The sequence below is a fragment of the Demequina oxidasica genome (genome assembly GCF_000975115.1).
GTDB classification, from domain to species: domain Bacteria; phylum Actinomycetota; class Actinomycetes; order Actinomycetales; family Demequinaceae; genus Demequina; species Demequina oxidasica.
The window spans coordinates 1-115,343 of sequence record NZ_BBRE01000003.1; the positions used below are offsets into that span (position 1 = coordinate 1).

The window sequence follows — 115,343 nt, forward strand, 5'->3', positions numbered from 1 at the left end:
AGGACGTTTTGCGTGGATAATCCCAGGTAAACACCCTGATTGTCTGCGGAGCACGGCCTGAAAGATGACCCGCGGCTGCGGTTCCGAGCCAAACTAATGTGAAGAATTTTCCGACCTCCCTCCACGCATCCGTGACGTCTCAGTGGGGATTCACCCAACGCGCGGCCACCGTTTCGTTTGAAACGCCAAGGTAGGCCTGCGACGAGCTCTTAACCTTCACACGCGTGTGCAACGCAAAAGAGTGCCGAGGCTCCGCTGCCTCGGCACTCTTTTGTCTACTGCTCGCTTAGTTCTTATGCCGCTATTCGCTGACTCCCGCGCGCTGCAGGATGATCTCGCGCACCCGACCGGCGTCGGCCTGTCCACGAGTAATCTTCATGACCGCGCCCACGATCGCGCCCGCCGCCTGGATCTTGCCGTCCTGAAGCTTGGCCAACACGTCCGGTTGCGCTGCCAGTGCTTGGTCGACCGCGGCCTCGAGCGCGGAATCGTCGGACACGATCTCGAGTCCACGCGTCTCGACAACAGCCTTCGGGGAGCCTTCGCCCGCGAGTACTCCCTCGAGCGCCTGCCTTGCGAGTTTGTCGTTCAGGGTGCCAGCATCGACGAGTCCTTGAAGTTCCGCGATGTCATGCGGGGTGACGGGAAGCGTGGCGATGGCCACCTCGCGCTCGTTGGCAATACGCGCGAGCTCGCCCATCCACCACTTGCGTGCCGCCTGCGGCTTGGCGCCCGCAGCGACCGTGTCCGCGATCAGGTCGAGCGCATCGGCGTTGATCGCGTCGCGCATCTCCATGTCCGCGAATCCCCAGTCAGCCTGGAGACGCTTACGCATTTTGGCCGGGTGTTCAGGGATGGTCGCGCGTAGTTCCTCGACCCACTCCCGGGAAGGCTGCACCGGCAACATGTCCGGCTCGGGGAAGTAGCGGTAGTCCTCCGCCTGCTCCTTGGAGCGTCCCGGCGTCGTGGACTTAGTGTCCTCGTGCCAGTGGCGGGTCTCCTGAACCACAGGCTTGCCCGCGCTGAGTAGGTCCGCCTGTCGCCCCGCTTCGTGGTGGATCGCGTTCTCGATCGCGCGCAGCGAGTTCACGTTCTTAGTCTCCGAGCGCTTTCCGAACTCGATTGCGGACTGGTCCTCACCATCGGCCGCTTTGGCACGGAGAGAAAGGTTGACGTCGGCGCGAACCGACCCCTGCTCCATGCGACCGTCGGAGATTCCGAGCGCCTTCACAATGTCGCGAATAGTCGCGACATAGGCGCGAGCCACCTCGGCCGTGCGGTTTCCCATGCCCTCGATCGGGTGGGTCACGATCTCAACCAGCGGCACGCCGCCACGGTTGTAGTCCACGAGCGAATAATCGGCGCCCTGGATTCCTCCCGAGCCACCCTTGTGAGTGTTCTTGCCGGCGTCCTCTTCTATATGCGCACGCTCAATACCGATCATCACAGCGGTGCCGTCGTCGAGCACCACCTCGAGCTCGCCCTCGTAGCACGTGGGCTCGTCGAACTGCGAGATCTGGTAATCCTTGGACAGGTCCGGGTAGAAGTAGTTCTTGCGCGCAAAGCGGCTCGACTCGCGAATCGAGCAACCCAGGGACAGCCCCAGGCGAATCGCGCTCTCCACTGCCTTCTGATTGGGCACCGGCATCGCTCCAGGCAGCCCCAGGCACACCGGGCACACCTGCGTGTTGGGCTCCGCGCCAAACTCGTTGGCACAGCCACAGAACATCTTGGTCTTGGTGTTCAACTCGACGTGAACCTCGATGCCGAACACCGGGTCGAAGTCGCGCGTCGCGGATTCGTAGTTATAGCTCATGAGCGGACCTCCAGTTCGGGGGCCTGGTCCATCAACGAACCACCCCATTCGGCGGCGAGCGCGGCCTCAAGTGCAGCGCCGACTCGGTAGAGGCGTGCATCCTCGTGCGCGGGTGCCAAAATCTGGAAGCCGGTGGGCAGCCCATCTTCGGGTGCGACTCCGGAAGGAAGCGACATGCCGGGAATTCCCGCGAGGTTGGCGGGAATAGTCGCGACGTCGTTGAGGTACATCGCCAGTGGATCGTCGATGCGCTCCCCCAGCTTGAACGGCGTGGTGGGAGTCGTGGGCGACACAAGGACATCAGCCTGCTCGAAGGCGGCGGCAAAGTCCTGCTGGACCAGGGTGCGCACCTTCTGTGCCGAACCGTAGTACGCGTCATAGAAGCCGGCACTCAAGGCATACGTGCCAAGCATGATGCGGCGCTTAACCTCGTCGCCAAAGCCCTCCGCACGCGTCGCACCCATAGTGCGCTCGATCGTTCCGGTCTCTACTCGGAGTCCAAAACGCACCGAGTCGAACTTAGCCAGGTTGCTCGAGGCCTCCGAGGGCAGAATCAGGTAATAAGCGGCCAGCGCGTACTCGAAGTTGGGGCACGAGACCTCGACGATCTCTGCACCCGCCGCCTGCAGCTTGTCCAGGCTCTCCTGGAAACGCTGCTTGACGCCGGCCTGATAGCCGCCGCCCTCCCCTGAGTCGTCGCCACGCAGTTCCTTCACGACGCCGATGCGTACGCCGGTCAGGTCGCCGAGCGCACCCTCGCGGGCGGCGGCCACGACGGCCGGCACTGGCTCGTTGAGAGAGGTCGCGTCCATCTCGTCATGCCCACCGATGACCTCGTGCAGCAACGCCGTGTCGAGCACGGTGCGGCCGCAGGGACCCAACTGGTCAAGAGAGGACGCCAGGGCGATTGCGCCAAAGCGGGAGACGCCGCCATAAGTTGGCTTCACTCCAACCGTGCCAGTGACGGACGCAGGCTGACGGATCGAGCCGCCCGTGTCCGAGCCAATCGCCAGCGGAGCTTCCCAGGAGGCAAGCGCCGCGGCGCTACCGCCACCGGAGCCACCAGGGATGCGCTCAAGGTCCCACGGGTTGTGCGTGGGACCGTAGCCCGAGTGCTCCGTGGAAGAGCCCATCGCGAACTCATCAAGATTGGTCTTGCCGAGGATCGGCATGCGGGCCTCGCGGATCTTACGCGTGACCGTCGCGTCGTAGGGCGGAATCCAACCCTCGAGGATCTTGGAGCCGGCCGTAGTGGGCAGGCCCTTGGTGACCAACAAGTCCTTAAGTGCAATCGGCACACCCGCGAGCGCGGGCAGCTCTACGCCTGCCGCGCGGTCAGCATCTACTGCTGCCGCTGTGGCCAGCGCGCCCTCCGCGTCGATGTGAAGGAACGCGTGAACGTCGCCGTCAACGGCGCCGATGCGGTCCAGGTGCGCCTGCGTCAACTGGACAGACGTGATGTCCCCCGCTGCCATGGCATCGGCCATCTGCGCGGCCGTCAGACGGGTGAGGTCGCTCATGCTTCCTCCCCTAGGATCTGCGGAACGCGGAAGCGGCCGTCCTCAGCGGCGGGCGCGCCAGAGAGCGCCTGCTCCTGCGTGAGGGACGGACGGACCACGTCCTCGCGATGAATGTTCGCCATGGGAATGGGGTGCGAAGTCGCGACCACATCCGAATCGGCGACCTCGGCCACCTTGGCTACGGCGTCCACGATCGCGGAGAGTTGACCCGCCATGCGGTCGAGGTCTTGGTCGGTCATGTCGATGCGGGCGAGCGCCGCGAGGCGCGCCACATCGGAGCGTTCAAGGGAAGACATGAGGCGAGTCTAATGGTTTAGCCGCACCGCATCAGTCGGCTGTCGTGGCCCACGAGCACTGCTCGGGTCTAGCGCGGCTCCCACGAGTAGCCAATGAGCTGGATGCCCCGATTTGCCTCGCCCGCGGCCCCTGCTACTTCAGCTGCGGGAATCCTAGAAACGGATCCATCAGGGTGGTCGATGACAACCCAGTCAAGGTCCTCACGGCGCTCGAATCCAAGTCGTTCGTAGAGCCGGTGAGCAGGGTGCATGTGAGCCATAGTCGACAGCACGATGCGCTTGGCGCCGCGCTCGACGGCAAAGTCCATGCCAGCCTTAGTGAGCTTCGCGCCAAGGCCACGCCCCCGCTCTATGGGAGACACCGCGAGCATGCGGAATTCAAACTCGTCCTCGCCGGCCACCTCGATGAACGGGCTTCCTGGGGCAACGACGGTGAGGGTGCCGACAATCGCACCCGCCCCGGCCTCACCATCGGACATCATGAGCAGATGCGCACTTTCAGCGCGTGCCTGCGCGTCTCGAAGCGCGAGCAAGTAAGGGTGAGCCTGGTCTACCAAACCGTCGGCCAAGTACGCCAAGGCAGTGAGTTCGCCGATCTCAGAGATCCGGCTCGACTCATTGGGCGAGACCTCGCGGATTGATTCAGTCATAGGACTCTCCTCGTCTGTTGGCGGCAATCGAGAATTTTGCTCATCGCGCCCCATTTATTTCGCGGACATTGCCCGTCATTGGTGAAACCTTTGCCACCAATCTAGACCGCACTGTTCGCTCGCGCCATCTTTACGCCAGCGAGTCTTGCGCGTGATCGGCGCTAACTGAGAATGCGTCGCGTGTGGCCGGACACCACCGAAGACAAAATCGCGTTGATCGCAAAGGCCGACGAGTCCGCTAGCTTCACGACATCCGGAGAGAGGAGCCACTGAATCTGAAGGCCGTCCATCACCGCGATGATGCCATTGACTGCGTGATCAATCTCCTCGCCTGACGGCTGATCACTAGGGTCACACACCTCCAACAGCGCGGCGCGAACCTCGCCCCGCAGCGTCTCGTATCGCTCAATAAAGAACTGCTTGGCGGGATGGTTGTCCGTCACGGATTCGGACGAAAGCACCGCGAACGCCTGAACAATTCCAGGACGCTGCTCGTTCATTCTGGCGGTGCGCACGAGGTGGTTGAACAGCTCCAAGCCGTCAGGAATGTGCTGGCCCTCAATGTGCTCGACGTCTGTGCGGTCACGGTAGAGCAGCACCTCGAGCAATAGCTGGTCCTTGGACCCGAAGTGGTGCAAAACCCCTGCGTGAGTCATGCCCACCTGCTCGGCAATCTCCGCCAGGGAGCCGTTCTTGTAGCCCTTGTTTCCAAACACCACCATCGCGGCACTGAGAATCTCCTCGCGCTTTCGCAGGGTCTCTTCGCGCGGCTTGGCCACCCGCGACGTTGCGCTTTCAGTCATGCCGCCACAGTAACGGAAACATAACGGTTTCGTGACTTTGATTGGGAGGGTTGCCAAACTTACTAACTAGTAAGTAAGGTTCCAGATATCCCGCCCAACGATGTGAATGTGGAGAAGAAAAAGTGACGACGGAGTCCCAGGATGCACTTGCCGCCAGCAACGCTGTCGACGAGTCCATTGCACCCCTCATGGCTACACTCAGCCTCGAAGAGAAGGTGCGCCTGCTCACGGGACAGACCGCATGGCGCCTCTACGCGATGCCCGGCATCGGTCTGCGCTCACTCGCCATCTCCGATGGCCCCGTGGGAGTTCGCGGAACTGGGGAGATCCCCGGTGCCACTAGTCTCCTCATGCCTTCTCCGAGTGGCCTCGCAGCCACCTGGAACATTGACACCGCTCGCCGCGCCGGCATCATGTTCGCCACCGAGGCCCGCCGGCTTGGCGTGGACATTGTCCTCGCCCCGCAAGTCAACATTCAGCGCACTCCCGTTGGCGGTCGCCACTTCGAGTGCTACTCCGAGGACCCCCATCTCACCACTCAAATTGCCGCTGCGGTGGTCAGCGCGATGCAGGATGCGGGAGTAGCCGCGTGTGTCAAGCATTACGTAGCCAACGACTCGGAGAACTACCGCACTGAGTACACGTCGCGGGTCCCCGAGCAGGCGCTGCGTGAAATTTACATGGCACCGTTCGAGCACCTTGTTACCGACGTCGGTGTGTGGTCGGTCATGGCCGCATACAACGGCGCCGACGTCGGCGACCAGGCTGCCCCCATGACGGAACATGGTCACCTGAACAACGACGTGCTGAAGGGCGAGTGGGGCTTCGATGGCGTCGTTCTCAGCGACTGGATGGCCACGAATACCACCGTCGAGTCGGCCAACGGCGGCCTCGATCTCGTGATGCCCGGACCCGGCGGTCCATGGGAGGGCAAACTCCTCGAGGCAGTGCGCCGGGGACACGTCAACGAAAGCGTCATCGACGACAAGGTCACCCGCATCCTCCTTCTCGCCAAGCGCGCCGGCGGATTTGGCGAACCAATACCCGCGCCTTCGCGTCCCGACGACGCGGAGTTCCTGCGCCAGTTCGCGGCGGAGGCCACGGTTGTTCTGCGTCGCGGCGATGAGTACGTCGTGGACCCAGCGAACGTGAAGAGCATTGCGCTCATCGGCCCCAATGCGGTCAACGCCTACGTACTAGGTGGAGGCAGTTCTACGGTTCACCCGCATTACGTGGTGAGCCCCAAGTCGGGGCTCACGGAGGCGTTCCCCGGCGCCGACATCACGCTCCTGCGTGGGGGGTCCGCCTTGGTACACACACCACCGGCAGATCTCACCCAAGACGTCACCGTCCCCGCCACGGGCGAGCCGGGCATCGCCGTCACCGAACTGAACGCGGCCGGCGAGATCATCAAGTCCTTGGTGAACCCCGCGTGGTCCGGCTGGCACAACGATCCGTCCGAAGACTGCACCGATGTGACGCTTGAGACCGACCTAGCTCTGCGCGAGGCAGGCGAGCACCGCATCGACATTGGCGTAGTAGGTGCCCACCGCATCTTTATAGACGACAACCTCGTATCCGAATCGGACGTTGAGGTAGACGCGAGCGTGATCCTCGACTCCAGCGCCAACTCGCCCCTCGGCGTGGGCCTGGCAGTGTCGACTGACAGCCCGCGATCCGTGCGCCTTCGCGTCGAGTTGAAGACCGTCGACGCGGGTGGCTACGGACGCTGGGTGCGCGCCGATTTTCGTCACGCTCGTCCAGGCCCCTCTATAGAAGACGAGATCCGCGAGGCCGTCGAGGCCGCCCGCACCTCCGACCTCACCGTACTGGTTGTCGGCACCAACTCCGAGGTGGAGTCTGAGGGCTGGGACCGCGTAAACTTGGCACTTCCCGGCCGTCAGGACGAACTAGTTCGCCGCGTGCTCGAGGTGGCCCCGGATGCCGTCGTGGTCGTCAACGCGGGTGCACCCGTATTGTTGCCGTGGCTCGACAAGGCCAAGACTGTCCTGTGGGCCTGGTTTCCCGGCCAAGAGTGCGGCAACGCGATCGCCGACGTCATCACTGGGAGGACCGAGGCCGCCGGCCGTCTGCCCTGGACGCTGCCCCTCTCCGAGTCTGACGTCCCCATCATGGACACGGCACCAGACGCCGACATGGTGCTGCACTACCCCGAGGGCATCCACGTGGGATACCGCGAGTGGGAGCGCACCGAGAAAGCCCCGGCCGCCCCCTTCGGCCACGGCCTTGGCTGGACCGATTTCGAGTACGGAACCGACGCATCGGCCGCCGTCTCCGACGATGGCATGGTCGCCGTGACGCTTCACGTCACCAATACGGGTATCCGCGCAGGCGCCGAGGTTGTACAGGCCTATGTCGAGGCGCCCTCGCCCAGCCCGGCTGGCATCGAGCGTCCCATCCGCTGGCTCGGCGGTTTCACCCGCGTGACCATTGACGCGGGCGATATGGCAACCGTCTGTGTACGCCTTCCCCGCCGCGTCTTTGAGGTGTGGGACATCTCCTCACATTCCTGGGTACTACCTAGCGGCGACTACACGATTGCCCTTGGCCGCTCCGTCCGAGACCTCAGGACCCGAGCCCTCATTAGTCTTCCCTCCCCCGGCAGCACCGCTTCCGCCGTGCGCACTAAACCGAGAGAGGCAAGCGCCCTAACTCAGACGGATCATTCCGGCTGACGAACGGGTAGAAGGAGTTGGCACTCGCTGGCTTCGAATTTCACCACCACGAGTAGCCCACTGCTCACCTAAAACATGATCCGCATCACGTCACAGAGAGGTACATGATGTCTAACCGACTAATCCCGGCCGTAGCCCTTGGGCTCGCCACCGCACTGGTGGTTGCTGGTTGCTCTTCGGATAATTCCAACGAAGACTCCACCAACTCCCCCGCGCCCTCAACCAGCAACTCCGCTAGCGCGGGAGCTGTCGGCACCGAAGCCCTGACCATCGGAATGCCGAACGGCACCCAGACCGACAACTCGAATCCGTTCGTGAACACGTCCTCGGCACAGTCACTCGGCTACGCCTACGCGATCTACGAGCCCCTCTTTCAGACCACGGACATCTCGGACACACCTCCGGAGCCCTGGCTCGCCACTGAAGCAGCGTGGAACGAGGACTACACGTCCGTCACGTTCACTGTCCGTGACGGCGTGAACTGGTCGGACGGCACCGCGCTGACTGCCGACGACGTGGCGTTCTCGTTCCAGATCCGCAAGGACAACGAGGCACTCAACAACACCGCACTGCCTTACGGCGACATCACTGTCGATGGCAACATGGTCAATGTTGGCTTCACGCAGCCTGTGTTCGTTAAGGCGAATCGCGTGCTCAACACGTTCGTGGTGCCCAAGCACATCTGGGAAGCTATCGCAGACCCGACGACTGACCTCAACCAGGACCCGATCGGAACCGGCCCCTACGTCCTTGAGAACTGGACCCCCGAGGCTGTCAAACTCGTTCCCAACGCTGACTACTGGGGGGGCACTCCTGCCGCTCCCGAGTTGCTCTACACGTCCTATACGGACAACGCGGCCATGACGACGGCACTCGTCGCCGGCGAATTGCAGTGGGGCTGGACCAACATCTCGGACTACGAGAATGTCTACATCGCCAAGGACCCCGAGCACAACCACTTCTGGACCCCTTCGGGCCTGGCCGTCGACGTGCTCTACCTGAACAACGAGACCAAGCCGTTCAATGACGTGGCCGTCCGCCAGGCGCTCAGCATGGTGACCGACCGCAACGCCATCTTCAACATCGGTTCGGAGAAGGCCTTCCCGGAGGTCACCTCGATCACCGGCATGCCGACCCCTGCTGGCAACGCGTTCATCTCCTCCGAGTACCAGGGCAAAGAGTACTCAGTTGATGTTGAAGGAGCCAAGAAGGTTCTCACCGACGCCGGCTACAAGTACGAGGGCGACACGCTGTTCGACAAGGACGGCGAGCAGGTGACCTTCACGCTGACCGACCCCGCCGGCTGGAACGACTACGTCACCACCCTGCAGCAGATTGCCGACATGGCAAGCCAAATCGGCATCGAAGCAACGGTCGACACCCCCGACGCTGACTCCTGGTTCGGAGATATCGCGGCCGGCGACTTCCAGGCATCGCTGCACTGGACCGACGGAGGCCCCACTCCTTACGACATGTACAGCGACATCATGGATGGCGCCTACTACCTGGAGCAGGGCGAAGCCGCCAACTGGAACTTCGGTCGCTACAACAATGACGAGGCCACCAAGGCACTCGCTGACTTCTCGAGCGCATCCGAGGACTCGGTTCGCCAGGAGGCCATGGACGTAGTCCAGAAGCGCTTCGTGGAGGACCAACCCGCGATCATCGTCCGTGGACGTCCCGCATCCGCCGAGTACTCCTCGAAGTACTACACCGGATGGCCCTCGGATGAGGACCCCTACAACCAGGCACAGCCCACCGGCCCGCAGGCCTCTCAGATTCTCATGAAACTGAAGCCTGCGACCGACTAACTACACCGGTGGGGGCGAGCTCGCAAGAGTTCGCCCCCACCACACTCTGGTGTCACCCACGACTCACTCCAATACTTTGCAAGGAAAGCGAATGCCTACAGACACTCCTCCCGCCGGCAGCGCCGCCGCGGTCGAGACGGCCGGCGACGTCGTCCTCCAGGCCCAGGGCCTGACAAAGCATTTCCCATTGCGCGGGATGGCGCGCGGTAAGGCAGTGCACGCCGTCGACGGGGTCGACCTTGAACTGACGCGGGGTTCCGTCGTCGCACTCGTAGGCGAGTCCGGATCGGGCAAGTCCACCATTGCCAAGCTTCTTTCGCTGCTGATCCACCGCACCAGAGGCGACATCCGCCTCAGTGACAAGAGCGTTGACGGTCGCGGAAGGCGCGCGTTCCGCCGCCACTCCAAGCGCGTCCAGATGATCTTCCAGGACCCCTTCGGATCACTCAACCCCATCCACACCATTCGTTACACGCTCACGCGAAGCGTCCGGATCCACAAAGGAAAGCTCCGCGGAGACAAGTTGGAGACGGCGCTTCAGGAGCTCCTCGCCCGCGTCCAGCTCACACCCGCTGACCGTTACATCGATAAGTTCCCCCACGAACTCTCCGGAGGCCAGCGTCAGCGCGTCGCTATTGCGCGCGCCCTGGCAGCCGACCCCGACGTCCTTCTAGCCGATGAGCCCATCTCGATGCTCGACGTCTCCATCCGCCTGGGAATCCTGAACCTCCTCAAGACTCTGCGCGACGACATGCACGTCGCAATTCTCTACATCACGCACGACATCGCCTCCGCGCGCTACTTCGCGGACCGCACGATGGTGATGTACGCGGGCCAGATCGTCGAGCAGGGGTCGAGCGAGGACATCACCCAGACTCCGGCTCACCCGTACACGCGACTGCTCATCGACTCCGCCCCGGACCCCGACGCCCCCGCCCGCGCCGAGCGCTCCACCTCCGGCGAGGCGCCGAGCCTAGTGTCGCCGCCTCCGGGATGCCGCTTTGCGACTCGCTGCCCGTTCGCCAACGACCTCTGCCGTTCAGAGACACCCCAACTGTTCAACGTGCCTGGAGATGACCGCGCGGCACGCTGCTGGGGCTACTCCGACCGCGACACCAAGCCAGACGTCTCCGGCGTCACCAAGTCCGTCAAGGAGACCATCTAATGCGCTTCTTTATACGCCGCGGCACGTTCTACATCATCACCGCGTGGGCCGCCGTCACCCTAAACTTCTTCCTGCCGCGCATCATGCCCGGTGACCCCGTTTCCTCCGCGATCATCAAGTCGGGCGGTCAGATCAGCCCCGATGCGATTAACTCGCTGAAGGTGCTCTTTGGCCTCGACAACGGCCAGAGTCTCTGGGAGCAGTACACCTCGTATTGGGGTCAGCTCTTCCGCGGCGACCTGGGGCTATCATTTGCGTTCTTCCCCACCCCTGTGAGTGCCGTCATTCAGCAGTCGCTTCCTTGGACCGTGGGCCTGGTTGGTATTGCCACCATCCTCAGCGTGATCCTTGGGACGACCGTCGGAACGCTGATTGGTTGGCGCCGCGGCACCAAAGCAGATGCGGTACTCCCAGTCGCGACCTTCTTCTCCGCAGTCCCCTACTTCTGGTTCGGCCTGATCGCTATCCTGCTGTTCGCCGTCACCTGGGACTTTTTCCCCGCCTCGAAGGGCTACCAGCCCGGACTCGTCCCAGCGTGGAACTGGGAGTTCATCAGTTCCGTGCTGTGGCACGGCACCCTGCCCGCGCTCACCATCGTGGTGTCCTCAATCTCCGGTTGGATCCTAGGTATGCGCAACATGATGGTCACCGTCGGCCAAGAGGACTACGTGACTGTGGCCCAGGCCAAGGGCCTGAAGGAACGCCGTGTCATGGTCAGCTACGCGGCCCGCAACGCGGTGCTGCCGCAGATCTCAAGTTTCGCACTCGCGCTCGGCTTCATTGTGGGCGGCACGTTGGTCATGGAGATGGTCTTCTCGTATCCGGGAATCGGCTTTGTGCTCTATCAGGCCGTAAACGCGAGTGACTACCCCCTCATGCAGGGCTGCTTCCTTGTCATCACGCTTGCGATTCTGGTTGCAAACATGATGGCGGACGTGGTCTACGCATTCCTCGATCCTCGCACTAGGCAGGAAGGCTAGCTATGACTACTGTCGACACGAACAACCTGGAACCACAGGAGCTCCCTCGTCCGGATGCGCCTGGCGTCTCGCACACCAAGCAAGGCCCGCCCAAGCCCAAGAAGGGCTCGCAGTTTGTCTTCCTGCGCAATTCCAAAGCGATTGCCGGCATGATCATCCTGGGTTTCTTTGTCATCATCGCGATCATCGGTCCCTGGATCGCCCCCTACGACCCCGATGCCTTCAGCGACCAGCTTGTCGCACCGCCGTCGTGGGAGCACTGGCTCGGCACGACTCACCTGGGTCAGGACGTCCTGTCTCAACTGTTGGTGGGGACTCGCTACGTGATGATCGTGGGCTTCGCTGCGGGCATCCTTGCCACAATTCTCGCGATTGTCATCGGTGTGACCGCCGGATACCTGGGGGGCTGGAGCGACGAGGGCTTGTCCCTTTTGGCCAACATCTTCCTGGTGATCCCGGCGCTGCCGTTGCTCATCATTGTCGCGAGTTCACTCGATGGCGGAATGCTGGTGATCGCCGTGGTGATCTCACTCACCGCGTGGGCCTGGGGAGCACGCGTCCTGCGGGCACAGACCATGTCACACCGCAGGCGCGATTACGTCGAGGCCGCTCGCGCCAACGGCGAATCCACTTGGCGCATCGTGCTCGCAGAGATTCTTCCCAACCTCACCGCGATCATCGCGTCCAGCTTTGTCGCGACCGTGACCTTCGCCATCCTGACTCAAGTCACGCTCGCGTTCATTGGTGTGACCTCCCCCACCGACTGGAACTGGGGAACCATCCTCTACTGGGCACAGGGCAACCAGGCACTTGCCCGTGGCGCATGGTGGTGGTTTGTCCCCGCCGGCCTCTGCATCGCCGCCGTGGGTGTGGCGCTCGCGCTCATCAACTTCGGAATTGACGAGTTCGTCAACCCGCGCCTGCGCTCCACGGGCAGGTACGCCCGCGTGCTCCGCAAGCGTGGCGTCCAGGCCCGCGTTGGCTTCACTCCCATCGACCGCGGCACGACGCACGGCGGAGTGGTCGCGAAGTCGCAACCCGGCAGTCCACCTGGCGGCAATTCCTCCGCCCCGGAAACTCCCGGCGAGACACCCGCCTCTACGAACGTGAAGGGCTAGACATGACTACCACCGCCCCTGCGCTTACCCACGCGACGCTTCAGGCCGCGGATCCCATCCTGGAGATCAAGAACCTGTCGGTTGACTACGGGTTCGGCGACGACCCCACCCACGTCCTCCAGGACGTCTCGCTCACGCTCAACCGCGGCGAGGTCTTGGGTCTCGCGGGTGAGTCCGGATGTGGCAAGTCCACGCTCGCCTATGGGGCAACCCGGCTGCTCCCCCCTCCTGGCGTGATTCGTGGCGGCGAGGTGATCTTCACCGGCCGCGACGGCGTCAAGACGGACATTCTCACACTGAACGACAAGGATCTGCGTACCGCTCGCTGGCGTGACTTCGCGATCGTGTTCCAGGGCGCGATGAACTCTCTCAACCCGGTTCACCGGGTCGGCACGCAGTTGATCGACGCGATCAAGGCGCACGACAAGACCGCCACCAAGCAGGAGGCTCGTGAACGTGCGGCCTACGTCCTCGAGATGGTGGGCATCAACGCCGACCGTCTCAAGGCGTACCCCCACCAACTCTCCGGCGGGATGCGCCAGCGCGTCATGATTGCCATGGCCCTGGTGCTCGAGCCCGAGCTGCTGATCATGGACGAGCCCACCACCGCACTCGACGTGGTGATGCAGCGCCAGATCCTCGAGGAGATCACGGACCTGCGTGATCGCCTGGGATTCTCGGTGATCTTCATCACGCACGACGTCTCGCTCCTCGTGGAGGTAGCCGACCGCATCGCCATCATGTACGCGGGCGAGATCGTCGAGGCCGCGGATGCGAAGGACGCCTACCTGCGCCCCCGTCACCCGTACACCAAGGGTCTGCTCAACTCGTTCCCACCCCTGCGTGGACCGCGTCGCGAGCTGCAGGGCATCCCCGGATCACCTCCCGACATGGCCCAACTTCCGAACGGTTGCCGGTTCGCAGACCGCTGCCCCTTTGTGATGGACCGTTGCCGTACCGAGGACCCCGCGCTCTCGCGCACCGCCCTCAAGATGTCGGAACCAGAGCGTCTGGTCGCCTGCCACCTTCACGATGGCAAGGCCAGCGAAGTGCCCGCCGAGTTGGCCCTTCAAGCGCCACAAAAGTAGGGAACAACCTCGCGGCGGAGACTATCCGCTGAGGCGAGGTGAGCGTGTCGGAGCAGTGGTGCGTTGCTCCGACACGCTCTTTCCTTTTGCGCGACTAGAGTGCTGACGGCCCCTGCTCCAGTAGCTCCTCGAACGCGGCCTCGTCGAGGATCGTCACCCCGAGTTGCTCGGCCTTGGCCGCCTTCGAGCCAGCACCTGCGCCGGCCACCACGTAGTCGGTGTTCTTGGACACGGACGATGCGGCCTTGCCGCCGTGCGCGATGATCGCCTCCTTGACGGAGTCCCGGGTGAAGTTCTCGAGCGATCCCGTGGCGACGATGGTCAGGCCAGCAAGCGTCGCCGGCACCGATTCGTCTCGCTCGTCCTCCATCCGCACTCCCGCGGCAGCCCAGCTGTCGACGATGTTCACGTGCCACGGCACAGAGAACCACTGCAGCACCGCCTCCGCGATCACGGGCCCCACGCCCTCGACGGCGGCGAGCGTCTCAGCATCGGCCGTCCGGATGGCATCCATCGAGCCAAACTCAGTGGCCAGCGCACGTGACGCCGTGGGTCCCACATGCCGGATGCTCAGCGACACCACCACTCGCCACAGCGCCTGTGACTTAGCCTGCTCAAGGTTGTCGAGCAGCTTGAGCCCGTTGGCGGATACGTCGCCAGCGAGCCGTCCCGCCTGACCCGCCTCCGCCTGTTTCTTGGTGAGTTTCTGGTCCGCCTCATACGTCAGCAACGGTACGCGCCGCAGGTCGTCCTCGGTAAGCGAGAACAACCCCGCCTCGTTCGCGAGCACTCCTGACTCGACTAGCGCGTGAGCCGCCTTCTCTCCCAGCACCTCGACGTCAAAGGCTCCCCGTGCGCCGATGAAGGCGATGCGGTCCACGATCTGCGCGGGACAGAACTCAGAGTTGGGGCAGCGCAGGTCCTTGTCGCCCTCCTTCTGCTCGGCCAAAGCGGTCCCGCACGACGGGCATTCGGCCGGCATCGTCCACTCGCGCTCGTCGCCGGTACGTGCCGCGACCACCGGTCCCACGATCTCCGGGATCACGTCTCCCGCCTTGCGCAGCACCACGGTGTCGCCGATGCGAACGCCCTTGCGCGCCACCTCATGAGCGTTGTGCAGCGTAGCGAACGTCACCGTGGATCCGGCGACGACGGTGGGGGTCATGACGCCGTAGGGAGTGACGCGTCCCGTGCGGCCCACGTCCACCCGAATGTCCTCGAGGGTGGTGTGCACCTCCTCGGGTGCGAATTTGTACGCGATCGCCCAACGGGGGGCGCGGCTCGTGAAGCCCAGTTCTGCCTGCGCCGCGCGGCTGTTCACCTTGAGTACTGCGCCGTCAATCTCGTGCACGAGGTCGTGGCGTTTTGCTTCGAGGTCGGCTAGGTAGGCTTCGATGGCCTCGCGTCCACGCAAGACGGCGGTGAACTCGCTGACCGGGAGCCCCCAGTCAGCAAGGACCTCATAGATTCCCGACTGAGTCGAGGCTCGCTCGTCCACCGGAGCGCTGCCCCAGTCGAGCGCTCCGAGCGCGTAGGTCGTCACGTCTAATGGACGACTCGCGGTAATTTCCGAGTTCTTCTGGCGTAGCGAGCCCGCGGCGGTGTTGCGGGGATTCGCGTACGGGTCCTTGCCCTCAGCGACCAGGCCCGCGTTAAGCGCCTCGAACGCGGCGACGGGTAGGAACACCTCGCCACGAATCTCTACCATTGCGGGGGCAGACCCAGTGAGCCGTGCCGGAATCGTGGAAATGGTCCGTACATTGGCCGTCACGTCCTCTCCCGTGGTGCCGTCGCCGCGGGTCACCCCCTGAGTCAATTCGCCGTCCACGTAGGTCAGCGAGATCGACAGCCCGTCGATCTTGGGCTCGCACACGATCTCCTCGTCGCCGGCTTCCTTGCCCACGCGTGTGAGCCACGCCTCCACCTCGTCGATCCCGAAGGCGTTATCGAGGCTCATCATCCGCTCGCGGTGCTTGACTGACGCGAATCCCGTGGGCGCACTCGCCGCCCCCACCGTCTTGGTGGGGCTCTCTGGAGTCGCCAACTCTGGGTGTAGCGCCTCGAGGTCGCGTAGTTCACGCTCAAGCGCGTCGTACTCGGCGTCAGACACCGTCGGAGCATCGTCGCCGTAGTACGCCGCCCGGTGCGCCTCGATCTCCTGAACCAATTCCTGGTGCCGGGCACGGGCATCGTCCGCTGGTCGTTTTTGGCTGTTGTCGCTCACTGGACTATCTCACCACGAAGGACTGACGCACGCGGGCACCCACGCCACCGCCTGTTCTGCGCACCAGGCAATGCGGGGACACAATGGACTCATGATCGACGCAACGCACGTGACTTCTGACGACATCGACCGAGCTGCGGCGGCCATCGCGCCCCACGTGCGTCACACTCCCGTGATCGAGGTCCCGGGATCCGCAATCGGCGTCGATGCCACGCTGGTCTTCAAACTCGAGTTTCTCCAGGTCACCGGCGCTTTCAAGGCGCGCGGCGCGTGCCATTACGTCGCGACCCAGTCCATCGCCGATGCTGGGGTGGTCGCCGCATCGGGCGGTAACCACGGCGCAGCAGTCGCCTACGCGGCCCGCGAATTTGGGCACCAGGCTCACATCTTTGTCCCCACCACTGCGAACCCCTCCAAGGTCGACAGGCTGGTAGGCCTCGACGCGCACATTCACAGCATCGGTGAGACTTACGGCGACGCCAAGGATGCGGCCGCCGACTACCTCATGCAGAACCACGCGACGTCGATCGAGGCGTTCGACGATCCGGTCGTGATGGCCGGCGCGGGGACCGCCGCGCGCGAGTTCGACCTCGACGCCCGGACCCCGGCTGGTCGGCCCCTCGACGCGATGATGCTCGCGGTCGGCGGCGGCGGACTCGCGGGTGGTGCCGCCGCGTGGTGCGGGGATCGCATGCAACTAGTGGGCTGCGAGACCGTGGGCACCGCGTCGTTCGCCGCTGCCGTCGAGGCAGGCCACCCCGTGGACGTGCCCATCTCGGGAGTCGCTGCCGACCACCTGGGCGCCCGGCGCATCGGCGACGTTCCCTGGCGCGCCCTCAGCGACGCGAACGTGCAATCTGTGGTCGTGACGGACAACGACGTCTCCGTGGCCCAAGCCCGCCTCTGGCGCCTGCTCCGGGTGATCGTCGAGCCGGGCGTCGCCGCGCCCTTCGCCGCATTGATGACCGGGCGCTGGGTGCCAGAACCCGGCAGTCGCATCGGCGTCATGCTGTGCGGCGCGAACGTGGTGGCCCCCGTCAACTAGCGGGTACGCCCCAGAGTTGCCAGTGCCGCAAAGTCCCCCACGGAGCAAAGTTGCGCGCTCGAGATTGCCACGAAAACCCATGCGAACAGCGTCATCGCCAGGGTGTGCCCCGTGGGATACGCGTACCCCCTTGAGGAGATGGATTCGCTGAACGCGGACGACGGACGGGGCGCTCCACCAGTTTTTGAGATGTCTCCCAGACCGGAAGACCGAGTAGCGCCGCCGGTAGAGCGAAACCGAGCCGACGTTGACGCTGATGGAAGGCCCGCACGGCAATCGCGGCGGTCACCACCAACATCACGCGGGGCTGCTCACCCTCCGTGCCGCACTGCACCTGGATCCGTTCGCGTCTAGCCGCATTCAACAGCATCGACCAGTCGTGCCAGGCATGAGGAGCGGTACGCGTCGCTAGCATAGGAGGCATGAACGCACCCATCGATGCCACGTCCACCTCCGCCTGGGCGGAACTGACCGCCCACCACGAGTCCTTCGCGCCGGATCTACGCGCATGGTTCGCCTCCGACGCGAGCCGCGTCGAGCGCATGTCTCTACCGTTGGGCGACCTGCACGTCGACCTGTCGAAGAACCTGGTCACCGATGAGATCCTCAGCAGCCTTGTGAAGCTGGCTGAGCAGACCGGCGTCGCCGAGCGCTACGCAGCGATGCTCGCCGGCGAACACATCAACACCACCGAAGATCGGGCGGTGCTGCATACTGCGCTGCGCCGTCCGGCCGATGCGTCCCCTGGCCTGGTCGTTGACGGTCAGGACATCGACGCAGACGTCCAGGAAGTCCTGGGCAAGGTTGCCGAGTTCGCGGACCGCGTGCGCTCGGGCGAGTGGACCGGCGTCACCGGCAAGCGCGTGACGCACATTGTGAACATCGGCATCGGCGGTTCGGACCTGGGCCCAGTCATGGTCTATGAGGCACTCGAGCCGTACGCGACCGCTGGCATCTCCGCGCGCTTTGTGTCCAACATCGACCCCACCGACATCGCGCAAAAGCTCAAGGGCCTCGACCCTGAGACCACGCTGTTCATCGTGGCCTCCAAGACGTTCACCACTCTCGAGACGCTCACCAACGCACGCCTGGCCCGCCAGTGGATGTGGGACGCGCTGGCCGCCTCCGATGCGATTTCCGGCGACGTTGCTTCCAAGGCCGATGCTGTGGCCCACCACTTTGTGGCGGTTTCCACGGCGCTCGACAAGGTCGAGGCCTTTGGCATCGACCCCACCAACGCCTTCGGCTTCTGGGACTGGGTGGGCGGCCGTTATTCGGTCGACTCCGCCATTGGCCTATCGCTGTCTATCGCGCTCGGCCCCGACGTGTTCGGCGACCTGCTCGCGGGCTTCCACACGGTGGACGAGCACGTGCGCACCACCCCGCTCGAGCAGAACGTGCCGGTCCTGATGGGCCTGCTGAACGTCTGGTACGGCAACTTCCTTGGCTCGCAGTCGCACGCCGTGCTGCCCTACGCGCAGCAGCTGCACCGCTTCCCTGCGTACTTGCAGCAACTCACTATGGAGTCCAACGGCAAGTCGGTGCGCTGGGATGGAAGCCCCGTCACCACCGAGACCGGGGAAGTGTTCTGGGGCGAGCCCGGCACCAACGGCCAGCATGCGTTCTACCAGCTCATTCACCAGGGAACCAAGCTGATCCCCGCAGACTTCATCGCGGTAGTCAACCCCGCCTATCCCCTGGTGGACGGCGACCAGGACGCACACTCGCTATTCCTCGCCAACTTCCTGGCACAGACCAAGGCGCTGGCCTTCGGCAAGACCGCGGCCGAGGTCGAGGCCGAGGGCACCGAGGGTCCGCTCGTCGCCGCACGCACGTTCGCGGGCAACAAGCCCACCACCTCGATCTTTGCCCCCGCGCTCACCCCTCAGGTGCTTGGCCAGCTGATTGCGCTCTACGAGCACATCACGTTTACGCAGGGCGTCATCTGGGGCATCAACAGCTTTGACCAGTGGGGCGTGGAGCTCGGCAAGCAGCTCGCCGTCCAGATCGCGCCGGCTATCCAGGGTGATGCGGCTGCGCTGGCCGACCAGGACGCGTCCACCAAGGCGCTCATCGCCTACTACCAGGCCAACCGCAAGTAGCCACAAGCCTTACGGATAGGGAGTCGGACGCCGGTGGCGCGGCCGCCAATCCGTAGATTGCCACCGCTCTCGGTGACTCGTACGCGCCCGTTGCGACCCGGTATCGCCCCCCCCTAGCGAACCCCGTGAGGGGCTTGCACCCGGTGAGATCGCGATGCTCCACTGCCCCGAGGAATGCGCGGAGGTGGCGACAAGGACAGCTCCGTGGAGTGGGAGAAAATGCGCACGCGGTAGTCGAGGGCGGGATCCGCGGACCCAACTAGTGCGCCGAGCCTAGAGGGCCCGCCGTGCGTCAGCGGTGGGACTACACCTTGTCGAAGGTATTGGGGTTGGGCCCCTGACGGCCCTCGTCGCCCTTGTCGAGAGCATCGATGCGGGCGATCTGGTCGTCCGAGAGCTCGAAGTCGAAAATCGCGAGGTTCTCGGCCATTCGTTCGCGGTGCATCGATTTGGGGAAAATGATGTCGCCACGCTGAACGTGCCAGCGCAGGACAACCTGGGATGCAGCGCGGTCAGTTTCCGCGGCAATTGCCTTCACGACGGGGTCACTGAGGGCCTCGCCCTTGGCCAGCGGTCCCCATGCCTCGACGGCGATGGCCTGCTCGTGAGAGGCGCGTCGAGCGACATCGTTACGGAAGAACGGGTGCGCCTCAATCTGGTTGACGACGGGCGTTGCCCCGGTCTCCTCGATGATCTTGGTGAGGTGCGCGGGCTCGAAGTTGGAGACACCTGCGGAGGTGAGGCGGCCGTCCTCGACCAATTCGAGCATCGCCTTCCACGTCGAAACGAAGTCCCCGTCGTACTTAGTCGGCAACGGCCAATGGATGAGGAAGAGGTCGAGCCTGTCCAGACGCAACTTCTCGAGCGTCTCGTCGAAGGATCGCATCACGTCCTCACGAGCGTGCTTACTGTTGGTGAGTTTGCTGGTGACATAGATCTCATCACGGGCGATTCCGGAGTTGGCGATGGCCTCGCCCACCTCCGCCTCGTTCTGGTAGCCCTGGGCAGTGTCGATGTGTCGGAAGCCAACCTCAAGCGCGGCACCCACGGTCTCCACGGCATCGGCCGGTGGAACCTGAAAGGTGCCGAAGCCGAGCTGCGGAATTGAAGTACCGTCGCTGAGTTTGATGGATGGGGTCTTGTGAGTGAAAGCCATGCTTGGGCCAACAGGTGCGGTGTCCTTACTATTCCGGTGACCGTGGGGAACCTCTCGCGTCCATCTCTAGGCATAACCTTGCAGGCGAATGTGTTGAAACAAACGGTGCGCTCTTGCATCTGCACGCCATCTACCTGTCACCAGAATTGGGAGAAACCATGAAGGTCGTCGTCCTGGGCGCCAGTGGAAATGTCGGTACGGCTGTATTGCGTGCGTTGCGTGCCGCCAATGACGTGACGGAAGTCGCAGCGGTCGCTCGACGAATCCCACGACGCACCCCTCCTGCTCCCTACGACATAGCGACGTGGACTAGCGTTGACATCGGCTCGCGCGACGGCCGCCAAGTGACCCGCACCCTCGCCCGCGCCATGGAGGGCGCAGACGCCGTGATTCACCTCGCTTGGGCGATTCAGCCCAATCACGACCGAGACCGCTTGCGTCGCACGAACATTCTTGGTACCTCGCGGGTACTGGATGCGGCACGTTCCGCCGGAGTTGATCACGTGGTGGTGGCCTCCTCCGTGGGCGCCTATTCGCCGTGCCACGACGACCAGTTTCACGACGAGAGCTGGCCCACCATGGGCGTCCCGACCAGCGAGTACAGCGTTGACAAGGCCGACCTCGAGGAACTGCTGAACCGGCATCAGCACGACCACCCCGAGGTGCTCATCACGCGACTGCGGCCCGCCATGATCTTCCAGCATGACGCGGGATCGGAGATCATGCGCTACTTCATAGGGCGCCTGGTCCCCGGCATTGCCTTCAACGGACACCTCCCCGCAATCACGTGGCCAGACGACACCCGAATCCAGGCCCTTCACGCTGACGACGTCGCCCAGGCATATCTCGGGGCCGTCAGAACCAGGCCCGGCGGGGCGCTCAATGTCGCCGCCGACGACGTGCTGGGCGGGCCCCACATCGCGAGCCTGCTCTCCGATGGGAGATTTCAGAGGGTGCCCACGTTGGCAGTACGGGCCGCAGTATCGGCAGGCTGGAATGCGCGCATCCTGCCCGTCAGCCCAGGCTGGGTCGACATGGCGGCGACGTTTACTCTGATGTCGACCGCACGAGCACGTTCCGTTCTGGGTTGGGCCCCGCGCCACACTGCACTGGATACGGTCGCCGAGGTTCTCGACGGCATGGTCAAAGGCGCAGGAACGGCGAGTCCCCCGCTGCGGCCCCGCGGTGGGGCCGCGAGTAGTCGTTGGCGGCGCGACTCGACGCCCGCAAGGTCGCTTGAATAACGGTCACACACGACGCTTGAGGCGTGCCAGACTTCAGCCCATGGCCGTCCCCAGTCCCCGCATCTCCGAGCGGCTCTCCGCCGACTTTGGTCCCTCCGCGCCCTCCATGCTGAGCACGCTGGGTCGGATCCCAGTCTCTCCCCAGGTGGACCCCGAACGCATCCACGCGGCAATTCTGCTGGCATCGCGAGGCAATCAGTCCATGTTTGAGGACGCCCTCGAGCATGCCCAGGAAGACTGGAGGGACATGTTGGTGCGTACTGGTCTTGCGGACGATCACACGTGGCACGACGTGGTCGATGTGAAGTTCGGCGAGAACTCTCCCACATAGCCCACTCCCCCACTGCCTTTACTTGTAAGGTCGAAGCATCCGCGCTGAGAGGAGGGAGGTCAGGTGCCAGGTTTTATGCCGTCCTACCGCCGCATCATGCCGGCCGCGCATCATGGATCGACGCCTACCTCAGATCCTCGTATCCCCGGTGTTACTCCTCACGGGGATGATTCGCAGCCGGCGAGTGCGCGACCACAGGTCTGGATAGTCTTCCTCGCTATGACGGTCGTCTTGGCGGTTGCTGTTCTCCTTGCCTGGCTAGCCTTCAAGCCGTCTGGAAGCGACACTGCCGCACGTGAATCGGCAGCAGCACTCGGGATCACCGTCTCGGATACCTGGCGGGTGGATGCGGTCGACGGGGGCTTTGACCTCACCCTTGATGCGGCCCCAGCCGAGGCTGACGCGTCCTACGGATACTCGTTCCACATCGCCCCCACGCCGGCCGTGTCGGCACCCCCGGATGCCTCGACCTGGGAGCCCAATATCTCCGGGGCCACCGCCTACGCGGACGGCGAGCCACCGACCCGTGTGCTCATTGACGCCAGGGAGCGCGGCTGGATCGTCACCCCCCTCACATGGTCGATGTATCAGGACGAGGAGCGGGCCAGTGCGGCCTGGCACGACGTCGCAGGCGCGATCAGTTTTACCTCTGCGCAGTAAGCGCCGAGCGGCGTCCGTGGAAGCGAAAGCCGCAACGGCATCGGCATCGGCCCAGCACTCAGCACTCAGCACTCAGCGCGCGGCTACTGAAGTCATCGCATTCGGCCATGCACCGCGCACTCATCCTAGGATGGATGGCATGGACGTGACAGGAGTGGTGCTAGCGGCGGGTGCGGGATCGCGTGCAGAAGGGCCCCCAGTGCTCAGCAAGACTCCGGAGGGTGTGCCGTGGGTGACGCTCGCCTGCGACGCTCTTCGCGACGCAGGCTGCCGCGAGGTCATTGTGGTGCTGGGAGCGCAAGCCGATGCCGCGGCACCCCTCGTCCCTCCACGGGCGCTTCCCGTCATCGCCACCGACTGGGAAGAAGGCCAGGCAGCGTCGATACGTGTAGGGCTCGCAGCGGCGGCAACTTCTGCGGCCGATGCCGTGTTGCTGACCCTCGTTGAGCTTCCCCAACAGACCGCTAGCGCGGGCATGCGGGTCATCGCCGCGGGCACCAACGACGGGCGTGAGGCGATAGCGCGGGCGAATGTCAACGGCCAGCCAGGGCATCCCGTACTGATAGGCCGTGACCACTGGCGCGATGTCGCGGCCGCGGCTCACGGCGACGCGGGAGCGCGCGACTACATGCGCATGCACCTCACCGTCGAGGTGGACTGTACCGACCTGGGCGACGGCTCACCTGGTAGGTAGGCGCAGGCACCCCCCAAGGGGCGTGTGGACTCGAGCTCAGCAATGTGGCCATGCTTCAAGAGCCAACGCGGGGAGCTCGGGGCAGCTGCTGGGCAACTGATGCCTTCAACGTCAAGCCCCACTCGTGTCGAGAAATCCGCAACCGACATTTCTTTCTTGACAAGCATGATGTCGATGTCAATTCATGCGGCGGTAGCGTTCTGTCAGAGGGCGGCAAACTGCCCGGCCAGCACCTCGGCCTCGACGTGACGGACAGCATCAACTCCGCTACTCAGTCGGGCGCGCTCATCTGGGTGGTGCAGGTAGTAGGCCACGACCGTCGCGACCGCGTAGACGTCGCCGCTCAGTGTTCCCTCCTTCACCTGTACTGGACCGTCGACGGTCACCAACACCAAGGTCCGAGTCTTCTTCACCTCGATCACCCTGATGTCCTCCAATTGCGACCACTTCAGTGCCACGTGAGGACCGCCCCTCACCCCGCGCAAGCCGTAGTCATCCAAGCCAAGTCCAGCGGGCCGACGCAGCGACAGCAATGTCTGCCCGGTCATGAGGGCACCCACCACCGGCCCTCCCAAAATCACGCCGCGGGTGTAGAACGGTGCATCCGCCCATTGATCAGGTTGCACCCACAGCACCACGACGGACAGCAGCGCGAGCCCCGCCATGAGATTCACCAGAATCTGCAGGGCCGCCGGGGGTGTCATGACCAGGGGTCCCTCACTGCGCTCGACATTCACGACCTTGGGCGACAGCCAGCGCAGCCCAGTCATGGATCCCAGGATCGCCGCCAACGCCACCACTGCCAACGCGACCACCAAGAAAAGAGGCGTCTCACCGGAGTCTGCAATGGCGAAGGCGGCCAAGACCACCAACGCGACAATGAGCACGGGAATGACCCACGTCTTCAGTGGGCGCAGGGTCTCGCTAGGGGCGGTGCGTCCGAGCGAAACCCGCAACCTGGTCGGGAGCATCATGGTCCTGTCTTGGGGGTGCCAGTGGCGGAGTCCCACGTCATTTGCACGTCAGCGGTCTCGATGGCGGACTTCACGTTGTCAAGCCGTCCGCGAGGTCGTGGATGAAGTCCGGGTCGCCGTGAACGGTGCTGTCGAGACTCTCGAATGTCCAATCTGGGACTCATAGTCGGCCAGTATATGGCGTACCTCCAAAGAACAGAGCGGACTTCACAGGCCACCCTGTGTCCTTGTTGGACTCCTTCTCGACAATGTGGCTATGCTTCAAGAGCCAACGCGGGGAGCTCGGGGCAGCCGAGCTGAGAAAACAGCCATCAGTGCGCTGTTGACCCGATAACTTGACCTGGGTAATGCCAGCGTAAGGACGTGTCGAAGGCACGGGCGTGGGCTCGGCAGCGCATTTGCAATACCCGCCGGGTGTACTCCCCGTGCCGGATGGCGACTGCATGTGATGCAGTAGTGCGAGCGCTGTGCTGCACCCTGGTCTCAATCCAGGAGTCACACATGATCGCAGAAATCCAAGTCTTACCCCGCCCCATCGGCACCGCAGACAACCGCTACGCCCACGTCGACACCGCCATCGCTGCCATCAGCGATTCCGGTCTGTCCTACAAGGTTGGCGGGATGGGAACCACCATCGAGGGAACCCCCGACCAGATCTGGGCGCTGCTGCGCACCGTCCACGAGGCCACGCTCACCGCCGGAGCGGAGGGGTGCCTGTCCGTCATCAAGGTCTCGGGCAGCGCGGCCGACGACGGCCCATCCGTCCAGGATCTGGTGGGCAAGCACCGCCGTTGACCGCGAATGCTCACCGAAGCGGGCGCGCGCACGGATCCCGACTACGCGCCGCGCTCATCGGCACCGGAACCGTCGCCGTACTCATCGCTGCGTGGGAGGCCGCCGTGCGCATCGGCGACTTGCCGCCGTTTGTACTGCCCAGCCCGTCCCAGGTGGTCGCCACTGCGATCGAGCAGGCTCCCCTGCTCGGCCAACACGTCGCCACCACGGCGACCGAGGCGGTACTTGGGCTCGCCATGGGGACGATGCTGGGATGGCTGCTCGCCGTCCTCACCTCGGCCTTTCCCACCAGCGGGCAGATTTCCCAGCCTGTGGTGCTACTCAGTCAGACCATTCCCACGGTGGTGCTCGCGCCGCTGATGATCCTGTGGGCCGGTTACGGGCTCACCCCCAAGGTGACCCTGGTCGCGCTGACCGTCTTCTTCCCCGTTCTCGTCGCCGCGACCGCGGCCATCAGGGACGTGGACGCCGAGTACTCCGACACCGTCGCGGGACTCGGTGGAGGCAAGGTACATCAGCTTTTGCTGGTGCGGCTTCCCGCGTCAGTGCCCGGTGCGCTTGCCGGCCTACGGATCGCTGCCACCTACGCCGTGGGCGCGGCCGTGGTCTCCGAATACCTCGCCGGCGAGTCCGGCATCGGCGTCTTCATTCAGCGCTCGCGCAAGGCGTACGCCGTCGACCAGATCTTCGTCGGCATCGCCCTCATCGCAATTCTGTCGGCTCTCATGGTGGCGGCAATCGTCGCTCTGAGACGCGTCGCCACCCCCTGGCAGATCAACCTCGTTTCGACCTGACCAACCTCCCCTTCCCACTTTCATTCAGGAGAAAATATGACTTACTTCACCCGACTCGCGGCACTCGCCGCCGGTTCCGCCCTCGCGCTCGCCGCCTGCTCATCCACCGATACCGACACGAAGGACGAGGCGGCACTGGACTCCGCAACCAACGCGGCTCAGCCCCTCACACCGGTCACCGTGGTGCTCGACTGGACGCCCAACACCAACCACTCCGGTCTCTACCTGGCACTCGCCAACGGGTGGTACGAGGACGAGGGACTCGACGTCACAGTCATCGAACCCGGCGAAACGTCCGGACTGCAGTTGCTCGCCGCGGGACAGGCCGACTTCGCGTTCTCTGTGGCTGAGGGACTACTGCCCGCCCGTGCCGCCGGCGCCGACGTGGTTTCCGTGGCGACCGTCATCGAGCACAACACGTCCTCGCTGCTGTCGCTGGCGGACGAAGGCATCAGCCGGCCTCGGGACCTCGAGGGCAAAAAGTACGGTTCGTACGGATCTGACTTGGAGACCGCGATCATCTCCAGTCTGGTCGAGTGCGACGGCGGCGACCCCGCAAAGGTCGACCACGTGCCGCTCGTCAGCGACGACTTCCGCATCGGACTCACTCAGGACCAGTTCGACACCGCGTGGGTGTTTGACGCGTGGGACACCTTGAGGCTGGGCGAGGTTGACGGCATGGACGTCAACACGATCGCGTTCCGCGACTGGTTCGACTGCATCCCCGACTGGTACACGCCACTACTCGCAACATCAGGCGCGGAGATTGAGTCTGCTCCGGAAACAGTGGGTGCGTTTGTGGACGTCACCGCGCGTGGCTACGCCGAGGCAATGGATGACCCCACCGCGGCCGCGGATGCGCTGATGGTCGCCGCCCCAGAGCTCGACTCGGCCCTCGTCACCGCGAGCACTGACTGGCTCGCGGACAAGTACGCGGAGTCACCCCAGACGTGGGGACAGCAGGATGGGACAACTTGGGACCGGTTCTCCCAATGGCTCACCGACAACGACATGCTGGACGGCGACCCTAACGTCGACGGCGCGTGGACCAACGAGTTTCTGCCAGTACAACAATGACAACAACGGCTAGCAACACGGATCGGACCTCGGAGGCTCATCGATCGAGCGAACCAATCCTTTCCGTGCGCGACCTGACCATCACGTTCCCCGCCTCGCGCGGGGGGCGTGGCGGCAGGCAGGACGGTGGCCTGACCGTGCTCGATGCGTTGAGTCTCGAAGTACACGATGGCGAATTTGTGGCCGTGCTCGGACCATCGGGCTGCGGTAAATCCACCCTGCTGCGCGCACTCGGCGGGCTCCTGGATGCTAGGGCTCGGGTCGAGGGCACTATCGCCGTCCCTTCGGACGCCTCCGGTCGGCGAGCCACCGCGTGGATGCCACAGCGCGACGGCCTGCTTCCCTGGCGACGGGCGATGGCGAACGCCATGGTCGGGGCGATCGCGGCCGGGGTACCTCGCGATCGCGCGAAACCTCGAGCACAACATCTTTTCAAGGAGTTTGGCCTCACAGGCTTTGAGCGCGCGTGGCCCCACGAGTTGTCCGGCGGGATGCGCCAGCGTCTCGCGTTGCTCAGGACGTGCCTGGCGGAGCGACCGGTGCTGCTGCTCGACGAACCCTTCGGCGGACTCGACCCCGTCACGCGTCGGCGCATGAACGCCTGGCTCGCCACTGTTCACCTGACGGAGAAGGCTGCGGCGGCCGATGCTGAGGTGGGGGACGCTTCCAAGTCGGGTTCAGGCGTGGTTCTGGTCACTCACGACATCGACGAGGCAATGACTCTGGCCGACCGCATTGTGGTGCTGTCGGACCGACCCGGGCGTGTCGTTCATGAGGCCCGCGCTCAGCAACGCCGAGGTGAGCGGTACGACCGCGGCGCCCTGCTCAGTGCGCTGGACTGTTGAATACCCGCGTCTGAACTCTGGGGGAGGCGCAACGGCCGGGCTAGTCCTGCGGGACCCGTACCTTGATGGCGTCGGGCTGAATGCTGAACTCGATGCGAGAGCACTCCCCCACGTCGTCGCCGTCCAGTTCCAGGACTCGCTTCTCGCTCAAGGTGACGATGACGGAGGTGACGCGCTGGTGAGCGACTGATTCGCTGCTTTCCGCCGCATCGCTTCCCGTCACCATGCGCTTGATTCCGTTGTCCCACACCATGGTGCGCAACGTGTCCATCCAACTCGCCACGCCATCGGCGCTTAGCACCAGCATGTCGAGCTCGCCGTCCGCGGGGTCCGCGTCAGGCAACAGCGTGACGCCGCCGGTCAGGATTCCGCAGTTGCCAACAATCAGCGTGTGCGCCTCGCTGCGGGACGGCTCAGCGCCGTCTACGGCGAGCTCCATGTCAATCACGTCGCTCTCCGACAGCGCCCGCCCGAGGGACTCGACGTAGGCCAGCCAACCGACCTTGCCCTTTAGGTCCTCGTCGGTCTCGATGATCATGTTGGCGTCAACGCCTACGCCCGCCATGACGGTGAACGCCAGTCGCTGATTCTTATCTTGATCGCTATCGCCCATGTCAGCCTGAGCCCAGGCCAGGTCGATGGTTCGCGACCTTCCGGAAAGCGCCACCGTGAGCGCCTTGGCGATGCTGTTCAGGGGAATCTCAAGGTTTCGCGTCAGCAAATTGCCAGTGCCCAGCGGAACGATGCCGAGTTCAGCCTGCGCCTCGCTGTCCGCGAGGCATTCCGCCACGGCTCGCACCGTACCGTCGCCACCAGCTGCGATCACCAGATCGACCCCCGCCTCGAGGGCCTCCTGCGTCATCCCATGCCCGGGATCCTCCTTGGTGGTCTCAAACCACGAGAAGCGCGGCGACGGGAGGTCAATGTCGATGGAGCTCAACGCATCCTCGATGTCCTCGCGGCTGGTTTTGGACGGATTGACGACGATACCGACATGAGTAATGGTGTTCACAGGCTCAGGATAGACATAGTTACTCCCAGGCGACGATGGGAAACTACTGCCCTGCGGGAACGTCGCCCGAGCGGGCGGTCTCGAGTGCCTGGGTGAACATCTCCTTGGGCTGCGCACCGGAGACCGCGTACTTGCGGTCAAAGACGAAGAAGGGCACGCCCTGCACTCCAACCATCTGCGCGTCGGCGATGTCGGCGTCCACGGCCGAGACGAATTCGTCCGACGCAAGCATGGCGCGAGTGTCCTCGGCGGGAATGCCGACGTCCTCACCCAGGCCGACCAGAACATCGGCGTCGTCGAGGATCTTGCCTTCCATCATTTGAGCCTGAAACAGGCGCTCGTGCATCTGGTCGCCCACGCCGCGCGAGTCCGCAAAGTGAGACAGTCGGTGCGCGTCCTTGGTGTTGGACACCAGGTAGGAGCCGAGGTCGTAGTCGAGGCCCACCTCGGCCGCAATGCCGGTCACCCGCTCGTTCATCTGCGCGACCTGGTCCGCCGCGATGCCGCGCTTGGCAAACATTTCGGGCTGCGTCATGACCTCACCCTTGGGGTGCGTGGGGTCGAGCTGGTAGCTACGCCACTGAACCTCGACGGGGCCATCAAATTCTGCAATGGCATCCTGCAGGCGCTTCTTGCCGATGTAGCACCACGGGCACGCAACGTCGGACCAGACTTCAACCTTGACCACGAATTACTCCTCAATATTTACGAAATGAACTCCCCGTCGCCAACGCCCATGTCTGCAGGTTCATTCCTCGTCGAGGAACGCCATCACAGGCGCGTGTGAGTAAACGCGCCTCCGACGAGGGTCGCAGCAACAGGCATTCGGCGTAGCACGTCAGGCTCAGCCGTCATCGGGTCGGCGTCAGTAATAACGAGGTCCGCGAGTGCGCCCTCTTCCACGCGAGCGCTACATGTCGATGCCGCGAGGGCCGCCTCGCGCGAGAGTTGCTGCTCGGGGTGCCACGGTTCGCGTCCGTCGCGTGACCTCGACACCGCCGCGGCAAAGGAGATCCACGGGTCGAGCGTCGCGACGGGGGCGTCCGAACCCAGGGCGATACGGGCGCCCGCGGCGTGGAGGTCTGCGAGCGGGAACGAGCGGTCGGTGCGCCCGGCCCAGAGCACATCGGCTGCATCGCGGTCGTCCATCGCGTGCTCGGGCTGGACGCTTGCCGTGATTCCCAGTTGAGCAAAGCGGACGATGTCTTCTGGCTGGACCAGTTGCGCGTGCTCAATTGAACCTCGCGCGCCCGTGGCGGCAAAGGCGTCGAGCGCGGACGTGTTGGCTAGGTCTCCGATCGCGTGCACGGCCACCTCGAAACCGTACTGCGTGGCACGGTCAAGCATGTCCTCGAGGGCAGCGGGCGGCACCGTGATGATGCCGTGGTCTGCCGTCCCCGGGTAGGGGTCGTGGCAGTACGCGGTCTTGGTGTTGAGCGAGCCGTCCGTGATGATCTTGAACGGCCCCACGGTGACCAGGCCGTTGGTTTTCTCAACGACGTCTCCGGTGCGTACGCCTCGCTCCACCATCGTGTCGAACATGTCCTCGTAGAAGCCCGCGCGCACCCGCAGTAATCCCAGCCCTTGAGCGCAGTTGCGAACCCAAAGCCGCATGTTGTCCGCCATCTCGAGATCAACGATGCCCACGGTGCCGCGGGCGGCCGCAGAAGCCCCGGCCTCCACCGCGTAAATACGCTCGTCGTCGTCAGGCTCGACCTCCAGCTTGCGCTGCAACTCGAAAGCCTCAGTCTCGCGAAGCAGCCCGGCGTGCGCCAAGTCGTAGTGGCGCTCGGCCGCGGAGTTGACCCAACAGCAGTGCACGTCGCCACTGATCAGCACTACCGGCCGATGACGAGACGCGGCGTCGAGCGCTTCCGTCGTGGGAACGTCGGGCCACAGGGCATCGCGGAACCCCACTCCCACGAGCGTCGCGTCGTTCTCCGGTTCGGCAGCGACGCGCGCGGCTACCATCGCGCACACCTCAGCTGCGGATGAGGCGCCCGCGACGTGAAACCGCCTGCGGGTCCGCGCCCAGAGCGCGAAGTGCACGTGGTTGTCCCACATGCCGGGCCCCAAGAAGCGACCGTCGAGGTCAACCTGTTCCGTGTCGACGGCGTCTCCGGCTTCGATCACCGGCGCAATCTGCGCGATGCGTCCATCCCGAATCAGCACGTCCACGGTCGAGTCTGCGCCACCGGTGATGCGCGCGTGGCGCAGTACGGTGTCGAAGCGTTCTGGTCTCATTGAGAAAGGCTAACGGGACTGCGCCACGCCACACGACCACCTTGCCAAAACAAGGTCCAGATACGTAGCGCGATACCACGCCTGATGACTTGATTCGCTTCGAGATAGATAACTTACCAGGGTAAACAGAAAGACTTGAGCGAACCTCGCTCAAGTCTTATTATGTGATCGAGCGCGACGCTCAGACTACGGCCTTCTGTCATCTTGTAGATCGCGGTCAGTCGCGCTCAAGACGCGTGGGCGCCCGCCCGCGTGGTTCCCAGAAGAGTTCAAGGAGGTTGTTCGTCATGGCTCGCGATATCGCTCGCATTAACTCCACCGGTGTGGTTTCCCCCTGGCCGGAAGACTTCCAGCGCATAGTGCGCCAGTTCTTCGGCGACTCGGAAGCGTCTCTCGCAGGCGCATTCAGCCCCGCACTCGACGTTGAAGAAGGTGATGAGAGTTTCACCCTTCACGTCGAGCTCCCGGGCGTATCGCCAAACAAAGTGGATGTGTCTATCGAGGACAGTGTTCTCACGATTGCGGGAGAGCGCCAGTTCTATAGCGACGCCAACGTCGACGGCTTCAAGCGCGTCGAGCGTTGCTTTGGCCGCTTTCACCGCGCAGTACGACTCCCCGACCGAGTGGACGCCGACAAGATCAAGGCAGAATACAAGGATGGCCTACTCACGGTAACGGTACCTAAGGCTGAGTCTGCCAAACCACGACGCATCCAAGTCGCGGCGGCCTAATTGGTTGGCGGTGGGGCGGGCGTAACCCATGAACACCCGCCCCACCGTCACGACCGCGACACAGTGCACTAGCTAGCGCTAAACGGCCGGACTCTGCTGCTCACTCCTAATCAGGTTCCTCACCCAACGCCCACGGCGGCGCCCAACCTGGTACCCGACCGCATCACCCCCGGGTCTGCCCAGCCATCTGTCAGGCGCGGGAGTCGAGGAGAGCACCATCTGGATGGGACTCGCCAGACTCGGCGCTGCACTGATCGGCGGAATGCTGCTCATGGTCGCCAAGCGCCGCAGGACCATCACCAAGTAACATTCCCCGACCGCGCCAGGGCATCACTGCCCTGGCGCGGTTGTCTTCGCCGTTACATGGTCGACGACGCTCTATGGAATGCCACAGCCGATGGCGTGGTTTGCTCTGACATGAAAGCAATCACCTATGCACAGTTCGGCAATACCGAAGTCTTTGAACTCACCGAAGTTGCGGACCCCCACCCCGGACCCGACAGCATCGTGGTTGAGGTCAAGGCGGCCGGCATCAATCCCGTCGACTACAAGGTTCGCGAGGGATACCTCGCGGGACTGATCGACACGCAATTCCCGGTGGTGCCTGGATGGGACGTTGCCGGTGTCGTGGCGCAGGTGGGCCTAGATACCCCTGAATTTCAGGTGGGCGACGAGGTGTACGCCTATGCTCGCAAGGACTCGATAGGCGGGGGAACTCTCGCCGAACTCGTCGCAGTGCCCGTCCGAACTGCAGCACACAAGCCCTCTAGCATCGGCTTCGAGCAGGCGGCTGCCGTTCCGCTCGCCGGACTCACGGCACTACAGACCGTGCGCCGCGCGGGCGTTGCGAGCGGACAGACCGTCCTCGTCCACGGCGCAGCCGGCGGCGTTGGCTCGTTTGCCGTCCAGCTCGCCCTCCATGCGGGCGCAACTGTGGTGGGTACGGCATCGGCCACGAACCATGACTACCTGCGCGACCTCGGCGTCACGCCCATCGAGTACGGCGACGGTCTGGTGGAACGCGCACTGGCGCAGTCCCCCGCTGGCTACGACATCATCCTCGACTACGCAGGTGGCGCCTCCCTCGACCACACCTCAGAATTGCTCACAAAGGGTGGCGTAGTCGCGTCTGTCGCGGACCCTAGGGCGGCAACCGAATTCGGCGGCCACTACGTGTGGGTGCGACCCGACTCTACGGACCTAGAGGAACTCGCAGAACTCATCGACGACGGCGCACTCAAGGTCGAGGTCGCGAATACCTTCGCGCTCGCCGACACCGCGGATGCCTACGCCGAGCTCGAGGGCGGACACGTACGCGGCAAGATCGTCGTGGTGCCTTAGGCGGATCTACGCACCACGAGTTCGGTCGGCATGATGGTAGTGCGCGGCCTGTCGACGTTGCCGGCCAACACATCGATCAAAATGTCGGCCATCATGCGGCCCATGTCGACCGAGGGCTGGCGGACGGTCGTCAGCGGCACCTCGCATACGTCTGCTGCGGGACTATCGTCATACCCAACCACTGCCACGTCGCTTGGGATCGCGTAGCCGCGGTCCATGAGAACTGGCATCGCTCCGGTCGTCATGAGGTCAGAGGCGACGAAGACGCCGTCGATACTGGGGTCACGGTCTAGAACTTCGCGCATCGCCCGTTGTGCACCGAGCACGGTGTAATCACCATCAATACATGGTCCAGGCTCGAGCCCATTCGCTTCGAGCACCTGACGCCAGCCCTGGATACGGTCGAGCGCGCTCTGCATCGATGCAGGTCCAGTGATGGAAGCGATGCGTCGGCAGCCCCGCTCGACGAGCCGCCGCGTTGCAGTGGCCGCACCCGCGACGTTGTCGACGTCCACCACGTACGCATCGACGCCGTTGACTGCAGGCCGTCCGCCAAAGACGATTGGCATAATGCCGCTGATCTGCTCAAGCGAATGATCGCTAGTGTGGTGGGACACCACCGCCACTCCATCGACCGCACCGCCGGCGAGGTAGCGCATCATCTTGGCGCTGGGATCCGGGCTCGCAACCATCAGGTTGAGCACATAGTCGCTCTGGTCAAGCCTGCTGTGGATGCCCGCCACGATGGATGCGAAGTAGACGTCACCAAAGAAACGCGTCACGTCCTCCGGGGCCACCAGAGCGATGGCGTGTGACTGCTGGCTCGCGAGCGAGCGTGCCGCTCGGTTTGGGACGTAACCTAGTTCCGCGATAGCGGTGCGTACCGCGTCGGCACTCGAGGGGTGCACCTTAGGCGAGCCGTTGACCACGCGAGAAACCGTGGCGCGGGAAACCCCGGCACGCTCCGCGACCATCTCAAGGGTGGGCGCCGCGGTGCGAATCCCGTTCACGAAGTTGTCCTTGCCACTCGTCGCGTGGTGCCCACCACAACATTGTGGGCACCACCACGACGAGCATTCAAACTGTCGGACGACTTCATTGTCGGCTCCAATCGGGGTTCGTCGAGAGCGTTAGCCCTTGACTGCCCCCGCCATGATCCCGGACACGAGCTGGCGACCAGCAAAGACGAACAGGAGTAGCAACGGAATCGTCGCGAGCATGACGCCGGCAAGCACCAGCGAGTAGTCCACAAAGAAGTTCGCCTGTAGCAGCGACAGGGCCAGCGGCAGAGTGGGGTTGGACTGATCGAGGATGATCAGCGGCCACATGAAGTTGTTCCATGCCGTCACGAACGTGAAGAGGAACAACATCGCAGCGGCCGGTCGCGCAGCGGGAACGCCCACGTGCCAGAACGTGCGAAGCATGTTGCAACCATCCACACGGGCGGCCTCGATCAGCTCAGTCGGCAGCGACTGCTGCAGGTACTGCGTCATCCAGAACACTCCGAACGCGGTCACCAGCGCCGGCACGATAACTGCTCCGAGCGAACCCGTCCAGCCAAAGTTGTTCATCAAGATGTACAGCGGCACCACACCGAGCTGCACGGGGACAACCATGGTTGCGATCACTGAGGTGAGGAGAACCTTGTTGCCCTTGAAGTTCAACTTGGCGAAGGCGAATCCCGCAATGGTGGAAAGGATAACCGTTGACAGCCCGACCGTGGTCGAGACGATAATCGAGTTCCCCAGCGCCTTCCAGAAGTTCACCGCGGGGTTATTGATCACCGAGGCAGCGTTCGAGAGGAAGTTGCCCCCAGGTATCCACGACAGGTTCTGATCGGTGACCGTAGACGCGTCTCCGGAACCGATGAGGAACGTGTAGTACAGCGGGAATAGCGAGGCAATGAGGACAACCGCGAGGGCCGCGTAAACAAACCACGTAGGCCTGCTGAGCGAAATGACACTAGTTCGGCGGAGCGCCATTAGATGCCTCCTGATTTGTCGGTCTTGATGAATCTTCGAGTTATCCAGAGGTTAATCAGGCTGAAGATCACGATGATGAGGAATAGGAGCCAGGCGATAGCTGATGCTCGACCAAAGTTGAGTTGGCCCCACCCGGTGTTGTACATGTACATCGTGATGGTCAACCACTGTTGGTCCGCGCCACCGCTACCGGTGTTGTCGAACATGCGAGGCTCGTCGAAGATCTGCAGGCCACCGATGGTCGCGGTGATAATCACAAAGATCATGGTCGGGCGAATCTGCGGAATCGTCACGGAGATAAACCTCCGCAGTCGGCCAGCACCATCGATCGCCGCCGCCTCGTAGAGGTCACGCGGAATCGCCTGCATGGCGGCTAGGAGAATCAAGGCGTTGTAGCCCGTCCAGCGGAAGTTCACCATGGTGGCGATCGCGAAGTGGCTGGGAAGCACCTCTTTATGCCAACCGATCGGGTCAATGCCGATCATTCCGAGCCACTGGTTGAAGACACCGCTCTCGTCTGCGAACAGCTTGGAGAAGATGATGCCAACGGCGACGGGCATGACAACGTAAGGAACCAACACGCCCATGCGCCAGAAGGTGCGGGCCCGCAGGTGGTGGTCCAGCATCGCGGCGATGAACGTGGACATCAGTAGCTGCGGAATAGATGACAGCAGGAAGATTGAGAAAGTGTTGCGCAGAGCAAGCCAGAACTTGCGGTCATGCAAAACAAAGTCGAAGTTGCCGAACCCGATGAACTCACCGGAGTTGCGGATCGTGTCCCAGTCCATCATCGAAATGACGGCCGTGTAGATGATGGGGAAGATGCCAAAAAGGGCAAACACGATGAAGAACGGCGCGATATAGAGGTAGGGGGACGCCTTGAGGTCCCACCTGCCGAGGCGCTGACGCCAAAGGTCGCGCGGTGTCTCGGTAGCGGTGTCCAAGTCAGTGGTAGACATGAGCTTCTTTCAGGTCAAGGACGATTTCAAGGGGAGAGTCAGGGCCGCCTCCGTGAGGAGGCGACCCTGACTGGTGTTACGGAATTAACCGATGTTGTTAATGTCCGTGACGGCCTTGTCCCATGATGCATCGGGAGCGTCCGTGCCATCGTCAACGCGGGTCAGCGCGTCGGTGATAGCGGTGTTCACCTGGAAGTAGTACGTACCCTTGTAAGGCGAGGGGAGAACAGCCTGGGCGCGGTCTGCGAAGATCGTGCCGGTGGCTGCGTCGTTGAAGAACGCGTTGGATGCGGAAGCAACCAGCGGGTCCTCGTATGCGGCAGGCTGGCTGGGGTAAGTGCCAGCGTTAGCGAATGCCTTGGCCTGCTGCTCGGGAGCGGTCAGCCAGTCAGCGAGCTTCTTAGCCTCGTCGACGTTGGCGCCGTTCTCAGGAACGGTGAGCCATGAGCCACCCCAGTTACCGCCACCGTTCGGGTAGACGTTTGCGATGTTCCAGTCGGTAGCGTCAGCAGCCGAACCGGAGATCACGCCGAGCATCCACGGCGGGCAAAGCATGACGGCGAACGCGTCGTTCTGCATGCCGGCGAACCAGTCTTCGCTCCACTGACCGAGGTGCGTGGACTGGTCCTTCGATGCAGCGGTGAGCTGGTCGTAAGCAGCCTTCACCTCGGGGTTGTCGAGCGCAATGATGTCGCCCGAGTCAGCGTCTTCGTATGCGGGGTCGATCTGGTTGATCATGCCCTGCCAGATGCCGCCCGTGGAGTCAAAGAATGCCTTGCCCGTGGCGTCGAAGTACTGCTGGCCAACGTCGAAGAAGTTCGCCCAGTCGCCATCAAGAAGGTCAGCGACACCAGCGGGGTCGGAAGCCATACCGGCCTCTTCGAACAGCGAAGAGCGGTAGCAAACTGCCTGCGGGCCAACGTCGGTGCCGGCGCCGATGAGACGGCCGTCCTTGTCGGTAGCGTCGGCAACCTTGGAGTCGAGCCAGCGGCCGTCAAGCGACGGGTCCGTCAGGTCTGCGAGGAGGTCCGAGTACTGCATGACCTCGGGCATCCAGTCGACCTCGACCATCTCGACGTCAGCGAGGCCACCCGGGCCGAGCTTTGCAAAGAAGTTGGTGCGCGCGTCACCGGACTCGGCCTTGCGGTCGTAGGTGATGGTGACGTTCGGGTTTGCATCCATGTATTCCTGGATGAGGTCGAACTCGTAGTCGGCGTCAGGCTGCTCGATCGAGTTGTAACCAGGGGTGTTGAACGTGGCGAGCGTGAGCGTAACGGGCTCAGCGTTCGCATCGGGCGAGGTGGACTCCATGGCGCCACCGGTCGCGGACGTGCTGGGCTCAGGGTCGTCGCTGCTGGAGCAGCCTGCAACCGTGAGAGCGAGAATTGCTACGCCGGCCGAGAGGCCAAGTGCAGTCTTACGACGTGAGAAGGTCACGTTCACTCCTTTGTGAGTAAGGGTTAATGTCCAGACTCGAGGAGAGCGCTCTCATTGTGCGTGAGAGCGCTCCCACGAATCGAGTTCACGGTATGCCCGGCCTGCAAGAGGTGTCAATCCAAAAAGGCCCATTCGTATCGTTTCGTCACCGAATCGTTACGAATGAGAGTCGAAACGTTACGGTCGCGCCCGATCTGTGACACTTTGGCCGATTTCCGGAAGAGGCGCGGCCTGGGCGAGCATTGTGGCGTCGGCGAGGGTAACCCTCTAGATCTCGCCCTTGCGCGCACCCGCCCACAGGTCAATTCCGGCGTCAGTCGCGTACTCGTCGATCTCGGCAAGCTCCGCGGACGTGAACTCGAGGTTGTCGAGCGCACCCACATTCTGTTCGAGTTGCTTGACGGAACTTGCTCCAATCACAAGCGACGTCACGCGCTCGTCCCGCAACGCCCACGCCAGCGCGAGTTGCGCGAGCGTTTGGCCGCGCTTCTCCGCAGTCGCGTCGAGCGAGCGCAATCGCTCGATCATGTCGTCGGTGATCCAGTCCTTGTCCAGCGACGACCCCTCGGCCGCTCGCGAGTCCGCAGGGATGCCGTCGAGGTAGCGCGGGGTCAGCATGCCCTGGGCCAGCGGCGAGAAGCCGATGACGCCGGCACCGACCTGGTCCGTCGCGTCGAGCAGTCCCTCAGATTCGATCCAGCGGTTCAGCATCGAGTACGAGGGCTGGTGGATGAGCAGAGGTGTGCCGAGCTCGCGCAAAATCCCGGCCATCTCACGGGTGCGCTCCGCGTCGTAGGAGGAGATGCCCACGTAGAGGGCCTTGCCTGCGCGCACCGCTGCATCGAGCGCGCCCGCGGTCTCCTCCAGCGGGGTGGTCGCGTCAAAGCGGTGACTGTAGAAGATGTCGACATAGTCGAGGCCAAGTCGGCTCAGCGACTGGTCCAGGCTCGCGGTGACGTACTTGCGCCCTCCCCCGCCCTGACCATAGGGTCCGGGCCACATGTCCCAACCTGCCTTGGTGGAAATGATCATCTCGTCGCGATAAGGCTTGAAGTCGCTGGCCATCATGCGACCAAAGTTCTCCTCGGCCGAGCCGTACGGAGGTCCGTAGTTGTTGGCCAGGTCGAAGTGTGTGATGCCTAGATCAAAGGCACGCGTCAGGATCTCGCGCTGCGTCTCGTAGGGACGGTCGCCACCAAAGTTGTGCCATAGACCGAGTGACAGTAGCGGCAGGTCCAACCCGGAGCGGCCCGTGCGGCGGTAGGTCATCGGGCCGTCATAGCGGTTCTCGTGTGCAAGGTAGGTCATCAGTGAGCCTCTCGTGATGGATGGGGTCCGGTGGTGCCAACGTCCTGACACCTCAAACTATGCCCAATGACGGCCGATGCTATGGCTGAGCGGCATCGTCTAGGCTGGCTTTGTTCGTGTCTGCCGGTGGGGAAGCATCGTGGAGACGACCCGCATACCGTGGGCGGCACGAGTACCGATCCTCGTGATTTTGCTGGCGCTTGTATTGTTCTGCTGGGCCGACCGCCGCGAGGTCTAGGCGCGCGGTCTAGAGAGCGCGCTTGGCTACCGTGGCTTGAGCAATCACGCGAGTGTCCTGGTAGACCACCAGCGACTGGCCCGCCGCCACGCCGCGCATCGGCTCGATGAGGCTCACCATCATGCGGTCGCGACCCTCGCCGTCCACCACGCGCTGCACCGTCGCCGGCACCGCGTCGCCGTGGGCACGGACCTGGGCGGTGCACGCTGTCGACTCCGTCGCAGGCACGTCGGGAGCCAGCCACACCACGTCCTCGCCGGTGAGTTCGTAGACGCTCAGCAGCGTCTCGGGACCGACCACGATTGTGTTGGTGGTCGTGTTGACGTCGGTGACGTAGCGTGGCTTGCCGTCCGCGGCGGGGCGGCCAATGCCGAGTCCCTTGCGCTGACCCACCGTGTACGCATAGGCGCCTGTGTGGTCTCCCACCTTGGCGCCGGTTTCGTCCACAATCTCGCCGTCCTCTTGACCGAGCGCGCGCTCCAGGAAGCCCTTGGTGTCGCCGTCGGCCACAAAGCAGATGTCGTAGGAGTCGGGCTTGTTGGAGACCCCGAGTCCCCGTGCGGCGGCCTCGGCGCGCACCTCCGACTTGGTCGCGATTTCACCCAATGGGAACATCGCCTTCGCGAGCTTTTGCGGACCCATGACGGCCAGTACGTAGGACTGGTCCTTGGCCAAGTCCGCGGCGCGGTGCAGCTCACGAATCCCGTCCTCGCGAATGTCGATCCGCGCATAGTGCCCGGTAGCGACAGCATCAAATCCCAGTGCGGAGGCTCGCTCCAGTAGGGTGTCGAACTTGATGTGCTCATTGCAACGCACGCACGGATTAGGGGTGCGGCCCTGCGAGTATTCGCTGAGGAAGTCCTTCACCACCAAGTCGTGAAACTCTCCGCTCAGGTCCCACACGTAGTACGGGATACCCAAGATGTCTGCGGCACGGCGCGCATCGTTGCTGTCCTCGATCGAGCAGCACCCGCGCGAGCCCGAGCGGTACTCGTCCCGGTTGCGCGACAGCGCCATGTGCACGCCCACCACGTCGTGTCCGGCGTCGACAGCACGCGCTGCGGCGACTGCAGAATCAACTCCGCCAGAAAGTGCGGCCAGAACGCGCAAGGGAACCTCCAGATTGATGAACCCATCAAGTGTAAGCGAGGGGTGCAAACCGGGGGCCGATGCAGCGGTCACCTGACGATTCCACCGCACGCTTGGCGAATACCGCGCCTGGTAACGGCGCCGCGCGCACTACCAGTGCAGCAGCCTACGCAACCAGGCGCTCGCGAAGAGCGACTAGCGTGACCTCATCACCGCCATTGGCGAGGTACCAACCCAGCGTGCCGCCCTCGTGTGCGTCCCATGCGTCAAGCACGGACTCAATCGCGGACGCTGGCGCGTCGAGGATCTCGCGGGGTACCGCCGACAGCGGTGACCCGCCAGCAGCGGTCAGAGCCTCAGGAAGTCCTCGGACGATGCGAGCGATGACTCCCATCATGTTCGCCGCGGTCGCCGTGTAGTCGGCCACCACCACGTCCCGGTCGTACCCGAGCAGCCGCAAGATAAGCGCGGACGAGACCCCCGTCCGATCCTTGCCAGCCGAGCAGTGATAGAGCACCGGCGCCTCATCGCGAGCGACCTCGGCAACGACGCGGGTAAGCCCACTCGCAGGCACCCCCTCGATCATGGTCGAGTAGAGCGCGGCCAGCGATGAAAGCGATGTCTGAGCGGCATCACCCGCGAGATTCGCATCGGCGAGGATGTCGAGATCAACCACCCGAGACGTCGCGGCGAGCGAGTTGGGCTGGCCCTTCTCGTCCGCTCCGCGCAGGTCCAGCACGGTCGCGGGCGGCCACGGAGAAAGACCCGCCGGTGGCTCGTCACCGTCCTGTGGGGCGTCCGAGCGGAACGCAACTCCGTGGCGCAAACCCGGTGCGGCATCGGCGAGGTCGCGAGCATTCGCGAGGTGAGGTGCAGCTTCTGGAAGTCCGTTCACAGCATCGGTCGCTTTCGTTGGGTGAAATGGCTGGATTGAGCTACGTGGGGTCGAGAACTTCAACTATGCCCGACGGCGAGTCGAGTAGCTCAACAGTGCGCCGCGCGGCCTCGTCAGCATGGACTACCTTGTCGCCCTTTGGGGCCGTGTCGTACCAAGTGCCGGGCCCATAGAACAGGCCGTAGCGCACCGCAACGCCGCCGATGCCAAGGGTCGCCTCCTCCAGGTGGTCCACGGCACGCTGGGCGATTCCGGGCAAGTGGAAGGCCACGCTCTGTGCTAGAAAGTGCGGGACATTTGCGGCCTGGGCGGCCTGTACCAAGTGGTCGGTGCCGGTGCGGCGTGCGCGGTTCAGGGCGGGCACTTTGAGTGGGAGCACTGCGTGCGAGTCGGGAAGATCCGTGACCTGGTGCACCACGACGTCCGGGGTGACTGCGGCCAGGATCCCATTGAGCGCGGCGGCATCAAACACGTCACATGTGACCGCCGATGCCCCCGCCGCCTCGATCTGCGCGGTCTTGGAGGCCGATCGCGTCATGCCGACCACGTCGTGGCCGGCGGCTACCAGCAGCGGCAGCATACGCGCGCCGATGACGCCCGTGGCCCCCGCGACGAATACGCGCACCTGCTTACCCGAAGACCTCTGTATGGAAGTTTCCGGCGACCTTGCGCGCCCGCTCCACCGCATCGGGCAAGACCTCGATGAGCGCGTCGATGTCGGCCTGAGTAGAAGTGTGCCCAAGCGAGAAGCGCATCGTGGAGGCCGCGTCGGTCTGGGTGCGTCCCATCGCCATCAGCACGTGAGACGGCTGGGCGATGCCCGCCGTACAAGCGGACCCGTTGGAAGCCTCGACACCGTGCGAGTCGAGCACGAACATCATTGCCTCGGCCGCGCATCCTGGGAAGACGAAGTGCACGTTGCCGGGAAGTCGCTTGGGCCCGGGCTCGGGGCCGGACAGGACAGCGTCGGGAATGGCCTCGCGAATACGCTCGATCATGTCTCGTTGCAGCGCACCCAGGCGCGCAGACTCTGAGTCGAGTTCCGCGACGGCTGTTTCCGCGGCGATCGACGCGGCGTGGAAGCCCGCGGCGTTGAGAGTGCCGGAGCGAACCTTGCGCTCTTGTCCTCCGCCGTGCGTCAGCGGCGTGATGGTCAGCTCTCTGCGCGCCACGAGGACGCCCACGCCCACTGGCCCCCCGAGCTTGTGCGCACTGACCGCCATGGTCGCGAGCCCCGAGGCGCGGAAGTCGACCGGCACGTGGCCCAAAGCCTGTACTGCATCGGAATGCACAGGGATGGAGTGCTCGGTCGCGATGTTCACGATCTCTTGGATGGGCTGGATCGCACCCATCTCGTTGTTGGCCCACATCACCGAGATCAAGGCAATCTCGTCAAAGTGCGCGGCCACTTCGGCCCTCAGCGCCGCGAGGTCGACGATGCCGTCACGACCTACGGGCAGAATGACGGCCGTCGCGCCGTGCTCATTCTCGAGCCAGGTCGCGGGGTCGATGCCCGCGTGGTGCTCGATCGCGGTCGTCACGATGCGCGTGCGACGAGGATCCGCCGTGTGGCGAGCCCAGAACAGGCCCTTGATGGCGATGTTGTCCGCCTCGGTGCCGCCCGATGTCCAGATAATCTCCGTGGGGTGCGCGCCAAGTGCCCGGGCCATCCGCTCACGAGCATCCTCGACAATCGAACGTGCGAGGCGGCCAGACTTGTGAAGCGCCGACGGGTTTCCGACCCGCGCCAACTCCTCGAAGTACGCCATGCGCGCCGGCTCCACCATGGGAGTCGTCGCAGCGTGGTCGAGGTAATGAGTGGTCATCTTCACGATTTTAGGGCAGGTCGCCGCACCACACTACCCGGCGCCCACCGTGCTTGACGCTGGGCGGGCAGGTGGGCGCCGGATGGCAGTCAATTAACGGCGCAGGCCGCACCGTTGAGCTCAACGCTGGATAGCTCGCCGATGCCGGCGGTCTGAGATCCGAGGAACCCGAAGGTGATGCGCTGCCCGGGTTTGATGGTGGAGTTCCAGGACAGGTTGCTCACCGTCACGTCCGCACCGCTCTGGTTCACCTGACCCGACCACAGTTGCGTGATCTTCTCGCCGTTGCCGAAGCTCCAGGCCAGATCCCAACCGTTGATGGATTCATCGGACAGGTTGGTGATCCAGACCTGGCTGATAAAGCCGCCGGGCCATCGCCCGTGCACGGTGTAGTCCACCGCACAGGTGGGAACCGGTTCCTCGCTAGCGAGATTGAGGCCCACCACCACCGGGTCATGGTCGGAGGTACGGAACTCGTTCGGCGCATAGAGGTTGGACACTTGGGCCGGCGTCTTGAAGTCCGTGTTGTAGTCCAGCGCGGAGGACTCGTCGGAGTTGAGGTGGTACTCGGCTGCCTCCGTGATCTGGTCGACGATGCTCGCCGAGGCGAACGTATAGTCGAGGGTTCCCCACTGGCCGTCAAAGACGTAGGAGTAGTCGCCGGCCCCTAGGTCCGTGAGACCCGCATCGCGGAGCACCTCGATGGGGTCCTCCATAGCGTACGAGTTCAGGTCTCCCACGAGGAGGACGTCTGAGTCGTCGACACCGGTGGGGTCAGAGGCAATCCAGTCCACCACGGCGTGTGCCGCGTCGGTGCGGTTCGCGTTCCAACACCCCGCCCCGTCGCCCTGATCTGCGTCCGCACCCGAGTCAGGGCAGCTGCCTTTGGACTTCCAGTGATTGGCAACCACCGTGAACGTCTCGCCGTTGGACAGTTGCTCAAATGACTGGGCGAGGGACGGCCGGTTGCGACTGTCGTCGAATCGCGGGTCTACCGACGAGTCGAGCACTGCGTAGTCGCCTGTCGGGGCGACGGCGCGGGTGTCGTAGATCATTCCGACCCGAATGGTGTCGGTACCGATCACCCCGGTGTCGACGTAGGAATAGGCATCCTCGCCAATCGCGTCGTTCAGTGCCGAGGTCAGATCCGCGAGGGGCTCGACACCCGTGGTGTTCTCGAGTTCCATGAGCCCCATGACGTCCGCATCGATCTTTTCCAGGGCGGACACCAACTTGGCGCGCTGGCGGTCAAGTTCCTCGGTGGTGTTCGCGCCACGGCAGCCCTGCTTGTTTCCGTCGGGACCGCATTGACTTCCGTTGGCGTCCAACGTCAGGAAGTAGTTGAGCACGTTGAAGCTGGAGAACTTCAGAGAGCCACCGACCTCGGGTGCCCCGGCAGGGCGGGGGTTCGCGGACTCGAAGTTCGGAACAACTCCGCCCGGCACCAGCCCGGTGTCACTCAGGTCACCCACGGGACGGATACGGTACGCATTCCCCGAAGCCGAGTTACCAGCCCAGGAATAGGTCATTACTCCGGTCAGGCCGTCTATCGTGTCACCTCCGCGCAGCGGGTTGATCGCGCTTAATGGGTCGCCCCCGCCGCCAAAGACGATGGGGTCGGGGTTCTGAGCCTGCGTAGCATCGTCGACCTTGATTCGGTTCAGGTCGTTGGCGGCCTGGATCGCGTTCGCGGCTGCGCCAGGCTGGGCCACGGCCGTGGGCTGGTCCAGTCTGCCGTCGCCGGAAATTGTCAGTTCTCCAAAGCGCCCGAGCAAGTACATCTCTGTGACATAGAGCGTCTGCGGAACGGTGACCAGCATGCCCTCATAGGCCTCGGCAGAGTTGGCCGCCGCGAACGGCAGCGACACCGTCGCCGGCGTTACCACCTGGTCCGATGCCTCAACCGTGACCTCGGTTACAGAGGAGAGTTGAGTCTGCCCCTGGTACTCCCCTACTGTTCCCGTAACGCTCACCTGATCACCAAGACTGACCTGGTCCGCACCGTTATTGAAGACAAAGATGCCTTCCGACGTTGCGGCATCGCTATCGGTGTCAGCATCCTGTTCCTGCACGTAGAAACCGCGCAAGGCCGGCTGCGGACCCTCGTAGTCACCGACCACAATGCCGTCGATGGTGACGAACTGGTCAAGCATGGGCGAGGTTTCGCCCGCGCCCTGAATAGCGTTGATCAGGGCCGGCGTGGCGACTTCCCCTCCGCCATCACCGTCTCCGTCACCATTGCCGTCACCGCCACCATCACCGGGATCCGTGCCGTCGCAGGTCGCGGCATGAGCGCCAAGCCCATCAAACGTGTTGGACTCGTAACCTTGCCACTCGACAGCAGGGTCGAACGCGTCGGAACCGTCCGTGTCGCCGGCGCATAGGTCCTCGTTGCGACGCAGCGTGTTGTCAGCGGTACTGGTGAGTCCCTCTCCCCATTGCGAGCCTGGGTCAAAGCCAATCTGGCCGATCACGTCGAGAGTGTCGGCGCCATGGACGAGCGCGAGCGCGTCGTCGCCGTTGAACAGCCCCGAACCGGTGGTCTGATCCGCCTCCGCGAGGATCGCAGGGTCGGCTGAACTGTGGGCGAAGACGAAGACGTCGCCCGTGGTGACGGTGCCGCTCAGCGCAAAGGTGGAGCCGGCATCGGCCGAACCGTTCGAGTATTGGGCGATCGCGTACTCCGCCAGGTCGACATCGGCACCAGTGCCGTTGTAGATCTCCAGCGCCTTGTTATTTGAGCTTCCCTCGATGTACTCAGAGAAGAACAAGTCTGATGCCTGGGCGTCGGTGGTGGGTTCCGCGCTAGCGGGTATGGCCGATGCAGCGGTCACCCCCAGTGCGAAAAGTACGGTCGTGGCGATGATGCGTCGTTGCATTCGTGAATCTCCCTTTTGTCCGGTATGTGCCACGCTAGCTGGCGCTACCGACAACTGCAGGTCTAGACGCTGAACGCGATGCAAACACCTGGTAAACGTAGTGTGACGTTACTCACTTAGCGCCGAGACGGCTGGCCCAGGCGACTATTTCCGCGTCCTGCAAGGACGTCGCGACCCAGGCCGCGTCGTCGATGGATCCAGCCACGGTAGGCACCGCGATGACACGAAGCCCCGCCGCCATCGCGGAGGCTGCGCCGGTCGCTGAGTCCTCGAACGCGACCGCCGTGGTGGGGTCGACTGCGAGCCGCTCGCATGCCAGTAGATAGGGGTCCGGCGCGGGCTTGAGGCGCTTCACCGACTCACCGTTCACCCTTACTGCGAGGAGGTCGTCGAGCCCCAAGCTCGCGATGTTGCTGTCGAGGTGTTCCCTGGGCGCGCTCGACGCGACGGCCACGGGTACGCGCGCGGCGCATCGGCGCACCATCTCGGACGCTCCTGGCATCTCGCCGTGGCCGTGTTCGGCCTCTTGTTCATAGAGCCGCAGCAGTTCGCTCCACAGCACCTCGCCGTCTCCGGGTCGGTCCAGGTGTCGCTCGATGACCTCCAGCACCGCCGACGCAGATCGGCCGATGATGTCACGCTTGTGCTGCTCGGCAAACTCGACGCCGAGCCCCGCATAGAGGAGGGTCTCCGCGCGCGTCCACGCCGACTCGCTGTCCACCAGCAGCCCGTCGCAGTCGAATACGATCGCCCTGACTGAGTCGGGACGGATGACGTCAATCAGTTTTTGAGGCATGCCTCAAAACTACCGTGCGGGTCTTACGCTCCGCGGTGAGCCTTGACTGCCTCGATGGCTTGCGGGAGCACGTCGAACAGTGAGCCCACCACGCCAAAGTCACAGATCTCGAAGATGGGCGCGTCCGGGTCCATGTTGATGGCCACGATGGTGCCGGAGGCCTGCATGCCGCCACGGTGGTGAACGGCCCCAGAGATGCCGCACGCCACGTAGAGCGCCGGAGTCACGGTCGTTCCCGTCTGGCCGACCATGTGCTCGTGGCTGATCCAGCCCTCGTCGGTGGCGTCGCGGCTCGCACCCACGGCGCCGCCCAGCAGCTCCGCCAACTCGGTCACCAGCGCGTAGTCGCCGCCAGTGCCGCGACCGCCGGAGACCACCACAGGCGCCTCCGCCAGCGGAACGCCCTCGATCTGGGCGACGGGCTCGACCGCGGTGACGGTCTCGCGTGTCGCGGGAAGCTGGACGGAAATCGGCACGATGCTCGCGGCACCGGGCGCTTCTGCGGCCGATGCTGTGGTGGTGTTGGGGCGCACGCCCACGATCGCCTTGCCGGCGATACGGGTGCGCACGTTCCAGGTCGCGGCGAAGACGGTCTGGAACGCCTCGACCTCGCCGTCCACGAACTCGACGCCTGCAGCGTCCACCACGACACCAGCGCCGGTGGTCACGGCCAGACGAGTCACGATCTCCTTGTTCAGGAACGTGGAAACAACCAGGAGTAGCGATGCATCCTCGGTCGCAGCGGCAATGGCGGCGCCGGCCTTCGCGGGGTAGCGGGCCTCCGCACCAATGGCGGCGACGCGAACCTCTGCCGCGCCGAATTCACCCAACTGCGCCACAGCATCGGCGTCGGGCTCTGTGCCCAGCCACACGGCCACGGGTGTCCCGAGTGAACGTGCGAGCGTCAGTGCCTCGAGCGTCGGGCGGGCGACCGCACCGTCACGCAACTCGACCAGGACGGCAATGGGGTTGTCTGCGGTACTCATGCGAGGCCCTTCTCAATGAGGAACGCGGCCAAGGCGTTGCCACCGTTTCCCGTGTCGGTCACAATCTGCTGATGCGCACGTGGCGGGCGCGGCGAGGCGTCCACCACAGTGGTGCGGGACGCACCGGCGCCCACGGACGCAGCGTCCACGCCGAGGTCCGCGAGCGACCACTGCATGACCTCGGCCTTGCGGGCCGCCATGATCAGCTTGAAGTTGGGATAACGCGGCTTGTTCAACTCGTCGGTGACGGACACGACCGCGGGTAGCGGCGCGGTGACGGTCTCGTGCGCGTCGGGCAGGTGCCGCACGATGGTGGCATTGCCATCGCCGACCTCCAACGACGAGGCGAGGGTGAGCTGCGACCAGTCCAGTTCAGCCGCGAGCGCGGTGGGCAGCATCGAGGTCAACCCGTCCAGCGCGGCCATGCCGGTGATGACCAGGTCGAGTGGGTTCTCATCGTGAACCTTGCGGATCGCTGCGGCGAGGACCGCGGCGGTGCCGAAGACGTCGGAACCGGCCACGGCATCGTCATTGACGTGAATCGCGTGATTGGCGCCCAACTGAAGAGCCTTACGAACGGCGGCCACGGCATCGGCCCCGCCGACGGTGAGCGCGTAGACCTCGCCCTCGCCCGCGGCCTCGACCAGCTGCAGTGCCGCCTCGACCGCATTCTCGTCGAGCTCGTTCATCGAGCCGTCGTCTGCGGTACGAGTCACGGTGCCGTCGGTGAACGAGCGCTGTGACTGAAGGTCTGGGGTGAACTTGACTGTGACCAGAATTCGCATGGGTACAGACTAGCGGCGCGCGCGTGCGACGTCACCAGGCTGCCTCACGTCATCAGGCGGGAACGCCGCAGGCACGGCAGGCGTTCACATCTCACCCCCTCAATCGCAAGGAGCGCCCATGCCTGCCGCCGCCACCTCCACCGCCGATTCCCCTCAAGTAGTAGACCCCACCGCCGAGTTGAATCGTCAGGTCGACGCCTTTGTGGCCATGGGCTACCCCGCGCTAGCGGGCGTAGAAGAGGCGGCCTTTCGCGCACTCTTCGAGCCGCTAGCCCAGCCTCTCGCCGATGCTGTCGCCGCCGGCTTGGACCTGGCCGTCACCGACTGTCGCGTCCCGTTCGTCGCGGTAGTTTCCGACGCGGTTATATCGCCTGAGCTGCGCGTGCCTTTGCTTCGGGCCGGCCGCGGCAAGAAGGAGGGCATCCTGGACCGCAACTACGGCGAGAGCGGCCTCGCGTCCTACCGCGTGGTCGATGGCCTCGACGTGCCCGATGCCCCCGTGTACCTGTTGCTCGACGTGGAGCGTGGCGACGAGTTCAAGAACGTCAAGCCCATGAACGCCACGCCGGTGATCGCCGAGCGCGGGCGTACCGTGCTGACCATCGCGGAGGGGCTGTCCTTCAACGCCGCCTTCCCGGGCAAACTCATCAAGAATCACTGCTTCATGCTGGCCGGCTCGCACGAAGGCAACCGCCGCGTGCCCGCCATCTGGATCTCTGCCGGCTCACCCAAGCTCGGCTGGTGTTTCCAGGGCGTCGAGCACACCTGGCTGGGCATCGCATCAGCCGCCGGACGTGCAATCTAGTAGGCAGGACGCGTGCCGGGACGCGAAGAACCGATGTCCCGGCGCGCGAGTCCCAGATAGGCGCTAGGTTGAGACGACAAGCGTCGCGCGAGGCACGCGGGCGCGCTCAACCGAGGGAACCCACACATGAGTAGCGCACCCGCACCCGAGGGCCGTGAGCCCCGTCACGTCGATGTCAATGCCATCTTCGCGTCCGACGGCGAGACGCACGACATTCCGTTGTTCACGCTCCCCGAGGGCCAACTCGACAAGGACATCGCCTACCAACTGGTCCACGACGAGGCCATGCTCGACGGCAACGCGCGCCTCAACCTCGCGACGTTTGTCACCACGTGGATGGATAGCGCCGCACAGAAGCTTTACGCGGAGACCGTCGACAAGAACATGATCGACAAGGACGAGTACCCCAAGACCGCGGAGATTGAGACCCGTTGCTGGCGGATTCTTGCGGACCTATGGAACGCGCCAGACCCCGAGAAGTCCATCGGCACCTCGACCGTGGGCTCTTCAGAGGCCGCGATGCTTGCCGGCCTGGCGATGACGCGTCGCTGGCGCACCAAGCGGCGCGAGGCTGGCAAGTCGATCGACCGCCCCAACCTGGTCATGAGTGCGGGCGTGCAGGTGTGCTGGGAGAAGTTCTGTAACTACTGGGACATCGAGATGCGCCTGGTGCCGGTCTCCACCGCGCACCCCGCGATGGACGGCGAGGCCATGCTGCCGTTCGTCGACGAGAACACCATCGGCGTCGTCGCGATCATGGGCGTCACCTACACGGGCGTGTACGAGCCGGTCGAGGAGATCTGCGCCGCGCTGGACGACCTGCAGGAACGCACCGGGCTGGACGTGCCAGTGCACGTCGATGGAGCATCGGGCGGCATGATCGCGCCGTTCGTGCAGCCTGACTTGGTCTGGGACTTCCGCCTGCCGCGCGTGGTGTCGATCAATACCTCCGGCCACAAGTACGGCCTGGTCTACCCCGGCCTAGGCTGGGCGATCTGGCGCTCAGAGGAGTACCTACCCGAGGACATGATCTTCCGCGTCAGCTACCTGGGCGGCAACATGCCCACACTCGCACTGAACTTCTCCCGTCCCGGCGCGCAGGTACTGCTGCAGTACTACTTGTTCATGCGCCTGGGCCGCGAGGGATACACGGCCGTGCAGAACGCGACCCGCAACGTTGCCATGCACCTGTCCGAGCACATCGGCAAGATGCCTGCGTTTGAGCTGGTCAGCGACGGCTCGGACATTCCTGTATTCGCATGGAAGCTCAAGGAGGGGTACACGGACAACTGGAACCTCTACAACCTGTCCGACCGCCTGCGCGGAAAGGGCTGGCTGATCCCCGCCTACCCCCTGCCGGAAGACCTCGAGGACGTGATCGTTCAGCGCATCGTGGTGCGCAACGGGCTGGGCTACAACCTTGCGCGAGACCTCCTCGCGGACATCGAGGAGTGCGTGGCCTGGCTGGATGGGCTCGATGGCCCCATTCCTTCCGAGCACGTGGAACCCGGCTTCACTCACTAGCGACTGGTGCGGCCTCCCGCTCGGTAACTGCCGGGCGGGTGGCCACCGCTGCCGCGAAGAAGCACGCCGCACCAATGATGGTGCCAATGTTCGCCCAGGCGAGGTTCAGCGCCTCGCTGGTGCCCGGGATGACGTAGGCTCCCGCGGCGGAGATCGCGAACGCGACGCACCCGGCAAAGCCGGTCCATACCGCCCCGGGCGTGCGCGCGAAGAAGTCCCAGAGTTCGTGTTGGCGACGCAATGCCGCGAGCGCGAACCCGGCAGAAATCAAGAACGCCACCGAGCCCCACAGGTCTGCCCTCCACCCGATGCCCACGGCATCTGGAGTCGCGACGGCCGCCCGCCACGCCTGGAAGGTGCTGACGTTGAACAGCGCCGTGCCCACAAGCTGGATGGCGGCTGCCCACCAGTCGAATACGTCGCCCGTGGTCGTGGACTTCCACGGCGGGCGTCGACCCTCGAGCAGCAATTGAAGCAGCGCGGCGGTCGTGAAGAAGAGCGAGCCGATGAAGAAGGTGAGATTCGCGGTGACCGCACCCACGGCATCGGCGTACCAGGGCCATGGGCCGATGAAGAAGAACAGCGAGCCGATCGCGAAGCCGATCGCCTCACGTCTCATCCGAATAAACCGCGCACTGTGCATGACCCCAGGCTAGGGCACGCGGCAAGCGGTCGGACGGCGCGCGCTACGCCGCATTCACCTCACTGTCACGGGCGTCCTGCACAATAGAGGACATGACAACTGAGCGTGCGAACGCGCACACCACGCAGCCCTCCCCTACTCCACACCTGCTGGGAGTACACCTCGTTGACGGCGGAGCGACCATAGGCGTCTACGCGGCACACGCCACCCGCGTCGAACTTTGCCTGTTCGATGATGACGGAAACGAGTCGCGTGTCGACCTCGTGGGTCCGGAAAGCGGGAACTGGCACGCGTTTATCCCCGGTCTCGACGCCGGTCAGCACTACGGCCTGCGTGCGCACGGCCCATGGCGCCCCAAGCACGGCCACCGCTACAACCCCGCCAAGTTGTTGCTGGACCCCTACGGGCGTGGAATCGACGGCCAGATGACCAATATGAGCGATCCGGCTGCGAAGGTGCTGCTCAGCAACCGCGACCCCGCAGACTCAGCGCCGGAGATGCCTCGCTCAGTCATTACCACCAAGACAGGCCACGACTGGAAGCATCCCAAGCCGCGCGTGCCGTGGGTGGACTCCGTGGTCTATGAGATCCACGTCAAGGGCTTCACGCAACTCATGCCGGGCGTACCCGAGCACCTGCGCGGTACGTATGCGGGCCTCGCGCACCCGGCGTCCGTCGAGTATCTGGTGAACCTGGGAGTCACGGCCGTGGAACTGCTGCCCATCCAGGCATTCGCGAACGAACCTCACCTCGAGAATTCCGGGCTGACCAACTACTGGGGCTACTCGACGCTCGGTTTCTTTGCTCCCCACGCCGCCTACGCGACGGCCGAGGCGCGCGAGGCCGGGGCCCAGGCCGTGCAAGAGGAATTTGCCGGCATGGTGGATCTACTTCACCAGGCGGGTCTCGAGGTCATCCTCGACGTGGTCTACAACCACACGTGCGAGGGCTCCTCAACCGACCGCGTGCTCAGCTGGAAGGGCCTGGATAACCTCAGCTATTACCGCAACCAGACTCACGCCCCCGCGCACTACGACGACACCACCGGCACGGGCAACACCCTGGACTTTGGCCACCCGCGCGTAACCCAGATGGCGCTCGACTCGCTGCGCCACTGGGTCAAGGAGATGGGCGTGGACGGATTCCGGTTCGACCTCGCGGCGACCCTGGGGCGCACCGGGCAGGGTTACTCTGCCAATCACCCGTTCCTGGTCGCACTCATCACCGACCCTGTACTGAGCGGCGTCAAGCTGATCGCGGAGCCGTGGGATGTGGGTCTGGGCGGCTGGCAAGTGGGGAACTTCCCTCAGCCCATGTCCGAGTGGAACGACCGCTTCCGCGACTACGCCCGCACATGGTGGCTGCAGACTGGCGCCCGTAATCACCCCACCGTCCCGGAGCTCGCCACGCGACTGGCGGGGTCCTCGGACCTGTTCGGCCACTCAGAACCGTGGGGCATGCGCGGCCCCGTCGCGTCAGTCAACTTTGTGACGGCGCACGACGGCTTCACCGGCTACGACCTCACGTCCTACAACGGCAAGCACAACGAAGCCAACGGCGAGGATAACCGCGACGGCACGGACAACAACCGTTCGTACAACCACGGTGTTGAAGGACCCACGGACGATGCTGACATCTTGGCGGCGCGACGCAAGTCCCTACGGAACCTGCTGGGCACCACGTTGCTTGCCGCTGGTACGCCGATGCTGCTGGGAGGCGACGAGATCGGCCGCACCCAGGGCGGAAACAACAACGCCTACTGTCAGGACAATGAAATCTCCTGGGTCAACTGGGAGCTCGCCGACTGGCAGAACCAACTGCGCGACTCGATCGCCCACCTCATTCACGTGCGTCGCGACAACGCCGTACTGCGGCCGTCCAAGTTCTATGACGGGGTGGACGAGGACCCCACCGACAACAAGTACCGCGCGGACTCGGCCTGGTTCAAGGCCGACGGCTCACACGAGGACGAGGGCTGGTGGGACGACTCCGCCACGCGAACCCTGCAGTTCATGCGCTCCACGATCACCGACGGTGAAGCCGATGCACTGGTGGTCATCAATGGCTCCCGCGAGGATGCCGAAGTCACCATTCCCGCGGACAATGGTCCGCTGTGGAAACTGGTGTGGGACAGTGCGTGGGAGTCGCCCTCTGAGGCAACCGAGGAACTTGTGGAGCCAGGTCAGTCGCAGGAGCTCGCAGCCGCAAGCATGCGACTCTATCTGAGCTGGTAGAGCGTGGTGGCCAGGCGCGGAGGAGTGCGCCCGGCCACCACAACTCTGGCCTAGTTCGTGCGGCGCCTTGAGTGACGCGTGATGAGTAGACCTGCCGCCAACAGCGCCAGCGCGATTGCTACCATCACCGCCGCATCGGTACCCGTCGTGGACAACGCATCGTCGTCCGTGGAGACAGGTGCGTCCGCCGTGTCATCAGCGGCCGCAACCACCGTGATCTCGTACTCGGCGATGAGGCTATTCGCGTCGTCGTAGGCCTGGAGGTGGTGCACGCCAGGTTCGAGATTCATTGGGATCGTGACGGTGACGGTCGCCTCACCGTTAACCACCTGGGCCGTCGCGAGCTGCTGGTAGGTGCTTGCGATGCCGACCTCGACCTCATCACCGGTGAGTCCGGTGAGCGTGAGGTCGAATGTCTGACCCGGGACCACCGAGGTGAACGGCACGTGGAACGTTGCTCCGGCCGACGGGGTCGAGTCCGAGTCCTCATCGGTTCCAGAGTCCGCACCCCCACCCGCGCCGGCGTCCCCGTCCGCACCTGAGTCGCCGCCGGTGCCGGATCCGTCGTCTGGGTCCGTGCCGGTTCCCCCGTCGGTGCCATCGTCCGGGTCTGTACCGGTGCCGTCGTCGGGATCCGTACCGTCCTCCGGGTCGGTGGCCTCGACCAACGCCCCGAGCGCCGTGGTGATCGCGACTGTGGCGTCGTCCACCTGCTGCTGAGTCCGTCCCGACGCCGCGAGCACAATCTGACCGCGGTTCACAGCCACGTCGAGGGAGGCCACAGACTCCGCCGTGAAGGCTTCTCTGTCGATGGCACCCGCAGTTGAGATTGCGTCCTCGAGCGTTGCCGCATCGACGCCGCTGGCGTCAGCCACGCGTATCAGTGAAACTTGGTCAACCCAGCCCCAGTCGCCGACACCCCAGTCCCCCCTCACCTGTACGGTGAGGATGCCGTTGTCGCCAACAACTGCATCGACGCTCGGCGTGGACCAGTTGCCCCAGCCCAGCAACTCCATTGGCACCGTCAACTCAGCGTCCCCGGGGTTGGCGACGAGCTCGACTGCGGCACTCGCCTCACCCTCGTCCGCGCCCATCAATCCCGCACTCAGGCGGTATACGCCGGGTGCGAGACCGTTGACTTCCTGAGTGGCGCTGAACTCGAAAGGCTCCCCTGTCGCGGCGTCGGACCACATGTTGAGGGCGAAAGACCCGAACGCGTCGCCGGTGTCCATTACCCAAAGTGTCCCGGTATCCGCGTTGGCGGGCCAGGGGTCAGCGATGATCTGCCACGGAGTCACATCGTCGACGCCGCTCTCGAAGCCGCCGTTGAGGATCCAGTTGCGAGCCGTCACGGTTACGGTGGCGGTCGCTGCCCAGCCGTTTTGGGACACACCATGGACGACGTAGGTGCCCGGCGACGTGATGAGGTCCAACACGTCGTTCCAGATCACCGACTCCGTGGTGGTGGACTCGTCAAAGGCCTCCACCGTCACCGTGCCCGGAAGCACAATCTCGTCCCCCTCAACCGACTCCACCACTGCAGGGTGAACCGTGGGGTCTGGCACTGTGGCCTCGCCCGTGGTCAGTCCATCGATGGCACCTCGCAACTGAGTCCAGGCGGCGTCAACGGCAGCCTTGCTCGGAGCGGGCGAGTCGAACACGAACTGAGCTCGGCGCTCACCCTTGTCGAGCGCGGCAACAGAGGACACCGTGTAGCCCTCGCGGTCGATCGCATCGGCTTCGGCTGCCAGGGCCTCGAGTGCCGAGGTATCTGCGGTCACAGTTTCCGAGTCGGCAACGAGTGCAAAGTTGTCGATTGTGCCCCAGGAGGCTGCTGGCAGGTTGAAACTCGCGGAGATGGTGACAACACCATCGGCGCCAACGTTGAGCAGTTCCGTGGTGGGAGTCTGCCAGTTCAGGTACCCGTCGAGCGTTGCCGGAGCGTTGACGGTCGAGATCCCCGACGCCGCCGCGATGCTAATGACGCCGGTCGTGCCGCCGTCACCCTGCATCTTGGCTGACAGCCGATAGGTGCCTGCTGGAACTCCGGTGATTACCTGCTGAAGTCCAAAGCTGAACGCATTCGAGGAATAGAAATGCGTCGACTTTGACCCTTCGAACGGGTCGTCGTTGGCGCTGATCGTGTATCCCGAACCGGTACCTGTCCATGGCTCGACGCCACTCTCAAAGCCGGGGTTCAACACGAAGTTCTCGCCAGAGCTACCCGCCTCAAGCACGGTAATACTCGCGGTAACCGCAATATCAGCGGTTGTCGTTCCCTTGATGGCGTAGACGCCGGGCCCCGTGATCCACGCGGTGGAGGCGGACCACGTCACGTCCTGATACTCCGTCACTCCGTCGGTGTAGCGAACGTCGACAGCGGACGGCAGGGTGACGGTGTCGCCGTCGGTGACGGTGATCAACGGTGCAACCACGGAGTCGAACTCGCGCGGGCCGACCGAACCGGTGCGTGCGTACTCATAGACGTTGAGCGACTCGAGAGGGTAGCCATTGAAGTCGAAAAGTGCCTGGTTGTCCCAACCGGAGCCGCCATACGCGTCTGCGGGGCCCTCGACCTCGTCATTCGGGTCGTAGAAGTGCTCGGCGTAACTCGTCGCCCAACCGGAGCCGAACTCCTCCCACTTCTCCCAGTTGCTGTCGTAGTCGGACGGCGGGCCCACCGGGAGCCACGCGGGCTCCCAATAGAAAGTTCCCAGTCCCTTGCCGTCGGACACCTTTGCCACCGCCTGCATGACGTCGCGGACGGCGAGTGCCTGTCCCTGAACCGAGGAGGAATAGGCACTACTTGCGTTGGAGGCCTTGATGACGTTAGTGGTCCCATCGCCATCCTCGAGCGTGTAGTTCCAGGAGGTCTCGGCGACCACAACCTCCTTGTCATAGGTCGTCGCAATTTGGTCCAGCACCGAGGTGAGGTTGTCGAGGGTGCCGTGCCAGAACGGGTAGTACGAACTCGCGAAGACGTCGTAATCCACGTTGCGGTCGTCGAGAGCCTTTGCGACAGTCGCGTACTGACCAGCGCGCTCAGGGTTGGTGAAGTGGACCGCGACCTTGACGTCGCTGCTTAGCGTGTCTCGCACCGCCTCGGAGCCTGCCTGAAATAGCTGAGCGGTGTTGTCCCAACCACTGGTTCCGGCAATCTGACCGCCTGTGGTCTCGTTGCCGATCTGAACCATGCCCACATCTACACCGGCGTCATCCATGTCCTGCAGCGTTTGTGCTGTGTAGTCATAAAGTGCGGTGGCGCGGTCTTCAAGCGTCAGTCCGGCCCAGTCCCGCGGCGCGACCTGCTGACCAGGGTGCGCCCAGAAGTCCGAGTAATGGAAGTCAACGAGCACCTTCATGCCCGCGTCGGTCGCGCGCTTGCCGATCTCCGTGGCGCGAGTGGCGTCAACGTTGCCGGCGCCGTATCCGTTGCCGTCATCGTCAAACGGGCTATTCCACACGCGAATGCGCGCATAATTCACGCCATGGTCCGCGAGCACCTCGAAGAGGTCCGCCTCCGCGCCCGAGTCGTCGCGGAATATCACGCCCGACTCCTCGAGCGACAAGATTGACGAGAAGTCCGCCCCGTTGATGAAGTTGTCGCCCATGCCCTCAACTTTGGGGACGGTAATCCCGGCCTCGATGGGGTCATCGTCCGCTGCGACGGCAACGGGCGCTATCGCGACCATCCCCATCGCCATGGCACTGGCGGCTGTGACCGCTCCCAGTCTGCTGCGCATTGCATCTCCCTTGATCTTCTTTGACCTGACTCGGCGCGTCGATTGACGGCCGGCTACTGCTACTAGGTGACCCGCGGGGTCCTAACTCGGACTCGCGGCGACGCCGCGATCACGCATCCTCCGGGCGAAGCTCAAATCCATCGATGAAGCCCCAGTCCTCGCCGCCGAGCGTGCCGGTGACCGCGATGGTCGCGACACCATCCTCACCCACGAGGATTCCCGGCACGGCGGTTGCCTGTCCCTGCACGCTCACTGGGTAGGCCGTCGCCAGATCAGCGGTGCCGACGACGTTGGGAGAGCCGTCGCCGTCCTCGAGGGTACGCACCCAGGAGGTCTCGGCGACCATGACCTGCTTGCCGTAGGTGTTCGCGATGTCGCTGAGCACCGCGGTGAGGTTCTCCGTGGTGCCATGCCAGAACGGGTAGTACGAGCTGGCAAAGACGTCGTAGTCGACGTCAAAATAGTCGAGGATGGAGGCGTATCTCGCGTAGGCGCCTTCCTTTTCGGGGTTGGCGAAGTGCACAGCCACCTGAGCGTCCGGATACACGTCGCGGACAGCCGCGCTGCCCGCGGAGAAGATGGCCGCAATGCCAGCCCACGCGGTCACGCCTGCGACGCCGCTATTGGTCTCGTTGCCCACCTGGACTACACGAACGTCGACCCCCGCGTCCTTCATCGTGGTCAAGGTCTGGTGGGTGAACTCCCCCGCGACTGCGGCACGCTCTTCATCCGACGTCTCTTCCCAAGACTTGGGCGCGCGCTGCTTTGCAGGATCCGCCCAGAAGTCCGAATAGTGAAAGCCGACCAGCACTCGCAGGCCAGCGTCGGTCGCGCGTCTGCCGATCTCCGTCGCGCGAGCGGCGTCGGTGGTGCCGCCGCCGTAACCCTGGCCATCAGCATCGTGCGGGTCGTTCCACACGCGTACGCGCACGTCGGTCACGCCGTGCTCGGCGAGCACGGCGAAGAGATCCGCGGGCGTGCCGGCGTCGTCGCGAAAGATGACGCCGCTGGCTTCGAGCGCCAGCACTGAGGACACGTCGACTCCGTTGATGAAGTCCGTGGGGAGGCCGTCGACCTTGTCGACAACGATTCCGGCGTCTATCACTCCGGAATCGGTACCGGTCGTCGCGGGTATGCCCGCGCCCACTCCAATGGCGGCTACAGCCACGACGGCGCCTCCAATCCACAGACCTCGTTGTCTCATAAGTATTGCGTGCTAGCCCTTGACGGATCCGGCGGTAAGACCACCCACGATGTACTTCTGAAGGGCGAGGAAGAGCGCCAGAACCGGCAAGGATGCGACCACGGCGCCGGCGGCGAAGAGCCCCCAGTTGCTGGTCAGCTGGTTGGAGACCCACTGGTACATGCCCACCGCGAGCGTCCACTGGTCCGGCGACACGAGCACGATCTTGGCGAGGATAAAGTCACCAAAGGCGGAGATGAACGCCAGCAAAGCCACCACCGCGAGGATGGGAGTCACGAGCGGCATAATCAGGCGCCAGTAGATCTGCGCATGCGTGGCCCCATCGATCTTCGCGGCCTCGTCCATTTCCTTGGGAATCGAGTTGAAGAAGCCGTACATCAGGAAAGTGTTCGCGCCCAATGCGCCGCCCAGGTACACACAGATGAGCGCGATCTTCGAGTTGATTCCGAGTGCCGGGGCCACGTTTCCCAGTGCCGTCAGCAGCAGGAAAACGGACACAAACGCGACCGTCTGCGGGAACATCTGAACAATCAGCAGCGTGGTCAGGCCGGGCCGGCGCCCCTTGAAGCGGAAGCGTGAGAAGGCATACGCCGCCGCCGCCCCCATCAAGACAGCACCTACGGCGGTGGCGCCGCCGACGATCAGCGTGTTGCCCACCCACGTCCAGAACGTGGTCTCGCCCAGTGCCTGATAGTTGGCGAACGAGATGTCGCTAAACAGGTTGCTCGAGCCAGTGAGGGTCCCCGATTCTGACAGCGACGCCGACAGCACGTAGACCAGCGGGAAGATCGCATAGAACGCGATGATGGCGGCGAGCGGATACTTCCACCCCACCTCGGCCCACCAGCGACTGCGGCGCGTGGGAGAGCGACGGGCTACTTTGACGGTTTGCTCGGACATCTCTAGATCTCCTCGAGCTTGCGGGTCTGACGGAATGCGACTGCGGAGATGATTCCCACGATCACGAAGACGATGATCGACAGCGCCGACGCGAGGCCATAGTCGGCCACACCACCCGAGACGCCGGAGATCTTGTAGATCGCGGAGATCAGGATGTCAGTGGAGCCGAGGCCACTAGTGCCTGGGAAGGCGGGACCTCCCTCGGTGAGCATGTAGATAATCGTGAAGTTGTTGAAGTTGAACGCGAACGAGGCAATGGCCAGGGGCGCAGTGGACACCATGAGCAGCGGCAGCGTGATGGAGCGGAACTGACGCCAGCGCCCGGCACCGTCAATCTTCGCGGCCTCCATCGTTTCTCCGGAGAGCGCCTGCAAGGCGCCAGTACAGACTAGGAACCAATACGGATAGCTCAGCCATAGGTTGACCCACAGGATCGCGAACCGCGCGAGCCACTCGTCGCCCAGCCAGTTGATATCCGCACCAAAGAAGAACAGGTCGTTGATGACCCCGAACTCCTTGTTCAGCATGCCCCGCCACAGGAGTGCCGACATGAATGCCGGGAACGCGTACGGGAGGATGAACAGGGTGCGGATAAACTTGCGTCCCTTGACCCTCTGGTCGTTGTAAATCATCGCGAACAGGAGCCCGAGGCCAAAGCTCGTGAGCACCGTCAGGATGGCGAACGCGAAGGTCCACAGAGTCACCTCGAGCAGCGGCCCCGCAAGCGCGGTATCGGTCACGGCGCGCTGGAAGTTGTCAAAGCCAACGGTGACGACCCAGCCCGTCGGCAGCATCGTGCCGTCCTCGGCAACAAAGTTGCCGCTCGCCGAGGCCTCGTACACCGTGCCGGTCTCTGTATCCGTCAGCGTCTGGGCGTCGGGGTCCCATTCCATCGTCGATTTATAGATCGCACCCGTCTGCCCCTCACGGGTGCGAATCGATCCGTCCTCGGCATCGTCGGAGACGGGAACGCGCAGGTTAACTACGGTGTCCTGCAAGTCCTGGTCGCTAAAGAGGTCACTACGGGGCACGATCTCCCAGCCGGGTACCTCCGTGGGAGTCCCCGAGGCATCGACTGCCGCACCGTTGACGGGTGCGAGGGGGTCCTCCGCAGTTCCGACCTCGACGAACCCGTCGTCGTTGATCGCGAAGCCGATGGTGTCGCCGTCACGCACCACGGCGAGGGGGTAGGAGACCGAATCCGGCACTCGGTGCTCCGCCTGGATGAGCGCTGCGTCGACCGCTTGCTGCTCGTTTCCGGCGTGGCCCGTGCCGTAGTTCGTGAAGGCCACATAGCCCGTGTAGCCAAGCGTGAAGATTTGGAAGACAAAGAGGAACACGAGGCCAGGGAGCATGTACTTCAGCGGCATCGCCCGCTTGGTGAAATAGACCACATCGGCGACGACCAGGAGTACGACGGAGGCACCCAGGATGACCCAGGCCTCGACGTTAATGGCCGACATGATGATGCTGATGCCGAGCGCGTTGATGACTGCCATCACGAGCAGCTTCACAAAGAAGCCCCAGCCCATGCCATGCAGGTTACGCGCGTGGGACACCCGAGGCTCGGGGTGCTGGCCGGGCCGGTTCACCGCGGCTGCCGCGTCTTTCGACATTATGTCTCCTGGAATTTCAATCAGTATTGCCGTAGGCCGGCCGTCAAGCGCGAAGAGGTGGTGCGTGGGGCGAAACGCCGGGGCGTCCCGCCCCACCTCAAAGAACTAACCCTCGAGTGACTTCTCGAGCTCGGTCACCATGTTGTCCCAGGTCGACACCGGCTCTGCACCAGTGATGATCTGAATCTCGGCGGCGTTCCACAGGTCCCACACGTTGCCCATCTCGGGGATGGAAGGCATAGGGACACCAGCGGCGGCCGATGCGACGAATCCTGCGGTGATGGGGTCGGACGACACCTCATCGGCGAGTACCGATAGCGCGGGAAGGCGAGGGTCTGCCTCGTACAGCGTGCGCTGTGCTTCCGCGGTAGCCATGTAGTTCACCAGGAAGTCGTTCGCAAGCAGAGCATTGTTGCTCTGCGAGCTGAGGTAGAAGCCCTGCACACCGACGAACGGCGCGGCAGTCTCGCCGCCGGCGGAGACCATCGGCGAGACGACGAGGTTCATGTCACCACCGTCGAAGAACGGCATCCACGGACCCTGCATGATGAACGGCGACTTGCCATCAGAGAACAGCTGGTTGGAGGTGTCGTAGTCAATCGTGTCGGAGAAGATTCCGGTGCCCTTGGCGCCGTTGTCGTAGAGGAACTGAGCGAAGGCCTCGCCATTCTCGCCGCCCATTCCGACTTCGTTGGTGTAGGACCCGGACTCGTCCTGGACGAACACGGGTGCGCCGAATGACGTCTGTAGCGGGTAGGCGCTGTAGCCGTCGCCCGAGGCACCGTTGGTAAACAGAATGAAGGGACGGTCTTCGAAGCCAGCTTCGTTGGCCATGGTGATCATCTCGTCCCACGTCGTGGGAGCGGTGTCGCCCACCAGGTCCGCGTTCTGGATGAGCGCGATCGCCTCGGTCGAGTACGGAAGGCCATAGAGCTGGCCGTCATACGTCATGGCGTCGAGCGCGACTTCCTGAAAATCATTTGCTTTGTCGCCAAGGTCGATGGTGTCGACCACCCCGGCCGTGACAAGTGCGCCCAGCCAATCGTGTGCGCCAACGGTGATGTCGGGTCCTTCCCCCGTAGGCACTTGAGCCACGAAATCGTTGCGGAGGTCCTCGAAGTTCTTCTGAACCAAGGTGACGGTGGCACCCGTGTCGGTCTCGAACTGTTCAGCCGCAGCCTTGAGCGCACCTTCGCGCTCAGCGTCGGTCCACACCACCAGCTCGGCACCGGTGCCGTCGATTGCAGGAGCGTCGGACGGTGACGTCGATGCGGCAGGCGCGGTCGATGCCGACTCCGCGGGCTCCGGGTCAGAACTGCACCCGGCGATCAGGGCTGCGGTCGCGACAAATGCGACGCCAATTCCAAACTTGTTACGCATGGATTTTCCTTCCAGAGTGAGGTCGCGCTGTGCGTCTCTGGCGAGATCGCGACATTGCGATTGGGTACTACGAGCGACGGGTCGGGCGACCCGGCCGCGGGTGGAGAGTGTGAACGCGCCGATGCTTAGGACACCAGCGCCTAGGAAGTCAGGTCAGCGCTCACCGCCTTCGGGTGACTTCGCGGTACGCACAACGGCACATCCGCCGGCGACGATGGTGAGCTCCCGGGCGACGCTGCGACCGGTGAACATTTCAATGCCAGATGCGGGCACTGTGACGGGCGCATCGCAGTGATTGATTGCTATCAGGTAGTCGGCCTCAGGGCTTTGGCGCATCACAACCTCGAGCCCCTCGGGACTCCCTGCGAGGACCAACCCAGCGTCGGCGTAGGCCGCCGCCATCAAAGGTCCGAGTTCGTCGACGCTCAGATGGGTGCTGACGTACCACCCATGGCCGGCGCCGTGCGAATTGCGCGTGATCGCGGGCGATCCGGCGGCGGGTCCGTCGACGTACGTGCCGATGACTTCTGCGCCATCGAGCACGAGGTCCTCCTGCCAGGTGTCGGCCGCAAGCGTCAGTCCATCTCCGTGGGTCCAGGCGATCTTTGCGGTCTCGCTCTCACGCATCGGCAGGTATTCGGCGACGGTCACCCCGAGCGCAGCTTTCAGGGGTGCGCCGTATCCGCCCTCGTGGACAGACTCATGCTCGTCGACGACTCCCGAGAAGTACGACACCACCAGCGTGCCACCTGCCTCGACATACCGCGCAAGGTTTTCGCCGGCATCGGCCGTGAGGAGGTAGGAGGCAGGAGCCACCACCATCTTGTACTTACCGAGGTCCTGAGTGGGGTGTGCGAAGTCCACCGTCACCCCGTCCCGCCACAGCCGCTCGTAGTAGGTGCGCATGCGCTCGCGGAACTGCGCGTCGTCGGACGGACGCCACTCGAGATCCTGCGCCCAGAGCGACTCCCAGTCGTACAACACCGCGACATCGGCGTCGACGCGCGATCCCTTCGCCTCCTCGAGCGCTCCAAGCCGTCCGCCAAGGTCCACGACCTCGCGGAACACGCGGGAGTCCGCGCCGGCGTGCGGCAGCATCGCCGAGTGGAACTTCTCCGCGCCGGAACGTGAGGCCCGCCACTGGAAGAACAGGATTGCATCAGCGCCGCGCGCAAAGTGGGAAAGCGAGTTGCGGCACATCTCGCCCGCAGATTTGGCGATGTTGCGGCCCTGCCAGTTCACGGCGGAGGTGGAGTGCTCCATCAGAATCCAGGGCGCACCGCCCGCGACCGAGCGCGTGAGGTCCGCCGCGAGCGCAAGGCCCACGTGGGACTCGGGGTCCTGAGCCCAGAGGTAATGGTCGTTGGCGACGATGTCGACCTCGCGAGCCCACTTCCACAGGTCGAGGTTCCACGACTGGTGTGCCATGAAGTTGGTGGTGACGGGCTTGTCGCTAAAGGCACGGATCGCGTCCCGCTCGGCGCGGTAGCAGGCACGCAGTTGGTCGTCGGTGAACCGCGCCCAGTCGAGCTTCATCGCGGGGTTAGGGGTCGAGGCGGTAACAGCGGGGGCGATCACGTGATCCCACTGGTCATAGTGCTGGCCCCAGAAGGCGGTGCCCCATGCTGCATTGAGACCGTCGAGCGAGCCGTAGCGGTGGGCCAGCCATTCACGCCACGCCGCGACCGATGCGGGCGAGAAGTCCTCGCCCACGGGCACACCGTATTCGTTGTGCACGTGCCACATGACAACGCCCGGGTGGGCTGCGTAGCGCTCGGCAAGTGCGCCGGCGATGCGAGCCACCGCGGTGCGGTACGCCGGGTGCGAATGCGACATCATGCCCCGCGAGCCGAAACCCAGGGCAACGCCGTCCGCACGCACGGCGCGCGCTTCGGGATAGTTCGCGAACATCCAGGCAGGGGCCGAGGCGGTGGGCGTGCCCAGGTCAACGGAGATGCCGTTGGTGTGGAGGAGGTCGATGACCTCGTCGAGCCAAGCGAAGTCGAACACACCCTCGCTGATCTCGATCAGACCCCACGAGAAGATGCCAACGCTCACGAGGTTGACCCCGGCCTCGCGCATCAGCGCGACGTCCTCGTTCCAAGTTGCTCGCGGCCACTGCTCGGGGTTGTAGTCCCCGCCGTAGGCGATGCCTGGAACGCTTGGCCAACTGCCTTGCGTCGTCATGCCACTCCCTTGTGTTGATTCGGGCTTTCGGTCGAGTCACTGTGTCGGAACTGTGTCAAAACTGTGACCGGTCACAGTTCTATCCCAGATTGACGCCGCCCCGCAAGTCGAAAGCCGCCTCGTTACCGAACTGTGACCGTTCCCAGCGTTCTGTTGCCTTCTTTCATGCGAGCATCCAGAAATGCCGCTAGGCTCACCACGTGGAAACCACGCCGACAAGCAAACGCAAGCCGACCATCCGCGATGTCGCGGCGGCGGCTGGCGTCTCCCGTGGGACGGTCTCCCGCGTCATCAACGGCGGCCACTGGGTCTCGCCCGACGCCAAGGCCGCCGTCGACCAGGCCATCAAGACCACCGGCTACTACGCCAACGCGGCCGCCCGCAGCCTCGCCACCGGTCGATCCAACTCGGTCGCCTTTCTACTAACTGAGCCACAGCACCTGCTGTTCGCGGATCCCACGTTCTCACTGCTCCTACGAGGTGCAGCACAGGAACTTTCGCAGCGTCATATGACCCTGGTCCTGCTCGTCGCGGGAACGCCCGAGGAGCACGTTAATGTGGCGCAGTACCTGGGTGCTGGCCACGTCGACGGCGTGCTGCTGATCTCCTCCCACGAGTCCGACCCGCTGCTCGAGTCGTTGATCGCCACCGGCGTGCCCACCGTCGCCTGTGGAATCCCGCTCGGCCACGCGAGTGACATGCCCACAGTCTCGGTGGACGAGATTGTCTCCGCGCGCACCGCCACCCGCCACCTCGTGGAGCGCGGTAACCAGCGCATCGGCATGATTACAGGCCCCGCCGACACCCCCGGCGGCCGTTACCGACTCGTGGGCTTCCGCGAGGAATTGGGCGACAATTTTGATCCGAACCTCGTCGAGCCCGGCGATTACTCCATGGCGTCCGGCGCCGCAGCAATGGCGGCGCTGCTCGAGCGCGCCCCCGACATCGACGCCGTGTTCGCCGCATCTGATTCCATGGCCGCAGGCGCGGTGGGCGTCCTCCGCAAGGCTGGCAAGCGCATTCCTGAGGATGTCTCGGTGATTGGATTCGACGACTCCGGGCTCGCCCTGACCGTCGAGCCGCCGCTGACCACCATGCGCCAGCCGTTCGAACAGATCAGCTCGGAAATGGTCGGGCTGCTGCTGCACGTGATTGAAGGCGGCACCAGCAAGTCCGTCACGCTTCCCACAAGCCTGGTGGTCCGCGACAGCACTTAAGTAAACCTTTGTGCTCAGGCCCGCCGTGTGGCTACCCAGCAAGCCCGATGACCGGTAGGTTCGGTGCATGGAGCACTCAAGCGACATGTCCGTTGGACGCATCCCGATCGTAGGCGTCCAGCCTTCGCTCGAGGAGGGACGTTGGCCCGCCAAGGCCGTCGTCGGCGAGGCCGTCCCCATCACGGCGACCATCTTCCGCGAGGGTCACGACGCCGAAGGGGCCACGGTCGTTGTCACCGTTCCCGGCGGCGTCGAGCATATTCTGCCGATGCCGCTCGACGACTTTGGCAACAGCCGCTACCAGGTGTCATTCGTCCCTCAGCACGAGGGCCCCCACCTGTTCCGTGTTGAGGCCTGGTCAAATCCCTACTCCACGTGGGCCCATGCGGCTGAGCTCAAGGTTGCCGCGGGCGTCGACGTCCAACTGATGCTGGACGAGGGCGTTGAGGTGCTCACGCGCGCTATTGCCGAGGTCAAGCGTCCGGCCGCCAGTCAGAAGTTACTGAAGTCGGCCGTTGCCGCACTGTCAAACAAAATGCTGGCGCCCGATGCGCGGCTCGCCCCAGCGGTGTCTGGTGCCGTCAAGGATGTCCTCACCGCCGCGCCGTTGCGCGATTGGGTAACCACCTCGAACACGTACCCACTGCTCGTTGAGCGCGAACGTGCTCTCGCGTCGTCCTGGTACGAGATCTTTCCTCGTTCCGAGGGGGCGCGACAGAACAAGCGCACCGGTGCGTGGACATCGGGCACGTTCACCACCGCGGCGAAGCGCCTGCCCGGCATTGCCGCCATGGGGTTCGACGTCGTGTACTTGACGCCGATCCACCCCATCGGCACCACTCACCGCAAGGGCCGCAACAACTCGCTCACGTGCGAGCCAGGCGACCCAGGAAGTCCATACGCGATCGGCGCAGCCGAGGGCGGTCACGACGCGATCCATCCGGACCTGGGCACCATGCGTACGTTCAAGAACTTCGTCAAGAAGGCCCGCGAGAATGACCTCGAGGTGGCCCTGGACCTCGCGCTCCAGTGCTCCCCCGACCACCCTTGGGTCACGGACCACCCCGAGTGGTTCACCACGCAGCTCGATGGAACCATCGCCTACGCGGAGAACCCTCCCAAGAAGTACCAGGATATTTATCCGTTGAACTTCGACAATGACCCGCAGGGCGTCTCCCAAGCAGTGCGCGACGTGCTGCAGGTGTGGATCGATGCCGGCGTCACGCTCTTCCGCGTGGACAATCCGCACACCAAGCCGCTGACCTTCTGGGAATGGCTACTCGCGGACATCGCCAGGGACCACCCCAACGTGATCTTCCTGTCCGAGGCGTTTACTCGGCCGGCGATGATGCACACGCTCGCCAAGATTGGCTTCCACCAGAGCTACACCTACTTCACGTGGCGTCAGAGCGCCGCGGAGATGGCAGAGTACCTCGAGGAATTGGCGGGTGAGAGCTCGTTCTACATGCGCCCTAACTTCTGGCCCACTACGCACGACATTCTGACGCCGGATATGCAACGCGGCGGCGCGCCCATGTTCAAGATGCGGGCAGTGCTCGCGGCAACAGCCTCCCCCTCGTTCGGCATCTACACCGGCTACGAGTTCGTCGAGAACGTGCCGCGGCCCGGTGTCGAGGAGCAGATCGACAACGAGAAGTACGAGTACAAACCGCGCGACTGGTCCCGAGCAGACGACTACGGTCTTGAGACGCTGCTCACCACTCTCAACGCGCAGCGAGCAGCTCACCCGGCGCTGCGCCGGCAGCGTGGACTGCACGTTCACACCACGAACAACCCAAATATTCTCTGCTTCAGCCGGTATGTCTCAGCCGAGGATTCACCCACTGGCAAGGCCGATGCGGTCATTACGATTGTGAGCTTCGACACCGACGTCGTGCACGATGCAGTGGTGACCTTCGACATGGCCGCCATCGGATTGACCGAGGAGGACGCCATCACAGTCGATGACGCTCTCACCGGCGCAACCTACACCTGGGGTCGCGAGTTTTACGTGCGGCTTGACCCCGCGGTGACAACGGCGCACGTTGCAGGGGTGAGATAACTCATGAAGGAATTGCTGAAGTCCCTTCCAAAACGAGACCGCGATCTCACTAACGACCCACTTTGGTACCGCAATGCGGTGTTCTACGAGGTCATGGTCCGCGCCTTCCACGACAGCGACGGCGACGGCATCGGCGATCTCCGTGGCCTCATCAAGAGACTTGATTACCTTGCGTGGCTGGGCGTCGACGCGCTGTGGCTGCCGCCGTTCTACCCCTCGCCGATGCGCGATGGCGGCTACGACGTCGCGGACTACCGCGGCATCGACCCCCGCTACGGCACCATGCGCGACTTCGAGAAGCTCATCAAGGAAGTCCACAAGCGCGGCATGCGCATCACGATCGACCTCGTGATGAACCACACCTCGGACCAGCACCCCTGGTTCCAGGCGTCACGCACCGACCCGGACGGCCCCTACGGCGACTACTACGTGTGGTCAGACACGGACCAGAAGTGGACCGATGCGCGCATCATCTTTACCGATGTCGAAACGTCCAACTGGGCCTGGGATGCGCATCGTGAGCAGTATTACTGGCACCGCTTCTACTCACACCAGCCGGACCTCAACTTTGAGAACCCCGCCGTGCAGCAGGAGATGTTCGACATTGCTCGCTTCTGGCTCAAGAAGGGCATCGACGGCTTCCGCCTCGACGCCGTGCCGTACCTGTTCGAGGACGAGGACAATTCCGGCGAAAACGACCCCCGTACTCACCAGTTCCTGCGTGACCTGCGCAAAATGGTGGACACCGAGTTCCCCGGTGCGGTGCTGCTTGCGGAGGCCAACCAGCCTCCACACGAGGCCGCCGAGTACTTTGGCACTGAGGAAGAGCCGGAGTGCCACATGTGCTTCCACTTCCCAGTCATGCCCCGCATTTTCCACTCCCTCAAGGCAGAGGACGCGACGCGTCTGCGAGAAGTGCTGCACGACACCCCTGTGCCTCCGGCCAAGGGTCAGTGGTCAACGTTCCTGCGCAATCACGATGAGCTCACGCTCGAGATGGTCAGTGAGGACGAGCGGCACCAGATGTTCGATTGGTACGCGCCTCATCCACAGATGAAGGCGCACACCGGCATTCGTCGCCGGCTCGCGCCCCTGCTGGACAACTCCGAGCAGGCACTTGAACTCGCTCACGCGTTGATCCTGTCACTGCCGGGTACGCCCTGCCTGTACTACGGCGACGAGATCGCGATGGGCGACAACGTCTGGCTACCCGATCGAGACTCGGTGCGCACGCCAATGCAATGGACACCCGACCGCAATGCGGGGTTCTCTGACGCTGACCCGGGTGCGCTGTATCTGCCCACTGTGCAGTCGCTGCTGTTCCACTACAACGGGGTCAACATCGAGCGCTCGCTCATGCAGCCCACATCGCTGCTCTTCTGGATGCGGCGGTTCCTCAAGGCACGAGCCGAGCACCCCGCGTTTTCCGATGGTGGCTATAAGGATGTGCCGTCGGACAACCCTGCCGTGTTCTCCTTCCTGCGCACCCACGAGGACGAGTCTGTGTTGGTGGCGATGAACTTCTCCACGCACCAATCATCAGCGCTACTCACGCTCGAGGATTACGCCGGCGGTAAAGTCAAAACCATCATCTCAAAGACGCCATTCCAGGACGTCGGCGACGATGGCACACTACGTCTGACGTTTGGTCCGCAGTCCTTCTATTGGTTGGTGGTTAAGCATGCCTAGCGGCGTAGACAAGGCAATTCTTCACGACATCGCTGCTGGCACGCATCACGAGCCCCACGCAGTCCTTGGCCCACACGTTGGCGCAGACGGCGTGGCCATCCGCGTGCTCCGGCCGCTGGCCTCCGTAGTCGAGATAGAGACGCTTGACGGTACCTACAGTGCAACCCACGAGCATGAGGGGGTGTGGGTCGCACACCTACCCGGCACTGACGCTCCCGACTACCGCGTGCACGTGACTTACGACGGCCAGCCGGTCGTGACTGACGATCCGTATCGCTTCCTGCCCTCCACCGGTGAACTCGACCTGCACTTGATCCGCGAGGGGCGCCATGAGCGCCTGTGGGACGTGCTGGGCGCGAATGTCAAGACGTACCCCTCCGTGCTTGGAGACGTCCACGGCACCGCCTTCGCAGTGTGGGCGCCTAACGCCCGCGCCGTTCGCATCGTTGGCAGTTTCAACATGTGGCAGGGGGCAACCCACGCCATGCGCTCGCTGGGCGCATCCGGAGTTTGGGAACTGTTCGTACCCGGAATTGGCGACGGCACCCCGTACAAGTACGAAGTGCTCGGCAAGGACGGCCGCTGGCAGCAGAAGGCCGACCCCATGGCACGTCGCACCGAGGTGCCGCCACAAACTGCTTCGATCGTCACCCAGACGGCATACGCCTGGAACGACGACGAGTGGATGGAGAAGCGCGCTTACAGCGAGCCGCATCGCGAGGCAATGAGCGTCTACGAGGTGCACCTTGGCTCGTGGCGCCAAGGGCTCAATTACCGCGACCTCGCAACCGAGCTGGTCGCGTACGTCAAGGAACTCGGGTTCACCCACGTCGAGTTCATGCCCGTCATGGAACACCCCTTCGGTGGGTCCTGGGGTTACCAGGTGACGTCGTACTACGCGCCTACTGCGCGTTTTGGCACTCCAGATGAGTTCCGCTTCCTAGTGGACGCACTCCACCAGGCAGACATCGGCGTATTGCTGGACTGGGTCCCCGGACACTTCCCCAAGGACGAGTGGGCACTTGGCCGCTTTGACGGCACCCCCCTGTACGAGCACCCGGATCCTCTCCGCGGCGAACAACCAGACTGGGGAACCTACATCTTTGACTTCGGTCGTCCCGAGGTCCGCAACTTCCTGGTCGCCAACGCGATCTACTGGCTCAAGGAATTCCACGCCGACGGCCTGCGGGTAGACGCCGTCGCCTCGATCCTCTACCTGGACTACTCCCGTCAGCCAGGCCAGTGGCGCCCGAATATCCACGGTGGCCGCGAGAACCTTGACGCCATTGCCTTCCTGCAGGAGGCCAACGCGACGGCGTACCGCAATTGCCCCGGCATTGTCATGGTCGCCGAGGAGTCCACCGCCTTCCCCGGTGTCACGCAGGCCACCAGCAGCGGTGGCCTGGGCTTTGGGCTCAAGTGGAACATGGGGTGGATGAACGACACCCTGAAGTATGTGGGCGAGGATCCGGTCAACCGATCTCACCACCACCACTCAGTCACGTTCTCGCTCATGTATGCCTTCTCCGAGCAGTTCATGCTGCCCATCAGCCATGACGAGGTCGTTCACGGCAAGGGCTCCCTCTGGGAGCGGATGCCCGGCGATGCCTGGCAGAAGGCTGCCGGCGCTCGAGCCCTCTTCGCGTACCAGTGGACCCACCCCGGCAAGCAGCTCATCTTCCAAGGCTGCGAGATTGGCCAGGAGGCCGAATGGTCCGAGGGCCGATCGCTTGACTGGTGGCAGCTCGAAGACCCCCTCCACGCCGGAATCAAGGACCTCGTGCGGGACCTCAACGGGCTATACAAGCGCTACCCGTCTCTTTGGCAGGACGACTCCAGCCCTCAAGGCTTCCAATGGATTGACGCCGACGACGCACAGCATTGCGTGCTGTCCTTCATCCGCTACGACGACGATCGCAACCCCGTAGTGGTGGTGATCAACTTTGCCGGCGTCCCGCACGAGAACTACAAACTGCCGATGCCACTGGCCGGCGAGTGGGACGAGGTGCTCAACAGCGACTCCGAAGCTTATGGTGGTTCGGGCGTAGGAAACCTCGGTCAGGTGAAAGCCAAGAGCAAGGCCGCTGGCGGCTTCCCCGCCTCGGCAACCGTGCGGCTGCCTCCACTCGGCGCAGTGGTCTTCGCCCCCAAGCAGGGCTAGGAAGTACAGCGCCGACCATGTGTCGGCGCTGTACTCGCCTCTGGTCTAATACAGCGCGGAGGCGAGGGCCTGGCGCGCCTTAAGCACGCGCGGGTCGGCACCGCCCACCACGTCGAAGAGTTCGAGCAGGCGCTGGCGTAGCTCCTCGCGCTCGTCGCCCTGCGTCACACGCACGGTATCCAGCAAGCGCACAAAGGCGTCTTCGACTTGGCCGCCGGCGACGTCCATATCGGCAACCGCCATCTGGGCCGACGGGTCGTTAGGGTGCTCGGCTGCCGCGGCGCGCACCGCGCCAAGGTCCGCCGTCAGGGTACGAGCCATGAGCCGCACCTGGGCGCGACCAGCACGGGCATCCGCATCCTTGGGGTTTTCCACCAGCGCGCGGTCGTACGCTGCCTCGGCAGCCTCGTAATTGCCGCTCTCAATGGCGTCGAAAGCCTCCTGGTGCAACGGGGGCAAAGGCTCCGGTTCGGGCTCTGAGGCGGCCTCTACGGCCGCATCAGGGGCCGCCCCGGTGCCGGTCACGCCAGCCTGGGCAGCAACGTCGAGCACTTGGTCGAGCACCTCGCGAATCTGCTCGTCGGACGCGCTGCCCTGGAACAGCGGTGCGGGGCGGGCCCCGATGAGTGCCATCACTGCCGGGACCGCCTGAACCTGAAAGGCCTGGGCGATGCCTGGTTGGGCGTCGACGTCACACTGCGCGGCGAGGAACTTGCCGGCGTACTCGGCCACCAGCACGTCGAGCCGGGCGGCCAGCTCACCGCTCGCAGGCGATGTCGCAGACACGAAGGCAATCACGATCGGCACCTGCGCGGACTGCTGTGCGACGTCCTGAAGATTCTCCTCGGTCAACTCGATCGAGGTGGAATCCGCAGGCTTCGAAGCCGCGCGCTGCTGCTGTGCCGCGAGCGCTGCGAGATCAACCGCGCCGCGCATCGAGACCGGGTCGGGACTAACTGCCATTACTTTGCTCCGTCGGGGCTCACTCGTACAAGGTGGTGGTCAGCCGCCACGACCGCGGGAAGATCCTCGCTGTCCGCCGGTGGGACGTACATGACGACCATGTCAAGGTACTCGTGCGTCACCTTGTCTACCAAGTCGCCATCAACCAAAGGCTCGTCGGCCGCGGGCACGGACACCTTCGCGTCCTCAACGGAGAACGACGAGTCGATGCGTAGAGGAGCAAAGATCAACGCTCCGCCGTCCGCGGTAGCAAGGGCGTACGTGGACTTCTCTTCGGGCTCCACAGTATCGACGTATTTTCCGTCGGCTTTCTTAGCTGCCTCGGTGAGGACGCCACGTGCGGTGAAGAGCTGGTCGCGATAGCTATCGTCCGCGAACGTCTCGTTAAGGTCGTCGTCCTTACCCTTGCGCAGCAACTCAAGGTAGTTGTCCACGTACGACTGCAGCGTGTCATCCCCGATGGTCGAGTCCATGGAGAGCTCGTCCGCACCAACCGTGGGCCCGGGCATCGCGGGCAGCGTCGCGCCAGGCACCATGTGCGCCCAGTTGCGGAACTGGTACGGCGTATCAACGTCGTCCTGAACCCACACCGACACCACGGGCGTCGTGTCCTCGCTCGGCTGGTCGGAGACTCCCACCATCACGCGGGGCCAGGTGTCTGCGCTCGTGACGTACACGGCCTGCATGTCGGCCGGCAACACGTCAGGCTTGGGTCCGTCATCGGCCGACTGCTGCTTGTACTCAGCACCGCGGACCACCTTGGCGTCACCGCCGACGCGCACATCGAGCGTCTTGGTCGACTTGGCCTCGTCGGCCACGGCGAGTTCCTCGAAGGTCTGCGACTGGACGCGAGCGCTCTGGTCATCGGTCACGGCTGCCGTCACCTCGACGGGCTCGGCGACACCCGCTACTGGGACCGCGGGTGTGCAACCCGCGAGCAGGACTGCTGAACCCGCGGCGGCCATCGCTACCGCTGTGATGCGCCTCATGAGCGATCCTCCGTTCCGTCGGGTGCCGGGCCGTCGTCGGGCCCGCCCTCCGTCGCGTCGTTCACGTGGTCAACGCCAGCTTCCACACCCTCCGTGGACTCCGCGTCCGCGTGAGTGTCTTGGTCGCCATGGACGCCGTCGGATTCGGCTGCCCGATCGCGATCGGCTAGGACACCGTCGGACTCAGCCGATGCGTCGACGCCTGACTCGGCGTCGGCCTCAGCCTCAGTGACCTCCTCAGCCGTCGCGGCATCGGCCGTAATTGCTGGAGCATCGTCCAGGCTCGCCTGGGGGATGGCTGCCCCGGCGGCCCGGCGGGAACGGCGCGAACCGTCCTTCTCAATGCCCTTCTTCTCTGCCGAACGCGAGGCCATCCAGGACTCGCCACGTGCCTGTGCGGGTCGCAGATCGATGAAGAGGACGACCAGCGCGATGAGACCCGCCACTACGAGGACAGCACCCCACCACAACAGGGGCGTGATCCAGTCGTCGTTCACCACACGGGTGAGCGTCAGGTCAGTACCGGTCAGAGCGGATCCGTCCTCAGTCATGACGACCAAGGTGAGTCCGGTGGGAACGCTATCGACTGCAATATCGAGGCGGTTGGTAGCAATGAAAGAGTTGCGCCACAGGTCCGTCGAGCGGCCCTCGGTGGCGATAAAGGGATCGGCCTCCGTGGGAACGATGGCCGGCTCGGGGCTCGCCGAGGGGCTGGGTGAAGCACTCGAAGATTCCTTCTCTTCCGGTGACGGAGAAGGGCTGGGAGTTTCCTTCTTCTCGTCCGTCTTTGCTTCCGCAGACGCCGAGGCGCTGGTGGAACTCGAGGGCTCCGGAGAAGGGGTGGGCGATGGGACCGCGACATCGCGCGTGCCAAGCACTTCCCAATCGGGCAGGCTGTTGACCTCGGTGTAATCCACCTCGGCGAGCCAGGCCTCCGCGTCCACGGGGCGAGCGGTGTACGCGACGATCTCGCCGTCACCCTCAACAGAAAGCGTCCCCTCGGGAGAGATCGTGAGGAAGTCAGATTGGACGACAACAACGGACGTTGACACGTCGGCGTGAGCCACGACGTCTTCTGGCGGGCGCACTGAATCAGCGACGAACCCCACGATAAGTAGGATCACGCCGATCACTCCAGCGATCAGCCCAGTGGTGCGTAAAGACAAGAAAATCTCCATTCCTTCAAGAACACTCTAGGAGTAAACGCGCGACGGTGGCGAAATGTCGCTTTGTCACGCCCCAGCGGGCACACTACCCTGGGTACGACTGCGCGTAAGGCGCCGAAGGAGAAGATATGTCGGAAGAGAACCTCCCGTTTCCCGTGACGATGCGTGGCTTTGACCGCGAAGCGGTCGCCGCCCACATCGCACGGCTCGAGGATTCGGTTCGCGACGCCAAGCGCTCTGAAGAGACCGCGCGCAGCGAAGCACAGCAGGCAAGGGCATCACTAGACGAGGCCCAGAAGACCCTGCGAGAGAACGATCAACCTACGTACAAGGGCCTCGGCGCACGCGTTGAGCAACTGCTCCGCTCCGCAGAGGAACAGTCCTCCGATGTGGTCGCGCGTGCCAACACACACGCCCAGGACGCCGTGGCCCGCGCCACTGTTGCCGCACAGCAGTTGCGTGCCCGCGCCGACAACGAGGTCGCCGAGATTCTGGCGCAGAGCCGCCGCACCGCGGAGACCGTGAAGACGGAGGCTGAGAGCACAGCAGCGTCCGTACGCGAGTCCGCCGACCGGCAGAGTGCCGAACTCGTCGACAAGGCACGTCGCGAGTCCGAGCGCGTCCGTGGATCGATCGAGGCAGAGGTCGCGGAGATCCGTGCCGGCGCTGAGCGCGAGGTCCACACCCTGCGCGCCACAGCCGAGCGCGAAACAACCGAGCTCCGAGTCAAGAGCCAGCGCGAGGCAAGCGAACTCACCGAGGCCGCGCGTGCGGAGGCCGAGAAGGTTGCCGCCGAGGCTGCCAGCGAGGACGCGCGCATTCGCGAGGAGGCCGCTGCGCTACTCGCCGCCGCCAAGGATGACGCTATCCGCATCAAGGACGGCGCCCGCGCCGAGTCCGCCGACAAAAAGGCCAAGGCAGCGAGCCGCCTTGAGGCCGCGACCGCGGAAGCAGCGCGCCTGCGTAAGGAAGCAGACAGCGACATCGCTCGCCTGCGCGAAATCTCCGAGGCCGAGGCATCGGACATCCGCGCCACCGCCGAGAACGACGCAGCGACGTTACGCGAAGAGGCCGACGCCGCGCTCACCAAGGCCGGCGCGGAGACCGCTCGACTGCGCGAGGAGGCCGACGCTGAGGTCTCGCGATGGCGCACCGAGGCCGGAGACGAGGTGGCCAAGCTACGCGCCACTGCTAAGGCGGAAACCGACTCGCTTCGCAGCGCCACCAAGCGTGAGACAGACGAACTCCGCAATGTCACTGAGCACGAGACCAGCGAACTACGTGCCGTCACCGAGCACGAGATGGACGAGCTGCGTGACCAAACCCAGCGTGCGACCGACGAGCTACGCTCCCGGACGGTTCGCGAGGCAGACGAGCTGCGCACGCGTACAGAGCGCGATGCCGAGGAACTGCGAGCTACCGTCGAGGCGGAGACCGCGGAGCTACGCAACCGCACCGACCGCGAGGCTAACGAGCTACGTACCAATGTTCGGGATGAAGTGGCCGACCTTCAGGCACGTGCCGAACGTGAAACGAATGAACTGCGTATAGCAGTTCAGGACGAGGTCGCCGAACTACGTACGCGTGCCGAGCGCGAGACCAACGACATTCGCACCGCGGCTGACGAGTACGCAGCCGAGCTACGGAGCCGTGCCGAGCGCGAAACCAACGAACTTCGCACCGCAGTCCAGGATGAGGTGACAGAGCTTCAAGTCACAGCCGATCAGGAGGTCGCGGAACTGCGCGCCAGCGCGGACCAAGACATCAAGGCCAAGCGCGTAGCGGCCGAGCGCGAGGTCGCGGAACTCCGCGCCACCGCCAAGCGGGAAACCGATGACCTACGGGCCGTCACCGACGAGGAGACGCAGTCACTGCGCGCCAGGGTCGAGGCCGAGGTCGCCGATCTCCGTGCCGTCGCACGCGACGAGGTTGGCGAACTTCGTTCCACAGCCAAGCGAGAGACGGATCAGCTGCGTTCCAAGGCTGATTCCGACACCACCACGCTCCGTCGCACTGCCGACGCGGAGGTTTCGCAGTTGCGGGCCACCGCGGAGGCAGAGACAAACGACCTGCGTGCCACCACTGATGCCGACGTCACCGCCCAGCGCGAGCAGGCAGAGGAGCAGGCCCAGCAGCTCACTGCGGAGGCGCAGCACACCTTGGCCACTGCTCGACAGCAGGCGACTGAGCTGCGTGCCGCCGCGGAGCGCGACGCAAAGGCGACCACGGCTCGCGCCGAGGCGAACGCCAAGGAGGCCACCGAGGCGGCGTCGGCCGCATCCGCGCAGGAACTTGCGGATGCGCACCGCGAGGCCGAGTCCACTCGTGACGATGCGCGCCGAACACGCGAGGACCTGCAGGTGGAGGTCGCCCAGCGTCGCGAGCAGGCCGAACAGGAGCTCTCGCAACGCTACGAGGACGCCAAGAACGAATCCGCCGCCCTGGTCGCGGATGCGGAACAGCGTGCAGGCGAAGCCGAGGAAAGACTCGCTGCCGCTCTCGAGCGCGCGGAGACCGTGCGTTCCGAAGCGGAGGTCCACTCGCAGACCCTACTCAGCAATGCCCGCAATAACGCCGACGAGATTGTTTCGGACGCCCGCGAGCACGCCGAGACGATTATCTCCGAGGCCGTCAGCGACGCCGAGCGCGAGCGCACTATGGCATCGCGCGAGGTGGACGAGCTTAACCGCCAGCGCGAGTCAATCACCGGCTACCTCGACGACCTGCGCGGCCTGCTGGGAGCGGACCCGGTGTCTAACCTCGCCGCTGCCGCGAAGTTGCAGGACGAGCACGAGGCAGCGGAAAAGGCGGCTCCCGCCGCCGATGCTGAGGTTGCCGAGTCCGACACGTCTGACGTGAAGTAGTCCACCCATGACCGACTCAGCGTGGTCGGACGAGCGCGGCGAAGCAGCACTTCGCAAGGCCGATGCGCTTGCCCGCCGTGAGGCGGGTGAGTCGCGTCAGGCCGCGGAGCTGATCAAGCAGTTTGTGGCCGATGCCGTGGCGGCCGGGATTACCCCCGAGCCGCTGTCGGCGCGGTCGTACGACGGCAACTCGCGATACCGCACCAACCTGACCGGCTGGTACCTCAAGCAGAATCACTCAGTTGCGGTGGACGCGGACGGCAACTTCTATGTCTTGACCGCTCCCCCGCGGTTCATGTCGCGTTTTACGGGTACTACCGTTGAGCCTTCTCCCCCGCCCCTCGAACTGGGCAAGGGTGGCCGCGACGGTGAGTCGATGCCCATCGCCACTGCGCTGGAGAAGCGCCTGGACGGCGGCAACGACTGGTAACAGTAGTTAGTAAACTCACTACTATGGACGCGCGACTGGCTAGTGGCCGAGTAGCGGCGCGATCGCATCCGCGACCGCCTGTGGATTCTCGTAGGCGCTCAGGTGTCCGACGCCCGCGATGACCGAGACCTCGACACCCAACGCGTCAGCCATGATCCGCGCGTCCTCGAGGCTGGTGATGGTGTCGTTCTCGCCGTAGATCACCACCGATGGTGCATCTACCAGCCGCAATACTTCAGTGCGGGTGGGACGTGCGGCCATAGCTCGCTGACCCCACGCAATGCCGTCTCCCGAGTGGCGGGCAATATTTGCCGCCACTGCGGCTACCAAGTCCTCGCGAGCATCTCCCTGAGTGCCCACCAGCGGCTCGGCCATCGCTCGCGGATCCTCGGCGCCATCCTTGCCCTCTAGGCTATCGGCAAGGCCTAGCCTCTTGGCCACGCCGGCCTCGTCATCGGCCGTGCTGCGAGTGTCCAGCAGTCCCAGCCCGGTGACGGCATCAGGGTAGCGTTCGGCAACGGACAAGGCCACATAGCCGCCCATCGAGCACCCCACCCACACCGCAGCATCGTGCCCCGTAGCCTCGCGCATGGCGAGCACCGCGGCATCGGCGATGAGGTCGAGTGACGGATCCTCGTCTGGCAGCGGCATCTCGCCGATGCCGGGCATGTCAAAGGAGATGATGTCGCCGTCAAAGTCACCCAAAAGCGCGATCAGCGGCTCCCACTGGGCACGGTCGACGGGAAACGCGTTGAGTAGCACCAGCGGCGCTGCGGTCGGCAATAGAGAGGTCATGCGACGTCCTCCTGTGGGACGCGGTCGGGAAGCGGCGAGCGGTCCGGGGCGACCCGCGCCGTGATGGCGTCCAAGACCACTCTCACATACTTCTCGCCTACCCACAGGTGTTTGGCCTCCTCGACTGGCACCATCTCCAGTTGAGTCAGCGGCGTGAAGCGTTCGCGCGCCTCGTCGGGCCGCAGGAAGTCGTCGAACTCGGGCACCAGCGCGGTGACAGGCTTGCCCGTGGCTGCCCAACGCTCCATGTCAGCGTCTTTTGCCCGATGCAGTGGCGGGGAGAGCAATATGGCTCCCTCAACATCCAGGTCGGCACCGTGCATAAGCGCCAGCTCCGTACCAAAACTCCAGCCCACCAGCCATCGATTCTGAAGGCCCTGCGCAGCGGCAAAGTCCACGGCGGCCCTCACATCGGCTGCTTCGGCAATCCCCTCGCTGAACTCGCCCTCGGAGGTGCCTCGAGGTGACGATGTGCCGCGAGTATTGAAGCGCACCACCGCGACATCTGCCAGGTAGGGCAGGCGCCAGGCGGCCTTGCGGAAGATGTGCGAGTCCATGAAGCCGCCCGCAGTCGGCAGCGGGTGCAGCGTGATGAGCGTTGCAGACACGTTGCCGGAGCGTGGCAGGGACAACTCTCCCACCAGCGTTAGTCCGTCTTCGGTGGTGAGTGTGATCTCCTCTCGGTCTGCCGGCAGCACCGTCATCGACCGAAGGTCTTCGAACTCAATCTTGTCAGCCACGTGTTCTCCCAAATGTTTCCCAGCAATAGGTGTGCCAGTGCCTACGATCAGCCGCAGCGGCCTCCGCACCAAAGAGCCCATCGGCCGCCCATGCGACCACGTGCGCCGTCTGCGGGGGAATATCCCGACCGCAACTCGGGCACACAAACGTCTTGTCGGTGAGGCGCGGGGTCGCGACGAGGTAGTCCTCACCGCCCGGCCCGCTCTCCTGGCGTGCGCCGCCGCCGCGCGCCCGATTCATGTCGAGCTCGGGGTGCGGTTGCCCATACGGTCGCTTGGAGGACCGGCGCTTCGAGGGCATGCGAAAAGTCTACGCGGTTGCCAATAGGGGGACTGAGCCGGCCTCGCCGTGCACGGGCGAGACCACTTCAGAACCCGCCGCTACCGAGTGCGCGGGGGTGTCTGAACCAGCGACTCGATCTGCTCGACGGGAACCACCTGACGGCGGCGAACGGTCTCCGCATACCAGTACGCCGAGTCCTTCCAACGGCGCTCCAGGCTCTGATAGTCGACCCAGACCATCCCAAAGCGCTTGGCGTAACCCTGCGCCCACTCGAAGTTGTCCATGAGTGACCACGCCATGTATCCGCGTACGTCAGCGCCCTCGGCGATGGCCTTGCGTACAGCATCGATGTGGCCGTGGAAGTACTCGACGCGGTCCGTGTCGCGCACACGCCCGTCGTCATCAACCTTGTCCTCCCAGGCGGAGCCGTTCTCCGTGACGTAGATCGGCTTGCCCGTTTCGCGGTGGATCTTGAGCAGGTGCGCGTGCAATGCGGAGGGATCAAGGTTCCAACCCATCGAAGTGAGCTTGCCCGGGGGCAGCATGAACTCGATCTCCTCGTCACCGGGCCACGGGGAGTTCCCGCCGGCCTTGTGCCCGTCCGCGAGGGTCGCGAGTTCCGACTGCTGGGCGGCCTTGTGCGGGTTGTGGCGCACCAGGTGCGAGGCGTAGTAGTTAACGCCGAACCAGTCGACCGCGCCCTTCATTTCCGCGAGGTCACCCTCGTGGACGAAGGTCCAGTCCGTGATGTGCGCGGTATTCGGCTTCAGGATGGCGGGGTAGGTTCCCTCGATGAAGGGCTCGTGGAACATCGTGTTCGCCAAGGCGTCGATGTGCGCCGATGCCGCGCGGTCCTTCTCGCTCGAAGGGTCCCACGGGCGGGGGGTGTGGCAGTTGTTGACCAGGCCAACCTGGGCGCTCGGCGCGACCGCCTTGATGGCCTTGTAGGCACGCGCGTGCGCCAGGTTGAGGTGGTGTGCGGCCTCCAGGGCCTCAGCGTCGCTGGTGTGCCCGGGGGCGTGCGCCCCCGCGCCGTAGCCCACAAAGGAGGAGACCCACGGCTCGTTAAACGTGGTCCACATTTCAACATCCGCGCCGAACTCCTCAGCCATGCGCGTCGCGTAGACCACGAAGGCATCCACGGTGTCGCGGCTGAGCCAGCCGCCGTTATCCTCGAGAGGCTGCGGCAAGTCCCAGTGGTACAGCGTAATGAGGGGCTTGATGCCCTTTTCCTTCAGTCGGTCCACGATGCCGCGGTAGAACGCGATGCCTTCGTCATTGAAGTCGCCCGTGCCGAGCGGCTGAACGCGCGGCCAGGCGATGGAGAATCGATAGGCCTGCAGGCCCAGTTCCTCCATCATGTCGATGTCGGACTCCCAGCGGTGGAAGTGGTCGCAGGCCACGTCGCCGTTGTCGCCAGCAACGACGGCACCGGGTTGAGCGCAGAAGGTGTCCCAAATGGACACTCCCCGGCCGCCCTCATGGGCACCGCCCTCGATTTGGTAAGAAGCGGTGGCCGCACCAAAGAGGAAGTCGGCTGGGAAGTGGGAAGGCGTCGTTGTCATACGTACATCCTAACGAATCGTTTCGACTTTTTCCTACCAAGCGGTCAGAAATATTCCAGGGGGCCGATGCAATGCCCGAGCTGGTCCCACCCGCTTCATAAGATTCAGCGTACACAAAAGTTACTCTCGGCATTTAGTCGCCGTTCGGACGTCCACCAGACATCACCAACCACAGAGGTGGCACGATGAACGACGACCTAGGCGGGGACTCCGCGCTCGAACGTCAATATGATGCGGGCGAGCGGTGCACGACCCCGGGAGGTGTCGAGCGCGCAAGTGGCTTTTCGGCATAGCCAAGCGCGTACTCGCCAATGCGGTGCGTGGCAAGATTCGCAGGCAAAGCCTCGCTAACCGGCTACAGACAATCTCGGGCAAGACCGAAGCCAATGCACCTGCGGCCGACTCAGGCCTCGAAGTGCGAGACACCATCGGCCGGCTGCCCACGGCGTTGGCGGTGGCGGTCAGGCTGGTGCACTGGGAGGGATTCTCTCGGGCGGAGATAGCGACTCTCGAGGCCGTGGCCGCATCTACCGTGCAAAGTGGCTACGCGCGCGCCAAGGCACTACTCAAGACGGCCCTCGCGGTGTCAGACACTCCGACCGCACGGAATGGCCGGGAGCCTGCTGCGCGCCAGTCGCTAGAACAGGCGCGTTGACGAGGTGTCGACGCCGCGCATGGCCTCGTAGTCGAGGACGAGGCAGCGAATGCCACGGTCCTCGGCGAGCACCCGAGCCTGCGGCTTGATCTCCTGCGCGGCGAACACGCCCTCGACGGGGCTCAGCAGCGGGTCGCGGTTGAGGAGTTCGAGGTAGCGAGTGAGCTGCTCGACACCGTCGATGTCTCCACGACGCTTAATTTCGATCGCGACAGTCGCTCCGGCCTTGGTTTTGGCGAGGATATCCACTGGCCCAATCGCGGTGGGGTATTCCCGGCGCACCAGGGTGTGGCCGATCCCCAGCAGACCCACCTGCTCTGCCAGGAGTTCCTGCAGGTGAGCCTCCACCCCATCCTTAATCAAGCCGGGGTCTACGCCCAAGTCATGCTGGGCATCAGCCAGAATCTCGTGGATCTCGATCTCGAGTCGGTCGTCCGACTTGTCGTGCTGAACGGCCCACACCTCGGTGACCCCAGCATCGGCCGCCTCCTTGTCTGGCGGGCCCACGCGCAACGTGCACGGCGGGCTCATCCAGTTCAGGGGCTTGTACGAGCCGCCGTCTGAATGCAGCAAAACCGAGCCATCGGCCTTGACCATGATGACTCGGGTGGCGAGCGGCAGGTGGGCGTTGAGCCTCCCGCTGTATCGCGCGGCGCACCGTGCGATCACTACGCGCATTTGCTACTTCTCGGCGGGCTCGGCCACATCGGCAACGATCGTCACCACATTGTGGTCAAACGAGACGAAGCCGCCGGTGATGTCTAGCGTGTGGCCACCGTCTGCACTCGCCACAACCTTGACGGAGCCCGGCCTCAACACTGACAGCACTGGGACGTGACCGGCCAACAGGCCAATCTCGCCCTCGACGGTAGGCACGGAGACGCTCTTCGCCGCCCCGGACCACAGCACGCGGTCCGGGCCGACGATGTCGACAGTAAGGGCATCGGCCATAATCTAGCCGATCTCCTTCTGAATGCGAGACCAGTTCTTCTCGAGGTCTTCAAGACCACCGATGTTGAAGAACGCCTGCTCAGAGATCTCGTCGTACTTACCGTTCACGATGCCGGAGAAGGCCTCGATGGTCTCGGTCAGCGGCACGGTCGAACCGGCCACACCCGTGAACTGCTCGGCCATGTACGTGTTCTGCGACAGGAACTGCTGGATCTTGCGGGCACGGGCGACGATAATCTTGTCGTCCTCCGAGAGCTCGTCCACACCAAGAATCGCGATGATGTCCTGGAGTTCCTTGTTGCGCTGCAGAATCGTCTTGACGTCCGTCGCAGTGTCGTAGTGGTCGCGACCCACGTAACGCGGGTCGAGGATACGCGAGGACGACGTCAGCGGGTCCACGGCCGGGTACAGACCGCGCGAGGCGATCTCACGGCTTAGCTCCGTGGTCGCATCGAGGTGCGCGAACGTGGTGGCCGGAGCCGGGTCGGTGTAGTCGTCAGCAGGCACGTAGATGGCCTGAAGTGACGTGATCGAGTGACCACGGGTCGACGTGATGCGCTCCTGAAGCTGGCCCATCTCGTCGGCGAGGTTGGGCTGGTAGCCCACGGCGGAAGGCATGCGGCCCAGCAGGGTCGACACCTCCGAACCGGCCTGAGTGAAGCGGAAGATGTTGTCAATGAACAGCAGCACGTCCTGCTTCTGGACATCGCGGAAGTACTCGGCCATCGTCAGCGCGGACAGGGCAACGCGCAGACGCGTTCCCGGCGGCTCGTCCATCTGGCCGAAGACTAGGGCCGTCTGCTTGATAACGCCCGACTCGGTCATTTCCTCGATGAGGTCATTGCCCTCACGCGTACGCTCACCGACACCAGCGAACACCGATACACCGTTGTGGTTGTTCGCCACGCGGTAGATCATTTCCTGGATCAGCACGGTCTTGCCGACACCGGCACCACCGAAGAGGCCGATCTTTCCACCCTGCACGTAAGGCGTGAGCAGGTCGATAACCTTGATGCCGGTCTCGAACATGGAGGTCTTGGACTCGAGCTGGTCGAATGCCGGGGGCTTGCGGTGGATCGGCCAGGTCTCCCCGATCTCGATGGTCTCGCCCTCTTCCGCGTTGAGGACCTCGCCAATCACGTTGAAGACGTGACCCTTGGTGACGTCGCCCACGGGGACAGAGATGGGAGCACCTGTATCCGTGACCTTGGCGCCGCGCACCAGGCCATCGGTGGGCTTGAGCGCAATGGCACGCACCATGTTGTCGCCGAGGTGCTGAGCAACCTCGAGCGTCATGTGGAGGATGCCGTCGCCCTCACCCTCGCCCTGAGCGGAGAGGTCGATCTCCGTCTTCAGTGCGTTGTAGATGTCGGGGATCGCGTCCGCAGGGAACTCGATGTCGACAACCGGGCCGATGACGCGGGCCACGCGGCCAACGACGGCCTCCGTGGGCGCGCTCTTCGCAGCCGCGGGCTTCTTGGCGGCAGGCTTCGTTGCCGCTGGAGCCTTCTTTGCCGGCGCCTTCTTGGCGGCGGGCTTCGCAGTGGGAGTCATGTGTCTCTCGCTTCCGGTCACGAGGCCGCGAGCGCGTCGGCGCCCGAGACAATCTCGCTGATTTCCTGGGTGATCTCAGACTGACGCGCCGAGTTGGCGAGCCTGGTGTACTGACGAATAATGTCTTCGGCGTTAGTGGTCGCCGTGTTCATGGCACGCTGACGCGCGGCAAGTTCAGATGCAGACGCCTGGAGCAGGCAACTGTAGATGCGGGACTCGATGTAGCGCGGGAGCAGAGAGTCAAGCACCTCGTCGGACGAGGGCTCGAACTCGTACAGCGGCTCAACTTCCGCGTCAGACTCCGCCACTCCCTCAACAATCTCGAGGGGGAGCAGCCTAATCACGCGCGGCTCCTGAGCAACCATCGACCTGAAGTGGGTATAGACGATGTGGATCTCACCCACGCCACCCATATCCGCCTTCGCTTCGAACGCGTTGAAGAGCGCCGTGGCAATTTCCTTGGCAACCCGAACGTCGGGAGCATCTGAGCCACCCGTCCACTCACCGGCGATCTCGCGGTGTCGGAAGTTGTAGTACGAGAGGGCGCGACGGCCCGCCACGAACTGCACAATTTCCTTGCCGTCTTCCGTCAAGCGCTCGCGCAGACGCTCGGCCTCGCGGATAACGTTCGCCGAGTAGGCGCCCGCCATTCCTCGGTCCGAGCTGACAGTCAACACGGCCACCCTATTGGTGTCCGTGCGCTCGATCGTCAACGGGTGCGACACGGTCGAGTGAGTAGCGACAGCACTAATCGCACGCGTGATTGCCTGCGAGTACGGCGACGCCGCCTTCACACGGTCACGCGCCTTGCCGATGCGTGAAGCCGCGATGAGCTCCATCGCACGGAAGATCTTCTTTAGCGACTGTGTCGACCGGATCTTTCCCCGGTAGACGCGCTGCTGGCCACCCATGAGCTACTTCTTCTTCGTGACGATGGTCTCCTGCTCGACATCCACGTCTTCGCCATCGGCGATCGAGGAGTCGGTCGAGAGCTCAGTGCCCTCGGTTGCGAGGAACGTCGACACGTAGTCGTCGACAGCGGTTTCAAGCGCCGCCTGGGTGTCGTCCTCGAGCTTGCCGCTCGAGGCGATGTCGGTCAACACCGAGGTGTTGCGACGCAGGTGGTCGATGAGCTCGCGCTCAAAGCGAAGAACATCCGCAAGCGGGATCTTGTCGAGCTTGCCCTTGGTACCGGCCCAGATAGAGACGACCTGCTCCTCCGCGGGGTACGGCGTGTACTGGGGCTGCTTGAGCAGCTCCATCAGACGCGCACCACGGGTGAGCTGCTGACGCGATGCGGCGTCGAGGTCGGATGCGAACATCGCGAAGGCCTCGAGCGAACGGTACTGCGCCAGGTCAATCTTCAGGGTTCCGGAGACCTTCTTCATTGCCTTGATCTGCGCCGAGCCACCCACGCGGGACACGGAAATACCGACGTCGATTGCGGGGCGCTGGTTGGCGTTGAACAAGTCAGACTGCAGGAAGATCTGGCCATCGGTGATCGAGATCACGTTGGTCGGAATGTAAGCGGAGACGTCGTTGGCCTTGGTCTCAATGACGGGCAGACCCGTCATTGAACCGGCGCCCATGGCGTCGGACAGCTTGGCACAACGCTCGAGCAGACGAGAGTGCAAGTAGAAGACGTCACCCGGGTACGCCTCGCGGCCCGGCGGGCGACGCAGCAGCAGCGACACCGCGCGGTAAGCCTCGGCCTGCTTGGACAGGTCGTCGAACACGATGAGGACGTGCTTGCCCTGGTACATCCAGTGCTGACCAATGGCCGAGCCGGTGTACGGGGCAAGGTACTTGTAACCGGCAGGGTCGGATGCGGGGGCCGCGACGATGGTCGTGTACTCAAGTGCGCCGGCCTCTTCGAGGGCGCCACGCACGGAGGCGATGGTCGACCCCTTCTGTCCGATTGCGACGTAGATGCAGCGGACCTGCTTGTTGACATCGCCGCTCTCCCAGTTCGCCTTCTGGTTGATGATCGTGTCAATAGCGATCGCCGTCTTACCCGTCTGGCGGTCACCAATGATCAGCTGACGCTGCCCGCGGCCGATCGGCACCATAGCGTCGATGGCCTTGAGACCAGTCTGCATGGGCTCGTGAACGGACTTACGGTCCATCACGCCAGGAGCCTGAAGCTCGAGGGCGCGGCGGCCGTCGGTCTCAATCTCGCCGAGGCCGTCAATAGGCTCGCCAAGCGGATCCACGACGCGACCGAGGTAGCCGTCGCCGACCTCCACGGAGAGAACCTCGCCGGTGCGCTGCACCTGCTGGCCCTCCTCAATGCCGGTGAACTCACCGAGCACCACGACACCGATCTCGCGAACGTCGAGGTTAAGCGCGAGGCCGAGTGTGCCGTCCTCAAAACGAAGCAGCTCGTTAGCCATGCAGCCGGGGAGTCCCTCGACCTGCGCGATGCCGTCACCAGCACTGGTCACGCGACCGACTTCTTCGGTCACGACACCCTTGGGCTCGTAAGACTTCACGTAGCTGTCGAGCGCCGCCCGAATCTCGTCGGGACTGATCGTCAACTCAGCCATTACATCTCTCCTGTCAGTTCCGCGCGAGCGGAGATTGCGTCGGCGTTAGCCGACAAGTCGTCGTCGTGCTTGGTCGAGTCGGGCCAGGACGGTACCGTCCACGACCTCCGAACCGACCTGCACTCGAATTCCGCCGATGACCTCGGGGTCAACAGCAACATTGATCTGAACTTCACGGCCGTACGCACCCGTAAGGATGCCGGCTAGGCGCTTGCGCTGAGCGGCACTCAGCTCGACGGCCGCAGTCACGTGGGCAACGGAGCGATTGCGACGCTCCGCGGCCGATGCGATGAAGGCCTCGATGGCCGGCACCAGTCGACGGCCACGCGGCATTCCCACGGCACGGTTGAGCAGAGACTGGGTCACTGGGAGCAGCTTTCCGCCGAGCACGCCCTCGAAGAGCGCGAGTCGCGCTTCCTTGGTGGCCGAGCGGTTGCTCATCGCAACCAACAGATCGCGTTCGCCGCTCAGGATGCGCTCCACGCGGAAGAGCTGGTCTTCCACGTCGACGAGCTTGCCCGTGGACTCCGCATAGGCGAGCACCGCAGCCACACCGGCGTCCTCAATGGACTCGGCGAGGTCGCGCTCTTCCGACCAGCGTGCGTTGACGAAGTCGACCAGGACATCCTGGACGCGCGCGTCAAACTTGCCGAACAGCGAGGTGACCATGTCACCCTTGTCCGCGCCCGGACGAGCCGGGTCGGTCAAGGAGCGACGCAACGAGCCCGAGGAGTCGAGCGTGTCGACCACAGCAAAGAGCTGGTCGCCAATGCTCAGGCCGTCCTTGCCCGATGCGGACAGGACGAGCTCGAAGCCCCGCAGTACTGCGTCGTGAGACGCCTGACTCGTTCCGCGCATATGACTTACGCCTCCGCCTTCACAGTGGATTCGAGGTCGTCGAGGAAGCCGTTGACGATGCGCTGCTGACGAGCGTCGTCGGCAAGTGCCTCGCCGACAATCTTCGACGCGAGCTCCGTGGCGAGCGAACCCACCTCGGTACGCAGCGACACAACTGCCTGCTGACGCTCCGCCTCGATCTGCTTCTGCGCAGTCGCGGCGATGCGCTCGGCCTCGACCGATGCCTTGTCACGCGACTCACTCAGAATCTGAGTAGCTTCGGCGCGCGCGTCCTCACGGATACGTGCTGCCTCGGCGCGTGCTTCGGTCAACTGAGCCGTGTACTCCTCGAGCGCGGCGGCGGCCTCGGCCTGTGCCTTCTCAGCCTTAGAGATGCCACCCTCGATCAGCTCGGCGCGCTCGTCAAGAACCTTCTGCAGCTTGGGCAGAATGAACTTCACGAATGCGACCACAATGACGACGAAGATAACCGTCGACCACAGTAGGTCGTATGGCGCGGGAATGATCGGGTTGTACGTAGTCCCTTCGGACTCCGCCAACACGATGGTGCTGAGGCTGAGCATTACGTGAACAGGAAGCCGGTGATGAGGCCGAGGAGCGCGAGCACCTCAACGAAGGCAACACCGATGAACATCGTGGTGCGGAGCTGACCGGCGACCTCGGGCTGGCGTGCCATGCCCTCGATGGTCTTACCGATCAGGATGCCCAGGCCGATGCCGGGGCCGATGGCCGCGAGGCCGTATCCGATGGTCGCAACGTTGCCGGAAACCTCGGCAAGAGTGGTGGTATCCACTGTTTTTCCTTCCATTGATGTGCGGCCACTCGGCCGCACAAGCTTATTTTTTAGTGCTCTTCTTCCAGGGCCATGTTGAGGTACACCGACGACAACATGACAAAGACGTACGCCTGCAATAGCGCGACAAAGATTTCGAACAAGGTAAAGCCAAAGCCGGCGGCAAGCGAGACGACGCCTGCTGCCTTGAGTGCGCCAGTCGCCTCGAAGAAGAAGTACTGCGTGGCGGCGAAGCAGAGCACGAGGAGAAGGTGGCCGGCAATCATGTTGGCGGCGAGTCGCAGCGCCAACGTCGCGGGCCGCAGGATGAACACCTGCAGGAACTCAATGGGCGTCAGCAGCAGGTAGATCGGCTTGGGGACTCCCGGAGGGAACAGGTTCGCCTTGAGGTAACCGCCGAGGCCGTGCTTCTTGATGCCTACCGACAAGTACATCACGTAGACCCACAGCGCCATGATGATCGGTAGGCCGATCAACGAGGTGCCGGCGATGTTCAGGAACGGAATCACACCCGTCATGTTGAAGAACACGATCGCGATGAACAGAGTCGTGAGGAACGGCACAAAGCGCTTGGCTCGCTCCTTGCCCATGACCTCTTCCACGATCTGCACTCGTACAAAGTCGAGGACCATCTCAACGACTGCTTGGCCGCGGCCGGGCACGATCTTGGCGCTGCGTGCGACGAGCCAGAAGATCAGGATCATGAAGAACGCGGCGATGACGCGGACTAGCTCGATGCGGTTGAACTCGAAGATGGTGCCAGCGAACGCAAGTGCATCCGGGTAGAACTCGCTTATGGACGGGGCGTGGAAGCCATCGGAGCCAAAGAGCCACCCAAAGAATCCAGACGAGTCGCTAGAAGCGTCGTCGCTCGTTTGCGCTACAGCCGCGTGTAGGGCTCCTTCGAGAGCGAGAATTCGCACAGATACTCCACTGGTTTTTGGCCCGAACGCGCGCGACAGCGGGTCGGGAGAGTTGCCGGAACTGGGGTAAGCCTAACCTATGAACTGGCCTATTTCGAACCCGGGATGACGTACGGAACTCGCGATGCACGTAACACCCAAAAGTCGACCGCAAGCGTTAATAAAACCCCGCTGACCGCGAATATCGCGAAGAGCTGCTTATGGAAACTTTCAATATTCTGAAGTATTAATAATGCGGCAACGATGATTACCATCTTGAGCAACCACGATCCCGCTACAGCCATCGTCATTTGGTCGGTCGAGCGCTTGTGTCCCCAGGACATCGCGGCCTGCGTGGTTAGCCCCGCTAGCGCGGAAACGCCCACGCCGACCAAGCCCGCGACGACTCCCCTGCCGCCAGCAACCAGGGCTCCCACCACGATTGCGATGATCGCAAGTGCAAGGAGACCTAGCCCGGTGCGACGTAGCGCGGTGCGGTACACGCGCGCCTCGGCTGTCTCCTGGTCCGCATGGGACTCGGGTTCTAGGTCCCCAGCGGGGGTTGGATTGGTAGTCATGACTTCTCCTTGGGAAGAACTTCTAGGACGGGGGAATCCGTCTCGAGTTCGGCTTTATCCTGCCCTTCAGGCGTCACCTTGCGTAAGGGAGCGGCGGAGCGTCCCGCCCGGCGCCAAGTGCGGGAGAACAGCTTGCGCAACCCCGGCGAGGCCGTGATGAGGATCGCGCCCAGCATTCCGGTGCCGATGACGACGGCCGCCCACCCTGCCGGCAGGAAGACGATCGACACGGTGCCGAAGGACAGAACCGCCGTCCACACGTAGAGCACTCCCACCGCCCAACGGTGAGAGTGACCGAACCTCAACAGCACGTGGTGCAGGTGATGCGCATCGGGGGCGAAGGGCGATTCCCCGCGCAAGGTCCTACGGATAATGGCCAAACCCATGTCGATCAATGGCACGGCCACCACCATGAGCGGTAACACAATCGGAATGAACGCTGGAATCCGCTCGCGTTCGGAGACCACTTCGGGATCGATCTGGCCAGTGACGATGATGGCCGCGCCGGCGATCACCAGGCCCAGTACCATCGAGCCCGAGTCGCCCATGAAGATCCGCGCGGGGTGCATGTTGTGCGGAAGAAACCCCAAGCACGCACCCACCAGCACCGCGAGCACCAGGGTCGCGAGTGACGAGTAGTCACCGGGAGTGGCGTTGCGCGCTAGCAAATACGTATAGGTGAGAAACGCCAGGCCGCCGATGGCGATCATGCCCGCCGCGAGGCCGTCGAGCCCGTCCACGAAGTTGACCGCGTTCATCGCAATCACCACCACAAGAACCGTCGCGATGAGGGAAATGTAACTCGAGCCGATGGTAATGCCAGCGATCGGCACTGTCACGAGCTGCACGCCGCCCCAGGCCATGACCAGCGCGGCAAGAACCTGGCCGGCGAGTTTGGCCATCCAGTCCAGGTCCCAGATGTCATCAGCCGCGCCGAGCGCGCACACGAGCCCCGCACCCGCGACCACCGCCCAGGGCGCATGCGAGGCCTCGAATACGCCTCCAAGAAACGGGATCGAACTGGCGATGACTACTCCCGCAAAGATGCCCGCAAAGATTGCGATTCCGCCCAGCCGTGCGGTGGGGGTCGAATGCACGTCTCGCGAACGCACCGCGGTGACTGCACCCACTTTGATGGCGAGGTGACGCATCGCAGGCGTCGACAGGTATGCGACCAGGGCCGCCACCGCCATCAGAATCAGGTAGACCTTCACTTGCGGGGCTCGCCCCCAGCATCAGCTCCGGGCTCCGTGGAACTCAAAAGTGCGTCCTCGCCCACGACGGAGATGATGTCGGCGAGGGGCACTCCCCCGTCACGGACAATGCGCAGCCCGGCCGGGTGAGTCGCGTCGACAATCGTCGATGACAGGCCAAGCGGGCTCAAACCCGCGTCGAGATAGACGGCGACGGACGCTCCCAACTGGGCCTCGGCATCGGCCGCCGTGGTGGCAGCTGGCTGACCAGTCTTATTAGCGCTGGTGACGGCAAGCGGGCCGGTGCGCGCTAGCAGTGCTCGCGCGGCCGCATGGTCGGGGACGCGCAGCGCGACGGTGCCGTGCGTGTCCCCCAGGTCCCACGCGAGACTGGGCTGGGCAAAAACGATGACGGTGAGCGCCCCAGGCCAAAAATGCTCCATGAGTGCCCGCGCGGACTTCGGTACCTCACGCGCGAGGCCATCAACCGTGCGGATATCTGGGATAAGGACGGGAGGAGGCATCTGCCGGCCCCGGCCCTTGGCCGCCAGTAGCCTGGCAACGGCATTGGGCGCGAAGGCATCGGCGCCCACTCCATAGACGGTGTCCGTCGGCAAGACAATGACCTCGTTGCGCTGTACCGCGTGGACGGCCGCGTCGAGCGAGGGACCCCAGGTGGTCGGGTCGGAGCAAGGGTAAATCACGGAGTCAGTCTGTCAGACGCCCACGCGTGTGGCGACGAGGTAACGGTCGCGTCCCGTCAGATCCTGATGTGTCTGTACGTCGTCCCACCACTGAGAGGAGTCCACAAACTCCCTTAGTGCGGTGCCCTGGGTGTCTGCGTGTTCCATGATGAGCACGCCTCCCACCCGGAGCAGACGGGCCGACTCGTTGATGATGTCGCGAGGAAGTTCAAGGCCGTCGTCACCCAGGCCGTACAGCGCCTGCGGCGGGTCATACTCGGCCACCTCAGGGTCACGCGGCACGGCGTTTGGCGGAATGTAGGGAGGGTTTGAGACCACCACGTCCGCGCAGGTATCAAACTGGTGGAAGCATCGGCGCGCGTCGCCTGTCATAGTCCGGACCCGGGAGTGCACGTCAGACGGCTGACGTCGCGTATTAATGCGCAGGTAAACCCCCGCCTCGTCGCTCGCTTCAAGCAGGCTCACGTGTGCCTCGGGAACCTCGGTGGCGACGGCCAGGCCGATAGCCCCCGAACCGGCACAAAGATCCGTCACGCGGACGATGCCGTCCTTGCCCGGTCCCAACCGGCGGGCGGCGTCGATGGCGGCTTGGGCAACCATCTCAGTCTCCGGGCGCGGGATGAAGACGCCAGCTCCGACCTCGAGGTCGATGCCACGGAAGTGGGATACTCCGGTGATGTGTTGGAGCGGCTCGCGCTCGCTGCGGCGCAATACCCGCGTGGCGAAGGTGTCGAGGTCAGCATCCTGGGGCACGTTGTCCCCGCGCGCGGCGGCCGTGCGGATTTCGCTGGCGGACTTGCCGAGCAGATGCGCCACGAGCACGATCGAATCGACGTCCGGGGAGGGCACTCCGGCCCTGCTCAGTCGCTGCGTGGTGTCGCGCACAAGCGCGGCGATCTCCACGGGGCTAGTCCTCGTGCGCCTCGAGGCGAGACGCCTCATCTGCATCAATAGCCGACTGAATGACCGGCTGCAGGTCACCGCTCAACACGTGGTCCAGGTTGTACGCCTTGTAACCCGTGCGGTGGTCCGCGATGCGGTTCTCGGGGAAGTTATAGGTACGGATGCGCTCCGAGCGGTCAACCGTACGAATCTGGGACTTACGCAGGTCGGAAGCCTCGGCATCGGCCGCTTCCTTTTGCGCAGCGAGGAGGCGAGCGCGCAGAATGCGCAGCGCCGACTCCTTGTTCTGGAGCTGGCTCTTCTCGTTCTGGCAGCTCACGACGATTCCGGTGGGGATGTGAGTGAGGCGAACGGCGGAGTCGGTGGTGTTGACGGACTGGCCGCCGGGGCCTGACGAGCGGTACACGTCGACGCGCACTTCGTTCATGTCCAGGTCGACTTCCTCGACCTCTTCGGCCTCGGGGTAGACGAGTACACCGGCCGCAGAAGTGTGGATGCGGCCCTGAGACTCCGTCGCGGGCACGCGCTGGACGCGGTGAACGCCACCCTCGTACTTGAGTTGGGCCCACACGCCGTCTTCAGGCTGCGGGTTGCCCTTGTACTTCATGGCGACAGAGATGTCCTTATAGCCACCCATGTCGGTCTCGCTAGCCTCGAGAACTTCGGCCTTCCAGCCCTTGTTCTCAGCAAACTTGAGGTACATCTTGAGCAGGTCACCGGCAAACAGCGCCGACTCCTCGCCACCCTCGCCGGACTTGATCTCGAGGATTACGTCGCGGGCGTCGTCAGGGTCACGCGGGATGAGGATGCGGCGCAAGGTTTCTGTCGCTTCTTCCGCCTGCTGCTCTAGCGCGGGGATTTCGGCGGCGAACTCGGGGTCCGCCTCTGCCATCTCCTGCGCGGCCTCCAGGTCTCCCTGGGCGGCCTCCCACGCGTGGTGGGCTGCTACGACGCGGCCGAGCTCCGCAAACCGCCGTCCGAGCGTGCGTGCACGCCCAGCGTCCCCATGGACAGCTGGGTCGGACAACTGCTTCTCAATGTCGGCGTACTCGTCCAGCAAAGGCAGGACGGCAGCGAAGGCTTCGGCCACGTCGTATTACAGGGGTGGTTACTTGTTGCCGTAGCGCTTTTCGAAGCGCGCGACACGTCCACCGGTGTCCATGATCTTCTGCTTACCCGTGTAGAAGGGGTGGCATTCGGAGCAGACGTCCGCACTCATGGTGCCGGACTTGACGGTGCTGCGGGTCTCAAAAGTGTTGCCGCAGGTGCACGTGACCGTGGTAGTCACGTACTCGGGGTGAATATCCTTCTTCATGAATCTCCCTTAGAGATGCCTCCGGGTCCATACGCGTACTTCGCGTGCGGTGAACCGGACGGCCAGCGTTCTATTGTGCCAGAGCAAACGCCTAGCCGCCAACGCCTATTCCGTGCACGGTCCCTGCGCCACCTGTGCAGGACTATCGCTCCCTATTGTGCTCTAGCAGTACTTGAGTGCCGAGATTCCGCCGATCTCGGCACTCAAGTACTGCTAGAGCGCGTTAGTTCTCCACAGATCGTGCGGATGAGGTGCCAACATCTCGCGCCCGCGGATTTCATGGACTCATGCGACTTATACCTGGAGTTCCTGAGCCCAGCGGTTGCCTGAGCGATTTTCTCGCAGCGAATGCCCACGCGTTCTCTCGCGCCGACCTTGTGGCGGACTGGTCGCGCCATCAACTCGACTCCTCCGTACGCTCCAGTTCCATCGTTCGCGTGCTTCCAGGCGTCTACTCGGCACGCGTGCATGCGTCGAACCCAGTTGTGCTGGGCGAGGCAGCGAACTTGTGGTGCCCTCGAGGTCTCGTGACCGGGGAGTTGGCACTCCACCTCTACGCCAACGGACTTCAGGCACCCACCTACGCTGACCTTGTCGTCGCACAAGGCGACGCGATGCACGCGCCGCGGTGGGTACGAGTCCATCAGACCGGGCTCCCGCGCTATCGAGGAAGTGCGGAAGGGGTCCACTGCGTCACGCCGGAACGCGCTCTCATGGATGCCTGGAGGTTTGCGAAGCCAGCTCTCCGGCGCGGCCTTCTCTACGAGTCATTATGGGCGCGAGTCTGTAGTTGGAGGCAACTCCAGCACGAACTCAATCGAACGCCAAGGGTTGCCGGTCGCCGGGACCTGGAACTCTTGCTCGGTTGGTTCGCGGAAGGCGCGACGACACCGCTTGAGGTCCTGGCCAAGCACGAAACATTCGCCAATGTGCGGTTCAGAGAGTTCGAGTGGCAGGTCAAGCTGCGACTGGGGCAGCGCCACCTTACGGTCGACATGCTTCACCGCAAGGCCGACCTGGTGGTTGAGCTCGACGGTGATCGGTATCACTCCACCCGCGAGGCGCGCGATGCCGACCGAGAGCGACAAACGGATCTAGCAGCGGCCGGCTTCTTGACGGTCCGCTTTGGATGGAATGACTTATTCCGACGCCCCGCATGGTGTCGCGACAGACTGCTTCGCGCACTCGAGTCCCGCCTTGCGCGCCCTAGCAGTACCTGAGTGCCGAGATCCTTCCAGAATCAGCACTCAAGTACTGCAAGAACGCATTGGGGATAGCTGAGGGTGCCGAGTAAACGCGTAGTGCCCGGGAAGCCTTAGCTTCCCGGGCACTACGCGTGAACTGACTTACTTTTCTTCGTCGTGTCCTGGCGTGGTCTTGGCGACCTGCAACAGGAACTCGGCGTTGGTCTGGTTCTCCTTGAGCTTGCCCAGGAGCAACTCGATGGCCTGCTGCTGCTCGAGCGCGGTGAGCACGCGACGCAGCTTCCACATGACCTTGAGCTCCTCAGGGCTCATCAGGATTTCCTCGCGACGGGTGCCGGACGCGTTGACATCCACCGCAGGGAAGATGCGGCGGTCGGCCAGCGTGCGCGAGAGCTTGAGCTCCATGTTGCCGGTGCCCTTGAACTCCTCGAAGATGACCTCGTCGGCCTTCGAGCCAGTCTCCACCAGCGCGGTCGCCAGGATCGTGAGTGATCCGCCGTGCTCGATGTTGCGGGCTGCTCCGAAGAAACGCTTGGGCGGGTACAGCGCGGACGAGTCCACACCACCCGACAAAATACGGCCCGATGCCGGGGCGGAGATGTTGTAGGCGCGGCCCAGGCGGGTGATTGAGTCGAGCAGAACGACGACGTCCTGGCCCATCTCCACAAGGCGCTTGGCGCGCTCGATCGCGAGCTCCGCCACCGTGGTGTGGTCGTCTGCGGGACGGTCGAAGGTCGAGGCGATGACCTCACCCTTGACCGTGCGCTGCATGTCCGTGACTTCCTCGGGACGCTCGTCCACCAGAACCACCATGAGGTGAACCTCAGGGTTGTTGGTGGTGATCGCGTTCGCGAGTGACTGCAGCACAAGGGTCTTGCCGGCCTTGGGCGGCGAGACGATCAGGCCACGCTGGCCCTTACCAATCGGGGCTACGAGGTCGATCACGCGGTTGGTCATGTTGCGCGGCTCAGTCTCGAGGTGCAGACGTGACTGGGGGTAGAGCGGGGTCAGGTCGCCGAATACCGGGCGGTCCTTGGCGGCCTCGGGATCGAGACCGTTGACCTTCTCGACAGTCGCAAGGGCGTTGAACTTCTGTCGCTGTCCACGCTCGCCCGGACGGGGAGGGCGGACCGTGCCGGAGATCGCGTCACCCTTGCGCAGGCCGTACTTGCGCACCTGATTCATCGACACATACACATCCGACTTGCCAGGCAGGTAGCCCGTGGTGCGGATGAAGGCGTAGCTGTCGTTGACATCGACGATGCCACCTACGGGAGAGAGCTCCTCGTCCTCACGCACGTCGTCGTCCTCGTAGGAGTCGCGCGGACCGTTGTTGCTGACGCGGTCGTTGCCGCCCTCACGTCCCCGCCCGCGTCCGCGACCTCTACGGCGGCGTCCGCGCTCGTCGTCCGTCGAATCGTTGTTGTTGCGCTCGGCGCCATTGCGATTGTTGCCGCCCTGCGCACGGTCATTATTGTTGCCGCGATCACGGCGTCCACCGTCACCGCGCGAGTCGTCCTCACGGTCGGTATTGCCGCGCTCGGCTGACTCGTGGTCACTGTTGGCTCGGTCGCCGTTGTTGTTTCGGTCGCCGTTGTTGTTTCGGTCGCCGTTGTTGTTGCGTTCACCGTTGTTGCTGCGGCCGCGTCCGCGCGGTGCGTCGCCTTCGGAGCCGCTCTTGCCGGAGTTGCTCTTGCCGGAGTCCTTCTTGCTCGACTCGTTGCGGCCGGTGTCGCCCGCAGCGGCCAGTGACACGGCCTCAGCAGCGCGGCGGGCACGCTCATCGGCGTCGCTCGACTTCTCCGTGTTAGACGAAGTCTTGCCGGTCTTGCCGGCGTCGGTCACCGGAGCGGCCGCGGCATCGGCCACGCCCTTCTTGGGGGCACGGCCGCGTCCGCGAGCCGGCCTAGTGGCCTCGCCCTCGCCCGACTCGGCTGCCTTGGGGGCGACCTCCGTCTGCTTGGGGGCCTCGGCCTTGGGCTTGACTACGCCGCCATTCTTGATGGCTTCGACGAGGTCGCTCTTACGCATTTTGGTGGTGCCAGATACGCCCAACTCGGAGGCGAGTGCCTGCAGCTGGGGGATCTTCATGGCACTGAGGGTCGCAGTCTGATCTGCGCCTACGGATGTGTTGGTCACACTTGTCCTTCCATCGCACGAGCCCGGGTGGCTCTAAAGTAGTGCGGTTATTCCCAAGATTCGCGTATGCGCGTACGACGTCGTTCACTGACGCTTAATTCTTGGGATCGCTGTCCGCCGGGGCTAGGTGCCTTCCGGGGGAAGCTCCTCCAGGATAGCACCGCCCAAAGGTGAGCCATATACACGGACGCCGCGCCCTGCCGAGCGCCCCAGTGAGCAGCGATTCACGAGTGTCCTGTTGTCGCGCGGACTGCCATGGCACTAGCCTGCAGACTAGGGCGCGCAACGGGTGCGCGCGATGTGCCAATAGGAGGCTACTTCCATGACGCTTGGGCCAATTGAAATCGTAGTTCTCGGATTTGAATCCGGGAATTTTACTGGCGAGATCGTGGCGGAGCTCGAGACGCTCGTCAATGCCGGCACCATCAGCATCATTGATGGCCTGTTCGTGAATAAGGTCGCGGAGGACACCACCGAATTCGTTGAGCTCGATCAGGTCGACGTCGACAGCGATGTCGCGAAGGTCGCGAGCATCATGGACCGAGTCGAGGGGCTGATCTCCGACGAGGACATCGATATCCTCACTGAGTCGCTACCTGTCGGTTCCGCCGCCGCCGTGCTCGTCTTCGAGCACACCTGGATTAAGCCGCTGCGTGACGCCGTCGTCAACGCCGGTGGCGAGCTCGTAGACACCATCCGGGTCCCCGGCATGGTCGTGCAGGAAATCCTCGACACCGTCGCGGAAATCGAAGAAGAGGAGAAGTAGACATGCGCCGCAGGATGGGACGTCCCGGACTCGTAGGAACCATGGCCCGTACCGCCGTTATCGCCGGAACCGCCACTGCCGTGTCAGGCGGCATGCAGCGAAGCGCCGCAAGCAAGCAGCAGGCTCAGCAGCAAGCTCAGTACGGTGAGATCCAGCAGGATCAGGCACTCAAGGAGTCGCAGGCCCAGATCGCTTCGATGCAGGCCCAGCTCAACGCCCAGCAGCAGGCCGCACCCGCGCCCGCAACTGATGGCGGAGACGACCTGATGTCACAGCTCAAGGAGCTCGCCACACTTAAGAATGCAGGGATCCTCAGCGACGCAGAATTCGCCGCTGCCAAGGCAAAGCTTCTCTCGGCATGACCAGTTGGGGCTCCCTGGTGCGTGAGACGCGCTGGGGAGCCAAGCTCAACACCGTCGACTACATGCGCGAGGCGGTGTTCTTTGAGGGACCGACCGTCCGGTCCCAGCAGACGCGGTTCTGGCTGCTACTGATCCTCGCGTCGAGCATTGCGACGGCCGGAATCGTTGCAGACTCCACCGCCACTGTCATCGGTGCGATGATCGTGGCGCCGCTCATGCGGCCAATTCAGGGCACGATGCTCGCAACCGTCCTCGGCGATCGGCGCAACCTGACGCGATCCATCATCATCATGGTGGCGGGCGCGACGGCAGCGGTTCTGGTGGGTTTTCTGCTAGGACTCATCGTCGTCCAGGATGTCACCGCGGCGACCAATCCTCAGGTGGCCGCCCGCGTCTCCCCCGGACTAATCGATCTGTTCGCCGCTCTTGCGACAGGAATCGTCGGATCCATCGCGCTGATTCGCTCCGACATCTCGGACACCTTGCCAGGCGTGGCGATCGCGATCTCGCTCGTACCGCCGCTATGTGTGGCGGGTCTTGCTATGGAGTCGGGCGCCTACGGTCAGGCACTCGGCGCGATCCTGCTATTCGTCACCAACGTTGCTGCGATTTTGGCAACAGGGTCGATCATCATGGCCATCTACGGTTTCTCCAAACTCCGGTTGCTGGAAGTCGAGGACCTGGAGGCCGAGCGCCGTCGTCGTGTCAAGGCGTACATCACCACCGCCGTCATGGTGCTGTTGGTCGCCGGCCCGCTCACCTACTCCACGACACAAGTGATTCAGAACCGGGACCGCGTTTCCAAGGTGCAGGAGTACGTCGAGCAGGTCACGGATGGGACCAAGTGGACCATCGTTTCGGTGACACCGCTCGAAGGACAACGCATCCACGTGATCGTGAAGGGCGAGCCACCATTGCCCGACGTCGAGCAGGTATACGCGAAGATGCGCGAGTCGGGATTGAATGTCGACGACATCACGCTCGAATTCATTCCCTCGTATTCGTTCGATTCATCGGGCCCAATCGTCGCCGTCCAGTAGCAGAGTCTTAAGGGCGCGGCGCAGGCCGAGCGGGCTCTAGGCTTGGGCCGTGCCCTTCGACTCTGCCGCGCTCGAGATTCCGCTCGCGATTAACCTCGCAGCTGTCTTTGTTGGTGCGCTCGTGGGCACTCTACGCGCAGGCGAGGAGGAACACGTCGACCTCGTCGGTATGTTCACGCTCGCGGCCGCCATGGGCTTTGGCGGGGGCCTAGTTCGCGACGTCCTTCTCGGCAATCTGCCGCCAGCTGCGTTTCGAGACCCGTCCTATCTGATCACCGCGGCTGTCGCCACGCTGGTCGCCGGAGTTGCGTTGGTGTACTTGCGACGCGTCGAACGCGCGCTGTGGGTATTGGACTCGTTGGCGATCGGTCTTTTCGCTTGCGTCGGCGCCAACGCAGCTCTCATCGCAGGACTCCAGTTACTGCCTGCAATCTTGATCGGCACCTGCGCCTCCGTAGGCGGCCTCATTCTGGCCGACGTGCTGCAGGGACGCCCCTCGTCGATCATGTATGTGGGTCCGCCGAATGCCGTTGCCGGGTTCGCCGGGGCACTCGTCTACTCGGTATTTTATTCGCTGGAACTCCCCGTGGTCGCCCTGGTGCTCGCGATCGTCGCCACCGTCGCAATGCGGGTCACCGGGCGCTTCTTCCACTGGACAATTCCGCAGCCACGGCGTCGTGCCTACGAACTAAGAATCCGCCGCGCCCAGCGGCCGAGCGACCGCGCGCACCGCACGACCCCCACCTCCAGGCGTCGCGCCCGTCGTCTGACGCGTATGCAAAGTTCCCAGTCGCAGGATGAGTCGGCCTAACGCCTTCAGGCTCATCGCCCGATGCGCCATCGGAGTGTTTCGCTCGGCTCGAGCACGCGTCACAACTCTTCGCATAAGAGCTACGGAAATACACTTTTGACGAAAGTCAGGCAAAAGTTGAATAAAATGCTCGCCTCCGGCACCCAGCCGCGGGCCTTGCGCGATAGGATCTACGCATGATTGATGCCCGCGGCCAAGAGGCACTCACCGGTGCCGCACAAGCGGAGATCTTTCAGATTTTGCGTGATGGCAAGCCCCGCACCCGCTCTGAGCTCGCAACTCTTACGGGTCTCGCGAGGTCCACGGTGGCTGCTCGCGTCGACGCACTCCTGCGTGTCAAACTCATCGCTCCCGTTGCGGACGCCGCCTCTACCGGCGGAAGGCCATCACGCCAGTTCGCCTTCGACGGAACCCAGCACGTGGTACTCGGTGTCGACATCGGCGCCACTCACGTGCATCTGGCCATCAAGGATCTGGATGGCACTACCGTCGCTGAGGTCTACGACGACCTCGCCGTCGCGCAGGGGCCAGACATCATTCTTAATTGGGTAATTGAGAACGGTCGCGAATTGCTCGCGCCTCTCCGCGGTCACCTGACGCTGCAAGCGATCGGGGTGGGCCTGCCAGGGCCGGTTGAGCACTCAACTGGACGCCCAGTCGATCCCCCCATCATGCCTGGTTGGGCCCGATTCGACGTTCCAGGAGTACTGACCGAAGCCCTCGGAGTGCCCACCTACGTCGACAATGACGTCAACGTCATGGCCCTCGGAGAGCATCACGATCACTGGTCAGACGTGGCCGACTTGCTCTTCATTAAGGTCGCGACGGGAGTGGGCGCAGGCGTCATCATCGGCGGTAGCGTGCACCGCGGGTCCCAAGGACTTGCCGGGGACATTGGACACATTTGGGTGCCGGAGGCGGATGGCATGCAATGCCGGTGTGGCTCGCAAGGGTGCCTCGAGGCCGTCGCAGCTGGACCAGCCATTGCGGCAAATTTGAGGGCGCGTGGAGTTGACGTCCACACCACGGCGGATATCGTTGCCGCCGTGCGACGTGGCGATGTCGACGCCGTACGGGAAGTCCGAGAAGCGGGGCGAATCATCGGACGAGTGCTGACCACGTGCGTCAGCCTTATCAACCCCGCAGTCATTGCGCTCGGCGGGCCCATCGCTAATGCGGGGGATCACCTGCTCGCGGGCGCTCGTGAGGTTATTTATACGCGCGCGACGCCCCTGGCTGCCGGCAACCTGCAAATAGTCCGGTCACGCGGAAGTCAGGACGCCGCAGTCTCAGGTGCCTCGGCCATGGCGATCCAACAGGTACTTTCCATCGAGTCTGTCGAAGCCCTCATCCGAGTGGACGCCTAACCGCCTCAACACGGCAGACAATTTAATGGCGCGCGGCCCACATCATTCCGCGTTCGACCAGGGGCTTGACGGCGGGGTTGGACAGCACGTCCACGGTGTGACCCAGGGACGTTGCGAAGATACGGCCGGAGCCCCACCTGCGCGTCCAAGCCACCGGCATCGTGACCGCCTCGGGCCACTCGTCGCCGTCTCCTGGTACCAGCGAGCAGTCAGCGAGCACCTCGTTGAGACCGTCCGCCAGCACCCAATACTGCTCGGTCAGGACATCGAAATCCGTCATGCCCGCGGTCACGGGGTGTGTGGCCCCTGCCTCCGTGAATCGCACGGTGTACTCGCGGTAGGGCTCGACGTCGGTGCGACCGCGATCAGCGGCGGCGTGCGGGTGTGCGGCAAACTGGGCGCCCACGAGCTGGAGGTAGTCGGTTGAGGCCCGGAATGAGTCGATGATACCCCCGTGCCAGCCCGCGAGACCGGTACCAGCGGCCACTGCGCGGCGCAGTCCGTCGACCTCGTCGACTGTGGCGCTCGTCATCGACAGACACTGCACTACCAGGTCATACGCACTCATTGCCGATGCGTCGGCATAAATTTCTGGGGTGTCTTCAATATCGACATTGAACCCTTCGGCCTCGAGCGAGGGAATGAAAACATCCGTCGCTCCGATGGGGTTGTGACCTTCCCAGCCGCCACGCACGATCAAGACTCTTTTGCTCATTCCCTGCCCCTTCACAGAAATACCCGAGAGAGACCAGCATAACTGCATCGGCAGCGAGAAAGCCCGCCCCACCCGTAGGTGAGGCGGGCCCGTCTAAGGCAAGAAATTAGTCCTTAGTTGAGAACGCAGCGTCGAACGCGCCGTCGGGGGCATCGAACGCCAACCGGCGCGCGAACGCGAGCCCCTCGGGAGCACCTACGAGCCGGTCCATTCCGGCGTCTTCCCATTCGATCGAGATGGGGCCTTCGTAGCCGATGTGGTTAAGCATGCGGAACGCGTCCTCCCACGGCACGTCGCCGTGGCCGGTGGAGATGAAGTCCCAGCCGCGGCGCGCGTCGGCCCAAGGCAGGTGCGAGCCCAGGCGACCATTGCGGCCGTTGTCCATACGCTTGCGGGTGTCCTTGCAGTCCACGTGGTAAATGCGGTCCTTGAAATCCAGGAGGAAGCCGACGGAGTCGATGTCCTGCCACACCATGTGGCTGGGGTCCCAGTTCAGGCCGAAGGCCTCGCGGTGGCCGATCGCCTCGAGCGTGCGAACCGTAGTCCAGTAGTCGTAAGCGATCTCGCTCGGGTGGACCTCGTGCGCAAACTTCACTCCTACCTCGTCGAAGACATCGAGGATGGGGTTCCATCGGTCCGCGAAGTCCTGGTAGCCCGCGTCGATTGCCTCCTGCGAGACCGGCGGGAACATCGCCACGTACTTCCAGATCGAAGAACCAGTGAAACCGATAACAACTTTGACTCCCAGCGCAGCTGCTAGACGCGCGGTGTTCTTCATCTCCTCCGCGGCACGTTGGCGCACGCCCTCGGGCTCTCCGTCGCCCCACACGTGAGCACCAACGATGTCCTGGTGACGTTGGTCGATCGGGTCGTCGCAGACGGCCTGTCCCTTGAGGTGGTTCGAGATCGCCCAAACCTTAAGGTTGTACTTTTCAAGCAGTGCCAGCTTGCCCTCGACATAGCCGGGCTCATCCCAGCGCCACGGGTCGAGGTGGTCTCCCCAACATGCGAGTTCGAGGCCGTCATAGCCCCATTCCGAAGCGAGCTTGGCCACCTCCTCGAGGGGAAGGTCAGCCCACTGGCCGGTAAACAGAGTGATTGGTCGCGCCATTGCTTTTTACCTTTCTTGTCTACTGATACTTGTTCGAAGTGATGCGACCTAGACGGCCGTTGACGTCCATGCGCTGCCGTCGTTTGAGCTGCGCTCCACGGAATCGAGGACGCGCTGAATCTGGTAACCATCGGCGAAGCATGGCGTGGGCTGAGTGCCCGCGCAGATTGCCTCGACCAAGTCCTTGGCCTGGTGTGAGAACCCGTGCTCGTAGCCCAGCATGTGACCCGAGGGCCACCACGCTCCTGTGTACGGGTGGTCCGCTTCCGTCACGAAGATGCGCTTGAAGCCCAACTCGGTTCCCGGCGCCGTGGCGTCGTAGTACTGGATGGCGTTCATGTCCTCCATATCGAAGAGGATCGCGCCCTTGTCGCCCGAGATCTCCACGCGCAGCGCGTTCTTGCGCCCCGTCGCGAAGCGAGTCGCCTCGAACGTGCCTAAAGCGCCGCTATCGAAACGTCCCGTGAACGACGCGAAGTCGTCAACGGTGACCTCGCCGCGGCCCTCGCCGGCAGTGCCCGACAGGCCAATGCCTTCACCCATGACGGGACGTTCCTTGACGAAGGTCTCGAGGATGCCCGACACCGAGGTCAGGGATAGGCCGGAAATGAACTGTGCCATGTCTACGGCGTGTGCGCCGATGTCTCCGAGCGCGCCCGAGCCTGCCTGATCCTTCTTCATCCGCCATGTCAGCGGAGCCTCGGGATCGATCAGCCAGTCCTGCAAGTACTGAGCGCGGATCTGGCGGATGTTGCCGACGGCGCCTCGCGCCACTAGGTCACGCGCGAACGTCGCAGCGGGAACTCGGCGGTAGGTAAAGCCCACCATCGCGAAAACTCCGTTGGCCTTTGCGGCGTCGGCGGCCTCAGCCATACGGCGGGCCTCGTCGACGCTATTGGCGAGAGGCTTCTCGCACAGGACATGCTTGCCCGCCTCGAGGGCGGCGATAGCGATCTCGGCGTGAGTGTTGCCGGGAGTGACGATGTCAACAATGTCAATGTCGTCGCGCTCGAGTACCTCGCGATAGTCGTGTGCGGTCTCGGCCCAGCCCCACTTCTGTGCCAGTTGCTCGTTCTTCACCGCATCGCGTCCCACCATGACGGTCATCTCCGGCGTCGCGGGCAAGTCAAAGAACCGGGGAGCCACGCGCCACCCTTGCGAGTGCGCGGCGCCCATGAAGCCGTTACCGATCATTCCGACGCGAAGCGACGCTGACATACTGTCCTACTTTCAAAGATTCTGAGTGTTAAAGGGGTGGAAAAGGGCGTCCACCTCCGAGGAGGTGGACGCCCCGCTTCCTACTAGGACTTGAAGCCGATTTCCATGTACTCATCGACGTTGTCAGCGGTCACCACGGGAGCATCGAGGACGATGCGAACCGGGACGCCGGGCGATGCGAGGCCGGGCATGTTGCCACCCTGAGCCACGAGACGGGCGAGCGCGATGCCGTCCGCTGCCTGCGTCGACGGGTAGATAACCGTCGCCTTGAGAACCGTGTTGTCAGCCTTGATGTCGTTCATGGCGTTGAGCGAACCAGCGCCACCCACCATGAAGAACTCGTCACGGCCAGCCTCATCGATTGCCGCGAGGACGCCGATTCCCTGGTCGTCATCGTGGTTCCAGATCGCGTCGATCTGAGGGTTTGCCGACAGCAGCTGCGCGGTCACTTCCTGGCCACCAGCGATGGTGAAGTCAGCGGCGACGCGTGCGTCTACGCTCAGACCACACTCAGCGAGTGCGTCATTGAAGCCTGCCGTACGGTCCTGGGTCAGCGGCAGCGAGTCGATGCCGGCGATCTCTGCAACGACAGCGTCGGTGTTTCCGTCGAGCTGCTCGCAGATGTAGTTACCGGCGCTCACGCCCATGCCGTAGTTGTCACCGAGGATCGTGACGCGCGATGCGTCGGTCGAAGAGAACTCGCGGTCAACGTTGATGACGGGGATACCCGCGGCCATGGCCTTAGTTGCGGCCTCGGTCAGTGCTGCACCATCCGTGGGAAGCAACACAATGGCGTCGACACCCTCGTTGATGAAGGTCTCAACCTGGCTGATCTGAAGGTTCGCGTCGTTCGTGCCCTCGGAAACTTTGAGCTCGACGTCGTCGTACTTCTGACCCTCGGCGATGGCTGCGGAGTTGATCGCACCCAACCAACCGTGGTCTGCCGCGGGGCCGGAGAAGCCGATAACGACGTTCTCGCCGCTGCCGGTGTCGGTGCCAGCGTCGGTGCCAGCGTCCATGGAGTCGCTGGCCTCCGGTGCGGACGACGCGGTGTCATCCGCGTCTGAGCTGCAGCCCGCCACAAGGGCGAGTGCTGCAATTGCGCCGCCTGCTGCCAAAATGCGCATGCGCTTGGTACGTGATGCGTTCATGTTTCCTCCTGTTTGATTACTGTCGTCGTTGCCAGAAATAAGGAGCGAGTTGCTCACGTCCACGAACCTCTCGCTTCCATGTGCTTTGTCCACACTGACATCGTCAACCTAGCAGAAGGACAACCGCGTTGTGCAACTTTTGCCTGGTCAAAATCATAACTATTTGGCAACAGAAATTTTGGCGCCTCGGGGTTCCCCCGGAGCCAGTTCGTGCGTAAATACGCGCAAATTCGCGTCATAGCCGCCGTTTTGGCGCGTATGTCGATCTCTTCCCGTCACCAATTGGCCTGTGTTATGTTTCTCGCGTGATCAAAGACGACCAACAAAAGTCATTACTCGAAGTTACCGCGCTCACCAAGAGCTTCGGCAGCGCTCGAGCCCTCAAGGGCGTCGATTTTGACGTGCGTGCGGGTGAAGTGCACTGCGTGCTTGGGCAGAACGGTGCCGGGAAGTCCACCCTTATCAAGGTGCTTGCGGGCGCGCACCAGCCGGATAGCGGCGAGATCCGGTGGAATGGTGACGTCGTCACCATCTCCGATCCGATCGCTGCTATCGAGCTCGGTATCGCGACCATGTACCAGGAGCTCGACGTCGTGGACGGACTCACGATCGCCGAGAATATCTTCCTGGGACACGAGAAAACTCGTGGAGGGTTTACGAACCTACGCGAGACCGCTCAGGCGACGCGTGATCTCATGAAGCGGTTGGGTCACGCCGACCTCTCCCCCAACAGGGAGGTGGGCACGCTCTCCGCTGCCAACAAGCAGATCGTGGCAATGGCGCGTGCGCTGTCCCACGACGTCAAGCTGATGATCATGGACGAGCCGAGTGCCGTACTCGACTCGGAGGAGGTCAATAACCTCTTCCGCGTTGTAGCGGAGCTGAAGTCGCAGGGCATAGCCATCGTCTATATCTCCCACCGTCTGGAGGAGATCACGCGTATCGGTGACCGTATTAGCGTCATCAAGGATGGCGCGAGTACCGCTTCGGGGCTTCCGGTCAAGGGGTCTTCTACTAAGAAGCTCATCTCTCTCATGACCGGCACCGACATGGACCATGTGTTCCCGCCCGCGGTTCCGCTGGCTTCAGACGCGCCCGTGGTACTTGAGGTCTCCGACCTCAGCGCACCCGGCACGTTCAGCGACGTGAGCTTCGACCTGCGCGCCGGCGAGATCATCGGCCTCGCGGGCCTGGTGGGTTCGGGTCGCTCCGAAATCCTCGAGGCTATCTACGGCGAACGCAAGCCCTCGTCCGGATCCGTCAAGATTGGCGGCGAAGCGCTCAAGCTCGGATCAGTTAGCGCCGCTGTCGACGCTGACATGGGCCTCTCCCCCGAGGAGCGCAAGAGCCAGGGGCTAATGCTCGAGGAGCCCATCTACCGCAACGCCACGCTGTCAACCTTCACGCGTTTTGCCAAGGGACCATTCCTGGACGAGCAGGCCGAGCGTGCAGCGACCGAGGAGCAGATGAAGGCGCTGGAACTGCGCCCCGCAGAGCCGAACCGCATCACCCGCACGCTTTCCGGGGGAAACCAGCAGAAGATCATGCTCGCTCGCTGGCTCATCCACGGTACCAAGGTGCTATTGCTCGATGAGCCCACTCGTGGCGTCGACGTCGGCGCTCGCATGGAGATCTACGCCCTCATTCGTAAGCTCGCGGCGGCCGGCACGGCCATCGTCGTGGTGTCGAGTGAGATTGAAGAAGTACTCGGCCTGGCCGACCGCGTGCTCGTCATCGCAGACGGACGCGTCATTGCCGAGAAACCAGCAACCGAAATCACCGAGCACGGAGTGCTCGACTTGGTCATGAAGGGAAGTGCCGCGTGAGCGAGCCGACCACCACCCCCACCCCCCACGACGAGATTGAAGCGGTCGCGGTGGCCGACGAAAATCAGTCGACTACCCAGCCAAGCAACTCCAAGCGCTTCCTAGCAAGCGGATTTGGCCGCAGCATCGGCCTCATCGTCGCGCTAGTTGTTCTCGTAATCATCGGTGCCGTCACGGCCGGCGAGAACTTCATGAGCGTCGACAACCTCCTGGTCATCCTGCGCTACGCCTCTGTGATCGGTGTCGTCTCGATCGGCATGACGTTCGTCATCACGGCTGGCGGAATCGATCTCTCCGTCGGTTCAGTCCTCGGACTCGCGTCGGTGGTCGCCAGCCTCGGCGCCATCCAGACCGCAGCATCGGGCTTCTGGCCGCTCATGGTGTTCGTCGCCATCGCCGTAGGTGTGATCGCCGGGCTCCTGAACGGGTTGATCATCGCGTACGGCAAGGTGGTCGCCTTTATGGCAACACTCGCCATGCTCGTCGCGGCGCGTGGCCTCGCCGAGCTCATCTCGCAGCGCCAGACGCAGGTGGTGGACAACTCGGGGTTCCTCAACTTCTTCCGCAGCGACTTCCTGGGCATCTCCTGGGTCGTGTGGATCTTCGCCCTGGTCTCCGTCCTGGGATGGCTGCTGTTCAACCGCACTACGTTCGGCCGCCGCACCGTCGCCATCGGTGGCAACGCCACGGCCGCGCGCCTCGCCGGTGTGAAGGTCCGTCGCCACACCGTCTACCTGTACATGCTCTGTGGAGCCACTGCCGGAATCGCCGCGACCATGCTGCTTTCGCGCACTACGGCCGGCACCTCGACGCACGGTCAGCTCCTGGAGCTAGACGCAATCGCCGCGGTAGTAGTAGGTGGCACCCTGCTCATCGGCGGTCGCGGCACCATTGGCGGCACCGTGCTGGGCGTCATGCTCTTCGCCACGCTGACCAACGTGTTCACCCAGAACAACCTCTCCAGCTCGATTCAGTTGGTTGCCAAGGGCATTATCATCGTCGTCGCGGTGCTCCTGCAGCAGCGCTTCGCAAACCGTGAGACAAGTAGTAAATAGCGCTCACCACCGCGTCGGTCATAGTCGACGCACCTCCTCATTGAAGGCCGTCACCCTGCGACAGGGGTGGCGGCCTTCAGTGTTTCTGGCTCCCCTACAAAGCCAGCCCCAGCATCGGCCGATGCTGGGGAGACCTTGCGGCCCCAGCATGGGCCGCCGTATGGCTTGGCTTATGCGCTTGGCTCTTCGCCGGCGTGCGGAGGTGAGTCCGGGTGCGGGACATCGGCGTGTTCGAAGGCGACCGGCGTCTCCATGCTGGGCGGTTTAATCTCGTCGATGGGGCCGTCCACCTCATCAATGGGCGCCGCGAACTGCGCCTCGTACAGCCGCGAGTACGCGCCGTTCGCAGCGAGCAACTCTGCGTGCGTGCCCTGCTCCATGATGTGGCCGCTCTCCATCACGAGAATCAAATCCGCGTCACGAATCGTGGATAGGCGGTGGGCAATCACAAAGCTAGTGCGGTCGCGGCGCAGCTCGCTCATCGCGTGCTGGACCAGCAGTTCGGTACGGGTGTCGACGGAGCTCGTGGCCTCGTCCAGGATCAGTACCGACGGCCTCGCAAGGAATGCCCGAGCAATCGTGAGCAGCTGCTTCTGGCCGGCGCTGATGTTGCCAGCCTCGTCGTCCAGGATGGTGTTGTACCCGTCTGGCAACGAGTGCACAAACCGGTCCACGTAACTCGCTTCAGCGGCGGCCTGGATCTCCTCGTCCGTCGCATCCGGCCGGCCGTAGGCTATGTTTTCGCGGATGGTGCCCTCGAACGTCCACGCGTCCTGCAGCACCATGCCCGTGCGCGAACGGAGGTCGTCGCGGGTCATTTTCGCGATGTCTACGCCATCTAGTGTGATGCGGCCCTTGTCGAGTTCGTAGAAGCGCATGATGAGGTTCACGAGCGTGGTCTTGCCCGCGCCAGTCGGCCCCACGATCGCGACCGTCTTGCCTGGCTCGGCCACGAGCGACAGGTCCTCGATGAGGGGGGTGTCCTCGGTATAACTGAAGTTGACGTCCTCGAACACCAAGCGGCCGTTAAGCGCGCCGGGAGTCTGCGGTGGGTCCACATCCTCGCTCTGCTCGTCGGCGTCGAGCAGCTCAAAGACACGCTCGGCGCTGGCAATGCCGGACTGCAGCAGGTTGGCCATCGAGCCGAGCTGTGACAGCGGCTGCGAGAACTGACGCGAATACTGGATGAAGGCCTGGATGTCGCCGAGCGGCAGGGCGCCATTGGCGACCATTACCCCACCGACGACGGCGATCGCGACATACACGAGGTTGCCCACAAACTGCGTTGCCGGCATGATGATGCCGCTGACGAACTGAGCGCCAAAGCTGGCCTTGTAAAGCTCCTCGTTCTTGTCCTCGAAACGGCTCTCGACCTCGCGGCGGCGGCCAAACACCTTGACAAGTGCGTGGCCGGTGTAAGTCTCCTCGATCTGGGCGTTCAGTGTTCCCGTGTGCTTCCACTGGTCCACAAACATTTTTTGCGAGCGTTTCGCCACCACGGCGACGATCACGAGCGTCAGCGGGATGGAGACCAGCGCAATCAGGGCGAGCTGAGGTGAGATAACGAACATCATCACGACCACGCCGATGATGGTCAGCACCGAGGTGAATAGCTGACTCAGTGTCTGTTGAAGTGTCTGCGACACGTTGTCGATGTCATTGGTCACACGGCTGAGCAGGTCACCGCGCTGGTGGCGGTCAAAGTAGCTGAGCGGTAGATCGTGGATCTTGGCCTCAACCTGCTGGCGCAGGCGGAAGACAGTGCGCTGCGTAACGCCGTTGAGGATGTAGCCCTGCACGAGTGCGAGGAGCGACGAGGCGACGTAGATCACCACTACCCACAACAGGATGGTGTGCAGACGCCCAAAGTCGATGGGAGTCTGAGTGATGAAGCCTTCGTAGATGACCGTGGTGGCCTCTCCAAGAATCTTGGGGCCGATCACGGACAGGGTGACCGAGACAGCGCCCAGCAGGATCACGGCAAAGACCAGTGTGCGCTCTGGGCGCAGGTGGCCCATGAGTCGCTTGGCTGAACCCTTGAAGTTCATCGCCTTCTCGGCGGGCATCTGAGCGCCGCCAAAAGGGCCGTGGCCTCCGCCCCGGGGACGGTCCGGGACCTTGTCCTCGTGTTGTGGATCCTGCTCAGGGACCTCCGTACGTGTCGGGTTGCTCATGCCGCATCCTCCGCTCGGAGCTGCGTACTGACAATCTCCTGGTAGGTCTGAGACGTCTTAAGGAGTTGGTCGTGAGTGCCGCGGTCGACGATGACCCCGTCGTCCAGGACCAGAATCTGGTCGGCATCGACGATTGACGAAACGCGCTGCGCGACCACGATCATGGTCGCATTCACCACTGAGGCCTTGAGCGCCCTGCGTAGGCGCGCGTCGGTGGCGGTATCCAGTGCAGAGAACGAGTCATCAAAGAGGAAGATATCGGGCTTGCGGACTAACGCTCGGGCGATTGAGAGTCGCTGTCGCTGGCCGCCAGAGACGGTAGTGCCGCCCTGCGCGATGGGAGCCTCGAGTTGACCCGGCATCGCCTCGACAAAGTCCCTCGCCTGCGCGGTGCTGAGGGCCTCCCAGAGTTCGTCATCAGTGGCATCGGGGTTCCCGTATCGCAAGTTGGAGGCAACGGTTCCGCTGAAAAGGTAAGGCCGCTGAGGGACGATGCCAATCCGCTTCCACAATTCGTCGAGGTCGGCGTCTGCGACGTCAACGCCGGCGATCCTGACCTGACCGGCAGTCGCGTCGTAGAGGCGAGGCAACAGGTTGAGGAGCGTCGTCTTTCCCGCGCCGGTCGAGCCAACGATCGCGGTGGTCGTACCGCGCTTGGCAGAAAAGGTGATGTGGGACAGCACCGGCTGTTCGGCGCCCGGGTACTGGAACGTCACGTCCTTGAGCTCGACGGCCCCCGGTTCGTGGAGTTCGGTCACGGGATTGAGAGGCGGGACAACCGTCGAGTCGGTTCCCAAAACCTCGCCGATTCGGTCCGCTGAGACTGTCGCGCGGGGCACCATGACGAACAGGAAAGTGGCCATCATGACGGCCATCAGAATCTGGATCAGGTACGTGAGGAAGGCCGTGAGCGCGCCCACCTGCATCTCTCCCGAGTCGACCAAGTCTGCACCGAACCACAGCACCGCGACCGACGACACGTTGAGGACCAGGGTCACGACAGGGAACATCGCTGCCATGAGTCGGCCTGCACGCAGCGCGGAGTCGGTGACTTCCTCGTTCGCCTTGCCGAATCGGGCGCGCTCCTCAGGCTCGCGCACAAAAGCGCGAATCACGCGGATGCCCGTCAACTGCTCACGCATCACACGGTTGATAGCGTCGATCCGCTTCTGCATGCGGCGGAAGTGCGGGACCATGCGCACGATAATCAGCGAGACTGCGATCAACAGCACTGGGATGGCGATGACAAAGATCCAGGAAAGCGTCACGTCCTGCTGCATCGCCATAATCACGCCCCCGATCGCCATGAACGGCGCAGTGACCAACAGGGTCGAGCTCATCAGCACGAGCATCTGCACCTGCTGGACGTCATTGGTCGAGCGCGTGATCAACGAGGGAGCGCCGAAGTGTTGCACTTCGTTCTCTGAGAACGTGCCCACTTGTCCAAAGATCTGTGCGCGCAGGTCGCGCCCCACGCGCATCGCGAGCATTGCTCCAAAGAACACCGCGACGATCGAGCAGATGACCTGCACGAACGACAAGCCCAGCATGATGCCGCCCACCTGCCAGATGTAGTCGATGTTTCCTACTGCCACGCCGTTGTCGATGATGTCGGCGTTCAGACTCGGAAGGAAGAGATTCGCGATGGACTGCGCGAGTTGGAAGACGACCACGCCTACGAGCAACTGCCAATAGGGCTTGACGGACGTGACCAGGAGATTCCAGAGCATGGGCTAAGCCCCTTCCTTGACGATGCCCCGAAGGACGAAGTCGACTATGTCGTCTGTAGTGAGCTCAGATTCAGTACCGAACAGCGGCATCGAGACCCCGAACACTAAGACTCGAATCACGTGAGCTGCGGACGCAGGATCAAGGCGCATGCGGTCGCTGTGACGTTCAAGGAGGGCAGCCATGATGGTCGCGCCCGCTGATTCGGGGTGGTCGTGCGGGTGGTCGCCGTGGGCGTGCTTGCCGTCCGGGTGCTCGCGCCTTCCGAGGATGGACATGAGGCCCACAAGCCCGGCGAACCTCTCGCGCAGGATGCCCACAATGCTCGCGATGGTGTCCTCGAGCGACAGGTCCGGGTCGATCTCACGGAGTCTCTCGTATGTGGGCGCCGGATCGATGGCACGTGCGACGGCCGTATCGATAATCTCCTGCTTGTCGGAGAAGGCGCGAAAGATGGTGCCCTCGGCGATGGCCGCGGCGTCTGCGATCTCGCGCGTGGTGACGTCGGCACCCCTCTCCCGCAGCAGAGGGAGCGCCGCGTCGAGAATCGATTCGCGCCGATCCTCGACGGACATTGGGCGCGCACGGGGAGGCTTGGTGGTCACTCCCTGACCTTAGTGAGTGAGCGCTCACTCCGCAACTGCGAGGCGCCTACAGAAGACCGGATTGCCCTGCTGATCTGCCTCCAGATCAAAGCCAACTCGCGGGTAGAACGCAAGTGCCCGTACGTTGGCGGGATCGACCTCCAGGTGCACGCCGGACACGCCACGCTCCGCGAGGAGCTCGCACGCTGCCTCGATGAGGGCCCTCCCCGCTCCCCTGCCTTGGGCCTCGGGAAGCAGGTCAACGTGCAGATGCGCGGGGTAATTGGCCAGCACGCTCGTCAGCATGCGGACCGGGTTGGTGGCCGACGCGAGAAGCTTGCGGTCGGCGTCGTTACTCTCGCTGTGAGATGCCGTCACCGACGGCCACCAGACTCCCGTGAACCACTCCTGGAATGCCACCGTATCGCTGGTACCGAGGATGTAGCCCAGCGGGCCTTCGCCCTCGTCCCACACGAGTGCGAAGCCGCCCGGCCCGTCAAGGTAAGGCGTGGCGTAGACGTCGGACAGCATCGTCTGGTCGCTGTGCTCCCCCGTGGCATCGCCGCCAGCCGCCGCGGTGAGGAGGCAGATCCGTTCAATCGCGGGGCGATCTGCCGGGACTGCGGGCCGAATGGTCATACCCCCACGCTAGCGCCCTCTGCCTGCCCTGCCCCTGCCCTGCCCCTGCCCCTGCCCCAGAACTCAGCGTTCAGGAAATGGTGGAAATCCGCACGACTTGTGTCCCCATGTTCACCAGGTGGTTGATCCCATCCACAGATATCGAATGGACGAAGCGAGCGCCCGCGCGTATTCGGTAGCAACGAAGCATGGCAAAGCACTTAGGTTTACAACTTATTCGCGAGTATGTCTCCCGGGACGTGCGCTCTTACTCGCGCGCCGAACTGGAATCCCTGACAAGTCGCCAAACCCTGCGCACCGCGGTAAAACGGGGTGTGCTCATCCGCGCCTTCGCGGGGATCTTCATCGCGGCAGAACATCAGGACTCGTTCGCCGCACGCGCCCACGCGGTCTTGAGGTGGGCAGGTCCGCGGGCGGCACTGGGCGGCGAGTCAGCACTGTTTCTTTGGGGATTGCTCGACCAGCCCCCCTTAGTCATCCAGGTCATCGTTCCTCACAGCAACGGTCGCTCCACGCCGTCATGGGTGAAGATGACGCGAATCACCTACCCCGTCGTCACCGCCGAATGGCACGGGCTCGCGATCGTCACCGCCGAGGTCGCGCTGACTCAGTCATACGGTTTTATGGCACCTAGATCGCGCGACACTGTTCTCTTCCGCGCCGTTGCGTTGCGGTTGCTCTACCTCCCCGACCTCGCCAATGCTCTGCGAACCATTCCTCGCATCCGGGCCCGGCAAGCACTACGTCAGGCGGCCGATGCTGCGGCGCGAGGTTCGGAGAGTTTCCTTGAGTACCAGGGCGTCAGGTTTGTTTTCAACTGTTCCGAGTTATCGCATCTGAATCAGCAACACTGGCTACGAGTTGGCACAAAGAGATATCGATGCGACTTCTATGACGCCGCCACGCGCACGGCGGTCGAGCTCGATGGCGCCGCGTTTCACAGTGACA

Annotated in this window: 99 protein-coding genes and 1 riboswitch (1 of these 100 running past the window's edge); of the genes, 37 read left to right on the forward strand and 62 right to left on the reverse strand. The window is 63.8% G+C overall.

Annotated elements, in window-relative coordinates; translation table 11 throughout:
• Positions 1 to 301 precede the first annotated feature (301 nt).
• From gatB to AOP77_RS08980, 5 genes are all read right to left on the reverse strand, one after another.
• Complete coding sequence (gene gatB, locus AOP77_RS08960) at positions 302 to 1,816, reverse strand: Asp-tRNA(Asn)/Glu-tRNA(Gln) amidotransferase subunit GatB (RefSeq protein ID WP_062212670.1); 1,515 nt, start codon at positions 1,814 to 1,816, stop codon at positions 302 to 304.
• Positions 1,813 to 3,336 carry an Asp-tRNA(Asn)/Glu-tRNA(Gln) amidotransferase subunit GatA gene (gene gatA, locus AOP77_RS08965; protein ID WP_062212673.1) on the reverse strand — a complete coding sequence of 508 codons (1,524 nt, stop codon included), beginning with the start codon at positions 3,334 to 3,336 and terminating at the stop codon, positions 1,813 to 1,815. Before gatA ends, gatB begins: the two co-directional genes overlap by 4 nt.
• Positions 3,333 to 3,632 (reverse strand): Asp-tRNA(Asn)/Glu-tRNA(Gln) amidotransferase subunit GatC, encoded by a 300-nt coding sequence (gatC, locus tag AOP77_RS08970; RefSeq protein WP_062212674.1) that lies wholly within the window; start codon positions 3,630 to 3,632, stop codon positions 3,333 to 3,335. The genes gatA and gatC overlap by 4 nt, the downstream gene beginning before the upstream one ends.
• A 68-nt stretch (positions 3,633 to 3,700) precedes the next feature.
• Positions 3,701 to 4,282 (reverse strand): GNAT family N-acetyltransferase, encoded by a 582-nt coding sequence (locus AOP77_RS08975; RefSeq protein WP_084622508.1) that lies wholly within the window; start codon positions 4,280 to 4,282, stop codon positions 3,701 to 3,703.
• Positions 4,283 to 4,443: 161 nt separating this feature from the next.
• On the reverse strand, positions 4,444 to 5,085 hold the full coding sequence (locus AOP77_RS08980; RefSeq protein WP_062212677.1) for a TetR/AcrR family transcriptional regulator: 642 nt from the start codon (positions 5,083 to 5,085) through the stop codon (positions 4,444 to 4,446).
• 122 nt (positions 5,086 to 5,207) lie between these two features.
• Between AOP77_RS08980 and AOP77_RS08985 the strand changes: the two genes are divergently transcribed.
• The 6 genes from AOP77_RS08985 (at position 5,208) to AOP77_RS09010 (ending at position 13,943) form a co-directional block, all read left to right on the forward strand.
• On the forward strand, positions 5,208 to 7,781 hold the full coding sequence (locus AOP77_RS08985) for a beta-glucosidase family protein (protein WP_236685799.1): 2,574 nt from the start codon (positions 5,208 to 5,210) through the stop codon (positions 7,779 to 7,781).
• Between the two features lie 107 nt (positions 7,782 to 7,888).
• Positions 7,889 to 9,592, forward strand: coding sequence for an ABC transporter substrate-binding protein (locus AOP77_RS08990; RefSeq protein ID WP_062213439.1), 1,704 nt, complete (start codon positions 7,889 to 7,891; stop codon positions 9,590 to 9,592).
• Positions 9,593 to 9,683: 91 nt separating this feature from the next.
• Positions 9,684 to 10,757 carry an ABC transporter ATP-binding protein gene (locus tag AOP77_RS08995; RefSeq protein WP_062212680.1) on the forward strand — a complete coding sequence of 358 codons (1,074 nt, stop codon included), beginning with the start codon at positions 9,684 to 9,686 and terminating at the stop codon, positions 10,755 to 10,757.
• Positions 10,757 to 11,737: an ABC transporter permease gene (locus tag AOP77_RS09000; RefSeq protein WP_062212683.1), complete on the forward strand. Its 981-nt coding sequence runs from the start codon at positions 10,757 to 10,759 to the stop codon at positions 11,735 to 11,737. The genes AOP77_RS08995 and AOP77_RS09000 overlap by 1 nt, the downstream gene beginning before the upstream one ends.
• Before the next feature lie 2 nt (positions 11,738 to 11,739).
• Positions 11,740 to 12,855 (forward strand): ABC transporter permease, encoded by a 1,116-nt coding sequence (locus tag AOP77_RS09005; protein ID WP_084622509.1) that lies wholly within the window; start codon positions 11,740 to 11,742, stop codon positions 12,853 to 12,855.
• Between the two features lie 2 nt (positions 12,856 to 12,857).
• Positions 12,858 to 13,943 (forward strand): ABC transporter ATP-binding protein, encoded by a 1,086-nt coding sequence (locus AOP77_RS09010; protein ID WP_062212686.1) that lies wholly within the window; start codon positions 12,858 to 12,860, stop codon positions 13,941 to 13,943.
• Between the two features lie 94 nt (positions 13,944 to 14,037).
• On the opposite strand, the gene ligA is transcribed toward AOP77_RS09010, so the two are convergent.
• Complete coding sequence (gene ligA / locus AOP77_RS09015) at positions 14,038 to 16,167, reverse strand: NAD-dependent DNA ligase LigA (protein ID WP_062212689.1); 2,130 nt, start codon at positions 16,165 to 16,167, stop codon at positions 14,038 to 14,040.
• A 91-nt stretch (positions 16,168 to 16,258) separates the two neighbouring features.
• On the opposite strand from ligA, the gene AOP77_RS09020 reads away from it, so the two are divergent.
• Together AOP77_RS09020 and pgi are read left to right on the forward strand one after the other, a co-directional pair.
• Positions 16,259 to 17,212, forward strand: a complete 954-nt coding sequence (locus tag AOP77_RS09020) for a serine/threonine dehydratase (RefSeq protein WP_062212692.1) — start codon at positions 16,259 to 16,261, stop codon at positions 17,210 to 17,212.
• 422 nt (positions 17,213 to 17,634) lie between these two features.
• Complete coding sequence (pgi, locus tag AOP77_RS09025) at positions 17,635 to 19,314, forward strand: glucose-6-phosphate isomerase (RefSeq protein ID WP_062212695.1); 1,680 nt, start codon at positions 17,635 to 17,637, stop codon at positions 19,312 to 19,314.
• A 304-nt stretch (positions 19,315 to 19,618) separates the two neighbouring features.
• On the opposite strand, the gene AOP77_RS09030 is transcribed toward pgi, so the two are convergent.
• On the reverse strand, positions 19,619 to 20,470 hold the full coding sequence (locus tag AOP77_RS09030; RefSeq protein ID WP_062212698.1) for an aldo/keto reductase: 852 nt from the start codon (positions 20,468 to 20,470) through the stop codon (positions 19,619 to 19,621).
• A gap of 158 nt (positions 20,471 to 20,628) precedes the next feature.
• On the opposite strand from AOP77_RS09030, the gene AOP77_RS09035 reads away from it, so the two are divergent.
• The 4 genes from AOP77_RS09035 to AOP77_RS09050 all read left to right on the forward strand — a co-directional run bounded on the left by AOP77_RS09035 (position 20,629) and on the right by AOP77_RS09050 (position 23,399).
• On the forward strand, positions 20,629 to 21,714 hold the full coding sequence (locus tag AOP77_RS09035) for an NAD-dependent epimerase/dehydratase family protein (RefSeq protein ID WP_062212702.1): 1,086 nt from the start codon (positions 20,629 to 20,631) through the stop codon (positions 21,712 to 21,714).
• A 40-nt stretch (positions 21,715 to 21,754) separates the two neighbouring features.
• Positions 21,755 to 22,045 carry a hypothetical protein gene (locus tag AOP77_RS09040; protein WP_062212705.1) on the forward strand — a complete coding sequence of 97 codons (291 nt, stop codon included), beginning with the start codon at positions 21,755 to 21,757 and terminating at the stop codon, positions 22,043 to 22,045.
• Between the two features lie 219 nt (positions 22,046 to 22,264).
• Positions 22,265 to 22,705, forward strand: a complete 441-nt coding sequence (locus AOP77_RS09045; RefSeq protein WP_062212708.1) for a hypothetical protein — start codon at positions 22,265 to 22,267, stop codon at positions 22,703 to 22,705.
• Between the two features lie 139 nt (positions 22,706 to 22,844).
• Complete coding sequence (locus AOP77_RS09050) at positions 22,845 to 23,399, forward strand: nucleotidyltransferase family protein (RefSeq protein WP_062212710.1); 555 nt, start codon at positions 22,845 to 22,847, stop codon at positions 23,397 to 23,399.
• A 203-nt stretch (positions 23,400 to 23,602) separates the two neighbouring features.
• Here the strand turns inward: AOP77_RS09050 and AOP77_RS09055 are convergent, their stop codons facing one another.
• A complete protein-coding gene (locus tag AOP77_RS09055) occupies positions 23,603 to 24,373 on the reverse strand; it encodes a hypothetical protein (RefSeq protein ID WP_062212713.1) in 771 nt (256 codons plus the stop codon).
• A gap of 264 nt (positions 24,374 to 24,637) precedes the next feature.
• Positions 24,638 to 24,752, forward strand: a riboswitch (TPP riboswitch).
• Positions 24,753 to 24,874: 122 nt separating this feature from the next.
• Here AOP77_RS09055 and AOP77_RS09060 point away from each other — a divergent pair.
• The 4 genes from AOP77_RS09060 to AOP77_RS09075 are packed head-to-tail and all read left to right on the forward strand — an operon-like array spanning position 24,875 to position 27,884.
• Positions 24,875 to 25,168, forward strand: a complete 294-nt coding sequence (locus AOP77_RS09060) for a thiamine-binding protein (protein ID WP_062212716.1) — start codon at positions 24,875 to 24,877, stop codon at positions 25,166 to 25,168.
• Positions 25,165 to 25,962, forward strand: coding sequence for an ABC transporter permease (locus AOP77_RS09065; protein WP_169746475.1), 798 nt, complete (start codon positions 25,165 to 25,167; stop codon positions 25,960 to 25,962). The genes AOP77_RS09060 and AOP77_RS09065 overlap by 4 nt, the downstream gene beginning before the upstream one ends.
• Before the next feature lie 36 nt (positions 25,963 to 25,998).
• On the forward strand, positions 25,999 to 27,039 hold the full coding sequence (locus AOP77_RS09070) for an ABC transporter substrate-binding protein (RefSeq protein ID WP_062212719.1): 1,041 nt from the start codon (positions 25,999 to 26,001) through the stop codon (positions 27,037 to 27,039).
• Positions 27,036 to 27,884: an ABC transporter ATP-binding protein gene (locus AOP77_RS09075; protein ID WP_084622511.1), complete on the forward strand. Its 849-nt coding sequence runs from the start codon at positions 27,036 to 27,038 to the stop codon at positions 27,882 to 27,884. The genes AOP77_RS09070 and AOP77_RS09075 overlap by 4 nt, the downstream gene beginning before the upstream one ends.
• 40 nt (positions 27,885 to 27,924) lie before the next feature.
• Here AOP77_RS09075 and AOP77_RS09080 read toward each other — a convergent pair whose 3' ends face one another.
• From AOP77_RS09080 to AOP77_RS09090, 3 genes are all read right to left on the reverse strand, one after another.
• Positions 27,925 to 28,896, reverse strand: a complete 972-nt coding sequence (locus AOP77_RS09080) for a diacylglycerol/lipid kinase family protein (protein ID WP_236685800.1) — start codon at positions 28,894 to 28,896, stop codon at positions 27,925 to 27,927.
• A 43-nt stretch (positions 28,897 to 28,939) separates the two neighbouring features.
• Positions 28,940 to 29,584 carry a DsbA family oxidoreductase gene (locus AOP77_RS09085; protein WP_062212725.1) on the reverse strand — a complete coding sequence of 215 codons (645 nt, stop codon included), beginning with the start codon at positions 29,582 to 29,584 and terminating at the stop codon, positions 28,940 to 28,942.
• 83 nt (positions 29,585 to 29,667) lie between these two features.
• A complete protein-coding gene (locus AOP77_RS09090; RefSeq protein ID WP_062212728.1) occupies positions 29,668 to 31,140 on the reverse strand; it encodes an amidohydrolase in 1,473 nt (490 codons plus the stop codon).
• A 287-nt stretch (positions 31,141 to 31,427) separates the two neighbouring features.
• Here AOP77_RS09090 and AOP77_RS09095 point away from each other — a divergent pair, with 287 nt between their 5' ends.
• Both AOP77_RS09095 and AOP77_RS09100 read left to right on the forward strand, forming a co-directional pair.
• Positions 31,428 to 31,871 carry an Hsp20/alpha crystallin family protein gene (locus AOP77_RS09095; protein ID WP_062212731.1) on the forward strand — a complete coding sequence of 148 codons (444 nt, stop codon included), beginning with the start codon at positions 31,428 to 31,430 and terminating at the stop codon, positions 31,869 to 31,871.
• Between the two features lie 417 nt (positions 31,872 to 32,288).
• Entirely contained in the window at positions 32,289 to 33,212 is a 924-nt protein-coding gene (locus tag AOP77_RS09100) for an NADP-dependent oxidoreductase (RefSeq protein WP_062212734.1), read from the forward strand.
• On the opposite strand, the gene AOP77_RS09105 is transcribed toward AOP77_RS09100, so the two are convergent.
• From AOP77_RS09105 to AOP77_RS09165, 13 genes are all read right to left on the reverse strand, one after another.
• Positions 33,209 to 34,186: a LacI family DNA-binding transcriptional regulator gene (locus AOP77_RS09105; RefSeq protein ID WP_062213446.1), complete on the reverse strand. Its 978-nt coding sequence runs from the start codon at positions 34,184 to 34,186 to the stop codon at positions 33,209 to 33,211. The two genes, AOP77_RS09100 and AOP77_RS09105, sit on opposite strands and share 4 nt — an antisense overlap.
• 156 nt (positions 34,187 to 34,342) lie before the next feature.
• Entirely contained in the window at positions 34,343 to 35,194 is an 852-nt protein-coding gene (locus tag AOP77_RS09110) for a carbohydrate ABC transporter permease (protein ID WP_062212737.1), read from the reverse strand.
• Positions 35,194 to 36,153 (reverse strand): carbohydrate ABC transporter permease, encoded by a 960-nt coding sequence (locus tag AOP77_RS09115; protein ID WP_062212740.1) that lies wholly within the window; start codon positions 36,151 to 36,153, stop codon positions 35,194 to 35,196. The genes AOP77_RS09110 and AOP77_RS09115 overlap by 1 nt, the downstream gene beginning before the upstream one ends.
• Positions 36,154 to 36,237: 84 nt before the next feature.
• Positions 36,238 to 37,590: an ABC transporter substrate-binding protein gene (locus AOP77_RS09120; RefSeq protein ID WP_236685801.1), complete on the reverse strand. Its 1,353-nt coding sequence runs from the start codon at positions 37,588 to 37,590 to the stop codon at positions 36,238 to 36,240.
• Between the two features lie 267 nt (positions 37,591 to 37,857).
• Entirely contained in the window at positions 37,858 to 38,898 is a 1,041-nt protein-coding gene (gene mgrA, locus AOP77_RS09125) for an L-glyceraldehyde 3-phosphate reductase (RefSeq protein WP_062212746.1), read from the reverse strand.
• A 247-nt stretch (positions 38,899 to 39,145) separates the two neighbouring features.
• The gene (mnmA, locus tag AOP77_RS09130; RefSeq protein ID WP_062213448.1) at positions 39,146 to 40,246 is read right to left on the reverse strand and encodes a tRNA 2-thiouridine(34) synthase MnmA; all 1,101 of its coding nucleotides are present in this window, start codon (positions 40,244 to 40,246) and stop codon (positions 39,146 to 39,148) included.
• A gap of 145 nt (positions 40,247 to 40,391) precedes the next feature.
• Positions 40,392 to 41,120 (reverse strand): tyrosine-protein phosphatase, encoded by a 729-nt coding sequence (locus tag AOP77_RS09135; protein WP_062212749.1) that lies wholly within the window; start codon positions 41,118 to 41,120, stop codon positions 40,392 to 40,394.
• A 40-nt stretch (positions 41,121 to 41,160) separates the two neighbouring features.
• Positions 41,161 to 41,745 (reverse strand): SDR family oxidoreductase, encoded by a 585-nt coding sequence (locus AOP77_RS09140; protein ID WP_062212752.1) that lies wholly within the window; start codon positions 41,743 to 41,745, stop codon positions 41,161 to 41,163.
• 4 nt (positions 41,746 to 41,749) lie between these two features.
• On the reverse strand, positions 41,750 to 42,946 hold the full coding sequence (locus AOP77_RS09145; protein ID WP_062212755.1) for a cysteine desulfurase family protein: 1,197 nt from the start codon (positions 42,944 to 42,946) through the stop codon (positions 41,750 to 41,752).
• Between the two features lie 89 nt (positions 42,947 to 43,035).
• On the reverse strand, positions 43,036 to 45,825 hold the full coding sequence (locus AOP77_RS09150; RefSeq protein WP_084622513.1) for an ExeM/NucH family extracellular endonuclease: 2,790 nt from the start codon (positions 45,823 to 45,825) through the stop codon (positions 43,036 to 43,038).
• Positions 45,826 to 45,937: 112 nt separating this feature from the next.
• The gene (locus AOP77_RS09155) at positions 45,938 to 46,621 is read right to left on the reverse strand and encodes an HAD family hydrolase (protein WP_062212758.1); all 684 of its coding nucleotides are present in this window, start codon (positions 46,619 to 46,621) and stop codon (positions 45,938 to 45,940) included.
• 23 nt (positions 46,622 to 46,644) lie between these two features.
• On the reverse strand, positions 46,645 to 47,607 hold the full coding sequence (locus AOP77_RS09160; RefSeq protein WP_062212760.1) for an electron transfer flavoprotein subunit alpha/FixB family protein: 963 nt from the start codon (positions 47,605 to 47,607) through the stop codon (positions 46,645 to 46,647).
• Positions 47,604 to 48,392, reverse strand: coding sequence for an electron transfer flavoprotein subunit beta/FixA family protein (locus tag AOP77_RS09165; RefSeq protein WP_062212763.1), 789 nt, complete (start codon positions 48,390 to 48,392; stop codon positions 47,604 to 47,606). The genes AOP77_RS09160 and AOP77_RS09165 overlap by 4 nt, the downstream gene beginning before the upstream one ends.
• Before the next feature lie 118 nt (positions 48,393 to 48,510).
• On the opposite strand from AOP77_RS09165, the gene AOP77_RS09170 reads away from it, so the two are divergent.
• The gene (locus AOP77_RS09170; RefSeq protein ID WP_062212766.1) at positions 48,511 to 49,197 is read left to right on the forward strand and encodes a DUF5701 family protein; all 687 of its coding nucleotides are present in this window, start codon (positions 48,511 to 48,513) and stop codon (positions 49,195 to 49,197) included.
• 126 nt (positions 49,198 to 49,323) lie between these two features.
• Entirely contained in the window at positions 49,324 to 50,721 is a 1,398-nt protein-coding gene (gene gad, locus AOP77_RS09175; protein WP_062212769.1) for a glutamate decarboxylase, read from the forward strand.
• Here the strand turns inward: gad and AOP77_RS09180 are convergent.
• A complete protein-coding gene (locus AOP77_RS09180; RefSeq protein WP_236685802.1) occupies positions 50,711 to 51,364 on the reverse strand; it encodes a hypothetical protein in 654 nt (217 codons plus the stop codon). The genes gad and AOP77_RS09180 overlap by 11 nt on opposite strands.
• 92 nt (positions 51,365 to 51,456) lie before the next feature.
• On the opposite strand from AOP77_RS09180, the gene glgX reads away from it, so the two are divergent.
• Positions 51,457 to 53,598, forward strand: a complete 2,142-nt coding sequence (gene glgX, locus AOP77_RS09185) for a glycogen debranching protein GlgX (RefSeq protein WP_062212771.1) — start codon at positions 51,457 to 51,459, stop codon at positions 53,596 to 53,598.
• 50 nt (positions 53,599 to 53,648) lie between these two features.
• Here the strand turns inward: glgX and AOP77_RS09190 are convergent, their stop codons facing one another.
• From AOP77_RS09190 to AOP77_RS09215, 6 genes are all read right to left on the reverse strand, one after another.
• Positions 53,649 to 57,341, reverse strand: coding sequence for a glycosyl hydrolase 53 family protein (locus AOP77_RS09190; protein WP_062212775.1), 3,693 nt, complete (start codon positions 57,339 to 57,341; stop codon positions 53,649 to 53,651).
• 109 nt (positions 57,342 to 57,450) lie between these two features.
• Entirely contained in the window at positions 57,451 to 58,509 is a 1,059-nt protein-coding gene (locus tag AOP77_RS09195; RefSeq protein ID WP_062212778.1) for a glycosyl hydrolase 53 family protein, read from the reverse strand.
• 48 nt (positions 58,510 to 58,557) lie between these two features.
• Complete coding sequence (locus AOP77_RS09200; protein WP_062212781.1) at positions 58,558 to 59,445, reverse strand: sugar ABC transporter permease; 888 nt, start codon at positions 59,443 to 59,445, stop codon at positions 58,558 to 58,560.
• Positions 59,446 to 59,447: 2 nt separating this feature from the next.
• Complete coding sequence (locus tag AOP77_RS09205) at positions 59,448 to 61,061, reverse strand: ABC transporter permease subunit (protein WP_062212783.1); 1,614 nt, start codon at positions 61,059 to 61,061, stop codon at positions 59,448 to 59,450.
• Positions 61,062 to 61,166: 105 nt separating this feature from the next.
• A complete protein-coding gene (locus AOP77_RS09210) occupies positions 61,167 to 62,441 on the reverse strand; it encodes a sugar ABC transporter substrate-binding protein (protein WP_062212785.1) in 1,275 nt (424 codons plus the stop codon).
• A gap of 153 nt (positions 62,442 to 62,594) precedes the next feature.
• Positions 62,595 to 64,628, reverse strand: coding sequence for a beta-galactosidase (locus AOP77_RS09215; protein ID WP_062212787.1), 2,034 nt, complete (start codon positions 64,626 to 64,628; stop codon positions 62,595 to 62,597).
• 200 nt (positions 64,629 to 64,828) lie between these two features.
• Here AOP77_RS09215 and AOP77_RS09220 point away from each other — a divergent pair, with 200 nt between their 5' ends.
• From AOP77_RS09220 to glgB, 4 genes are all read left to right on the forward strand, one after another.
• The gene (locus tag AOP77_RS09220) at positions 64,829 to 65,845 is read left to right on the forward strand and encodes a LacI family DNA-binding transcriptional regulator (RefSeq protein ID WP_062212789.1); all 1,017 of its coding nucleotides are present in this window, start codon (positions 64,829 to 64,831) and stop codon (positions 65,843 to 65,845) included.
• 67 nt (positions 65,846 to 65,912) lie between these two features.
• A complete protein-coding gene (locus tag AOP77_RS09225; protein ID WP_152649850.1) occupies positions 65,913 to 67,907 on the forward strand; it encodes an alpha-1,4-glucan--maltose-1-phosphate maltosyltransferase in 1,995 nt (664 codons plus the stop codon).
• Between the two features lie 3 nt (positions 67,908 to 67,910).
• Positions 67,911 to 69,596 (forward strand): maltose alpha-D-glucosyltransferase, encoded by a 1,686-nt coding sequence (gene treS, locus AOP77_RS09230; protein WP_062212794.1) that lies wholly within the window; start codon positions 67,911 to 67,913, stop codon positions 69,594 to 69,596.
• The gene (gene glgB, locus AOP77_RS09235; RefSeq protein ID WP_062212798.1) at positions 69,589 to 71,757 is read left to right on the forward strand and encodes a 1,4-alpha-glucan branching protein GlgB; all 2,169 of its coding nucleotides are present in this window, start codon (positions 69,589 to 69,591) and stop codon (positions 71,755 to 71,757) included. The genes treS and glgB overlap by 8 nt, the downstream gene beginning before the upstream one ends.
• A gap of 45 nt (positions 71,758 to 71,802) precedes the next feature.
• Here the strand turns inward: glgB and AOP77_RS09240 are convergent, their stop codons facing one another.
• Genes AOP77_RS09240 through AOP77_RS09250 form a run of 3 tightly spaced genes read right to left on the reverse strand, consistent with a single transcriptional unit; the run spans position 71,803 to position 74,875 of the window.
• Entirely contained in the window at positions 71,803 to 72,720 is a 918-nt protein-coding gene (locus AOP77_RS09240) for a tetratricopeptide repeat protein (RefSeq protein ID WP_062212802.1), read from the reverse strand.
• Positions 72,720 to 73,709: a DUF8094 domain-containing protein gene (locus tag AOP77_RS09245; protein WP_152649851.1), complete on the reverse strand. Its 990-nt coding sequence runs from the start codon at positions 73,707 to 73,709 to the stop codon at positions 72,720 to 72,722. Before AOP77_RS09245 ends, AOP77_RS09240 begins: the two co-directional genes overlap by 1 nt.
• Positions 73,706 to 74,875 (reverse strand): hypothetical protein, encoded by a 1,170-nt coding sequence (locus tag AOP77_RS09250; RefSeq protein ID WP_152649852.1) that lies wholly within the window; start codon positions 74,873 to 74,875, stop codon positions 73,706 to 73,708. Before AOP77_RS09250 ends, AOP77_RS09245 begins: the two co-directional genes overlap by 4 nt.
• Before the next feature lie 128 nt (positions 74,876 to 75,003).
• Between AOP77_RS09250 and AOP77_RS09255 the strand changes: the two genes are divergently transcribed.
• Positions 75,004 to 77,739, forward strand: coding sequence for an apolipoprotein A-IV repeat region-like domain-containing protein (locus tag AOP77_RS09255; protein WP_062212810.1), 2,736 nt, complete (start codon positions 75,004 to 75,006; stop codon positions 77,737 to 77,739).
• 7 nt (positions 77,740 to 77,746) lie between these two features.
• A complete protein-coding gene (locus tag AOP77_RS09260; protein ID WP_062212813.1) occupies positions 77,747 to 78,169 on the forward strand; it encodes a hypothetical protein in 423 nt (140 codons plus the stop codon).
• Positions 78,170 to 78,208: 39 nt separating this feature from the next.
• On the opposite strand, the gene AOP77_RS09265 is transcribed toward AOP77_RS09260, so the two are convergent.
• The 4 genes from AOP77_RS09265 to AOP77_RS09275 all read right to left on the reverse strand — a co-directional run bounded on the left by AOP77_RS09265 (position 78,209) and on the right by AOP77_RS09275 (position 81,552).
• Complete coding sequence (locus tag AOP77_RS09265; protein ID WP_062212815.1) at positions 78,209 to 78,964, reverse strand: alpha/beta fold hydrolase; 756 nt, start codon at positions 78,962 to 78,964, stop codon at positions 78,209 to 78,211.
• A complete protein-coding gene (locus AOP77_RS09270; protein ID WP_062213452.1) occupies positions 78,961 to 79,668 on the reverse strand; it encodes an alpha/beta hydrolase in 708 nt (235 codons plus the stop codon). The genes AOP77_RS09265 and AOP77_RS09270 overlap by 4 nt, the downstream gene beginning before the upstream one ends.
• Before the next feature lie 28 nt (positions 79,669 to 79,696).
• Positions 79,697 to 80,005 (reverse strand): Rv1322 family protein, encoded by a 309-nt coding sequence (locus tag AOP77_RS12125; protein ID WP_084622515.1) that lies wholly within the window; start codon positions 80,003 to 80,005, stop codon positions 79,697 to 79,699.
• Positions 80,006 to 80,085: 80 nt separating this feature from the next.
• Positions 80,086 to 81,552: a glycoside hydrolase family 1 protein gene (locus AOP77_RS09275; RefSeq protein ID WP_062212817.1), complete on the reverse strand. Its 1,467-nt coding sequence runs from the start codon at positions 81,550 to 81,552 to the stop codon at positions 80,086 to 80,088.
• Between the two features lie 316 nt (positions 81,553 to 81,868).
• Here AOP77_RS09275 and AOP77_RS09280 point away from each other — a divergent pair, with 316 nt between their 5' ends.
• Positions 81,869 to 82,207: an RNA polymerase sigma factor gene (locus tag AOP77_RS09280; protein ID WP_236685803.1), complete on the forward strand. Its 339-nt coding sequence runs from the start codon at positions 81,869 to 81,871 to the stop codon at positions 82,205 to 82,207.
• On the opposite strand, the gene nucS is transcribed toward AOP77_RS09280, so the two are convergent.
• The 15 genes from nucS to rpmE form a co-directional block, all read right to left on the reverse strand.
• Positions 82,190 to 82,885: an endonuclease NucS gene (nucS, locus tag AOP77_RS09285; protein ID WP_062212822.1), complete on the reverse strand. Its 696-nt coding sequence runs from the start codon at positions 82,883 to 82,885 to the stop codon at positions 82,190 to 82,192. The two genes, AOP77_RS09280 and nucS, sit on opposite strands and share 18 nt — an antisense overlap.
• A 3-nt stretch (positions 82,886 to 82,888) precedes the next feature.
• On the reverse strand, positions 82,889 to 83,158 hold the full coding sequence (locus tag AOP77_RS09290; RefSeq protein WP_062212827.1) for a F0F1 ATP synthase subunit epsilon: 270 nt from the start codon (positions 83,156 to 83,158) through the stop codon (positions 82,889 to 82,891).
• A 3-nt stretch (positions 83,159 to 83,161) separates the two neighbouring features.
• Positions 83,162 to 84,712, reverse strand: coding sequence for a F0F1 ATP synthase subunit beta (gene atpD, locus AOP77_RS09295; protein ID WP_084622516.1), 1,551 nt, complete (start codon positions 84,710 to 84,712; stop codon positions 83,162 to 83,164).
• Positions 84,713 to 84,729: 17 nt separating this feature from the next.
• Positions 84,730 to 85,623 carry a F0F1 ATP synthase subunit gamma gene (locus AOP77_RS09300; RefSeq protein ID WP_062212828.1) on the reverse strand — a complete coding sequence of 298 codons (894 nt, stop codon included), beginning with the start codon at positions 85,621 to 85,623 and terminating at the stop codon, positions 84,730 to 84,732.
• Positions 85,624 to 85,626: 3 nt separating this feature from the next.
• A complete protein-coding gene (gene atpA / locus AOP77_RS09305) occupies positions 85,627 to 87,258 on the reverse strand; it encodes a F0F1 ATP synthase subunit alpha (RefSeq protein WP_062212831.1) in 1,632 nt (543 codons plus the stop codon).
• Positions 87,259 to 87,303: 45 nt separating this feature from the next.
• Complete coding sequence (locus tag AOP77_RS09310; protein WP_062212834.1) at positions 87,304 to 88,116, reverse strand: F0F1 ATP synthase subunit delta; 813 nt, start codon at positions 88,114 to 88,116, stop codon at positions 87,304 to 87,306.
• Between the two features lie 5 nt (positions 88,117 to 88,121).
• Complete coding sequence (locus AOP77_RS09315) at positions 88,122 to 88,679, reverse strand: F0F1 ATP synthase subunit B (RefSeq protein WP_062212837.1); 558 nt, start codon at positions 88,677 to 88,679, stop codon at positions 88,122 to 88,124.
• Positions 88,679 to 88,909, reverse strand: a complete 231-nt coding sequence (locus AOP77_RS09320; protein ID WP_061962703.1) for an ATP synthase F0 subunit C — start codon at positions 88,907 to 88,909, stop codon at positions 88,679 to 88,681. Before AOP77_RS09320 ends, AOP77_RS09315 begins: the two co-directional genes overlap by 1 nt.
• A gap of 50 nt (positions 88,910 to 88,959) precedes the next feature.
• Positions 88,960 to 89,832 carry a F0F1 ATP synthase subunit A gene (gene atpB, locus AOP77_RS09325; RefSeq protein WP_236685804.1) on the reverse strand — a complete coding sequence of 291 codons (873 nt, stop codon included), beginning with the start codon at positions 89,830 to 89,832 and terminating at the stop codon, positions 88,960 to 88,962.
• A gap of 89 nt (positions 89,833 to 89,921) precedes the next feature.
• Positions 89,922 to 90,389 carry a Cg1360 family ATP-synthase-associated protein gene (locus tag AOP77_RS09330; protein WP_062212841.1) on the reverse strand — a complete coding sequence of 156 codons (468 nt, stop codon included), beginning with the start codon at positions 90,387 to 90,389 and terminating at the stop codon, positions 89,922 to 89,924.
• Positions 90,386 to 91,603 carry an MraY family glycosyltransferase gene (locus AOP77_RS09335; protein WP_084622517.1) on the reverse strand — a complete coding sequence of 406 codons (1,218 nt, stop codon included), beginning with the start codon at positions 91,601 to 91,603 and terminating at the stop codon, positions 90,386 to 90,388. The genes AOP77_RS09330 and AOP77_RS09335 overlap by 4 nt, the downstream gene beginning before the upstream one ends.
• Entirely contained in the window at positions 91,600 to 92,283 is a 684-nt protein-coding gene (locus AOP77_RS09340) for an L-threonylcarbamoyladenylate synthase (RefSeq protein WP_084622555.1), read from the reverse strand. Before AOP77_RS09340 ends, AOP77_RS09335 begins: the two co-directional genes overlap by 4 nt.
• A 15-nt stretch (positions 92,284 to 92,298) precedes the next feature.
• Complete coding sequence (gene prmC / locus AOP77_RS09345; protein WP_236685805.1) at positions 92,299 to 93,189, reverse strand: peptide chain release factor N(5)-glutamine methyltransferase; 891 nt, start codon at positions 93,187 to 93,189, stop codon at positions 92,299 to 92,301.
• 4 nt (positions 93,190 to 93,193) lie between these two features.
• A complete protein-coding gene (gene prfA, locus AOP77_RS09350; RefSeq protein WP_062212842.1) occupies positions 93,194 to 94,279 on the reverse strand; it encodes a peptide chain release factor 1 in 1,086 nt (361 codons plus the stop codon).
• A gap of 18 nt (positions 94,280 to 94,297) precedes the next feature.
• On the reverse strand, positions 94,298 to 94,504 hold the full coding sequence (gene rpmE / locus AOP77_RS09355; protein WP_062212846.1) for a 50S ribosomal protein L31: 207 nt from the start codon (positions 94,502 to 94,504) through the stop codon (positions 94,298 to 94,300).
• Positions 94,505 to 94,791: 287 nt separating this feature from the next.
• Between rpmE and AOP77_RS12130 the strand changes: the two genes are divergently transcribed.
• On the forward strand, positions 94,792 to 95,724 hold the full coding sequence (locus AOP77_RS12130; RefSeq protein ID WP_084622519.1) for an endonuclease domain-containing protein: 933 nt from the start codon (positions 94,792 to 94,794) through the stop codon (positions 95,722 to 95,724).
• Between the two features lie 126 nt (positions 95,725 to 95,850).
• Here the strand turns inward: AOP77_RS12130 and rho are convergent, their stop codons facing one another.
• Positions 95,851 to 97,848, reverse strand: a complete 1,998-nt coding sequence (gene rho / locus AOP77_RS09365) for a transcription termination factor Rho (RefSeq protein ID WP_062212852.1) — start codon at positions 97,846 to 97,848, stop codon at positions 95,851 to 95,853.
• Between the two features lie 322 nt (positions 97,849 to 98,170).
• Here rho and AOP77_RS09370 point away from each other — a divergent pair, with 322 nt between their 5' ends.
• The 5 genes from AOP77_RS09370 (at position 98,171) to AOP77_RS09390 (ending at position 102,194) form a co-directional block, all read left to right on the forward strand.
• On the forward strand, positions 98,171 to 98,614 hold the full coding sequence (locus AOP77_RS09370) for a DUF6325 family protein (protein ID WP_062212854.1): 444 nt from the start codon (positions 98,171 to 98,173) through the stop codon (positions 98,612 to 98,614).
• A 2-nt stretch (positions 98,615 to 98,616) separates the two neighbouring features.
• Positions 98,617 to 98,976 (forward strand): SHOCT domain-containing protein, encoded by a 360-nt coding sequence (locus tag AOP77_RS09375; RefSeq protein ID WP_236685806.1) that lies wholly within the window; start codon positions 98,617 to 98,619, stop codon positions 98,974 to 98,976.
• Entirely contained in the window at positions 98,973 to 100,016 is a 1,044-nt protein-coding gene (locus AOP77_RS09380; RefSeq protein WP_062212856.1) for a TIGR00341 family protein, read from the forward strand. The genes AOP77_RS09375 and AOP77_RS09380 overlap by 4 nt, the downstream gene beginning before the upstream one ends.
• Before the next feature lie 49 nt (positions 100,017 to 100,065).
• Positions 100,066 to 100,827, forward strand: coding sequence for a trimeric intracellular cation channel family protein (locus AOP77_RS09385; protein ID WP_062212859.1), 762 nt, complete (start codon positions 100,066 to 100,068; stop codon positions 100,825 to 100,827).
• A 176-nt stretch (positions 100,828 to 101,003) separates the two neighbouring features.
• Positions 101,004 to 102,194, forward strand: a complete 1,191-nt coding sequence (locus AOP77_RS09390; RefSeq protein WP_062212862.1) for an ROK family transcriptional regulator — start codon at positions 101,004 to 101,006, stop codon at positions 102,192 to 102,194.
• Positions 102,195 to 102,216: 22 nt separating this feature from the next.
• On the opposite strand, the gene AOP77_RS09395 is transcribed toward AOP77_RS09390, so the two are convergent.
• From AOP77_RS09395 to AOP77_RS09410, 4 genes are all read right to left on the reverse strand, one after another.
• Positions 102,217 to 102,909, reverse strand: coding sequence for a ThuA domain-containing protein (locus AOP77_RS09395; RefSeq protein ID WP_062212865.1), 693 nt, complete (start codon positions 102,907 to 102,909; stop codon positions 102,217 to 102,219).
• 106 nt (positions 102,910 to 103,015) lie between these two features.
• Positions 103,016 to 104,020 carry a sugar phosphate isomerase/epimerase family protein gene (locus AOP77_RS09400; RefSeq protein ID WP_062212868.1) on the reverse strand — a complete coding sequence of 335 codons (1,005 nt, stop codon included), beginning with the start codon at positions 104,018 to 104,020 and terminating at the stop codon, positions 103,016 to 103,018.
• Between the two features lie 48 nt (positions 104,021 to 104,068).
• On the reverse strand, positions 104,069 to 105,238 hold the full coding sequence (locus tag AOP77_RS09405) for a Gfo/Idh/MocA family protein (RefSeq protein ID WP_236685807.1): 1,170 nt from the start codon (positions 105,236 to 105,238) through the stop codon (positions 104,069 to 104,071).
• Positions 105,239 to 105,321: 83 nt separating this feature from the next.
• The gene (locus AOP77_RS09410; RefSeq protein WP_062212871.1) at positions 105,322 to 106,389 is read right to left on the reverse strand and encodes a substrate-binding domain-containing protein; all 1,068 of its coding nucleotides are present in this window, start codon (positions 106,387 to 106,389) and stop codon (positions 105,322 to 105,324) included.
• A gap of 305 nt (positions 106,390 to 106,694) precedes the next feature.
• On the opposite strand from AOP77_RS09410, the gene AOP77_RS09415 reads away from it, so the two are divergent.
• Both AOP77_RS09415 and AOP77_RS09420 read left to right on the forward strand, forming a co-directional pair.
• Positions 106,695 to 108,215, forward strand: a complete 1,521-nt coding sequence (locus tag AOP77_RS09415; RefSeq protein ID WP_201774116.1) for a sugar ABC transporter ATP-binding protein — start codon at positions 106,695 to 106,697, stop codon at positions 108,213 to 108,215.
• Positions 108,212 to 109,270 (forward strand): ABC transporter permease, encoded by a 1,059-nt coding sequence (locus tag AOP77_RS09420; RefSeq protein WP_084622520.1) that lies wholly within the window; start codon positions 108,212 to 108,214, stop codon positions 109,268 to 109,270. Before AOP77_RS09415 ends, AOP77_RS09420 begins: the two co-directional genes overlap by 4 nt.
• A gap of 170 nt (positions 109,271 to 109,440) precedes the next feature.
• On the opposite strand, the gene AOP77_RS09425 is transcribed toward AOP77_RS09420, so the two are convergent.
• Genes AOP77_RS09425 through AOP77_RS09440 form a run of 4 tightly spaced genes read right to left on the reverse strand, consistent with a single transcriptional unit; the run spans position 109,441 to position 114,395 of the window.
• Positions 109,441 to 111,444: an ABC transporter ATP-binding protein gene (locus AOP77_RS09425; protein WP_084622521.1), complete on the reverse strand. Its 2,004-nt coding sequence runs from the start codon at positions 111,442 to 111,444 to the stop codon at positions 109,441 to 109,443.
• On the reverse strand, positions 111,441 to 113,174 hold the full coding sequence (locus tag AOP77_RS09430) for an ABC transporter ATP-binding protein (RefSeq protein WP_062212873.1): 1,734 nt from the start codon (positions 113,172 to 113,174) through the stop codon (positions 111,441 to 111,443). The genes AOP77_RS09425 and AOP77_RS09430 overlap by 4 nt, the downstream gene beginning before the upstream one ends.
• A 3-nt stretch (positions 113,175 to 113,177) precedes the next feature.
• Positions 113,178 to 113,777: a TetR/AcrR family transcriptional regulator gene (locus AOP77_RS09435; RefSeq protein ID WP_152649855.1), complete on the reverse strand. Its 600-nt coding sequence runs from the start codon at positions 113,775 to 113,777 to the stop codon at positions 113,178 to 113,180.
• Positions 113,778 to 113,801: 24 nt separating this feature from the next.
• A complete protein-coding gene (locus tag AOP77_RS09440; protein ID WP_062212878.1) occupies positions 113,802 to 114,395 on the reverse strand; it encodes a GNAT family N-acetyltransferase in 594 nt (197 codons plus the stop codon).
• 188 nt (positions 114,396 to 114,583) lie between these two features.
• Here AOP77_RS09440 and AOP77_RS09445 point away from each other — a divergent pair, with 188 nt between their 5' ends.
• Positions 114,584 to 115,343, forward strand: the 5' portion of a protein-coding gene (locus AOP77_RS09445; RefSeq protein WP_062212881.1) for a DUF559 domain-containing protein. 158 nt of this gene lie beyond the right edge of the window; the window shows 760 of its 918 coding nt (coding positions 1-760); it begins with the start codon at positions 114,584 to 114,586; the stop codon falls past the right edge of the window.

Excerpts from the sequence above, each read along its gene's own strand:
- gatB (WP_062212670.1), bottom strand. The coding sequence starts at position 1,816 with ATGAGCTATAACTACGAATCCGCGACGCGCGACTTCGACCCGGTGTTC.
- gatA (WP_062212673.1), bottom strand. The coding sequence starts at position 3,336 with ATGAGCGACCTCACCCGTCTGACGGCCGCGCAGATGGCCGATGCCATG.
- gatC (WP_062212674.1), bottom strand. The coding sequence starts at position 3,632 with ATGTCTTCCCTTGAACGCTCCGATGTGGCGCGCCTCGCGGCGCTCGCC.
- AOP77_RS08975 (WP_084622508.1), bottom strand. The coding sequence starts at position 4,282 with ATGACTGAATCAATCCGCGAGGTCTCGCCCAATGAGTCGAGCCGGATC.
- AOP77_RS08980 (WP_062212677.1), bottom strand. The coding sequence starts at position 5,085 with ATGACTGAAAGCGCAACGTCGCGGGTGGCCAAGCCGCGCGAAGAGACC.
- AOP77_RS08990 (WP_062213439.1), top strand. The coding sequence starts at position 7,889 with ATGTCTAACCGACTAATCCCGGCCGTAGCCCTTGGGCTCGCCACCGCA.
- AOP77_RS08995 (WP_062212680.1), top strand. The coding sequence starts at position 9,684 with ATGCCTACAGACACTCCTCCCGCCGGCAGCGCCGCCGCGGTCGAGACG.
- AOP77_RS09000 (WP_062212683.1), top strand. The coding sequence starts at position 10,757 with ATGCGCTTCTTTATACGCCGCGGCACGTTCTACATCATCACCGCGTGG.
- AOP77_RS09005 (WP_084622509.1), top strand. The coding sequence starts at position 11,740 with ATGACTACTGTCGACACGAACAACCTGGAACCACAGGAGCTCCCTCGT.
- AOP77_RS09010 (WP_062212686.1), top strand. The coding sequence starts at position 12,858 with ATGACTACCACCGCCCCTGCGCTTACCCACGCGACGCTTCAGGCCGCG.
- AOP77_RS09020 (WP_062212692.1), top strand. The coding sequence starts at position 16,259 with ATGATCGACGCAACGCACGTGACTTCTGACGACATCGACCGAGCTGCG.
- pgi (WP_062212695.1), top strand. The coding sequence starts at position 17,635 with ATGAACGCACCCATCGATGCCACGTCCACCTCCGCCTGGGCGGAACTG.
- AOP77_RS09030 (WP_062212698.1), bottom strand. The coding sequence starts at position 20,470 with ATGGCTTTCACTCACAAGACCCCATCCATCAAACTCAGCGACGGTACT.
- AOP77_RS09035 (WP_062212702.1), top strand. The coding sequence starts at position 20,629 with ATGAAGGTCGTCGTCCTGGGCGCCAGTGGAAATGTCGGTACGGCTGTA.
- AOP77_RS09040 (WP_062212705.1), top strand. The coding sequence starts at position 21,755 with ATGGCCGTCCCCAGTCCCCGCATCTCCGAGCGGCTCTCCGCCGACTTT.
- AOP77_RS09045 (WP_062212708.1), top strand. The coding sequence starts at position 22,265 with ATGACGGTCGTCTTGGCGGTTGCTGTTCTCCTTGCCTGGCTAGCCTTC.
- AOP77_RS09050 (WP_062212710.1), top strand. The coding sequence starts at position 22,845 with ATGGACGTGACAGGAGTGGTGCTAGCGGCGGGTGCGGGATCGCGTGCA.
- AOP77_RS09055 (WP_062212713.1), bottom strand. The coding sequence starts at position 24,373 with ATGATGCTCCCGACCAGGTTGCGGGTTTCGCTCGGACGCACCGCCCCT.
- AOP77_RS09060 (WP_062212716.1), top strand. The coding sequence starts at position 24,875 with ATGATCGCAGAAATCCAAGTCTTACCCCGCCCCATCGGCACCGCAGAC.
- AOP77_RS09070 (WP_062212719.1), top strand. The coding sequence starts at position 25,999 with ATGACTTACTTCACCCGACTCGCGGCACTCGCCGCCGGTTCCGCCCTC.
- AOP77_RS09075 (WP_084622511.1), top strand. The coding sequence starts at position 27,036 with ATGACAACAACGGCTAGCAACACGGATCGGACCTCGGAGGCTCATCGA.
- AOP77_RS09090 (WP_062212728.1), bottom strand. The coding sequence starts at position 31,140 with ATGAGACCAGAACGCTTCGACACCGTACTGCGCCACGCGCGCATCACC.
- AOP77_RS09095 (WP_062212731.1), top strand. The coding sequence starts at position 31,428 with ATGGCTCGCGATATCGCTCGCATTAACTCCACCGGTGTGGTTTCCCCC.
- AOP77_RS09100 (WP_062212734.1), top strand. The coding sequence starts at position 32,289 with ATGAAAGCAATCACCTATGCACAGTTCGGCAATACCGAAGTCTTTGAA.
- AOP77_RS09105 (WP_062213446.1), bottom strand. The coding sequence starts at position 34,186 with ATGGTCGCGGAGCGTGCCGGGGTTTCCCGCGCCACGGTTTCTCGCGTG.
- AOP77_RS09110 (WP_062212737.1), bottom strand. The coding sequence starts at position 35,194 with ATGGCGCTCCGCCGAACTAGTGTCATTTCGCTCAGCAGGCCTACGTGG.
- AOP77_RS09115 (WP_062212740.1), bottom strand. The coding sequence starts at position 36,153 with ATGTCTACCACTGACTTGGACACCGCTACCGAGACACCGCGCGACCTT.
- mgrA (WP_062212746.1), bottom strand. The coding sequence starts at position 38,898 with ATGACCTACCTTGCACACGAGAACCGCTATGACGGCCCGATGACCTAC.
- AOP77_RS09145 (WP_062212755.1), bottom strand. The coding sequence starts at position 42,946 with ATGACCACTCATTACCTCGACCACGCTGCGACGACTCCCATGGTGGAG.
- AOP77_RS09150 (WP_084622513.1), bottom strand. The coding sequence starts at position 45,825 with ATGCAACGACGCATCATCGCCACGACCGTACTTTTCGCACTGGGGGTG.
- AOP77_RS09155 (WP_062212758.1), bottom strand. The coding sequence starts at position 46,621 with ATGCCTCAAAAACTGATTGACGTCATCCGTCCCGACTCAGTCAGGGCG.
- AOP77_RS09160 (WP_062212760.1), bottom strand. The coding sequence starts at position 47,607 with ATGAGTACCGCAGACAACCCCATTGCCGTCCTGGTCGAGTTGCGTGAC.
- AOP77_RS09165 (WP_062212763.1), bottom strand. The coding sequence starts at position 48,392 with ATGCGAATTCTGGTCACAGTCAAGTTCACCCCAGACCTTCAGTCACAG.
- AOP77_RS09170 (WP_062212766.1), top strand. The coding sequence starts at position 48,511 with ATGCCTGCCGCCGCCACCTCCACCGCCGATTCCCCTCAAGTAGTAGAC.
- gad (WP_062212769.1), top strand. The coding sequence starts at position 49,324 with ATGAGTAGCGCACCCGCACCCGAGGGCCGTGAGCCCCGTCACGTCGAT.
- AOP77_RS09180 (WP_236685802.1), bottom strand. The coding sequence starts at position 51,364 with ATGCACAGTGCGCGGTTTATTCGGATGAGACGTGAGGCGATCGGCTTC.
- glgX (WP_062212771.1), top strand. The coding sequence starts at position 51,457 with ATGACAACTGAGCGTGCGAACGCGCACACCACGCAGCCCTCCCCTACT.
- AOP77_RS09190 (WP_062212775.1), bottom strand. The coding sequence starts at position 57,341 with ATGCGCAGCAGACTGGGAGCGGTCACAGCCGCCAGTGCCATGGCGATG.
- AOP77_RS09200 (WP_062212781.1), bottom strand. The coding sequence starts at position 59,445 with ATGTCCGAGCAAACCGTCAAAGTAGCCCGTCGCTCTCCCACGCGCCGC.
- AOP77_RS09205 (WP_062212783.1), bottom strand. The coding sequence starts at position 61,061 with ATGTCGAAAGACGCGGCAGCCGCGGTGAACCGGCCCGGCCAGCACCCC.
- AOP77_RS09210 (WP_062212785.1), bottom strand. The coding sequence starts at position 62,441 with ATGCGTAACAAGTTTGGAATTGGCGTCGCATTTGTCGCGACCGCAGCC.
- AOP77_RS09215 (WP_062212787.1), bottom strand. The coding sequence starts at position 64,628 with ATGACGACGCAAGGCAGTTGGCCAAGCGTTCCAGGCATCGCCTACGGC.
- AOP77_RS09225 (WP_152649850.1), top strand. The coding sequence starts at position 65,913 with ATGGAGCACTCAAGCGACATGTCCGTTGGACGCATCCCGATCGTAGGC.
- treS (WP_062212794.1), top strand. The coding sequence starts at position 67,911 with ATGAAGGAATTGCTGAAGTCCCTTCCAAAACGAGACCGCGATCTCACT.
- glgB (WP_062212798.1), top strand. The coding sequence starts at position 69,589 with ATGCCTAGCGGCGTAGACAAGGCAATTCTTCACGACATCGCTGCTGGC.
- AOP77_RS09240 (WP_062212802.1), bottom strand. The coding sequence starts at position 72,720 with ATGGCAGTTAGTCCCGACCCGGTCTCGATGCGCGGCGCGGTTGATCTC.
- AOP77_RS09245 (WP_152649851.1), bottom strand. The coding sequence starts at position 73,709 with ATGAGGCGCATCACAGCGGTAGCGATGGCCGCCGCGGGTTCAGCAGTC.
- AOP77_RS09255 (WP_062212810.1), top strand. The coding sequence starts at position 75,004 with ATGTCGGAAGAGAACCTCCCGTTTCCCGTGACGATGCGTGGCTTTGAC.
- AOP77_RS09260 (WP_062212813.1), top strand. The coding sequence starts at position 77,747 with ATGACCGACTCAGCGTGGTCGGACGAGCGCGGCGAAGCAGCACTTCGC.
- AOP77_RS09265 (WP_062212815.1), bottom strand. The coding sequence starts at position 78,964 with ATGACCTCTCTATTGCCGACCGCAGCGCCGCTGGTGCTACTCAACGCG.
- AOP77_RS09270 (WP_062213452.1), bottom strand. The coding sequence starts at position 79,668 with ATGACGGTGCTGCCGGCAGACCGAGAGGAGATCACACTCACCACCGAA.
- AOP77_RS12125 (WP_084622515.1), bottom strand. The coding sequence starts at position 80,005 with ATGCCCTCGAAGCGCCGGTCCTCCAAGCGACCGTATGGGCAACCGCAC.
- AOP77_RS09275 (WP_062212817.1), bottom strand. The coding sequence starts at position 81,552 with ATGACAACGACGCCTTCCCACTTCCCAGCCGACTTCCTCTTTGGTGCG.
- nucS (WP_062212822.1), bottom strand. The coding sequence starts at position 82,885 with ATGCGCGTAGTGATCGCACGGTGCGCCGCGCGATACAGCGGGAGGCTC.
- AOP77_RS09290 (WP_062212827.1), bottom strand. The coding sequence starts at position 83,158 with ATGGCCGATGCCCTTACTGTCGACATCGTCGGCCCGGACCGCGTGCTG.
- atpD (WP_084622516.1), bottom strand. The coding sequence starts at position 84,712 with ATGACTCCCACTGCGAAGCCCGCCGCCAAGAAGGCGCCGGCAAAGAAG.
- AOP77_RS09300 (WP_062212828.1), bottom strand. The coding sequence starts at position 85,623 with ATGGGTGGCCAGCAGCGCGTCTACCGGGGAAAGATCCGGTCGACACAG.
- atpA (WP_062212831.1), bottom strand. The coding sequence starts at position 87,258 with ATGGCTGAGTTGACGATCAGTCCCGACGAGATTCGGGCGGCGCTCGAC.
- AOP77_RS09310 (WP_062212834.1), bottom strand. The coding sequence starts at position 88,116 with ATGCGCGGAACGAGTCAGGCGTCTCACGACGCAGTACTGCGGGGCTTC.
- AOP77_RS09315 (WP_062212837.1), bottom strand. The coding sequence starts at position 88,679 with ATGCTCAGCCTCAGCACCATCGTGTTGGCGGAGTCCGAAGGGACTACG.
- AOP77_RS09330 (WP_062212841.1), bottom strand. The coding sequence starts at position 90,389 with ATGACTACCAATCCAACCCCCGCTGGGGACCTAGAACCCGAGTCCCAT.
- rpmE (WP_062212846.1), bottom strand. The coding sequence starts at position 94,504 with ATGAAGAAGGATATTCACCCCGAGTACGTGACTACCACGGTCACGTGC.
- AOP77_RS12130 (WP_084622519.1), top strand. The coding sequence starts at position 94,792 with ATGCGACTTATACCTGGAGTTCCTGAGCCCAGCGGTTGCCTGAGCGAT.
- AOP77_RS09370 (WP_062212854.1), top strand. The coding sequence starts at position 98,171 with ATGACGCTTGGGCCAATTGAAATCGTAGTTCTCGGATTTGAATCCGGG.
- AOP77_RS09375 (WP_236685806.1), top strand. The coding sequence starts at position 98,617 with ATGCGCCGCAGGATGGGACGTCCCGGACTCGTAGGAACCATGGCCCGT.
- AOP77_RS09380 (WP_062212856.1), top strand. The coding sequence starts at position 98,973 with ATGACCAGTTGGGGCTCCCTGGTGCGTGAGACGCGCTGGGGAGCCAAG.
- AOP77_RS09390 (WP_062212862.1), top strand. The coding sequence starts at position 101,004 with ATGATTGATGCCCGCGGCCAAGAGGCACTCACCGGTGCCGCACAAGCG.
- AOP77_RS09395 (WP_062212865.1), bottom strand. The coding sequence starts at position 102,909 with ATGAGCAAAAGAGTCTTGATCGTGCGTGGCGGCTGGGAAGGTCACAAC.
- AOP77_RS09400 (WP_062212868.1), bottom strand. The coding sequence starts at position 104,020 with ATGGCGCGACCAATCACTCTGTTTACCGGCCAGTGGGCTGACCTTCCC.
- AOP77_RS09405 (WP_236685807.1), bottom strand. The coding sequence starts at position 105,238 with ATGTCAGCGTCGCTTCGCGTCGGAATGATCGGTAACGGCTTCATGGGC.
- AOP77_RS09410 (WP_062212871.1), bottom strand. The coding sequence starts at position 106,389 with ATGAACGCATCACGTACCAAGCGCATGCGCATTTTGGCAGCAGGCGGC.
- AOP77_RS09425 (WP_084622521.1), bottom strand. The coding sequence starts at position 111,444 with ATGAGCAACCCGACACGTACGGAGGTCCCTGAGCAGGATCCACAACAC.
- AOP77_RS09430 (WP_062212873.1), bottom strand. The coding sequence starts at position 113,174 with ATGCTCTGGAATCTCCTGGTCACGTCCGTCAAGCCCTATTGGCAGTTG.
- AOP77_RS09440 (WP_062212878.1), bottom strand. The coding sequence starts at position 114,395 with ATGACCATTCGGCCCGCAGTCCCGGCAGATCGCCCCGCGATTGAACGG.